Source organism: Myxococcus sp. NMCA1 (genome assembly GCF_026810205.1).
In the GTDB taxonomy this organism is placed as follows: Bacteria; Myxococcota; Myxococcia; order Myxococcales; family Myxococcaceae; genus Myxococcus; species Myxococcus xanthus_A.
Genome location: NZ_CP113950.1, coordinates 8,957,107 through 9,069,800 on the forward strand (window position 1 = coordinate 8,957,107; position 112,694 = coordinate 9,069,800).

The 112,694-nt window shown below is 69.6% G+C and carries 101 protein-coding genes and 1 pseudogene (2 of these 102 only partly in view); 48 read left to right on the top strand and 54 right to left on the bottom strand.

Annotated features, from left to right (window positions below; translation table 11 throughout):
• Together OZ403_RS37115 and OZ403_RS37120 are read right to left on the bottom strand one after the other, a co-directional pair.
• On the bottom strand, window positions 1-79 hold the 5' end (the start) of the coding sequence (locus OZ403_RS37115) for a response regulator (RefSeq protein WP_268782971.1). The gene continues 317 nt to the left of window position 1, outside the view; 79 of the gene's 396 nt are visible here — the first part of the coding sequence; the start codon lies at window positions 77-79; its stop codon lies beyond the left edge, outside the window.
• Between the two features lie 181 nt (window positions 80-260).
• The gene (locus OZ403_RS37120; RefSeq protein ID WP_442929817.1) at window positions 261-1,466 is read right to left on the bottom strand and encodes an IS701 family transposase; all 1,206 of its coding nucleotides are present in this window, start codon (window positions 1,464-1,466) and stop codon (window positions 261-263) included.
• A gap of 448 nt (window positions 1,467-1,914) precedes the next feature.
• Here OZ403_RS37120 and OZ403_RS37125 point away from each other — a divergent pair, with 448 nt between their 5' ends.
• Window positions 1,915-2,850, top strand: a complete 936-nt coding sequence (locus OZ403_RS37125; protein ID WP_268782972.1) for a hypothetical protein — start codon at window positions 1,915-1,917, stop codon at window positions 2,848-2,850.
• A gap of 64 nt (window positions 2,851-2,914) precedes the next feature.
• On the opposite strand, the gene OZ403_RS37130 is transcribed toward OZ403_RS37125, so the two are convergent.
• Window positions 2,915-3,604: a nucleotidyltransferase family protein gene (locus tag OZ403_RS37130; protein WP_174258997.1), complete on the bottom strand. Its 690-nt coding sequence runs from the start codon at window positions 3,602-3,604 to the stop codon at window positions 2,915-2,917.
• A gap of 179 nt (window positions 3,605-3,783) precedes the next feature.
• Entirely contained in the window at window positions 3,784-4,746 is a 963-nt protein-coding gene (locus OZ403_RS37135; RefSeq protein ID WP_140877839.1) for a glutathione S-transferase family protein, read from the bottom strand.
• A gap of 233 nt (window positions 4,747-4,979) precedes the next feature.
• On the opposite strand from OZ403_RS37135, the gene OZ403_RS37140 reads away from it, so the two are divergent.
• Window positions 4,980-5,867, top strand: coding sequence for an OmpA/MotB family protein (locus OZ403_RS37140; RefSeq protein WP_268782973.1), 888 nt, complete (start codon window positions 4,980-4,982; stop codon window positions 5,865-5,867).
• A 21-nt stretch (window positions 5,868-5,888) separates the two neighbouring features.
• On the opposite strand, the gene OZ403_RS37145 is transcribed toward OZ403_RS37140, so the two are convergent.
• Complete coding sequence (locus tag OZ403_RS37145; protein ID WP_268782974.1) at window positions 5,889-6,416, bottom strand: hypothetical protein; 528 nt, start codon at window positions 6,414-6,416, stop codon at window positions 5,889-5,891.
• Between the two features lie 192 nt (window positions 6,417-6,608).
• Between OZ403_RS37145 and OZ403_RS37150 the strand changes: the two genes are divergently transcribed.
• Window positions 6,609-9,590, top strand: a complete 2,982-nt coding sequence (locus tag OZ403_RS37150) for a hypothetical protein (protein ID WP_140877843.1) — start codon at window positions 6,609-6,611, stop codon at window positions 9,588-9,590.
• 27 nt (window positions 9,591-9,617) lie between these two features.
• Window positions 9,618-10,811, top strand: a complete 1,194-nt coding sequence (locus OZ403_RS37155; RefSeq protein ID WP_140795911.1) for an OmpP1/FadL family transporter — start codon at window positions 9,618-9,620, stop codon at window positions 10,809-10,811.
• A gap of 84 nt (window positions 10,812-10,895) precedes the next feature.
• Here OZ403_RS37155 and OZ403_RS37160 read toward each other — a convergent pair whose 3' ends face one another.
• The 3 genes from OZ403_RS37160 to OZ403_RS37170 form a co-directional block, all read right to left on the bottom strand.
• Window positions 10,896-12,113 (bottom strand): cyclic nucleotide-binding domain-containing protein, encoded by a 1,218-nt coding sequence (locus OZ403_RS37160; RefSeq protein ID WP_268782975.1) that lies wholly within the window; start codon window positions 12,111-12,113, stop codon window positions 10,896-10,898.
• A 14-nt stretch (window positions 12,114-12,127) separates the two neighbouring features.
• A complete protein-coding gene (locus OZ403_RS37165; protein ID WP_268782976.1) occupies window positions 12,128-13,306 on the bottom strand; it encodes a cyclic nucleotide-binding domain-containing protein in 1,179 nt (392 codons plus the stop codon).
• Window positions 13,307-13,429: 123 nt separating this feature from the next.
• Window positions 13,430-14,470 (bottom strand): aldo/keto reductase, encoded by a 1,041-nt coding sequence (locus OZ403_RS37170; protein WP_268784928.1) that lies wholly within the window; start codon window positions 14,468-14,470, stop codon window positions 13,430-13,432.
• Between the two features lie 142 nt (window positions 14,471-14,612).
• Between OZ403_RS37170 and OZ403_RS37175 the strand changes: the two genes are divergently transcribed.
• The 8 genes from OZ403_RS37175 to OZ403_RS37210 all read left to right on the top strand — a co-directional run bounded on the left by OZ403_RS37175 (window position 14,613) and on the right by OZ403_RS37210 (window position 22,470).
• Window positions 14,613-15,962: a WD40/YVTN/BNR-like repeat-containing protein gene (locus OZ403_RS37175; RefSeq protein WP_268782977.1), complete on the top strand. Its 1,350-nt coding sequence runs from the start codon at window positions 14,613-14,615 to the stop codon at window positions 15,960-15,962.
• A 7-nt stretch (window positions 15,963-15,969) separates the two neighbouring features.
• Window positions 15,970-16,605 carry a hypothetical protein gene (locus OZ403_RS37180; RefSeq protein ID WP_268782978.1) on the top strand — a complete coding sequence of 212 codons (636 nt, stop codon included), beginning with the start codon at window positions 15,970-15,972 and terminating at the stop codon, window positions 16,603-16,605.
• Entirely contained in the window at window positions 16,602-17,852 is a 1,251-nt protein-coding gene (locus OZ403_RS37185) for a YncE family protein (protein ID WP_268782979.1), read from the top strand. The genes OZ403_RS37180 and OZ403_RS37185 overlap by 4 nt, the downstream gene beginning before the upstream one ends.
• Window positions 17,849-18,568, top strand: coding sequence for a c-type cytochrome (locus tag OZ403_RS37190; protein WP_140795917.1), 720 nt, complete (start codon window positions 17,849-17,851; stop codon window positions 18,566-18,568). Before OZ403_RS37185 ends, OZ403_RS37190 begins: the two co-directional genes overlap by 4 nt.
• Before the next feature lie 157 nt (window positions 18,569-18,725).
• Window positions 18,726-19,946 (top strand): DUF1444 family protein, encoded by a 1,221-nt coding sequence (locus OZ403_RS37195; protein WP_268782980.1) that lies wholly within the window; start codon window positions 18,726-18,728, stop codon window positions 19,944-19,946.
• A 17-nt stretch (window positions 19,947-19,963) separates the two neighbouring features.
• Complete coding sequence (locus OZ403_RS37200; RefSeq protein ID WP_140800352.1) at window positions 19,964-20,458, top strand: endonuclease V; 495 nt, start codon at window positions 19,964-19,966, stop codon at window positions 20,456-20,458.
• 118 nt (window positions 20,459-20,576) lie between these two features.
• A complete protein-coding gene (locus OZ403_RS37205; RefSeq protein WP_268782981.1) occupies window positions 20,577-21,449 on the top strand; it encodes a hypothetical protein in 873 nt (290 codons plus the stop codon).
• Between the two features lie 619 nt (window positions 21,450-22,068).
• Window positions 22,069-22,470 carry a DUF2203 domain-containing protein gene (locus tag OZ403_RS37210; protein ID WP_174258999.1) on the top strand — a complete coding sequence of 134 codons (402 nt, stop codon included), beginning with the start codon at window positions 22,069-22,071 and terminating at the stop codon, window positions 22,468-22,470.
• On the opposite strand, the gene OZ403_RS37215 is transcribed toward OZ403_RS37210, so the two are convergent.
• Complete coding sequence (locus OZ403_RS37215; protein WP_237077805.1) at window positions 22,463-23,092, bottom strand: hypothetical protein; 630 nt, start codon at window positions 23,090-23,092, stop codon at window positions 22,463-22,465. The genes OZ403_RS37210 and OZ403_RS37215 overlap by 8 nt on opposite strands.
• Window positions 23,093-23,258: 166 nt before the next feature.
• Between OZ403_RS37215 and OZ403_RS37220 the strand changes: the two genes are divergently transcribed.
• Window positions 23,259-24,179: an NmrA/HSCARG family protein gene (locus tag OZ403_RS37220; RefSeq protein WP_140795922.1), complete on the top strand. Its 921-nt coding sequence runs from the start codon at window positions 23,259-23,261 to the stop codon at window positions 24,177-24,179.
• Between the two features lie 19 nt (window positions 24,180-24,198).
• Window positions 24,199-24,891: a hypothetical protein gene (locus tag OZ403_RS37225; protein WP_268782982.1), complete on the top strand. Its 693-nt coding sequence runs from the start codon at window positions 24,199-24,201 to the stop codon at window positions 24,889-24,891.
• A gap of 30 nt (window positions 24,892-24,921) precedes the next feature.
• Here the strand turns inward: OZ403_RS37225 and OZ403_RS37230 are convergent, their stop codons facing one another.
• Entirely contained in the window at window positions 24,922-25,215 is a 294-nt protein-coding gene (locus tag OZ403_RS37230) for a YgaP-like transmembrane domain (protein ID WP_237077806.1), read from the bottom strand.
• Between the two features lie 243 nt (window positions 25,216-25,458).
• Here OZ403_RS37230 and OZ403_RS37235 point away from each other — a divergent pair, with 243 nt between their 5' ends.
• On the top strand, window positions 25,459-25,701 hold the full coding sequence (locus OZ403_RS37235) for a DUF2171 domain-containing protein (RefSeq protein WP_140800357.1): 243 nt from the start codon (window positions 25,459-25,461) through the stop codon (window positions 25,699-25,701).
• A 4-nt stretch (window positions 25,702-25,705) separates the two neighbouring features.
• Here the strand turns inward: OZ403_RS37235 and OZ403_RS37240 are convergent, their stop codons facing one another.
• Entirely contained in the window at window positions 25,706-27,094 is a 1,389-nt protein-coding gene (locus OZ403_RS37240; protein WP_237077807.1) for an MFS transporter, read from the bottom strand.
• Window positions 27,091-28,053, bottom strand: a complete 963-nt coding sequence (locus OZ403_RS37245) for an ornithine cyclodeaminase family protein (RefSeq protein WP_268782983.1) — start codon at window positions 28,051-28,053, stop codon at window positions 27,091-27,093. Before OZ403_RS37245 ends, OZ403_RS37240 begins: the two co-directional genes overlap by 4 nt.
• 232 nt (window positions 28,054-28,285) lie before the next feature.
• Between OZ403_RS37245 and OZ403_RS37250 the strand changes: the two genes are divergently transcribed.
• The 4 genes from OZ403_RS37250 to OZ403_RS37265 all read left to right on the top strand — a co-directional run bounded on the left by OZ403_RS37250 (window position 28,286) and on the right by OZ403_RS37265 (window position 36,949).
• Window positions 28,286-30,331, top strand: coding sequence for an ATP-binding protein (locus tag OZ403_RS37250; RefSeq protein WP_268782984.1), 2,046 nt, complete (start codon window positions 28,286-28,288; stop codon window positions 30,329-30,331).
• A 95-nt stretch (window positions 30,332-30,426) separates the two neighbouring features.
• Window positions 30,427-31,083 (top strand): peptide-methionine (S)-S-oxide reductase MsrA, encoded by a 657-nt coding sequence (msrA, locus tag OZ403_RS37255; RefSeq protein WP_268782985.1) that lies wholly within the window; start codon window positions 30,427-30,429, stop codon window positions 31,081-31,083.
• A 387-nt stretch (window positions 31,084-31,470) separates the two neighbouring features.
• Window positions 31,471-35,850 (top strand): discoidin domain-containing protein, encoded by a 4,380-nt coding sequence (locus OZ403_RS37260; protein WP_268782986.1) that lies wholly within the window; start codon window positions 31,471-31,473, stop codon window positions 35,848-35,850.
• 295 nt (window positions 35,851-36,145) lie between these two features.
• Window positions 36,146-36,949, top strand: a complete 804-nt coding sequence (locus OZ403_RS37265; protein ID WP_140795929.1) for a lectin OAA family protein — start codon at window positions 36,146-36,148, stop codon at window positions 36,947-36,949.
• 62 nt (window positions 36,950-37,011) lie between these two features.
• Here the strand turns inward: OZ403_RS37265 and OZ403_RS37270 are convergent, their stop codons facing one another.
• The 5 genes from OZ403_RS37270 to OZ403_RS37290 all read right to left on the bottom strand — a co-directional run bounded on the left by OZ403_RS37270 (window position 37,012) and on the right by OZ403_RS37290 (window position 41,640).
• Window positions 37,012-37,734 (bottom strand): YebC/PmpR family DNA-binding transcriptional regulator, encoded by a 723-nt coding sequence (locus OZ403_RS37270; RefSeq protein ID WP_011556981.1) that lies wholly within the window; start codon window positions 37,732-37,734, stop codon window positions 37,012-37,014.
• A gap of 118 nt (window positions 37,735-37,852) precedes the next feature.
• Entirely contained in the window at window positions 37,853-38,056 is a 204-nt protein-coding gene (locus tag OZ403_RS37275; RefSeq protein ID WP_152039059.1) for a YbdD/YjiX family protein, read from the bottom strand.
• Window position 38,057: 1 nt separating this feature from the next.
• Window positions 38,058-40,121 (bottom strand): carbon starvation CstA family protein, encoded by a 2,064-nt coding sequence (locus OZ403_RS37280; protein ID WP_140857768.1) that lies wholly within the window; start codon window positions 40,119-40,121, stop codon window positions 38,058-38,060.
• A gap of 142 nt (window positions 40,122-40,263) precedes the next feature.
• Window positions 40,264-41,082: a methyltransferase domain-containing protein gene (locus OZ403_RS37285; RefSeq protein ID WP_201800544.1), complete on the bottom strand. Its 819-nt coding sequence runs from the start codon at window positions 41,080-41,082 to the stop codon at window positions 40,264-40,266.
• A 174-nt stretch (window positions 41,083-41,256) separates the two neighbouring features.
• On the bottom strand, window positions 41,257-41,640 hold the full coding sequence (locus OZ403_RS37290; RefSeq protein WP_140800363.1) for a DUF962 domain-containing protein: 384 nt from the start codon (window positions 41,638-41,640) through the stop codon (window positions 41,257-41,259).
• Window positions 41,641-41,839: 199 nt separating this feature from the next.
• Between OZ403_RS37290 and OZ403_RS37295 the strand changes: the two genes are divergently transcribed.
• A complete protein-coding gene (locus OZ403_RS37295) occupies window positions 41,840-42,979 on the top strand; it encodes a hypothetical protein (RefSeq protein ID WP_268782987.1) in 1,140 nt (379 codons plus the stop codon).
• 3 nt (window positions 42,980-42,982) lie between these two features.
• Here the strand turns inward: OZ403_RS37295 and OZ403_RS37300 are convergent, their stop codons facing one another.
• Window positions 42,983-43,336 carry a winged helix-turn-helix transcriptional regulator gene (locus OZ403_RS37300; RefSeq protein WP_140857774.1) on the bottom strand — a complete coding sequence of 118 codons (354 nt, stop codon included), beginning with the start codon at window positions 43,334-43,336 and terminating at the stop codon, window positions 42,983-42,985.
• 172 nt (window positions 43,337-43,508) lie between these two features.
• Between OZ403_RS37300 and OZ403_RS37305 the strand changes: the two genes are divergently transcribed.
• Window positions 43,509-44,111: a malonic semialdehyde reductase gene (locus OZ403_RS37305; protein WP_268782988.1), complete on the top strand. Its 603-nt coding sequence runs from the start codon at window positions 43,509-43,511 to the stop codon at window positions 44,109-44,111.
• A gap of 21 nt (window positions 44,112-44,132) precedes the next feature.
• Here OZ403_RS37305 and OZ403_RS37310 read toward each other — a convergent pair whose 3' ends face one another.
• Both OZ403_RS37310 and OZ403_RS37315 read right to left on the bottom strand, forming a co-directional pair.
• Window positions 44,133-44,903 (bottom strand): methyltransferase domain-containing protein, encoded by a 771-nt coding sequence (locus OZ403_RS37310; protein ID WP_174259001.1) that lies wholly within the window; start codon window positions 44,901-44,903, stop codon window positions 44,133-44,135.
• 32 nt (window positions 44,904-44,935) lie between these two features.
• Window positions 44,936-45,400: an acyl-CoA thioesterase gene (locus OZ403_RS37315; protein ID WP_174259088.1), complete on the bottom strand. Its 465-nt coding sequence runs from the start codon at window positions 45,398-45,400 to the stop codon at window positions 44,936-44,938.
• 185 nt (window positions 45,401-45,585) lie between these two features.
• Here OZ403_RS37315 and OZ403_RS37320 point away from each other — a divergent pair, with 185 nt between their 5' ends.
• Both OZ403_RS37320 and OZ403_RS37325 read left to right on the top strand, forming a co-directional pair.
• Entirely contained in the window at window positions 45,586-47,421 is a 1,836-nt protein-coding gene (locus OZ403_RS37320) for a metallophosphoesterase (protein WP_268782989.1), read from the top strand.
• Between the two features lie 81 nt (window positions 47,422-47,502).
• Window positions 47,503-48,219, top strand: a complete 717-nt coding sequence (locus tag OZ403_RS37325; protein ID WP_268782990.1) for a hypothetical protein — start codon at window positions 47,503-47,505, stop codon at window positions 48,217-48,219.
• An 8-nt stretch (window positions 48,220-48,227) separates the two neighbouring features.
• Here OZ403_RS37325 and OZ403_RS37330 read toward each other — a convergent pair whose 3' ends face one another.
• Window positions 48,228-49,664, bottom strand: a complete 1,437-nt coding sequence (locus OZ403_RS37330; RefSeq protein WP_268782991.1) for an aminotransferase-like domain-containing protein — start codon at window positions 49,662-49,664, stop codon at window positions 48,228-48,230.
• Between the two features lie 197 nt (window positions 49,665-49,861).
• Here OZ403_RS37330 and OZ403_RS37335 point away from each other — a divergent pair, with 197 nt between their 5' ends.
• Together OZ403_RS37335 and OZ403_RS37340 are read left to right on the top strand one after the other, a co-directional pair.
• Window positions 49,862-50,203 (top strand): DUF2917 domain-containing protein, encoded by a 342-nt coding sequence (locus OZ403_RS37335; protein ID WP_268782992.1) that lies wholly within the window; start codon window positions 49,862-49,864, stop codon window positions 50,201-50,203.
• Window positions 50,204-50,211: 8 nt separating this feature from the next.
• On the top strand, window positions 50,212-51,015 hold the full coding sequence (locus tag OZ403_RS37340) for a hypothetical protein (protein ID WP_268782993.1): 804 nt from the start codon (window positions 50,212-50,214) through the stop codon (window positions 51,013-51,015).
• 31 nt (window positions 51,016-51,046) lie between these two features.
• On the opposite strand, the gene OZ403_RS37345 is transcribed toward OZ403_RS37340, so the two are convergent.
• Window positions 51,047-52,348 carry a hypothetical protein gene (locus tag OZ403_RS37345; RefSeq protein WP_268782994.1) on the bottom strand — a complete coding sequence of 434 codons (1,302 nt, stop codon included), beginning with the start codon at window positions 52,346-52,348 and terminating at the stop codon, window positions 51,047-51,049.
• A 124-nt stretch (window positions 52,349-52,472) separates the two neighbouring features.
• Window positions 52,473-53,462 (bottom strand): TolB family protein, encoded by a 990-nt coding sequence (locus OZ403_RS37350; RefSeq protein WP_268782995.1) that lies wholly within the window; start codon window positions 53,460-53,462, stop codon window positions 52,473-52,475.
• Window positions 53,463-53,546: 84 nt separating this feature from the next.
• On the opposite strand from OZ403_RS37350, the gene OZ403_RS37355 reads away from it, so the two are divergent.
• A complete protein-coding gene (locus OZ403_RS37355; protein WP_140795943.1) occupies window positions 53,547-54,395 on the top strand; it encodes a helix-turn-helix domain-containing protein in 849 nt (282 codons plus the stop codon).
• A gap of 307 nt (window positions 54,396-54,702) precedes the next feature.
• Window positions 54,703-55,419 (top strand): class I SAM-dependent methyltransferase, encoded by a 717-nt coding sequence (locus tag OZ403_RS37360; RefSeq protein WP_140877877.1) that lies wholly within the window; start codon window positions 54,703-54,705, stop codon window positions 55,417-55,419.
• Between the two features lie 102 nt (window positions 55,420-55,521).
• Here OZ403_RS37360 and OZ403_RS37365 read toward each other — a convergent pair whose 3' ends face one another.
• The 9 genes from OZ403_RS37365 to OZ403_RS37405 form a co-directional block, all read right to left on the bottom strand.
• Window positions 55,522-56,133, bottom strand: a complete 612-nt coding sequence (locus tag OZ403_RS37365) for a hypothetical protein (protein ID WP_140795946.1) — start codon at window positions 56,131-56,133, stop codon at window positions 55,522-55,524.
• Between the two features lie 85 nt (window positions 56,134-56,218).
• A complete protein-coding gene (locus OZ403_RS37370) occupies window positions 56,219-59,284 on the bottom strand; it encodes a serine/threonine-protein kinase (RefSeq protein WP_268782996.1) in 3,066 nt (1,021 codons plus the stop codon).
• On the bottom strand, window positions 59,281-60,186 hold the full coding sequence (locus OZ403_RS37375) for a transcriptional regulator (protein WP_418766666.1): 906 nt from the start codon (window positions 60,184-60,186) through the stop codon (window positions 59,281-59,283). Before OZ403_RS37375 ends, OZ403_RS37370 begins: the two co-directional genes overlap by 4 nt.
• Before the next feature lie 199 nt (window positions 60,187-60,385).
• Window positions 60,386-61,381, bottom strand: a complete 996-nt coding sequence (map, locus tag OZ403_RS37380) for a type I methionyl aminopeptidase (protein ID WP_140795948.1) — start codon at window positions 61,379-61,381, stop codon at window positions 60,386-60,388.
• A complete protein-coding gene (locus tag OZ403_RS37385; protein WP_171410092.1) occupies window positions 61,378-61,599 on the bottom strand; it encodes a hypothetical protein in 222 nt (73 codons plus the stop codon). The genes map and OZ403_RS37385 overlap by 4 nt, the downstream gene beginning before the upstream one ends.
• 120 nt (window positions 61,600-61,719) lie before the next feature.
• Window positions 61,720-61,983, bottom strand: coding sequence for a TraR/DksA family transcriptional regulator (locus tag OZ403_RS37390; RefSeq protein ID WP_090493634.1), 264 nt, complete (start codon window positions 61,981-61,983; stop codon window positions 61,720-61,722).
• A gap of 165 nt (window positions 61,984-62,148) precedes the next feature.
• Window positions 62,149-62,796 (bottom strand): START domain-containing protein, encoded by a 648-nt coding sequence (locus OZ403_RS37395; RefSeq protein ID WP_237080054.1) that lies wholly within the window; start codon window positions 62,794-62,796, stop codon window positions 62,149-62,151.
• A gap of 157 nt (window positions 62,797-62,953) precedes the next feature.
• A complete protein-coding gene (locus tag OZ403_RS37400; protein WP_140795950.1) occupies window positions 62,954-63,193 on the bottom strand; it encodes a hypothetical protein in 240 nt (79 codons plus the stop codon).
• Entirely contained in the window at window positions 63,190-63,810 is a 621-nt protein-coding gene (locus OZ403_RS37405) for a hypothetical protein (protein ID WP_140795951.1), read from the bottom strand. Before OZ403_RS37405 ends, OZ403_RS37400 begins: the two co-directional genes overlap by 4 nt.
• A 133-nt stretch (window positions 63,811-63,943) precedes the next feature.
• Here OZ403_RS37405 and OZ403_RS37410 point away from each other — a divergent pair, with 133 nt between their 5' ends.
• The 3 genes from OZ403_RS37410 (at window position 63,944) to OZ403_RS37420 (ending at window position 66,780) form a co-directional block, all read left to right on the top strand.
• Entirely contained in the window at window positions 63,944-64,495 is a 552-nt protein-coding gene (locus OZ403_RS37410; protein WP_268782997.1) for a glutathione peroxidase, read from the top strand.
• Between the two features lie 95 nt (window positions 64,496-64,590).
• Entirely contained in the window at window positions 64,591-66,099 is a 1,509-nt protein-coding gene (locus OZ403_RS37415) for an HAD-IG family 5'-nucleotidase (RefSeq protein WP_140795953.1), read from the top strand.
• Window positions 66,100-66,246: 147 nt separating this feature from the next.
• The gene (locus OZ403_RS37420) at window positions 66,247-66,780 is read left to right on the top strand and encodes a hypothetical protein (RefSeq protein ID WP_140800378.1); all 534 of its coding nucleotides are present in this window, start codon (window positions 66,247-66,249) and stop codon (window positions 66,778-66,780) included.
• A 63-nt stretch (window positions 66,781-66,843) separates the two neighbouring features.
• Here OZ403_RS37420 and fghA read toward each other — a convergent pair whose 3' ends face one another.
• From fghA to OZ403_RS37445, 5 genes are all read right to left on the bottom strand, one after another.
• On the bottom strand, window positions 66,844-67,695 hold the full coding sequence (gene fghA / locus OZ403_RS37425; RefSeq protein WP_140800379.1) for an S-formylglutathione hydrolase: 852 nt from the start codon (window positions 67,693-67,695) through the stop codon (window positions 66,844-66,846).
• A 2-nt stretch (window positions 67,696-67,697) separates the two neighbouring features.
• Window positions 67,698-68,807 carry an S-(hydroxymethyl)glutathione dehydrogenase/class III alcohol dehydrogenase gene (locus tag OZ403_RS37430; protein ID WP_002636403.1) on the bottom strand — a complete coding sequence of 370 codons (1,110 nt, stop codon included), beginning with the start codon at window positions 68,805-68,807 and terminating at the stop codon, window positions 67,698-67,700.
• Window positions 68,808-68,850: 43 nt separating this feature from the next.
• Window positions 68,851-69,126 (bottom strand): metal/formaldehyde-sensitive transcriptional repressor, encoded by a 276-nt coding sequence (locus tag OZ403_RS37435; RefSeq protein ID WP_140795956.1) that lies wholly within the window; start codon window positions 69,124-69,126, stop codon window positions 68,851-68,853.
• A gap of 202 nt (window positions 69,127-69,328) precedes the next feature.
• On the bottom strand, window positions 69,329-71,023 hold the full coding sequence (locus tag OZ403_RS37440) for a hypothetical protein (protein WP_268782998.1): 1,695 nt from the start codon (window positions 71,021-71,023) through the stop codon (window positions 69,329-69,331).
• A gap of 74 nt (window positions 71,024-71,097) precedes the next feature.
• The gene (locus tag OZ403_RS37445) at window positions 71,098-71,607 is read right to left on the bottom strand and encodes a hypothetical protein (protein ID WP_268782999.1); all 510 of its coding nucleotides are present in this window, start codon (window positions 71,605-71,607) and stop codon (window positions 71,098-71,100) included.
• Window positions 71,608-72,269: 662 nt separating this feature from the next.
• Here OZ403_RS37445 and OZ403_RS37450 point away from each other — a divergent pair.
• On the top strand, window positions 72,270-72,470 hold the full coding sequence (locus OZ403_RS37450; RefSeq protein WP_237081626.1) for a hypothetical protein: 201 nt from the start codon (window positions 72,270-72,272) through the stop codon (window positions 72,468-72,470).
• 60 nt (window positions 72,471-72,530) lie between these two features.
• Here the strand turns inward: OZ403_RS37450 and OZ403_RS37455 are convergent, their stop codons facing one another.
• On the bottom strand, window positions 72,531-73,190 hold the full coding sequence (locus tag OZ403_RS37455; protein ID WP_228560931.1) for a hypothetical protein: 660 nt from the start codon (window positions 73,188-73,190) through the stop codon (window positions 72,531-72,533).
• Between the two features lie 163 nt (window positions 73,191-73,353).
• On the opposite strand from OZ403_RS37455, the gene OZ403_RS37460 reads away from it, so the two are divergent.
• Window positions 73,354-73,755: a hypothetical protein gene (locus OZ403_RS37460; RefSeq protein ID WP_268783000.1), complete on the top strand. Its 402-nt coding sequence runs from the start codon at window positions 73,354-73,356 to the stop codon at window positions 73,753-73,755.
• 416 nt (window positions 73,756-74,171) lie between these two features.
• On the opposite strand, the gene OZ403_RS37465 is transcribed toward OZ403_RS37460, so the two are convergent.
• From OZ403_RS37465 to OZ403_RS37480, 4 genes are all read right to left on the bottom strand, one after another.
• A complete protein-coding gene (locus OZ403_RS37465; protein WP_268783001.1) occupies window positions 74,172-74,750 on the bottom strand; it encodes a hypothetical protein in 579 nt (192 codons plus the stop codon).
• Window positions 74,751-74,773: 23 nt separating this feature from the next.
• Window positions 74,774-75,151 carry a hypothetical protein gene (locus tag OZ403_RS37470; protein WP_140800380.1) on the bottom strand — a complete coding sequence of 126 codons (378 nt, stop codon included), beginning with the start codon at window positions 75,149-75,151 and terminating at the stop codon, window positions 74,774-74,776.
• A gap of 3 nt (window positions 75,152-75,154) precedes the next feature.
• Window positions 75,155-76,051, bottom strand: coding sequence for a hypothetical protein (locus OZ403_RS37475; protein ID WP_140800381.1), 897 nt, complete (start codon window positions 76,049-76,051; stop codon window positions 75,155-75,157).
• Between the two features lie 121 nt (window positions 76,052-76,172).
• Window positions 76,173-76,994, bottom strand: coding sequence for a CheR family methyltransferase (locus OZ403_RS37480; protein ID WP_268783002.1), 822 nt, complete (start codon window positions 76,992-76,994; stop codon window positions 76,173-76,175).
• A 133-nt stretch (window positions 76,995-77,127) separates the two neighbouring features.
• On the opposite strand from OZ403_RS37480, the gene OZ403_RS37485 reads away from it, so the two are divergent.
• The 5 genes and pseudogenes from OZ403_RS37485 to OZ403_RS37505 all read left to right on the top strand — a co-directional run bounded on the left by OZ403_RS37485 (window position 77,128) and on the right by OZ403_RS37505 (window position 83,896).
• Window positions 77,128-79,185 (top strand): M3 family metallopeptidase, encoded by a 2,058-nt coding sequence (locus OZ403_RS37485; RefSeq protein WP_201799747.1) that lies wholly within the window; start codon window positions 77,128-77,130, stop codon window positions 79,183-79,185.
• Between the two features lie 405 nt (window positions 79,186-79,590).
• Window positions 79,591-81,132: a DUF1592 domain-containing protein gene (locus OZ403_RS37490; protein ID WP_237077818.1), complete on the top strand. Its 1,542-nt coding sequence runs from the start codon at window positions 79,591-79,593 to the stop codon at window positions 81,130-81,132.
• Window positions 81,129-82,469 carry a DUF1552 domain-containing protein gene (locus OZ403_RS37495; RefSeq protein ID WP_140795964.1) on the top strand — a complete coding sequence of 447 codons (1,341 nt, stop codon included), beginning with the start codon at window positions 81,129-81,131 and terminating at the stop codon, window positions 82,467-82,469. The genes OZ403_RS37490 and OZ403_RS37495 overlap by 4 nt, the downstream gene beginning before the upstream one ends.
• Window positions 82,470-82,547: 78 nt before the next feature.
• The gene (locus tag OZ403_RS37500; protein ID WP_268783003.1) at window positions 82,548-83,225 is read left to right on the top strand and encodes a CAP domain-containing protein; all 678 of its coding nucleotides are present in this window, start codon (window positions 82,548-82,550) and stop codon (window positions 83,223-83,225) included.
• A 96-nt stretch (window positions 83,226-83,321) separates the two neighbouring features.
• A pseudogene (locus OZ403_RS37505) lies at window positions 83,322-83,896 on the top strand (CAP domain-containing protein).
• On the opposite strand, the gene OZ403_RS37510 reads toward OZ403_RS37505, so the two are convergent.
• The 3 genes from OZ403_RS37510 to OZ403_RS37520 all read right to left on the bottom strand — a co-directional run bounded on the left by OZ403_RS37510 (window position 83,890) and on the right by OZ403_RS37520 (window position 86,797).
• Window positions 83,890-84,720: a dienelactone hydrolase family protein gene (locus OZ403_RS37510; protein WP_140800385.1), complete on the bottom strand. Its 831-nt coding sequence runs from the start codon at window positions 84,718-84,720 to the stop codon at window positions 83,890-83,892. The pseudogene OZ403_RS37505 and the gene OZ403_RS37510 sit on opposite strands and share 7 nt — an antisense overlap.
• Before the next feature lie 167 nt (window positions 84,721-84,887).
• The gene (locus OZ403_RS37515) at window positions 84,888-85,667 is read right to left on the bottom strand and encodes an FKBP-type peptidyl-prolyl cis-trans isomerase (RefSeq protein WP_140795968.1); all 780 of its coding nucleotides are present in this window, start codon (window positions 85,665-85,667) and stop codon (window positions 84,888-84,890) included.
• A 197-nt stretch (window positions 85,668-85,864) separates the two neighbouring features.
• On the bottom strand, window positions 85,865-86,797 hold the full coding sequence (locus OZ403_RS37520; protein ID WP_140795969.1) for a heme-dependent oxidative N-demethylase family protein: 933 nt from the start codon (window positions 86,795-86,797) through the stop codon (window positions 85,865-85,867).
• A gap of 199 nt (window positions 86,798-86,996) precedes the next feature.
• Here OZ403_RS37520 and OZ403_RS37525 point away from each other — a divergent pair, with 199 nt between their 5' ends.
• The 4 genes from OZ403_RS37525 to OZ403_RS37540 all read left to right on the top strand — a co-directional run bounded on the left by OZ403_RS37525 (window position 86,997) and on the right by OZ403_RS37540 (window position 92,665).
• Window positions 86,997-88,541 (top strand): parallel beta-helix domain-containing protein, encoded by a 1,545-nt coding sequence (locus tag OZ403_RS37525; RefSeq protein ID WP_268783004.1) that lies wholly within the window; start codon window positions 86,997-86,999, stop codon window positions 88,539-88,541.
• A gap of 21 nt (window positions 88,542-88,562) precedes the next feature.
• Window positions 88,563-89,831 carry an SO2930 family diheme c-type cytochrome gene (locus tag OZ403_RS37530; protein ID WP_237081628.1) on the top strand — a complete coding sequence of 423 codons (1,269 nt, stop codon included), beginning with the start codon at window positions 88,563-88,565 and terminating at the stop codon, window positions 89,829-89,831.
• Between the two features lie 117 nt (window positions 89,832-89,948).
• Window positions 89,949-90,995, top strand: a complete 1,047-nt coding sequence (locus OZ403_RS37535; RefSeq protein WP_140795972.1) for an ABC transporter substrate-binding protein — start codon at window positions 89,949-89,951, stop codon at window positions 90,993-90,995.
• Window positions 90,992-92,665, top strand: coding sequence for an ABC transporter permease (locus tag OZ403_RS37540; RefSeq protein ID WP_268783005.1), 1,674 nt, complete (start codon window positions 90,992-90,994; stop codon window positions 92,663-92,665). Before OZ403_RS37535 ends, OZ403_RS37540 begins: the two co-directional genes overlap by 4 nt.
• A 69-nt stretch (window positions 92,666-92,734) precedes the next feature.
• Here OZ403_RS37540 and OZ403_RS37545 read toward each other — a convergent pair whose 3' ends face one another.
• Window positions 92,735-92,938, bottom strand: a complete 204-nt coding sequence (locus tag OZ403_RS37545) for a hypothetical protein (protein ID WP_268783006.1) — start codon at window positions 92,936-92,938, stop codon at window positions 92,735-92,737.
• 210 nt (window positions 92,939-93,148) lie between these two features.
• Between OZ403_RS37545 and OZ403_RS37550 the strand changes: the two genes are divergently transcribed.
• Window positions 93,149-94,255 carry a hypothetical protein gene (locus OZ403_RS37550; protein ID WP_268783007.1) on the top strand — a complete coding sequence of 369 codons (1,107 nt, stop codon included), beginning with the start codon at window positions 93,149-93,151 and terminating at the stop codon, window positions 94,253-94,255.
• 7 nt (window positions 94,256-94,262) lie between these two features.
• Here the strand turns inward: OZ403_RS37550 and OZ403_RS37555 are convergent, their stop codons facing one another.
• The gene (locus OZ403_RS37555; protein ID WP_237081629.1) at window positions 94,263-96,113 is read right to left on the bottom strand and encodes a hypothetical protein; all 1,851 of its coding nucleotides are present in this window, start codon (window positions 96,111-96,113) and stop codon (window positions 94,263-94,265) included.
• A gap of 18 nt (window positions 96,114-96,131) precedes the next feature.
• Window positions 96,132-97,586: an MATE family efflux transporter gene (locus OZ403_RS37560; protein ID WP_140857820.1), complete on the bottom strand. Its 1,455-nt coding sequence runs from the start codon at window positions 97,584-97,586 to the stop codon at window positions 96,132-96,134.
• 221 nt (window positions 97,587-97,807) lie between these two features.
• On the opposite strand from OZ403_RS37560, the gene OZ403_RS37565 reads away from it, so the two are divergent.
• Window positions 97,808-98,869, top strand: a complete 1,062-nt coding sequence (locus OZ403_RS37565; RefSeq protein ID WP_140795977.1) for a gamma carbonic anhydrase family protein — start codon at window positions 97,808-97,810, stop codon at window positions 98,867-98,869.
• 13 nt (window positions 98,870-98,882) lie between these two features.
• On the opposite strand, the gene OZ403_RS37570 is transcribed toward OZ403_RS37565, so the two are convergent.
• Window positions 98,883-99,302, bottom strand: coding sequence for a 2TM domain-containing protein (locus OZ403_RS37570; RefSeq protein WP_140857822.1), 420 nt, complete (start codon window positions 99,300-99,302; stop codon window positions 98,883-98,885).
• A gap of 259 nt (window positions 99,303-99,561) precedes the next feature.
• Complete coding sequence (locus tag OZ403_RS37575) at window positions 99,562-99,699, bottom strand: hypothetical protein (RefSeq protein ID WP_268783008.1); 138 nt, start codon at window positions 99,697-99,699, stop codon at window positions 99,562-99,564.
• Between the two features lie 208 nt (window positions 99,700-99,907).
• Between OZ403_RS37575 and OZ403_RS37580 the strand changes: the two genes are divergently transcribed.
• On the top strand, window positions 99,908-101,329 hold the full coding sequence (locus OZ403_RS37580) for an ATP-binding protein (RefSeq protein WP_237080056.1): 1,422 nt from the start codon (window positions 99,908-99,910) through the stop codon (window positions 101,327-101,329).
• A gap of 13 nt (window positions 101,330-101,342) precedes the next feature.
• On the opposite strand, the gene OZ403_RS37585 is transcribed toward OZ403_RS37580, so the two are convergent.
• From OZ403_RS37585 to OZ403_RS37600, 4 genes are read right to left on the bottom strand one after another with little or no spacing between them, the layout of a single operon-like run.
• The gene (locus OZ403_RS37585) at window positions 101,343-102,524 is read right to left on the bottom strand and encodes an aromatic ring-hydroxylating dioxygenase subunit alpha (RefSeq protein ID WP_268783009.1); all 1,182 of its coding nucleotides are present in this window, start codon (window positions 102,522-102,524) and stop codon (window positions 101,343-101,345) included.
• Window positions 102,521-104,188 carry a GH3 auxin-responsive promoter family protein gene (locus OZ403_RS37590; RefSeq protein ID WP_268783010.1) on the bottom strand — a complete coding sequence of 556 codons (1,668 nt, stop codon included), beginning with the start codon at window positions 104,186-104,188 and terminating at the stop codon, window positions 102,521-102,523. Before OZ403_RS37590 ends, OZ403_RS37585 begins: the two co-directional genes overlap by 4 nt.
• Before the next feature lie 7 nt (window positions 104,189-104,195).
• Window positions 104,196-104,969, bottom strand: coding sequence for a hypothetical protein (locus OZ403_RS37595; protein ID WP_140857830.1), 774 nt, complete (start codon window positions 104,967-104,969; stop codon window positions 104,196-104,198).
• Window positions 104,966-107,833 carry an FG-GAP-like repeat-containing protein gene (locus tag OZ403_RS37600; RefSeq protein WP_268783011.1) on the bottom strand — a complete coding sequence of 956 codons (2,868 nt, stop codon included), beginning with the start codon at window positions 107,831-107,833 and terminating at the stop codon, window positions 104,966-104,968. Before OZ403_RS37600 ends, OZ403_RS37595 begins: the two co-directional genes overlap by 4 nt.
• Window positions 107,834-108,006: 173 nt before the next feature.
• Between OZ403_RS37600 and OZ403_RS37605 the strand changes: the two genes are divergently transcribed.
• The 4 genes from OZ403_RS37605 to OZ403_RS37620 all read left to right on the top strand — a co-directional run.
• Window positions 108,007-108,633: a hypothetical protein gene (locus tag OZ403_RS37605; RefSeq protein ID WP_140795984.1), complete on the top strand. Its 627-nt coding sequence runs from the start codon at window positions 108,007-108,009 to the stop codon at window positions 108,631-108,633.
• Between the two features lie 99 nt (window positions 108,634-108,732).
• The gene (locus tag OZ403_RS37610; RefSeq protein ID WP_268783012.1) at window positions 108,733-109,770 is read left to right on the top strand and encodes a DUF2169 family type VI secretion system accessory protein; all 1,038 of its coding nucleotides are present in this window, start codon (window positions 108,733-108,735) and stop codon (window positions 109,768-109,770) included.
• A 116-nt stretch (window positions 109,771-109,886) separates the two neighbouring features.
• Window positions 109,887-110,351 carry a DUF4150 domain-containing protein gene (locus OZ403_RS37615; protein WP_140795986.1) on the top strand — a complete coding sequence of 155 codons (465 nt, stop codon included), beginning with the start codon at window positions 109,887-109,889 and terminating at the stop codon, window positions 110,349-110,351.
• 75 nt (window positions 110,352-110,426) lie between these two features.
• A protein-coding gene (locus OZ403_RS37620; RefSeq protein WP_268783013.1) for a TIGR02270 family protein crosses the window boundary here: on the top strand, window positions 110,427-112,694 show its 5' portion. 267 nt of this gene lie beyond the right edge of the window; only the first 2,268 of its 2,535 coding nucleotides appear in the window; the start codon lies at window positions 110,427-110,429; its stop codon lies off the right edge, out of view.

Consider the following 112,694-nt stretch of genomic DNA (forward strand, 5'->3'; position numbering starts at 1 on the left):
GCGCTTCCGCCATGGCCCCCCGAACGTCCGGGTCATCCTCCACAATCAGGACCTGCGGCTGCACCACGGGATGAGTCACACCCGGCACCCTAGCACTACTGCGTCAGGGGCCCGAGGGGTGGACGGGGAGGCCGGGTAGGCGACGTGAGGTGCGGTGGTGGTGGTTGGTGCGGTGGCAGGTGGGGCAGCGCGGCAACCAGTTGGCAATCACCCGAGCCATAGCGAGCCGTGCGGTGATGAAGCTGTCGCGGAAGTGGCGCTCAGGCCGAGAGTGACTGCGTGTGGGCTTCAGCCGCCCTTCGGGCCGAGGGGGGAAAACGCCGCGTGCGTTCCGCCACGAGGAAGGCGTAGCAACACAGCGCGACGGAAACATGGTGATGCCAGCCGGGGAAACGGCGGCCTTCGTAATGGTCCAAACCCAGTTCCCCCTTGAGGTCTTCGTAGACGCGTTCGGTTCTCCATCGCTGCATCACCAGACGGATGAGCTGCTTCTTCGTCCGGCCCTCTGGCAGGGATATCAGGAAGTAATTGGCGGGCTCGGGCTCACTGTCTCGCCACTCGATGAGCAGCCCCAGGGGCTCCTGCTCTCGCTGGTGGACGCCCGCGGCGACGACGCGGCGTAGGGCAAAGCGTGCCGACAAGGCTTCTTGCGTGCCCTGGCGCCAGGTGCACCGTCGGAAGCCGCCTCGTTCATGAATGCGCCAGGCCAGGTCCGAAACACTTCGCGCGTCCTTTCGGGGACGGCCCTTCGCATCCAGGAGGCCGACGGTCGTCTGCGCAGACACCGCGACTGCGTAATGCAAGCCCAGTGCGCGAAGTCGCGCACGGAAGCCGCTGGAGTTGCCGTAGGCGCTGTCCGCCAGGAGGACGCCCGGAGCCACCCCGTCCTCCACGGCCCGCTCAATCATTCGCAGCGCCAGTTGGGGCTTCGTCCTGAAGGAAACCTCGGCGGGGATGCGGGCCTCACGGCGACGCGCCTCGTCGTTGGCCCAGCACTCGGGGAGGTACAGCTCGAAGTCGACGGGCAGGTGCTCGGTACGAGTGGTCACGCTGAGGCTGACGCCAATCTGGCAGTTGGCCACCTTCCCCGCCGAGCCGGTGTACTGCCGCTGGACGCCCACCGAGTGCTTGCCCTGCTTGAGAAAGCCCGTGTCGTCCACAATCCATGCTTCCACCGACTCCCGCCGCGTCATCGCCTCCAGCGCGTACCTCGACGCCTCGCGCCGCACGTCCCGGTCGCTCCACCTCGAGTCCACGGCGAAGTGCAACAACCGCTGGTGCATGGCATCCACCCGCTCGGGGTTCGGACACGCGCGGGCGGCGATGGGCTCCACGCTCTTGCGCTCCCCATCCCCCAGCAGGCCCATGGCGTAGAGGGCGAACGAGCCGCGCCGGCTCTCCTCGCCGAGGACCTCGCCGATTTGCTGGAAATACCTCTCAAGCCGCTGCACCGCGGCGGCGTTCATGAAGGAGTCCATACCTGCTTCATGAGTGGGGCGGATGGCGGCCGATGCAATGAGAGCCTACCCGCCCAGCCCTCCGTCGCACACTCCCCCTTCGGCCTACCCCTGACGCAGTAGTGCTAGTCCCTCCTTCGCGCCCAGGCACGAGCGACTTCGCCGCATTCCGCTCTCTGTCAAAGCATGAGCATCTGCCGGGCCCGCGCATGCAGATATTACAGCACGCGAAAGGCCGACGCGGCCCCTCCAGAACCGCGAGCCACACGGCCTCCCGGGCAGGCGCGCGGCGTGAGCTTTCACCGGGTGGCATTCGCAGCGACGGCGAACCGGCGCGGTGTCCTGCGCCGCACAGCATGCGCTGGTGGACGACACCTCGCGCCTGGAGGTCCATGGCCCCTTGGGAGGGAAGGCGATTGAATCCACCCGCCCCCGAAACCCCCACGAGGAGTGGACCTTGCCCGCATCCAAGGCCGTGCTGTGCGCCGCGCTCGCGGTCAGTGTCCTGCTGGGCACCTCTCCCGCGCAGGCGCGCTTCGGCAAGCGAGACACCTCCTCGTCTTCGTCCTCGTCACGGAGCACGTCCCGTCAGGCCTCTCCGTCCCAGGAGTCACGCGGCGCCCGAGCCCATCCCGCGTCCGCCATTGGCCAGTCCCGCGAGGGCGCGCATGGCAACCGCCGCACGCACGCGGCCTCCGCCATTGGCCACGAGCGCACGCCCCGGGGTGACGACGCGCCCCGGCGGCGCGCCGCGCGCGTGCGCCGGCTGCCACCGGGCTCCATCGTCGCGGGGGCCGTCATCGGCGCAACCCGCCCGGGCTTCGCCTCCGTGCGGCCCGCCCAGCGGGTGGTGCGCGAGCCAGAGGACACGGTGCCGCTGCAGGTGCGCATGGGTGTGCAGGGAGACTTGCTGGGCGGCGCCGGAGCCATGGGGCTCTTCATGGCCATGGATGGCCGCCACCTGGGCCTGGACGCGCGCATCACCGGCATGTCGCTGCCCGCGGTGGATGGCTCGGATGCCACCGACCGCATCACCCTGCTGAGCGCGCACGCCTCCGCGGCGCTGTGGGCGGGAGAGCGGGGCCGGCTGCGGCTGGAGGGCGGCGTCGCCAGCGCGCATGCGCCGGACATCCTCTTCGTGGGCCCCAGCTTCGCCGCGTCCGTGGAGGCCTGCATCGGCCCCTCGCCGGTGGACCTCGAGGCCCGCATCCAGGCGGTGCCCTTCCCGCACCGTCAGGTGGATGCCCAGGCCGGCCTGGCCGTGCACGTGGGTTCGCTCCACCTGCGCGGCGGCTGGCGGGCCCTGTACCTCAACGACGCCGGGCACACGACCGGGGAGAAGCAAATCGAACGGCTCACTGGCCCATACCTGGGCCTGGGCCTCACGTTCTGACGCATGGGGTGGTGCTGGCCGGAGCCCCTTCTCTCACGGGCCCCAGCCAGCCAGCTGTCGCGCGCTACTCCTCGGACGCGGCGGCCATGGGCGCCGAACCGCCGCCCAGCTCCGCCACGTTGGACGTCGCAGGCCCGGTGCCACGCTTGGCGCCGCGCCGCTTGGGCGGAGGCGCCAGCCGCGGCTGCGTGCCGAACAGGCGCTCGTACGTCTCCGGCGTGTTGATGTTCACCACCACGCCCGGGTCCTTCACCGGCACGCGGCGCACCTTCATCGTCGCCAGCGCTGGCTCCAGTTGCTGGCCCTCCGCGGCGCGCAGCCGCTCCGCCCCACTCCGTGAGAGCACCAGCGGCCAGCCAGGCGCGCTCTCGAACTCCGGGCGCAGCAGCTCATCCGCGTCTCCCGCCATCTTCAGGAGCGACTTGAGCGTGGACGCGCGCAGCGCCGGCATGTCCACCGGATGCAGCAACACCACGTCCGCGCCCGCCTCCAGCGCGGCGTCCAGCCCCGCTTTTATCGACAGGAGGGGCCCTTCCTGCCACCGCTCCGCTTCCACCAGCTCCATCCCCGGATGCTGCTCACGCACCGCCTCGGAGTCCTTCCCCACCACGCCAAGCACCATGGAACCCGCCTTGCCAAAGGTGGATGCCAGGGACTGGAGGAAGCTCTTGCCTCCCTCGTGCTCGATAAGCGCCTTGGGGTGGCCCATCCGCCGGGCCTCACCCGCAGCGAGGATGATCGCCACTGCCTTCATGCCAGCCTCCTCCGCCCCCATGAATGAACGCCGCAGGCCCGGGGGCCTCCTCTCAAAGGCTGTGGCGTCCGCGTGGGATTGCAGCCCACCCCTGGGTCCCAGCCGTCAGCCAGACGCCAGTCACTCCGGACGGGTGTTCGCTGGGTGAGCATCCGGCCAGGCGCTCCGTCCTCCATCCGTCATCCGAAACGCCGCGCCCTGTCGTGGGGCTCCCCGAGCGGAACCGTGGGCCCCAGCGGCACCACGCGCGTGGGATTCACCGTCGTCTGGCTCCAGTAGTAGTGCAGCTTGATGTGGTCCAGCTGCGTCGTCTCCGTGAAGCCGGGCGTCTGGTAGAGGTCCTTCAGGTACCCCCACAGGTTCGGGGAGTCCTGGATGCGCCGCAGGTTGCACTTGAAGTGGGCGTGGTACACGAGGTCAAAGCGCACCAGCGTCGTGTAGAGACACACGTCCGCCTCGGTGAGCGTGGCGCCGCACAGGTAGCGCCGCGTGCCCAGCACCTGCTCCCACGTGTCGAGCGCGGAGAACAGCTCGCGGCACGCGTCCTCGTAGGCCCTCTGGCTGGTGGCGAAACCCGCGCGGTACACGCCGTTGTTGATGGACGGGTAGATGGCGTCCAGCGTGGCGTCCACCTGCGCGCGCAGGTGCGGCGGCGCCAGCTGCACGGACGCGTCCCCGTACGCGTCGAACTCCGTGTCCAGCATGCGCAAGAGCTCGCGCGATTCGTTGTTGACCACCGTCTCCCGCTGCCGGTCCCAGAGCACCGGCACCGTGACGCGGCCCGTGTAGTCCGCGCGGGCCTTCATGTAGAGCTCCCGCAGGAACTCGAAGCCGTAGAAGGGCTCCGGGTCGGAGCCGGGGTAGCCCTGGAAGGTCCACCCGTCATCGCCCATGCGCGGGTCCACCACCGTCAGGCCGATGGCGCCCTCCAGCTTCTTCAGCTTGCGGATGATGGCCAGCCGGCTGGCCCACGGGCACGCATAGGAGAGGTAGAGGTGGTAGCGCCCCGGCTCGGCGGGAAGGCCACTGGAGCCATCCGCCGTCACGCGGTCGCGGAACACCGTGGGCGGGCGCTCGAAGCGCCCCTCCGCGTCGGGCGCGTACCAGCCCGTGTGCCACCTGCCCTCAATCAACTGCCCCATGGCGGATGCCTCCCCTCGCTCAACGTGGCCATCCTCGCCGCCAGGTGCACCACCTCCAGCGGGGGTTTCCGCTCCCAGGCCGTGTCCTCCGGACGCGGCGTGCGAAGCGGAGGGCGCCCTTCTGACACCGCTGCAACCTTGCACCGCCAGACACCTGCGCACACCGGGGCGCCTTGAGGCGCACCCTGGACGTCTGGCTACGGTGGCCCCCGTTCCACTCGGGAGGTCGCGACATGACGGAGTCCACGCAGCACGGCCAGGCACAGCACGGACGGCCCTGGGTGCCCTGGCTGGTGACGGCGTTGGTGGTGCTGATGTCGGGCGGCGTGATGTACCTGGCGCACCGCGGGACGAGCCAGGCCGAGGCGCTGGCGGAGCAGTCCCGCCAGTCGGCCGTGGACGCCGCCACGCGGGCGCGGGACGCGGAGGCCGCGCGGCTGCAGCTGGAGCAGAAGCTGGCGGCGCTGGAAGCCGAGCGCGCCCAGCTCGCCACGGAGAAGGAGCAGCTCAGCTCGGAGAAGGAGCAGCTCAGCCAGACGGTGCAGGAGCAGGAGGCGGAGCTGGCGAAGCTGAAGGCCACCTACGACGACCTGCAGGACAAGATGAAGGCGGAGATCGCCGAGGGCGCCATCCGCCTGTCCCACGCCGAGGGCCGCATCCAGGTGGACCTGGTGGACAAGGTGCTGTTCGACTCCGGCGACGCGAGCATCAGCGCGCGCGGCCAGGAGGTGCTGACGCGGCTGGGCAGCGTGCTGGCCAAGGTGGAGGACAAGTCCATCCAGGTGTCGGGCCACACGGATGACTCGCCCCCGTCGCAGAAGCTGCAGAGCACCTTCCCGTCCAACTGGGAGCTGTCCGTGGCGCGCGCGGTGAACGTGGTGCGCTTCCTCCAGGACGCCGGCGGCGTGCCCGCGCGCCGGCTGGTGGCGGCGGGCTACGGGCAGATGCGGCCGGTATCCACCAACGCGACCCCGCTGGGGCGCGCGCGCAACCGGCGCATCGAGGTGCTCCTCATGCCGGACCTGCCCTCCAAGCGCACGCCGGCCGCGGCCGTCCAGCGCGTCGTCGCGGGCGGCACCGCGCCCAAGGCCCAGGCGAAGCCCGCGCGCGGGACGAAGTAGCGCCGCGGGCCGCGACTGGCGCTACTGCTTCTTCACCGACTCCAGCAGCTTGCGGAAGGACTTCTCCGAAGCGGCCACCGTCTTCTCCGGGCCCGTCAGCTTGAAGAAGACGGCGCCCTGGGCGCCCTCGACGATGGCGCCCAGCAGCCGGAAGCCGGGCTTGGGCGTGGAGGGGCCCATCATCGGCCCGCCGCCCGTGTACGTGCCCTTCACGTCCACCGTCGTCAACGGCATGCCGTTGAGCTTCTCCGACTTCGTCTTCGACTTGTCCTGCGGGATGGGCTTGCCGTCCGCCGTCTGGAACTGGCCCACCCAGCGCTTCACGTTGGCGTCCACCGCGCCGCCCTGGCCCTGGCCGAAGTAGAAGACGGCCAGCTCCGCGCCCTCCGTGTCCCCCTTGGCCGCGGGAAACTTGTACGTCGCCGCGCGCATCGGCCGGGCCCCCTGCACCGCCCAGTCCGCGGGCGCCGTCCACGTCAGGCCCCCCGCGTCCTCCGCATGCGCCACCACGGCAACGGCCACCACCAGCACACCCAATAGTCGGTTCATGCGCGGCAGCGTAACCGCCTGGGGCCCACTGCGCAGCGTGTCAACGACCACCCGTCTCACCACCCCGCACGCGCCATCACAAGTGACACGACGCGTCAAGTCCCTCGTCTTCCTGCCAACCCATGGACGTGGTACGCCACAGACGTTTCCAGTCCAGTCATCCCAACCCAGGACTTGGAGGGGGTTGTACCCATGAGAAAGGTGTTGTTCCTCGGGGCCTTTGCCCTGGGCGCCTCGGCCTGTACTCCCGATATCGCCCAGGATCCGCCGCGGAGCCCCGAAGACTCCGTCGTCGCGGAGTTTGATCCAACCGGGTCTCCACCCGTCGTCCCGTCGCCCAACGACCTGGCCATCGTCAATGGTCTGGTCAATGCGCCCATCAATCCGCAGGCACCGGCGGCGGAGCAGGAGTTCACGCGCGACTACGTGAACACGCTCAACGGCTTCCCGACCACGGTCACCGCGACCACCCGCATCCGGGGCCTGGAGGCGGGAACGGTCAACACGAACACGGTGAAGATCATCGACGTGTACGCGGGTACACCGCTGGCGAAGCCGGCGACGCCCAGCTACATCGGGTACAACGAGGAGACCAACCTCGTCACCATCATCCCCCCGCTGCCCGGGGGCTGGCCCAAGGGTGGCCGCTACGCGGTGGCCATCATCGGCGGTGAGAACGGCGTGAAGACGACGGCCGGCAAGCCGGTCATCCCGTCCGCCACGTGGGCCTTCGCCAGCTCCACCGAGTCGCTGGTCACCTGCGACGACCTGCAGGCGCCCAACTGCCAGACGGCCACCGAGCTCATCCCCTCCACGGTGACGGAGCCCGCCGCCCGCCTGGCGGACCAGACGGCCAGCGCCCTGCGGCTGGAGCAGCTGCGCCGCGGCTACGCGCCCATCCTGAAACTGGTGTCCGAGCAGTTCAGCGTGAAGCACGAGGACATCGTCCTCCTGTGGACCTTCTCCATCATGGACCACCCGGAGGCCACCTTCGATCCGGGCAACGGCGTCGTCCCCTTCCCCAATGACCTGCTGCGCAACCCCGAAACCGGGCAGCTGGCCCTGCCGGTGCCCCCCGAGGCCGGCCCCGCGCAGAGCCTCATCAGGGGCCTCAATACCCTGGACGGCTGGTCCACCACCGCGCCCATCGTGTCGGAGAACGGCGCGAGACGCGGCCCCATCGACACGGGTTCCCTGCTGGACGCGAACACCGTGCGCATGAAGATCGGCTTCACGCCGGACGACGAGACGGAGCAGAAGACCACGCTGCGCTTCGTCAAGCTGACCAACCACACCTCGGGCACCAACCCCCAGGTGAAGGTGTGCTTCAACTGCGAGCCCGTCGTGGAGGGCCTGACGCCGGCGCCGAACTCGCCGCAGCAGCTCCAGATTGTCCCGGAGGTGCCGCTGGATGAGGCCACCCAGTACGGCGTGGTGATGCTGCGCGGCATGAAGGACACGCTGGGCCGCACCGTGGCGCCCACCGCCGCGCAGGCGCTGATGCGCATGGCCAACCCGCTGGTGGACGCCAACGGCAAGAGCCAGGTGGCCGCCGTTCCTGACACGCTCGCCCGGGACCTGGAGCCGGTGCGTCTGGGCATGAAGCGGCTGTTCGACGGCCTGGAGGCCGCGGGCATCCCGCGCAAGGACATCAACCTGGCGTGGGCCTTCACCACCCAGAACACCCGCTCCATCCTCGAGCGGCTGAACGCCATCCCCTCGCAGGCGAACATCCCGGCCGACCCCGTCTACCTGCTGGACCAGACGGCCACCATCAAGGGCACGATGAGCGCCCTGACGCTGGAGAACAACGCGGTGGGCCGCGTCTTCATCGGCGCGTACCACTCGCCCTTCCTCCTGGATGACGCGCAGGGCACGCTCAACCGCGCCACGCCGCGCATCGACCGCGTCCCGTTCATGCTCTTCACGCCCGCGGGCGAGGTGCCCGCGGACGGCTACCCGGTGGTCATCTACGGCCATGGGCTGACGGGCAACCGCACCAACATCATGACGGTGGCCAACAACTTCAACGCGGCGGGCTACGCCGTGGCGGCCATCGACACCGTGTTCCACGGTGAGCGCGCCAGCTGCGCTGGCATCAGCGAGGACGCCCCGGTCATCATCGACGAGAACCGCGATGGCACGCCCGAGTACGTCTTCACCACGCCGGACGAGGCCTGCGACGACGGCGACACCTGCGACGTGACGGCGGGCAGCGCCACCTTCGGCCGCTGCGTGTCGAACAACCAGCCCGCGTGCAACGTGGCGCCGGGCGCCTCGCCGCACGGTGACGTGTTCTGCTCCAGCCAGGGCCTGGGCCGCTGCGTGGCCGCGCCTGGCAGCGCCACCGGCACCTGCGAGGGCGGCGACTTCGCCCGTCCGGGTCCCAATCAGCCGCCGTACGTCTCCGGCGCGGGCTTCCTGAACCTGGTCAACCTGTTCGCCACCCGCGACAACTTCCGCCACCACGTGGTGGACTTCGCCCAGTTGGTGCGCGCGCTGGACACCGACAGCCTCAACGCCCGCCTGACGGGCGCGGGCGCCGGTACGCTGAACACCAGCCAGTTCCACTACGTGGGCCAGAGCCTGGGCGGCATCCAGGGCGTCCTGTCCGCCTCCGTGTCCCCTGTCGTGGGCCGCACGGCGCTCAACACGGTGGGCGGTGACCTGGTGGACATCCTCCTGACGGCCACGGACCCGGCGTTCGTGCGGTACCGCTCGGGCTTCTTCCAAACCCTGGAAGGCATCGGCCGCGCCCCGGGCACGCCGGAGTTCTACGAGTTCATCACCCTGGCGCGCACCATCCTGGACCCGGCCTCGCCCCGCAACTACGGCAAGTACCTGGAGAACGCGCCGTCCGCGCCCGCCAACCGCGATGCGTTCATCCAGTACATCGAGGGTGACATGGTCATCCCCAACGCGGTGACCGAGGGCCTCATCAACGCGGCCAACCACCCGCTGGTCAACGCCTCCACGCCCCGCACGGTGCAGACGTACCTGGCGAAGGACGGGATGGGCCTGCCGGCGGACGTGCGTCACGCGTTCTTCGGCATCGTGGACCCGTCACTGGACCCCAGCTCGGGGACCAGTCAGTTCCTCCGGTCCGTGCGCAACACCGCGCAGAACCAGGTCATCCAGTTCCTGAACACGGGCGTCGCGTCGCCCACCCCGTAACGACCTCCAGAGAGAGAACGAACCAACATGAAGAAGACACTCTCCCTCATCACGTTGCTCGCCGCCGGGACGACCCAGGCCGCGGGCTTCCAGGTCAACACCCAGAGCGCCCGCTCCTCGGGCATGGCCAACGCGGCGGCGGCGTGGCTGGATGACTCGTCCGCCATCTACTCCAACGCGGCCAACATCCTGGGCGTGGAGAAGCTGGACATCACCGCGGGCGTCACCGGCATCCTCCCCAGCCTGCAGTTCACCCCCACGGGTGGCTCGGTGCAGGGGCAGAAGACGACGCTGTCTCCGCCGCCGCACGTGTTCGCCGTGTACAAAATCACGGACTCGCTGGCGGCCGGCGTGGGCTTCTACACGCCGTTCGGCGCGAGCAGCCGGTGGAAAGACGACTTCGTGGGCCGCTTCCGCGCCCAGGAGTCCGGGCTGTCCATCTACAACATCAACCCCACGGTGGCGTACCAGGTGCACGACCGCTTCCGCGTGGGCGCGGGCCTGAACATCACCCGCGGCACGCTGGAGATTAAGCGCGCGCTGGGATTCGTCACCAGCGAAGGCCAGGTGCACCTGGGCGGCGCGGGCTGGGGCCTCGGCTTCAACGCCGGTGTCCAGGCCGTGGTGGTCCCCAAGCTCGTGACGTTGGGCGTGCAGTACCGCAGCCCCATCAGCATGACGTTCAAGGGCGACGCGGACTTCCGGGACGTGCCGCCGGCCTTCCAGGGCCGTCTGCCGGACACCCGCGTGGAGGGTGACGTCAAGCTGCCGCAGTCGGTGGTGGCGGGCATCGCCGTCACGCCGCTGGACCGCCTGACGATTGCGTTCGACGCCAACTGGGTGGGCTGGTCCAGCTTCCCGGAGCTCGCCATCGAGTTCCCGGACAACCCGGCCATCAACAACCCGCTGCCGAAGAACTGGCGCTCGACGTGGAACTTCCACCTGGGCGGTGAGTACGGCATCACCGACGCGCTGCAGGTGCGCGCCGGCGTGCTGCTGGACCCGGCGCCCAGCCCGGATGACACGCTGACGCCGGACCTGCCGGACGCGGACCGCTTCGGCGTGTCGGCGGGCGTGGGCTACAGCTTCGGCGCCGTGCGCGTCGACGCGGCCTACCAGTTCGTCAACCTGTCCGACAAGAACAGCACCGCGCCGGGCATGACGGGTACCTACAATGGCACGGCCCAGGTGTTCGGCCTGACGCTCGGCTACTCCATGTAGTCTTCCGGCACCGTCCGGACCTCACCGCGCCCGGGTCTCCTCACGGAGGCCCGGGCGTTGTGTTTCCAGCGCCAGCCCTTCGCTTCAGACGCGCAGGTCTCCGTCGTGCAACACCCGCCCGGAGGCCAGCGCCTGCGCCGTGCGCTGGAGCCGCTCCGTGCCCATGCGCATCAACTGGCCCTTGAGGCCCGGCTGGCTGAGCAGGTGCTTCTGGAAGGCGTCGCGCTCCAGCCGCAGCACCACGCCCGCCACGTCCGCGCGCACCGTGGCGGACACCGGCTTGTCCAGCAGCAGGGAGATTTCACCGAAGACGTCGCCCTCGCGCAGCGCGGACAGCGCCACGCGCCGTCCATGAGGCTGCTCCAACCACGGCGTGCAGCGCCCACGCAGCAGCACGTAGAAGGCGTCTCCCGGCTGGCCCTGCGTCATCAGCGCCTCGCCCGCGGCGAAGGAGCGCAGCTCGAAGTCGCGCGACACCGCGGCCTTCTGCGCGGGCGACAGCTGATTGAAGAGCGGGTTGCTGCGCAGCAGGTTCTCCACCATCCGCCGCCGGTAGAAGGCGTCCACCACCGCCGTCACGTCCGGGTGCTGCGCCGCCACCGCTTCCATGTGCTGGCGCGTGAGCTCCAACAGCACCGCGCGCTCGGTGGCCACCACGGTGGCCAGCCGGGGCCCCTCGGAGATGAGCGCCAGCTCCCCGAAGAAGTCCCCGGGCGTCACGGTGCCCACGCTCCGCCGTTGGCCGTCCTCCAGCGCGCGCACCACGTCCGCGAGGCCCTCCACCAGGGCGAACATGGAGGCGCCCGGCGTCCCCTCCTCCACCACCGTCTGTCCCGGAAAGAAGGCGCGCACATGGAGAACCTCGAGCAGCGCGACGAAGGTCTCCCGACTCACCTGCGAGAGGATGGGCAGCCCGGTGGCACTCTCCACCGCGACCTGCGCCCGGCTGGCATCCACGGGCACCGCTGTCCCCGGCGGCAGGGCGAAGCGCTCCGCCAGCACGCGCGCGGTCCGCACCAGCGCGGCGTGGGACGCGCCCAGCCGGGGCAGGGCCACGCACGCGGCCACCGCGCGCAGGGGCTGGCCCGCCTTCGTCCAGGCCAGCGCGGCCTCCTGGTACGCGGCGGCGGCGTCCGCGGGACGGCTGAGCCACTCCAGCAACTCCGCCATCTTCTGACGCACCTCCGCGTCGTCCGGCGCGTCCTTCGCCACGCCCTGGTACTCCGCCAGGGCCTCCTCCAACCTGCCCTCGCTGGCGAGCTGGACGGCCCGCTGCCTGTCCGCGCCGTGCACGTGCGCCATGGCCGTCTCCCCTGCTACGCGCTGAGCGCGCGCACGCGCTCCGCGAGCTTTTCCGTGAAGAGGCGGAGGATGCGCAGCGCGGCCGCCTCGTGCGTGTCCAGGTAGTGCTGGAAGTCCACGCGCGTCACCCGCAGCGCCCGCACGTCCGTGCGCGCGCACACCTGCGCGGACGTGTCTCCGTCCAGGATGAGGGAGACTTCGCCGATGAAGGCCCCAGGCCCCAGCGTGTTGAGCAACCGGGCGCCGGGCGCCGGACCGACGAGCACGTCCACCGTCCCCTCCAGCAGCACCAGCAGCCCCGAGCCGGGCGCGCCCTTCTCCAGCACCGTGGCCCCTTGCGCGAACTGCACCGGCCGCGCCAGCTGGTAGAGGTCCTTCATGTCCACCAGGGACAGCTCGCCGAAGAGGGGAATGGCCTTGAGGTATTCATAGCCGTCCGGCGGAGGAGGCGGCGCGCGGGCGGGCTCCACCGACGGGCCACCATTCAGGTTCAGGTGACGCAGCAGCCGCGTGTGCTCCGCCTGGAGCGCGATGTCCCCCCGAAGCTCCGGCTCCTGGAGCGCATCCGCCAGCAGCACCAGCGCCCGCCACGAATCCCCCTGCGCGTCCAGCAGCGCGCTCATCCGCAGCACCGCCTCACGCCGCGCCACGGCGATGTCCGGGGACACGGCACGCAGGGACTCCAGCTCCGCGTGCGGGTTGCCCAGCTCGCGGTACACCGCAGCGGCCTCCATGGGACGGCGCAGCCGGGTGAGACAACGGGCCATGGCCTCGCGTGCTTGCAGCGACTCGTACAGCGACAGCGCCCGCTCCAGCGCGCCGCCGCGCTCGAAGGCCGCCGCCGCCCGGGCCGGTTCACCCGCGCGCAGCCACGCCTCCGCAGCCAGGAGCAGCGCGCCCGCCTGCTCGTGGAGTTGTGCGACGTCAGCCGCGGCGCCATCCACCTCCAGCACCCGCGCGGCGCCAGCGAAGTCACGCGCCCGCCGCAGCACCGACACCAGCGTGGCGCGAGCGGACGCGGACACGCGCGAGGACTCCTCCAGCACGACGCCCCGCTGCGACGCCGCCAGGGCCTCGTAGGTACGGACAGCCACGTCCACCGTCCCCTGCGCCACCGCCTCCCAGAAGGGCCGCGTGCCCGTGCTGGCGGGCAGCTCGTCACCGTGCCCTGACTCCACCGTGGAACGCGCCATGCCGTGAACTCCCCCAGGCACCCCTGGGCCCACCCCCTGGGCTCTCCACGTGCCGGACTGGGCGCCGTGCGTAGCAGACCCCATGCAGGGAGGCGAGCGTCCTCGCGAGGCGCCAGGCCAGGCTCAGTCCACCTTCGTGGGGAACGGGTTTCGCTCGGCGAAGCCGAGCTGGTGCCAGTACGGGTAGGTGGGCGTCACCGCGCTGGCCGCGTCGAGCCGGGTCACCTGGTCAGGGGAGAGGTTCCACCCCACCGCGCCCAGGTTCTGCCGGAGCTGCTCCTCGTTGCGCGCGCCGATGACGATGGTGGACACGGAGGGGCGCTGGAGCAGCCAGTTGATGGCGACCTGAGGCACCGTCTTCCCCGTCTCCGCGGCGACGGCATCGAGCGCGTCCACCACGCGGAAGAGGTACTCTTCGGAGAGAGGCGGCGCCCCCTGGGCATTGAGCGAGGACTGCATGCGGGAGCCTTCGGGCCGGGGCTGTCCCCGGCGAATCTTCCCCGTCAGCCGCGCCCAGCCCAGCGGGCTCCACACCACGGTGCCCACCTTCTGGTCCAGGGCGAGGGGCATCAGCTCCCACTCGAACTCCCGGCTCACCAGCGAGTAGTAGGCCTGGTGCGCCACGTGCCGCGCGAGGCCGTACTTCTCCGAGGTGGCGAGCGACTTCATCAGGTGCCAGCCGGAGAAGTTCGACGCGCCGATGTAGCGAATCTTCCCGGCGCGCACGAGGTCGTCGAGCGCCCGCAGCGCCTCCTCGACGGGCGTGAGCGCGTCGAAGGCGTGCAACTGGTAGAGGTCGATGTAGTCGGTGCCCAGCCGCTTCAGGCTGGCCTCCACCGCGCGGGTGATGTGGAAGCGCGAGGAGCCCACGTCGTTCGGCCCTTCGCCCGAGCGGAAGGTGCCCTTGGTGGAGAGGATGACCTTCTCCCGGCGGCCGGCGATGGCCTTGCCGAGAATCTCCTCCGCCAGGCCGCTCGAGTAGTTGTCCGCGCTGTCGAACATGTTCAGCCCGGCCTCCAGGCTGATGTCCACCAGGCGCGTGGCCTCCCCGACCCCGCTGCTGCCCCACACCTTGAAGAAGTCCCCCTGGCCTCCAAAGGTTCCCGTCCCGAGCGTCAACACTGGAACCTTGAAGCCAGAGCCGCCGAGCTGCCGATATTCCATTCCCATAGAGGGGCCTCCAGGTAACGGGCGAGCCCCAGACGCTCAATCGGAATGCGCATCCCGGGGCGCGATTCCTCCCGGTATGTTCCAACGCGGTGAACGTTAACGTGGGGGCCGGCACGTTCTCCCGGAGTCCATTGGAATGAAGTCGCGCATCACGGTTGCCTGGAGCACCGTCGCGTCCCTCCTGGCCTTGCTGCCTGGAATGGCGGCGCATGCCCACGCTGGCCTCCCGGAGACGTCCAACGTCACTCTCCGACGAGGCCACCCTCAGGACTTCTTCTCCGGGACGACGTTCGGCGCGGTCATCTCCCGCGACAGCGGAAAGACGTGGCGCTGGGTGTGTCCGGATGCCATGGGGTATGGCGGATGGCGCCCGGAGGCCTACCTGTGGCGGGAAACCGGCGACATCCTCGCCGCCACTGGCAGCGCGCTGCTGCACTCCCCGGACGCGGGCTGCTCCTGGCGCACGCACCCCTTCTTCAAGTCGACCTGGGTGACGGGGCTGGCGGCCCACCCCACCGATGACCGCGTCTTCCATGCCGTCACCGGACGGCCCGGCATCGCCAATGGCGTGTACCGCTCAGACGACGGCGGAGAGACGTGGACCGCCACGCCGCTGCTGCGCACGGGGCTGGAGCTGAACGCGGTCCGCGTGTCCCCGGTGGACCCCCGCCGCCTCTACGTGTCGGGCGTCTCCAACAACCAGATGGTGGTGCTGCGCAGCGACGATGCGGGCGACACCTGGCAGGAGTTCCCCCATGCGCTCCCGGAGCTGCTGCGGCCCTACGCGCTGACGGTGGTGGCGGTGGACCCCGTCGCCGTGGACGTGGTGTGGGTGCGCGTGTCCGCCCAGGGCTACACGCACCTGCTGCGCAGCGAGGACGGGGGCCGCACGCTGACGCAGGTGACGGTGCTGGATGACACGTTCATCAACATGGACCTGTCCTCCGACGGCGGCACCGCCTGGGTGGGCACCCTCAACTACTTCTTCATGGGCGCCAGCACCGGCCCGCTGGAGAAGCAGCCCCTGCCCACCGGCAACGCGTGCGTGCTGCGCGACGGCGAGACGCTCTACGGCTGCGGCTCCACCTGGCTGCACGACTGGGCCCTGGCGCGCAGCACGGACCAGGGCCGCACCTGGGAGCACATCTTCGCGCTGTACGAAATCCAGGGCACGCAGCTGTGCCCGCGCGGAACCCCTGTGCGGGACCTCTGCCCTGCCCGCTGGCCGCAGCTCGCGGAGCAACTGGGCGCTCCGCTCTACCCGGATGGTGGCGTGGAGGAACCGCCGCCGCCGGATGCGGGCACGCCCGACGCGGGGACACCGGACGCGGGCACCGCCGACGCGGGGCAACAGCCGCCCGAGCAGCGCCCACCCGAGCCGAAGTCCGGTGGCTGCGCCGCCGCCGCGGGCCCCGCCCTGCCCCTGCTGTTGCTGCTGTCCTCCCTCCTCCCGAGGCGCCGTGGCCCACGGCGTCCACATCGATAGGCTTCTGATGACACTCCCGATTCGAAAGTGGCGGTGGGCCCCCTGCGCGGCCGCGCTGCTGGTGCTGGGCACCGCCTGCGACGGCGAGGACGCGCCACGGGACGAAGCGTGCGGCGAACCGCTCTACGGCGGCGATGCCACCGACGAGGCGTGGCGCACCTTCGTCGACGCGCAAGGCCGGCCCACCGACAGCTCCCAGGCGGTGACGCTGGAGTCCCCCGCCCCGGGCCAGACCTATGCGTTGGACGCGGCGCCGCCCACGTGGCGTTGGACGTCTCCGCTGGCCTCCTGGCTTCCGTCCCACGCGCCGCGCACGCCCGCCCGCCCGCGAGAGACGCCCCGCGCCATGATGGCGTGGCTGGGCAACCTGCTGCTGCCGTCCGCCCAGGCGCATCTTCCGCCCGTCACCGGCGACTTCTACTGGGTGCAGGTCACCGTGCCCGGGCGGCGGTGTCCGGTGGAGCTGCTGACGTCGAACATGGAGTGGCAGCTCGACGCGGCGACATGGGACGTGCTGCGTGCCGCCTCGGGTCAGGACCTCCGCGTCCAGGTGACCAGCGCCTACCTGGTCCAGAACCGGCTGCGTGAAGGTCCGTATCGCCTGGAGTCACCACGCACCATCCGCATGGAGGATTCGCGATGAACCACCGGGCACCGTGGTGGATGCCGGCGCTGGCGCTGCTGATGACCGGCTGTGATGAGAACTCGGCGCGGGTGGTGGGCGTGACGCCGCCGGAAGGGTTGGACTACGCGCACGAGGAGCCCTGGGCGGAAGGAACGTTCATTCCACCGCCGGGCCCCGGCGGACGCATCCTGGTCACCAACAGTCTGGACGACACGCTCAGTCTGGTGGAGCTGAACACCGTGGGCACGCCGGGCTTCCGTGAGCTGGCGCGCGTACCGGTGGGGCTCAACCCGGTGGAGCTGGAAGGACCGCACCACACCGCCGTGTCGCCCGCGGGGGACTTCTATTACGTCGGCATCTCCAACTACGTGCCAGGAGGTGGCTCGGGGCCGCACGGCGCCCATGGCACGGGCGCGGATGACGGCTACTGCTTGAAGCTGGACGCGCGCGACAACCGGCTCGTGGGCTCGGCGCGTGTGAATCCCAATCCCGGCGACGTCATCATCAGCGCGGATGGGAACACGCTGTACCAGACGCACTTCGACACGCTGAAGATTGCCGAGATGGCACGCCAGGGCCGCCCCGAGTCGGACATGAACGCGAACCTGGCCATCATTGACGCGCGGACCATGACCCGGAAGGCCATGGTGGAGGTGTGCCCCGCGCCTCACGCGGTGCGCCTGTCCGCGGACGAGCGCACGGCCTATATCGCCTGCTGGTCGGACGAGGTGGCCATCGTCGACCTCGCGGAGGCGAACACACCGGTGACGCGGGTGAAGGTGGCGGCGGGCTCGGGTGGCGCGGTGGCGCCCCGGCACCAGCCCTACGCACTGACCCAGTCCCCCACCACGGGTGAGGTCTGGGTCAGCTCCATGGCCAGCCGGCAGGTGCACGTGCTCAATCCCCAGACGCGCACCATGATGCCCGAGCGCGCCGTGCCGCTGCGCGGGCCGCCGATGTTCGGCGCCTTCACCGCGGACGGGCGCACGCTGTACATGCCCTACCAGTTGGTGGACGCGCTGGCCGTCATCGACCCGGAGACGGGCACCGTGCTGCGCGAGGTGCAGCTGGCGGACGCCGGCTGTCTCAACGTGCATCAAGTCACGCTGACACCCGACGAGCGCATTGGACTGGTCGTCTGCGAAGGCGACCACGTGGGGCCGGGCACGTTGCACGCGGTGGACCTGACGGAAGGCACGGTGATGGGCACGGTGGAGGTGGGCATCTTCCCGGACTCGGTGAGCATCCTGCGGGGGCAGCCATGAAGCGCGCGGCCTGGGGTGTGGTGGCACTGGCCCTGGTGCTGACCGGCTGCGACGACGGCGGCGATGGCCGCGTGCCGGCGGCGGAGTACGGCGAGGTGCTGTTCAACGACTCGCGGCTGTCGGAGAGCGGCTTCAACAGCTTCTCGTGCGCGACGTGCCACGCGACGACGCCCACTGCACCCACGGGGCGGATGGACTCCGGCTACACGCTGTATGACTCGGCGTTCCGGGAGAGCTGGTGGGGCGGCTTCGAGACGCGCCTGCTGGACGCGGTGAACTTCTGCTACGTGAACTTCATGCGGGGCGTGACGCCGCTGCCGAAGGACTCGCCGCAGAGCCGGGCGTTGTACGAGTACCTGGTGAGCATCAGCCCGAGCCCGTCCGCGCCGGCCCGTCCCTTCACGGTGGTGAAGGACATCGTCGAAGTCACGCGCGGTGACGTGACGCGTGGACAGCAGGTCTACATGGAGGCCTGCCAGAGCTGCCACGGCGCGCCCCACACCGGCGCGGGCCGGCTGACCGAGCTGGCGTCGATTCTACCGGAGGTGACGAACGACTACGACGAGCTGTTCCCCGGCGTGCCCAAGTCACTGGTCGTCATCGAGAAGGTGCGGCACGGCCAGTTCTTCGGTGTCGGGGGCAACATGCCGCTCTACAGCCTGGAGACCCTGTCTGACGAGGACCTGGGCGCATTGCTCGCATTCCTGGCTTTGTGACGAGGCATGCGTGTTCCGGTGGAGCCCACGGGCCACCGGACATAACCTCGCCGCGAACACACACGTGGGAGCGAGCATGGGGTTCTGGGGCAGGCTTTTCGGGAGGAAGACACCAACGGCCGCCGAGGTTCCTCCCGGCCCCTCCAAGGAATGGGCGGTGGAGCCGCGCGAGGCACTGATGCGGCAGGTGGAGACCCTGCTGCGCGCCGACCCGGCGGTGGAGAAGGTGGAGCGGCGCACGCAGGACTACGGGCTCGACATCACCCGCGCCGGAAGTGACGGCACCTTCTTCCTGGACAACCTCTACGCGGACACGCGCGAGCTGCCGCCCGACCAGCGCGTCCAGCTCATCCAGCGCTACCTGCGCGCGCTGTGGCAGGAGTCGCCGGATTCGCTCCACTGGGAGCAGGCCCGCGAGTTGCTCCTGCCCGTGCTGCGCGCGTCCACTTTCGGAATGTCGTTGCAGAAGCAGGCAGAGGCGGACCGGGAGATGGTGGGGCGGCGGACGCTGCCTTTCCTGCGCGAGCTGCTGGTGATGGACCTGCCGGAGTCCGCCATGTTCGTCCAGCGCCGGCACCTGGAGACCTGGGGCGTGACCGAGGAAGAAGCCTTCACTGCGGCCCACGCGAACCTGGCCCGGCTTCCGGACGAAGGCGTGGAGCTCTACGACGAGGAGCATGGCCCGCTGTGGACGGTGGAGACGCGCGACACCTACGAGACGTCCCGGCTGCTGCGCCCGGGGTTCCTCGCGTCCTTCGCCGGGCGCGTGGAGGGCCGGCCCATCGCCATCCTCCCGGAGCGCTCCACGCTGCTCATCGGTGGAGACGCGCGCCCGGAGCTGGTGGCGCGTCTGAGCGAGAGCGCCGAGCGGGAGTACGCGGCCGCGTCCCGGTGCCTGACGCCCGCCCTGTACACGGTGGACGACGCGGGACGCGTGGTGCCCTATGTGCACCCCGGGCAGGACGTGCTGGCGAACCGAGTGCGGCTGGCCCACGTCCGCCTGGCGCTGGCGGAGTACAGCGCACAGAAGGAGGAGCTCGACGAGCTCCATGAGGCACAGGAGGTCGACCTGTTCGTCGCCAGCTACAGCGCGACGGCGCGCAAGCGAGACGAGTTCCCCATCTCCTGGTGTGTCTGGGCGCATGACGTGGACGCCCTGCTGCCGGAGGCGGACATGGTCGCCGTGTCTCCCGCGGCGGAGGGCAAGGAGTTCTTCACCGTTCCGTGGCAGGAAGTGCAGCGCATCGCAGGCAGTTGTTTCACGCGGGTGCCGGAGCTGTGGCCGCCGCGCTACCGCACCACGGAGAAGCCGTCCCCGGAAATGGTGGAGCAACTTCGCGCCGCGCAGGTCTCCTTCGAGGACTTCCAGTCGCCCTGAGTCGGGAGGACAGCACGATGCTCGCTTGCGTGGACGTGGACTACCGCCCCGAACTCACCGTGGCCGCGTGCGTGCTGTTCCGAAACTGGGCGGATGCGAACGAGGCCTCGCACCTGGTGGAGCATGGGCCCGCCGCCGAACCCTACGAGCCCGGGCAGTTCTACCGCCGTGAGCTGCCGCACCTGCTCCGGGTGCTGGCACGGGTGGAGGTGCCACTGGAGGCCATCATCGTGGATGGCTATGTGTGGCTCGGCGAGGACCGGCCCGGGTTGGGGGCGCACCTGTACGAAGCGCTCAACCGGGAGGTACCCGTCATTGGAGTGGCGAAGACGGCCTATGTCACCACGGGGCCCTCTGTGCCCGTGCTGAGGGGGAAGAGCCTGCGGCCGCTGTTCGTCGGAGCGGCGGGCATGGACGCGGCCACAGCGGCGGAGCACATCCGGCGAATGCATGGGGCGTCTCGTACGCCCACGATGCTGAACCGGGTGGACCGGCTCTGCCGCATGTCCTGAGCGGGGCGGCGGCGAAGCTAAACCCCCGACATTTCCGAACAGCGACCTCCTCCTCTTCGCCCGGGGAGCGACCATCCTCCTGGAATCCTCGCGCTGGGAGGCTTACCTTTGACGGCGGATGGCCTCGCACCCGACCTCACAGCTGGGCTTGTTCGACACGGCGGCGCCCGAGCGCGAGGACGTGGAGACGGAGCCGCGCGCGAGCACCGGGGTGCAGAGCCAGCCTCCGGCGCGCGAGGAAGCGCTCTCGCTGGCGACGGACCGACGCGCGAGCACTGGCATGCCGAGCCGGCTCCCCGCGCGGGAGGAAGCACTCCCGCTGGCCGCGGACCTCGCGCGACGGTTGTCTTCGATTCTCGGCGTGCCGGTGCATCTGCGGCTCACGGACAACCGGGCCACGCTGGTGAGCTTCCGCCGGGGAGAAGAAGGCCTGCGACTGCGCGTGCATCACCTCTTCCTGGGAGCACCGGACGCGGTGGTGCAGGCGATGGCGGCGTATGCGGGCCGAGCGGATGCGCAGGCGGGCGAGGCGCTAGAGGCCTACGCGCACGCGCGCAACGAGCGGGTCCGCCGGGAGCGGCGGCCAGGGAAGCCGCTGCGCACTCGGGGCCGCTGCTTCGACTTGCAAGCCGTCTTCGCCCGACTCAACACGAGTTGGTTCGATAGCCGGGTGCAAGTGGACGTGGGGTGGGCGCGCAAGCCGGCCGGCACGAAGCGGCGCAGCATCCACGTGGGCGGCTACGACGCGCGGTTGAGGGAGATTCGAATCCATCCAGCGCTGGACCGGCCGCATGTGCCCGCGTTCGTGGTGGACTACCTCGTCTTCCACGCGATGTTGCACGCGGACCTCGACGACGGCACGAGCAACGAGGGGCGCTGTGCGCCGGAGCACACGCCGGCCTTCCGCGAGCGCGAAGCCTTGTTCCCGCTGCGTGACACAGCCCAGCGCTGGCTGGGTGACAACCACGCGTCCCTGCTGCGCGGCCGATAGCGAGGAGGTGGCTCGCGCGGGCCACGCGACTTCTGCACGGAGAGAATGACCCACGTGGCCGTATCCACGGCGTAGACAATGGGAACGTCCGACAGGGGCGGTCCTTCCATGTCGCGGCAGGCGCCCGGCCGGGCTGAGAAGCTGACGAAGACCACGGCCTTCGCCCCAGGAACAGCTGTCACGTCGTAAGACTGGCGCTGGGAGGCACACGCCTCCGTGGGAGTAGCGCCTCGACGCGGCTGTGCGCCCAGCGGGAGAAAGTCCTCCATGGCGAACGCGACGGCAGCGGCAATCGCTCCTGGCAAGACGTGCTGCCCATCGGTGGGAAGCACAACGGGAAATCGGTAGCGAGCCGCTTCTTCGGGCGGCACCTTCGCGGGCCGAGGCGCCCGCGACAACACACAGCCCGAAAGCAACACCAAGCAGGGCGGAACGAATAGCCAATATTCAATCTGCGACCCTATGAACCTTGACCGCATTCCCATACACATATGACGCCCATCGATAGCGCAGGTTTGTCCCCGCGTGACACAGCCCAGCGCTGAATGGGCGACAGGCTGACGCCCCCGCGCGCCGGGACAGTAGCGGCCGTGGGCCATACCGATGCATGCTCGGGGGGATGCGCTACTTCAGCGTGGAAGAAGCCAACCGGCTGGTGCCGCTGTTGACGCGCACCTTCGAACGGGTCCGCCCGTGGGTGGAGCGTGCCCAGCAGCTCGCGGATGAGCTGGGCGCCGCGCCCATCCCCAGCGACCCGAGCCTGGCCTCCCTGCGCGACGAGCGCGACACCCTCCTCGAGCGCATCCGCGGCGAGCTCCTCCAGCTCCAGGAGATGGGCCTCGAAATCAAGGGCGCGGACGGCCTCGTGGACTTCCGCGCCCATCGGGGCGGTGAGCAAGTCTATCTGTGCTGGCGCTTCGGAGACCCCGCCGTCTCCCACTGGCACGCCCTACTCGACGGCTTCTCGGGACGGCGCCCCATCGAAAGCCCGGACGACTTCGCCCCCACGTACCTCAGCTAGCCGCCCCGCCGCCGAAGCTCTTCTGCAACAGCGACATCTTGTTCCGCGCCGACAACAGCTGCTGACGCAGTGAGTCCGCCTGCCGGGCCACGTCGAGGAACGCCTGTTCCTCCGCGGCCTGCGCCAGCGAATGGGCCTCGTCCGCGACCAGGGACATCCGCTCCTGGAGCGCCTGGAAGGTCCCCGCCAGCGCGGCGTTCTCCTCCGGCGTCTTCGCCGCCTGCCGCTGCTGCGCGAACTGCTGCATCTGCACGTTCAGCTCGCCCGCGTTCTGTCCCAACGCGCCGTAACGCACGAGCAGGTCCTTGAAGACCTCGGTGCGCCGCTGGAGTTCCTGCGCACGCAGGTGGATGGCCTCGGCCTGCGCCTGCTGCCGATCTCTCACCTTCGAGATGGCCCCCACCAGCGCCGTCACCCGTCCCCGGAGCTGCTCGTCCAAATCCGCCAGCCCCTGCAGCATCGCCGACGCGCGCTCCAGGTGCTTCTCGGATTGAAGTGGCGCCTTCTCGAGCTGTTCGGCCTGGGACTCGAAGCGCGCCAACTCCACGTCGAGTGCCCGGGCGGCCGCCACCAGTTCGGAGTCCTGAAGCTTGTCACGCTTGCTCATCGTGGGCAGGACCATGACATTTCCCAAGAGAAGGCGCCGCACCCAAGCAGGCGCCCCAGGCCGCCTGCTGGCCCGGCCGCCCGGCAACCCCTGGCCGTGAGGCTCGATGCGCCCACGGTGTGCTCGCCAGCGGCGTCCGTCATCCCCAACTTCCGGACATCTGACGTCACGAGGTGCATACATGCCCATGGGTTTCTCACGCTCCGTGCTCGTTACCGGCGCCACTGGCCAACAGGGCGGTGCCGTCGCACGGAAGCTCTTGCAGCGCGGCCACCGCGTCACCGCCTTCATCCACCACCCGGACTCTCCCGCCGCCCGGGAGCTCGAGTCGCTCGGCGCCGAACTGGTCGTCGGGGACTACGACGACCTGGACTCCATTGCCCAAGCGGCCCAGGACATGGACACCATGTTCGCCACCGCCACGCCCTTTGGCCCGGGCGGCGTGCAGGCGGAGGTCCGCCACGGGAAGAACCTGGCGGACGCGGCCCGGCTCGCGCGCGTACAGCACTACGTCTACTCGTCGGTGGCCGGAGCGGACCGCCTGACGGGCATCCCCCACTTCGACAGCAAGCACCGCATCGAGATGCACGTGCGCGGCAGCGGCCTGCCCTACACCATCCTCGGCCCCACCTTCTTCATGGAGAACTTCACCAGCGGCATGTTCGAAGAGGGGCTGAAGGCGGGCGTGCTCGCCATGGGCCTGTCGCCCACGCGCGGCCTGCAGATGGTGGCCCTGGAGAACCTCGCGGCCTTCTCCGTCCGCATCATGGAGGAGCCGGAGCGCTTCGAGGAACAACGCATCGAAGTGGCCTCCGACGAGGTGACGGGCCAGCAGGCCGCCGGGCTGCTGTCCATGGTGAGCGGCCACCGCATCCACTACGAGCAGCTTCCCCTGGACTACATCCGCGAGCGCAGCGAGGACCTGGCCGCCATGTATGAGTGGCTGGACCGCAAGGGCTACCAGGCGGACGTCCTCACGCTGCGGCACCGCTTCCCGGAGGTTCGCTGGCACACCTTCGAGGACTGGGCGCGCGGACAGGACTGGAGCGCCCTGACTTCTCCTGCGTGGCCCCATGCCGCCGCGGAGCCCGTATCCCCATGAGCCCCTGAGGAGAATGCCCATGCGAGCCCTCATGCCCACCGCGGCGGCACTGTTCATCCTGACGGGTTGCGCGGCGGAGACCCAGCTGCGCCCCTCGCCGGGCGCCCAGGTCCTCCAGAGCGATGCGAACGCCGCGAAGGCGGCGACGGACGGCATCGTCCTGGTCGCGGACGGCACGGCATGGAAGGGCACACCGAAGAACCTGGAGCTCAGCCTCACGCCCGTCTTCATTCAATTGGAGAACCGCGGCCAGCGCCCCCTGCGCATCAAGTACGGCGTCTTCTCGCTCGTGGGCACGCAGTCGCGCTTCCGCTACGCGGCGCTGGCACCGCTGTCGTTGGGGGACACCGTCATCTCGGGACAGGAGGGCACGGGAGGCTCGGGGGCCGCGATGGGCTTCTCATCGGGCTGGGGCTACGGGCGCTACCGGCCGTTTGGCGGCTTCGGCGTGGGCTCGTACATGGGCCCGTACTACCCAGACCCGTACTACGCCGGCTACCAGTGCCGCGAACCCCTGCCCACGCGGGACATGCTGCAGAAGGCCTTGCCGGAGGGAACGCTCGAGCCCGGTGGCCGCATGTCGGGCTTCCTCTACTTCCAGGGCGTGGGCTCGCGAGAAGGCCAGGTGGTGCTCCAGGCCCGGCTCGTGGACGCGGAGAGCGGCGAGCCGTTGGGCACGCTCGACATCCCCTTCCAGGTCCGCAAGGGCTGAGCCCCAAGGCCCGGCGCGGCGGGCCTCTGCTCAGTGAAGCGTCGGCGAGGTGTCCCGCATGGACACGCGAGGGAAGCCTTCCAACAACGACGCCTCGTCGGACACACCCAGCTCGCGCCGCAGCGTCGGGCCGTCCATGGGCAGACCGAAGAGCGCCGCCGTGGGCACCCAGTCCAGGGCCGCGGCCACCAGGGGCCCCAGGCCCACGAGCGCCACCGCCGCGCCTCGCGACGTCCCTGTCGCCAGTCCGCCCACCACCATCCCAGCGCCCGTCACGATGCGGAGCCACCGCCCCGGCCGCGACGCCAAGAAACCAACGACCATATGCACCTCCCAGGGGCGAAGATGGCCACGTCCTGGCGGGCGGCCACCCGGGCCAGAGCCCCGCACGGGTGGAACGCCGGGCAGCCAGGCAGGCACCCACGGGCGCCCTGACCGGGCGCCTGCCCGCCGAGCGTCTCACGCGGGCTTCACCGGTGCGGCGCCCCGCCTGTCCGCTGCCAGCTTGCGGGGTGAAAGCCAGCTTTCGCGCACGGGGCTCCACGGACCGCCCTGGGGGAGGCAACCATGTTCAGTCGTTCGGAAATCCACAAGGGGATGAAGGTGCGCGGAAACGACGGGCACGTTCTCGGACGCATCATCGAGATGACAGGGGATGAACTCATCGTGGAGAAGGGCCTCATCCGCCGGCATGACTTCGCGGTGTCCCTGACGGACGTGCGTGAAGTCGTGGGTGGAGAAGTCGTGCTCAACCACGGGCGGGACAGCCTCTTCTCCGCGCCCCGGGAAGTCCCGCCCACGAAGCACTGACGGCTCAGACGCCGCGGCTCGCGTCCGGCGCGCCCTCCGGGGCCGAGGTGGCCTCCGGTGCACCGTCGCCGCGCCATCCGGCACGGGCCTCCGCCTCGCGGGCCGCGCGTCGCCCCGCGGCCACGTCCACCCGGGACAGCACCGCCGCGCCCGACACGAAGAAGAAGAGCAGGGACAGCACCGCCTGCCGGCTGGAGCCCGTCAGCTCCACCGTGGCCGCGAACACCAGCGGGCCCGCCACCGCCGTGACTTTCTCGAAGACGCTGAAGAGGCCGAAGAACTCCGCCGCCCTGTCCCGGGGCACCATCTGCGCGAAGAGCGAACGGCTCAATGCCTGACTGCCGCCCTGCACCATGCCCACCAGCAACGCGAGCGCGAAGAAGTGCACCGGCGTGCGCATGAAGTAGCCCAGGAACGTCACCCCCACGTACACCGACAGGGCGAACATCAGCGCGCGCTTCACCCCCACCCGTCCCGCGGCGCGCCCGAACAGCACCGCGCACGGCACACCCACCACCTGCGTCAGCAGCAACGCACCAATCAGCGCGCCCCGGCCAATGCCCAGCTCCGTCCCGTACAGCGTGGACAAGCGGATGATGGTGCCGATGCCGTCGCTGTAGAGCAGATAGGCCACCAGCAGCAGGAAGGCCTGACGGTGCTGGCGCAGCCCGCCCAGCGTGCCCGCCAGCTGCGTGAAGATGCCGCGCAGGGACAGCGGGGGACGTTGGACGGACACGTCCGGTTTTGGTTCGGGGATGCGCCGGAAGAGGGGCACCGAGAAGATGGCCCACCACACCGCCACGGAGGCGAAGGCCACGCGCGACGCGGCCCCCGCGTCCGCCAGTCCGAACCACTGGGGCTTCATCAACAGCACCAACTGCGCGGCCAGCAGCAGACCGCCGCCCAGATAGCCCAGCGCGTAGCCCGCGGTGGACACACGGTCCAGCTCATCATCCCGGGCGATGTGCCGCAGGAGCGCGTCCGCGAAGACGATGCTGCCCGTCACGCCCACGTTGCCCAGCCCGAAGAGCAGCAGACCCCACTCCCAGTCACCCGGTCCCACCGTGGCCAGCGCCAGCGTGGACACCATGCCCAGGCCCGCGAAGATGCCCAGCATGTGCTTGATGCGTCCGGCCCGGTCGCTCAGCGCGCCCAGCACCGGTGACAGCACCGCCACCACGCTCAGCGCCACCGCGGTGGCGGTGGCGAAGCGGCTGGTGGCCACCTCGCGCGGCAGTCCCTCCGCCGCCACGGAGGCGTAGTAGAGCGGGAACACCACCGTGACGACGGTGGTGATGAAGGCCGAGTTCGCCCAGTCGTACATCGCCCACGCGCGCAGCGCGGGCCGCGTCAGGCCGATGCGACACAGGAGCCCCAGCACCAGACGCCTCATGCGCCGAAGTCCACCCCGCCCACTGCGTCGTCGCCCTGGGCCGACTGGTAGACGTGCCAGGCCGCCGCCAGGTCCTGGAAGGGCAGTCCTACCGCCGCGAAGACGGTGACGTCCTCCGCGGACGTGCGCCCGGGCTTCAGGCCGGCCAACACCTCGCCCAGCTCCGCGTGGATGGACTCATCACCCAGCCCCACCGCGCCCGCGGCGCCGGTGGACACCGCCAGGCCCCGGTGGTCGACGATGAACCGCGACTGACGCAGCAGCTCCGCGGACAGCTCGGCCTTGCCCGGCTCGTCCGCGCCCAGCGCGATGATGTGCGTGCCCGGCCGCACCATGCCGGGGTGCAGGAAGGGGTGACGGCTCCACGTCGCCGTCACGATGATGTCCGCGTCGGAGACAGCCTCCTCCATGGACTCCGCCATCCGCACCGGCAGGTTCAACTCCTGGTACATGCGCGTGGCGAAGGCGAGCGAGCGCTCCGGCGCCGTGTCGAACACCCGCACGTGCGTCAGCGAGCGCACCAGCCGCAACGACTTGAGCTGCAGCACCGCCTGCCGGCCCGCGCCAATGAGCGCCACCCGGCTCGCGTCCGGCCGCGCCAACACGTCCGCCGACAGCGCGCCCACCACGCCCGTGCGCACCGCAGTCAGGTGGCCGGCGTCCATCACCGCCATCACCTCGCCGGTAGCGACGTCGTGCAGGTGCACCACGCCTCGAATCGCCGGCGACTGGCCGGGGAACTTCGCGTGCACCTTCACGGAGTAGGCAGGGATGGAGGGCAGGCTGCCAGGGAACAGCACCAGGGCGGTGCCCTCGGCGTGGAGGGGGGCCCGGGCGCGCTGCGGTGCCACGGTGCGTGCCAGGGCGTCGGTGCGGAAGGCCTCGCGCATGTCCTCCAGCAAGAGAGGAGCCTGCAGGTTGCGGGAGACGTCGGAGCGGGTCAGCAGGAGCGTGCGCATCTTACAGACACCCTAACCGAGCCCGTGCGGGCCCACAGCTCCACAGCGCATGGACACGGTGGCAAGCGCCCGAAGTTGGACGTCCGAGCGGACGGTGCGCCGCAGTGCCGCCCGTGGTGGCGTCCACCGGGCCCGCCTCCAGCGACGGTGGGACGAGGCACGCAGGCGCCATCGTCCCCAGAATGGAGGTGAACGGCGGGGTGGGCGGCCCCAGGGCCTCGGGAGGCCAGTGATGCTGGAGACAGAGTCACGCACAGCGGGCGACAAGGAGGCCTCCGGGGCTCGGACGCTCAAGGCGGCGGAGTTCCTGCGCGCCCACCAGGAGGAGGTGCTGGAGGACTGGCAGCGGGCCATGCGAGCGTTTCACGTGGGACACGCGGCGCAGCCTTCGTGGCTGCTGGACCACATGCCCCAGTTGCTCAACATGCTCGCGGACCTCATCGACCACGGCCCGGACGAAATCCTCACCACGGTGCCGGACGAGCACGCGATGTCCCGGCTGGACGCCGGCTTCGACCTGGGCCAGGTGGCGTCCGAGTACGCGCTCCTGCGCAAGTGCATCCTCCACAGGATGGAAGCCGAAGCGGCCTACCCCGCGCCGGGCGAGTTGGAGCGGATGGAGGACGCGCTGGACCGGATTGTCACCCGGACGGTGACGTCCTTCTCCCAGGGGCGGCAGCGCATCCTCCAGGCCCTGGACCGGATGACGCAGGCCGCGCTGGACAGCCCTTCCATGGCCAGCCTCCCCTCGCGGCTGCTCACCGTCCTGGTGGAGTCTGCGCTCTCGGTCGACTCGGCGGCGTTCGTGCTGGTGGAAGGCGACGCGCTGGTGGTGCGCGCCGCGGTGGGCCTGGGCGCGGACGAGGCGCTCGGCGTGTCGCTGGAGCGGGAGGAAGGATTCGTGGGCGAGGTGCTCCGCCAGCGTCAGCCCCTGACGCTGCGCTCAGCGTCCACGGACCCTCGCGTGACACTGCCCACGCTGAAGCAGGAAGGGCTGCGCGCCGTGTACGGCGTGCCCCTGCTGGATGGCGACCAACTCCTGGGCATGGCGTACATGTGCTCGCGCACCGCCTTCGTCTTCTCCGAACCGGACGCCCTCTTGTTCCGGACCATGGCGCAGCGAGCCACCGCGCACCTGGTGCAGGCCCGGCTCCGGGCCCGCGAGCGCCAGGCCCACGCGGACGCCCAGCGCTCGCTGGCGCAACTGGACGCGCTGCTGGCCTCCACACCTTTGGGCATTGCCCAGTTGGACCGGGAGTTGCGCTTCGTGCGCATCAACCAGGCCATGGCGGACATCGACGGCCACTCGCCGGAAGCCCACCTGGGCCGCCGCTTCCAGGAGATGGCCCCCGTGACGGCCGTGGCCACGTTCGAGCCCATGTTCCGCCGCATGATTGAGACAGGTGAACCCGTGGACGCCGTCGAGTTCACCATCCCTAGAGATGCCCGGACCTTCCAGGCCAGCGTCCACCCGGTCCGCACGCCCGACCAAGGGGTGCTGGGCTTGAGCTGCACGGTGGTGGATGTCTCCCACCACAAGCGGGCGGAGGCCGTACTCCAGCGGGCGGTGGACTTCCGGGAACAACTCATGGCGGTGTTGGGACACGACCTGCGCAACCCACTCAACGCCATCAACGCCTCGGCCTTCCAGCTCACGCGGTCCGAGGACCTGACTCCACCCGAGCGTCGCGCCGTGGACCGCATCCGCAAGGCCACCGCGCGCATGGGGCGCATGATTACGGACATCCTCGACTTCGCCCGCACCCGCCTGGGCGGGGGGCTTCCCGTGGCCCGCCAGCCCATGGACTTCGTGGAGGTATGCCAGGCGACGCTGGAGGAGCTCCGGGTCAGCGCCCCGGAGCGCTCGCTGGTGTTCGAGGCGCACGGAGACACCCGGGGGAACTGGGACCCGGACCGGGTATCGCAGGTGCTGGGCAATCTGGTGGCCAACGCCCTCCAGCATGGCCAGGAAGACAGACCGGTGTGTGTCACGGTGCGCGGAGAGGCGCGTGAGGTGGTGCTGGAGGTCCACAACACCGGCGAGCCGATTGCGTCCGAGCTGATGCCGCGCCTGTTCGACCCGTTCAAGAGCATGCCCGCAACCGCGCCACCGCAGGACGTCGCGAGGAAGAAGCGCAGCCTGGGCCTGGGCCTCTACATCGTCAGCCAGATTGTCGGCGCACACGGGGGGCACGTGGAGGTCCGCTCCAACCGAGACCAGGGCACCACCTTCACCGTCCACTGGCCCCGCACCCTCACGACGCTCGGGGGCGCATGAAGCAGCGCGGCAGGCGGGACGGCCTGCCACCCTCTGCCTGCACGCCGGCCCCTTCTGGGGGTGAATCGCGCACGCCGGGCCGCTATGCCTAGGGCATGTTCTTCAATCCGACCAAGAAGCCGAGGATTCCGACCCCGGAGGAAGCACTGCCGGGCCGCTCGGACGTGATGCCCGTCCCGGAGAAGCACGAGGTGCTGGGCACACCCATCAAGGGCCCCGTGCCGGAAGGCCTGGAGGAGGTCTACTTCGGCCTGGGATGTTTCTGGGGCGCGGAGCGGAAGTTCTACCAGACGCCTGGCGTGTACAGCACGGCGGTGGGATACGCCGGAGGCCTGACGCCCAACCCCACCTACCGCGAGGTGTGCAGCGGTCTCACCGGACACAACGAGGTCGTCCGCGTCGTCTTCGACCCGAAGAAGGTGTCCCTCGAGCAGCTCCTGCGCGTCTTCTGGGAGAGCCATGACCCGACGCAGGGCATGCGCCAGGGCAACGACGTGGGCACGCAGTACCGCTCCGGCATCTACTTCACCAGCGAAGCCCAGCAGCGCGCCGCCGTGGCGAGCCGTGACGCGTACCAGAAGGCGCTGGCGGCCCGGGGCTTCGACGCCATCACCACCGAGCTGCTCCCCGCTCCGCCCTTCTATTACGCCGAGGACTACCACCAGCAGTACCTGGAGAAGAACCCGGGTGGCTACTGCGGCCTGGGCGGCACCGGCGTGAGCTGCCCGGTGGGCGTGGGCGTCAACGCCTGAAGCCGGACGCCGACGTGCGCGGGCGCGTGTGGGGACTCCATGCGCCCGCCTTTCCGGCATGCAGTCCAATCCCAGACAAAGACATCACAAAAGACGCGTGTAACGGGAGCCGTGGGCCCCAGGTCGCACACCCGTCTTTCTTGACTTGATGCATTATCCGGCCTCTGTTTGACTTTGTTGCAATGCCGAAGGAATAGAATAGACGTCAGAAAGGAAAGGACCGCTCGGACGCCATTCATCGTCGCTGCGTGCTGGTTCACCCCCTCCCCCACTTTCTCCAACGGTCCACTTTTCCCCATGCGTGTGCCGATTTCCCGTGTGCAGGGCGCGCACGGCCCCTGGCTGTCTTTGGCCAGGGCCTGCGCCGTCGTCGCGGTCTGGCTGTTCATGGCGGTGGGAACGCGCGCGGAGGCCCAGTCGGGCACGAACCTCGCGCTCAACCGTCCGGTGGTGACGTCCTCCGCGGAGCCCGGGCTCACCGGCAACTTCGCCGTGGATGGCGACGCCGGGACGCGCTGGGGCAGCAGCTTCGCGGAGGGCCAGTGGCTCTACGTGGACCTGGGCCAGGCGACGGCCATCTCCCGCGTGGTCCTGACATGGGAGACGGCGTACGGCCGGGGCTACCGCGTCCAGGTCTCCAACGACGCGGCGGCGTGGCAGGACGTGCGCGTCGTCACGGACGGCGACGGCGGCGTGGATGACCTCGCGGTGACGGGCAACGGCCGCTACGTCCGCATCCTCGGGACGCAGCGAGGCGCCATCGACTACGGCTATTCCCTCTGGGAGTTCGCCGTGTACGGGGGCTCGCATCCATCGGGCGACCTTGCCCGCGGCCGGCCCGCGACGGCCTCCAGCGTGGAGGCCAACGCCGCGCACCTGGCACCGGCCTACGCGGTGGACGGAGACGCGTCGACGCGCTGGTCCTCCGACGACACCTCCCATGCGCAGTGGATTCGCGTGGACCTGGGCTCCTCGCAGCAACTGGGCAAGGTGGTGCTGGACTGGGAGGGCGCCTACGGGAAGCAGTACGTGATTGAGGGCTCCACCAACGACAGCACCTGGACGGCGCTGGCGCCCACCATCACCGACGGCGCGCCTGGTCGCCGCGACATCACCGTGTCGGGCAGCGCCCGCTACGTGCGCGTGCGCGGCATCGAGCGCGGCACCGGCTACGGCTACTCGCTCTGGTCCTTCGAGGTGTACGTGCCCGGAGGTGGCCCCCAGGAGCCGCCGCCGCAGACCACGCCCCAGACGGTGAAGCTGCTGTTCCCCGAGCTGGCGTACGCGAAAATCAACGTGTCGCCCGCGCCCCTCAGCGTCACGCCCACGCCCGAGGAGGGCAACACCACGCCGTCGGTGCGCAACCCGCCCGGGCCCTTCACCTACGAGCTGACCTTCCCGCCCAACACCGTGGTGACGATGTCCAAGAATCAGTTCTCACCCACCGCGCCGAACACCGACATCCGGCTGGCCGTCACCACGTCCACCGGCACGGTGCTGCGCGGACAGACGGTGTCCGCGCTGGCGGTGCAGGGCGCGGAGTGGCGGGTGGAGATATTCACCCTCACCACCGGCCCGGACGGCCGCGACCGCACCATCATCCCCGACCCCTACCCGAAGCAGCCGCCGCCCGCCGTCACGGGGGCCTTCCGCGTGGTGGCGCCCGCCAACGCGGCGGTCATCACCAACACCCGCCGGCCCACGCTCCAGTGGGCGCCCGTCACCGGCGCCACCGGCTACACGGTGTTCGTCAACCTGAGCCGCGACGACTACGACTGGATGGCGCCCGGCAGCCTGCTGGACCGCTTCACCCAGGTGGGCACCACCACCGCCACCTCCTTCACGCTGCCGCAGGACCTGCCCGACCGCTGGACGTACAAGTGGTACGTCGTGGCCAACCTGGGCGGTGGCGGCACCAGCCGCTCCGACCTGCGCACCTTCAGCGTCTACCTGCCGGTGGTGGAGACGGCGGATGACGGCGTGGCGCTCATCAACGGCCGGCGCGACCTCAACAAGAACGGCGTCATCGACCCGTACGAGGACTGGGGCAACCCCATCACCGTGCGCGTCAACGACTTGATGTCGCGCATGACGCCGCACGAGAAGGCGCTGCAGATGTTCTACGAGGCGAGGACGGTGCCGGAGGCCGGCTTCACCATGGGGCCGCTCAGCCCGGCGGACATCGTGAGCTTCCAGCGCGCCTCCGCGCGCACGCGCCTGGGCATCCCGCACATCGACGCGGGAGACACCATCCACGGCTTCAAGACGAGCTGGCCCACGCAGCCCGCGCTCGCCGCGGCGCGGGACATGGACACCGTCTACGAGCTGGGTGACATGCAGCGCCGCGAGCAGCTCGCGGTGGGCAGCCGCGGCACCCTGTCGCCGCTGGCCGAGGTGGGCACCAAGGTGCTCTACCCGCGCATCCAGGAAGGCGGCGGCGAGGACGCCGACCTGGCCGCGGGCATGACGCGCGCGCTGGTGGCGGGCCTCCAGGGTGGCCCCGAGGTGAACCCCCACTCCCTCTGGGTGACGACCAAGCACTGGCCGGGCCAGGGCGCCGGAGGCGAGGGCGGCATCACCTACGACGGCACCACCATCCACTACCACATGCGTCCGTGGCACGCGGCCATCGAGGCGGGCACCAGCGGCATCATGCCCGGCTACGCGGGCAGCTGGCTGCTCGGGCCGGAGGGCTGGGGCGCGGGCGACAACCCGGGCATCCTCAACTACCTGCGGCAGCAGCTGGGCTACACGGGCGTCATCTGCTCGGACTGGCTGCCGTCGGGGGCGTGGTCGCGCTCGGCGATGGCGGGCGCGGACGTCATGGGCGGCGCCAACCCGCAGCAGATGGGCGACTTCGAGAGCGTCGTCACGCCGGCCCGCATCGACGAGGCCGTGCGGAAGATTCTCGATTTGAAGTTCCGCCTGGGCATCTTCGAGGACCCGTACCGCAACGGCCCGGCGGGCACGTCCGAGTGGCACACGGCCGACCACAAGGCCCTGGTTCGCCGCGCGGCGCAGAACGCGATGACGCTGCTGAAGAACGACGGCGCGCTGCCGCTGCGGCTGCCCGCCGGCTCGCGCATCGTGGTGGCCGGCCCCCGCGCGGATGACCCGGCCTGCATGGTGACGTGGCGCTCCGACTTCCACGGGACGGAGTTCGGCGACCACACCATCTACCAGGCCATCAAGCAGCGCGCGGAGCAGGACGGCATCACCGTCTACAAGGACGTGGCCCCCGCGGGCGTCACCGTCAACGCGGCCATCGTCGTGGCGGGCGAGAGCTACTTCACCCACGGCACCGAGTGGGACAAGGAGAAGCCCTACCTGCCGGGCGACCCGATTGGCCCTCCGCACGAGCCCCAGTGGGGCAACCAGTACGGGCTCATCACCGGCTTCCGGGCGCAGAACATCCCGGTGACGACGGTGATGATTCTGCCGCGGCCCTACATCCTGACCAACGTGGTGCCGCAGACGAACGCGCTGCTGATGGCGTACCGGCCCGGCGACATGGGCGGCGTCGCCGTGGCGGACGTGCTCTTCGGTGACGTGCTGCCGCGAGGCCAACTGCCGTGGCAGCTGCCGCGCTCCCTGGACCAGATTGGCACCGACGTGGAGAACAACCAGTTGGAGCGGTGGGACTTGCCCTTCGACCTGGGCGCCACCGAGGCCCAGCGCGCGGAGATTCGTCAGCGGATTGCACTGGGCCTGCCCATCTCCCCGGTGTACGGCAACCCGCTGTTCCAGTACGGCGCGGGCATCCAGGGCTTCGGGTTGTCGGACGCGACGCCGCCCACGGCCTTCACGCTGCTCACGCCGGCGTCGGGCGCCACCATCACCACGCGGCCCACCTTCACGTGGACGCCCAGCAGCGACCCGCAGACGGGCATCCACCGCTACGAAGTCTACCTGGATGGCAGTCCCTTCCCGGTGGCGACGACGAAGACGCCATCCGCGGCCCTGGCCAACGTGTCCCTGGGCAACGGCGCGCACACCTGGTTCGTGCGGGCGTACAACTGGGCGGGCGGCGTGACGACGTCCGCCACGGCCACCTTCACGCTCAACGACACCGCGCCGCCCGCGGCCTTCACGGCGCTGTCACCGGCGGCCGGTACTTCCGTGCCGGGTGCGTCCACGACGTTCATCTGGGAGCAGACCACGGACGTGGGCGCGGGCGTGGCGCGGTACGTCCTGTTGGTGGACGGGGCGGACCGCACACCCACGGTGACGCCGCGGGCCTACGTGGGCACGAGCACCAACCTGGCGCTGGGCCGCAACGTGGCGGCCACCTCGTCCGAGTTCGGCAGCCCCAACGACGCGGTGGACGGAAACCTGGAGACGCGCTGGGCCAGCCGCTACGACGTGGCCAGCCCCGACACGGAATCCCTCACCGTGGACCTCGGCGGCGTGTACTCCATCAAGCGCGTGGTGCTGCGCTGGGAGGCCGCGTTCGGCCGCCGGTACGTGGTGGAGACCTCCATCGACGGCAGCACGGGCTGGCGGACGCTGTACACGGAGGCCAACGGCAACGGCGGGCTGGATGACCTCACCGGCCTGAGCGGCGTCGGGCGCTATGTGCGGATGCGCGGCGTGGAGCGCGCGACGGGCTTCGGCTACTCGCTGTGGGAGTTCGAGGTGTACGGCGTGGGCACGGAGCAGATGTCCGTGACGGACCTCGCCACGGGCAGCCACACGTGGCGGGTGCGCGCCGTGGACGGTGCGGGCAACAGCACGCTGTCCAACGGGCCCATCACCTTCACCAAATAGTCAGGACACACCCAGGGTGGCCATCGTGACTCGGGCGGTGGCCACCCAGCCCTGAGAGGCGTCGCCCCGCGGTCCTAAATACAAACACATACAATCCGCACCATTCCAGACACACCTCCACCCGCGCGGAACGATTGCATAGAAAGACACCAGACACTCCAGGCGTCACCCGACGCAGCAGGTCCTCTCGCGTCAATTGGCACGCCATCTGCTTCGAGGCCGGCCGGAGCCGGCCCTGTCCAGGCTCCAACAGGTAGTTTTTGTCAGTCCAACCTCGACTCAAAGGATGTCTGGAATGGCTGCATATCTCGTTCAGAATCAATGGGGTGGTTCGCAAGCGGCTTGGAACCCCGGCGGGCTCTGGATCATCGGTGCCCGGGACAAGCAGAACGTGGTGGCCCTCGACATCAAGTCCGACGACGGCGGCAAGACGTTGAAGGGCACCATGACGTACAACGGCGAAGGCCCCATTGGCTTCCGCGGTGTCCTGTCCGAGGCCAACAACTACAAGGTGGAGAACCAGTGGGGTGGCCCCTCCGCGCCCTGGCAATCCGGCGGCGTGTGGGTGCTCGGCGCCCGGGACAAGCAGAACATCGTGGCCATCAGCATCAAGTCCAACGATGGCGGCAAGACGCTGACGGGCACCACGACCTACAACGGCGAGGGCCCCATCGGCTTCAGGAGCGAGGCGACTGACGGCGACAGCTACTCGGTGGAGAACCAGTGGGGCGGCAGCGCCGCGCCCTGGCATCCCGGCGGCGTCTGGGTCCTGGGCACCCGGGGCAAACAGAACGTCATCAACGTCGACGCGAAGTCCAACGACGGAGGCAAGACGCTGACGGGCACCATGACCTACAACGGCGAGAACCCCATCGGCTTCCGTGGCACGCTGACCTCGCCGGACACCTACACCGTGGAGAACCAATGGGGCGGCAACTCCGCGCCCTGGAACCCGGGTGGCTTCTGGATGATTGGTGCCCGCAATGGCCAGAACGTCGTCGCCCTCAACGTCGCGTCCAACGACGGCGGCAAGACGCTGGCCGGCACCATGATCTACAACGGCGAGAACCCCATCGGGTTCCGCGCCAGGCTCGGCTGACGCCCGCCCCCATCGTCACGGCTTGACCGGCCCCGGTTCAAGGGCCGGCCCCGCCTCCAGCCTCACGCCAGGTTGTGGAACACGCGCTGGACGTCGTCGTCCTGCTCCAGCGCGTCCACGAGCTCCAGCACCTCGGTGGCCTTGTCCTCGGGCAGCTCGATGGGGTTCAGCGCCACGTATTCGGAGTCAGCCGAGACGGGCACCAGTCCCTTTGCCTCGATGGCGGCCTGGAGCTGGCCGAAGTCGGCGAAGGCGGAGCGGATGATGATCTGCTTCTCGCCCTTCTCCCCCACGCCCTCGCCCATCTCCTGGAGGCCGTGGTCGATGAGCTCCAGCTCCAGCGAGTCCAGGTCCAACCCCTCCGGGTTCAACCGGAACACGCCCATGCGCTGGAACATGAAGGCCACGCTGCCCGCGGTGCCCAGGTTCCCGCTGTGCTTGTTGAAGTGCATGCGCACGTTGGCCACGGTGCGCACGACGTTGTCCGTCGCCGTCTCCACCAGCAGCGCGATGCCGTGGGGCGCGTAGCCCTCATAGAGTACGATTTCGTAGTCGGTCGCCGACTGGCCGCTCGCGCGTTTGATGGCCGCGTCGACCTTGTCCTTCGGCATGTTCGCGGCGCGGGCGTTCTGGAGCACTCGGCGCAGCGTGGAGTTCGAATCGGGATTCGGCCCACCCGCCTTCACCGCGATGGCGATGTCCTTGCTGATCCGCGTGAACACCTTCGCCATCTTGTTCCAGCGGGCCATCATCGTGGCCTTGCGTGTCTCGAAAATGCGTCCCATGGGAGGGATGTATAGGTCGGCCACGTTCCGCGTGGCTACTCCCTGTAGCGCCCTCGGGGCCCGGATGTTGACCAGGACAGACCGCCCGGTCTCCGGCCTGTCCCACCCTGCCCCCGTTTCAGCAGCAGCGGCCTCCGCCCCCGCGGTAGCGGGCCTGGAGCCGCTCGTCGAAGAAGCGGGCGTAGCTCATCACCTCCCGGTCCGGATGGTGGCGGCGCATGTGTTCGACATAGGTGTCGTAGTCCGGAACACCAATCATCAGCCGAGCCACTCGCACCGCGCGGCGCCACGCGCGCCCCAGCCATGCCCACATGGCGGCCATGTCAGCGGACCTCCGCCGACAGCGGCACGGCGGGTGACTCCTTCGCGGTGGGCTCCGGAGACCGCCAGGCCGCCCGCGCGGCGCGCACGCCGAAGAGCACCGTGGCCACCACCAGCACCATGAACACGCCCGTGAGGGCGGCATCCAGGTAGTCGTTGCCGATGATGCGCTCCATCTCCTCCACGGACGCCGCGGGCGCCACCACCCGCCCCTCCGCCACCGCCGCGGAGAAGGCCCGCGCATGGGCCAGGAAGGAGATGCGCACGTCGTCGCCAAACACCTTCTGCCACCCCGCCGTCAGCGTGCAGAGCACCAGCCACGCCGCGGGCACCGCGGGCACCCAGGCGTAGCGCTGCCGCTTCATCTTCACCAGGATGACTGTCGCCAGCGTGAGCGCGATGGCGGCCAGCATCTGGTTGGCGATGCCGAACAGCGGCCACAACGTGTTGATGCCGCCCAGCGGGTCCACCACGCCCTGGTAGAGGAAGTACCCCCACGCCGCCACGCAGATGGCCGTGGCAACCATGTTCGCCGTCCAGGACTCGGTGCGCTTGAGCGGGGCGTACACCAGGCCGGCCAGCTCCTGAATCATGAAGCGGCCCACGCGCGTGCCCGCGTCCACCGTGGTGAGGATGAACAGCGCCTCGAAGAGGATGGCGTAGTGGTACCAGAAGGCCATCATCCCCTCGCCCGCCACCAGGCCATGGAGAATCTGCGCCATGCCCACCGCCAGCGTCGGCGCGCCGCCCGCGCGGGACAGGATGGTGGACTCACCGATGTCCTTGGCCGTCTGGCTGAGCACCTCCGGCGTGACGACGAAGCCCCACTGGCTGATGGTGCGCGCGGCCTCCTCCACGGTGGTGCCAATCACCGACGGCGGCGAGTTCATGGAGAAGTACACACCCGGGTCCAGCACCGACGCGGCGATGAGCGCCATGATGGCGACGAAGGACTCCATCAACATGGAGCCGTAGCCCACCATCCGCGCGTCCCCCTCGTTGGCCAGCATCTTCGGCGTGGTGCCGGAGGAGATGAGCGAGTGCCACCCGGACACCGCGCCGCAAGCAATCGTGATGAACAGGAAGGGGAACAGCCCGCCGGAGAACACGGGCCCCGAGCCGTCGATGAAGCGCGTCATCGCCGGCATCCGCAGCTCCGGCGCGGCCAGGATGATGCCCACCGCCAGGAGCAGCACGGTGCCAATCTTCAGGAAGGTGGACAGGTAGTCGCGGGGCGCCAGCAGCAGCCACACCGGCAGCACGGACGCGCAGAAGCCGTAGCCGATGAGCATCCACGCCAGGGCGCGCGCGTCGAACGTGAAGGCCTCGCCCCAGGTGGGGTGCTCGGCGACGTGGCCGCCCAGCCAGATGGACAGCATCAGCAGCACGAAGCCCGCGACGGAGACCTCCAGCACGCGGCCAGGGCGGAGGTAGCGCAGGTAGAGCCCCATCAGCACGGCGATGGGCATCGTCATCGCGACGGTGAAGGTGCCCCAGGGGCTGTGCGCCAGCGCCTTGACGACCACCAACGCCAGCACGGCGAGGATGATCATCATGATCATCAACACGCCAATCATCGCCGTCACACCAGCGGCGGGCCCCAGCTCCAGGCGCACCATGTCGCCCAGGGACTTGCCGTCACGGCGCACGGAGAAGACCAGGATGACGAAGTCCTGCACCGCGCCCGCCAGCACCGCGCCCACCAGAATCCACAGCGTGCCGGGCAGGTAGCCCATCTGCGCGGCCAGCACCGGCCCCACCAGCGGGCCCGCGCCGGCGATGGCGGCGAAGTGGTGGCCGAACAGCACCCACTTGTCCGTGGGTACGTAGTCCAGGCCGTCGTTGCGCAGGTGCGCCGGCGTCGCGCGCGAGGGGTCCACGCCCAACGCCTTGCGCGCCACGAAGCGGCCGTAGAAGCGATAGCCGATGAGGTAGACGGAGACGGACGCCACCACCAGCCAGATGGCGTTGATGCGCTCTCCCCGGTGCAGGGCCACCGTGCCCAGGCTCACCGCGCCCGCGGCGGCGAGGAGCACCCAGCCCAGCTTCCGCGCGATTCCACCCATGCCTGCCTCCGCGCAACTGCGCCCGCCGCACCGCGAACGGTGTGGGACGGACTGTTACGGTCGGCGATAGCCTGGGCTGTACTGCCCCGGTGTCAAATGCAGGGCGCGCGACTGTCGTCCGTCAACGCCCCCGCCCCGCGCGTCACACCTTCGCGGGCTTCTCCAGCACCAGCCCGAAGTGCGTGTAGCAGGTCGGGTGCAGGTCCATGATGTTCTCGAAGTGGAAGACGCGAGACTGAAGCCCCGCCGCGTGCGCGGGCGCCAGGACGCGCTCCTTCAGGGTGATGGCGTCGTAGAAGCGGCCGTGCCGCTCACCCCAGCGAGGGAAGAGGTGGATGATGGGCTCCGCGTCGCGGCGGATGTCGTAACCCCACGCGGGGTCACACATGGTGAAGGCGTACTCGCCCAGGTACAGCGGGACGATGCAGACCTTGCCGCCGGGCCGGAGCACGCGCCCCGCCTCCCGGATGAAGCCCGTGTCCGCGGTCCCCTCGAAGTGCTCGAAGGAGCAGTGCAGCGTCATCGCGTCCACCGAGCCGTCCTCGAGCGGAAGCTCCGCCGCGGAGCCGCCAATCTGGTGGCCGTGGATGCCCGGCGGGAAGACCAGGTCCTGCGCGTAGATGTTCCGCGTCCGCCCCAGCATCCGGACCACGTCCAGGTACAGGCTGCTCGGGGTGGAGGCGATGTCCACGTAGACGGCGTCCTCGCGCGCCACCAGCGGTTCAATCTGCTTCCAGGTGAAGTAGTACTGCGGCCGCTTCTCCCAATACGGTTGGAAGCCGCAGAAGTGCCGAATCACGGCGTTCTGCGCCTGGAGCCCGTCCCAGAAGCGCTCCAGCTCCGCCACATCGAAGCGGTAGGACTCGACGGGGATGCCGGCCTGGCGCAGCGGCTCGGGCTGCTTGAGCTGAGGACCCGGGCCATAACGGCCGAAGCCCGTCAGGCTGAGCAGCTTCGACAACGGCTCCACGCCTTGTAGGCGGCGCGGTGCCGGACACTCTTCTTCACGCGGGTCAGCAGGTTCACGGAGATCCCCCGGGCGGATGCCCGAAACGAGTGGGATTCTGGGAGAGGGCCCCGGATGCGTCAATGCACCCCGAAGCCCGCCTTCCCTCCGTGCCAGAGAGCCTGCTCGCTAGCGGGCCTGCTGCGTCGCGGGCACCGCGCGGGCCACTTCACCCGAGCCCACGCCGCCCGCCCGGGCACGCTCCAGGTGCGGGGCCAGCCGTCCAATGGCCATCAGCCCCGCCATGCGGAAGTCGGAGATGAATGACCAGAGCGGGTACTTGAACGACGCCGGCTTGTTCCGCTCGATGACGAAGTGGCTGAACCACGCGAAGCCGTAGGCGGCGACGAGCGCGGCCGGAACCAGCGCGCCGCGGCCCGTGGCGACGGCCGTCACGCCCAGCCCCAGTCCCAGGGAGGTGCCCGTGAAGTGAAGCCAGCGCGTGGACGGCAGCGCGTGCTCCCGCAGGTAGAACGGCCAGAACTCGGCATAGGTCTCGATGCGGTCGGACATGGTGGGAAGTTAGGGCCCCAGGGCGCCCTCCCGTCAACCCGGCTCGACGCAGAGCGTGTAGGCATGGACAGGCAAGGGTACTCCCCGCACGCCCACCAGCCGGGCTGGCCGTCCAGCATCCGTCATGTTTTCCAGTCCGGTGCCACCCTCCCAAGCGGGGCCTGCCGCAGCCTTCCAGGTCATGAAAGACTCTGGAGCCATGACGGAGTGGATGCCCAAGCCGAACCCCTCGGTCGACCTGCGGACGCTGGCCCTCAGCCCAGAGGAGGGCTTCGTGCTCTCCCGCCTGGACGGCGCCACCCCGGCCCGGAACCTGCCCGCGCTGACAGGCCTGCCCCTCGAGCGGCTGCGGACCATCCTCTCCCGGCTCGTCACCCAGGGCGCGCTGCTGCCCACGCCCACCGCGAGCCCGGCGGCCCCTGTCGCCGCTCCGCCAGTGGCCTTCGAGCCCCAGCGACGGACGTCTCCCGCGGCCCCCGAGCCCAAAGCAGACCTCCCCGTGCTCGACCTGACGCCGCTGGACGCCGCGCCCGAAGCAGACCTCCCCGTGCTCGACCTGACACCGCTGGAGGCCGCGCCCGCCCCCGACACCGCGCCGGACGCCGAGCCCTCCTCCGAGGACGAACCCGAAGCAGCCCTGGGCAACTACCGTCAGCTCTTCGAACTGCGGCTGCACCCGCTCCCCGAGGACCAGCGCATCGCCCACGCCCACGCGGCGGAGGACCCCATCCTCTCCGCGCTGTGCTTCGACCCGGTACCCGCCGTCATCAAGGCCGTGTTGGAGAACGCGCGCACGGGCCTGCCCCATGCGCGGCTCGTAGCGCGCTACCACCGCAACCCCGTCGGCCTGGAGGGGCTGTGCGCCCGGGCGGCCTTCGCGGCGGACACAGGGGTGCGGCGCTGGCTCGTGCGCAACCCGCAGCTCCCCGCCAGCCTCTTCCGGCGGCTGTGGAGCGCACGCCGGCTCATGGAGCTGCACAAGGTGGGCAATGACCGCGACGTGCCGGAGTCCACGCGGCGCGCGGCGCGCGAGGTGCTCCGCCAGCGCTTCTCCAGCGGCCCCGCGGAGGAGAAGGTGGAGCTCATCCTCAACACGGAAGGCCGCGCGATGGCGGCGCTCATCGGCCTGCCGGTGGATGGGAAGACGGCGTCACTGCTGTGCGGCCGCACCTACCGCTCGCCCATGCTCATCCAGAACATCGCCCGCTGGAGCGCGGCCCCGCCGGCCCTCATCGCCCACCTGCTGAAGCAAGAGGCGGTGCGGCGTCAACCCCAGCTGCGCCTGCTGCTCACCCGCCACCCCAACGCCCCAGCGGACGCGAAGCGCGGCGGCGCCTGAGCCTCACGCGGACTTGCGCTTGCGCGCGGCGGAGGGGGGCTTCACGTCCACCCAGCGCTCCGCCCACCGCGCCAGCTCATCCACGACCTTCCACAGCGCCTGTCCCTTCTCCGTGAGCTGGTACGCCACGCGGATGGGAGGCCCCGCGTCCACGTGACGCGACACCACGCCCTCCGCCTCCAGTTCCTTGAGCCGCTCTGACAGGACGCGCTCGCTGATGCTGCCAATCTCCTCACCCAGCTCGCCGAAGCGCCGGGGCCCCGCGAGCAGGATGCGCAGGATGAGGCCCGTCCAGCGCTTCCCCATCAGCTCGCTGGCCTTCTCGAACCGCGCACACCGTGTCAGCGGATGCTCCATTGGCGCCTCCTCTTCCCGAATATAGCGAGCCGCCCTGCCACCGGCACGGAAGTCCCAATTTACTTACTTTTTGGAAGTAACTTGCAGACTAAAAGCACGCCCATTACCTGAAGGAACGTGGCGGTGGCCCGGGAAGGTCACGCGCCGGACCACTCCAGGAAGGGACTCGCCCATGGCAACGCAGCAGGCCGGCCTCGACACCAACGCGCTCAACCAGCTCTTTCTCGACGCCCGCACCCACAACGCGTGGCTCGAAAATCCGGTAGCGGACGACGTCCTCCAGCAGCTCTATGCACTGGCCCGGATGGCGCCCACGGCGGCCAACTCGCAGCCAGTGCGCATCGTCTTCGTGAAGAGCCGCGAGGCGAAGGAGCGGCTCAAGCCCACCCTGTCCCCGGGCAACGTGGACAAGACGATGAACGCGCCAGTGACGGCCATCATCGCGTACGACACCGCGTTCTACGAGAAGCTTCCCCAGCTCTTCCCCGCGCGCGACATGAAGACGGGCTTCCTCGCCATGCCCGCGGAGGCCCGCGAGAAGACGGCCTACATGAACAGCTCGCTGCAGGGGGGCTACTTCATCCTCGCCGCGCGGGCGCTGGGCCTGGACTGCGGCCCCATGGCGGGCTTCGACAACGCGAAGGTGGACGCGGCGTTCTTCCCGGAGGGGAAGTGGAAGTCCAACTTCCTCATCAACCTCGGCTACGGCGACGCGGAGAAACTCTTCCCGCGCAACCCTCGCCTGGACTTCAGCGAGGCGTGCCGCATCGAGTAGCGGCCCGCCTTCGCGCGGAGCTCAGGCCCGCCGCGCCGTGAGGATGGGCTGATGGAAGCCCGTCTCCTCCGGCGTGTGCCAGCGCGTATCCATCAGCCCCGCACGCGTGAGCGCCCGCTCCAGGTCCACGCGCTGGAGCGCGCGGTACACGCCGGTGTGCTCGGTGGCCTGCCAGCCCTTGCCCTCGGGGCGGAGGATGAACTGGTGCACCGTGTACGTCCGTCCGTCCGCGGCCCAGTCCCAGATTTGAAAGAGGATGCGGCGGCCCTCGGGCGCCTCCAGCAGCCGCTCCGAGGTGAAGCGGGGCTGGCTCTGCACCAGCGCGTCGGCGTCGCGCACGCTCAGCACCACCAGCCCACCGGGAGCCAGCTTCGACGCCATGGCGCGCGCCGCAGCGTCCAGGTCCTCGTCCGTCAGCAGGTGCGTCACCGCGTTGTCCAGCGCCAGCACCACCGGGAAGGTGCCCTCCACCTGCGCGTCCAGCGCGCGCATGTCCGCCACGGCCGTGGTGAGGTGCACGTTCATCGCGCGAGCCTCGCGCTCGGCACGCGCCACGGCGGCCGGGCTCAAATCGGTGGCGTGGACGGTGTAGCCACGGCCCGCCAGTCCCAGCGCCTGGGTGCCGATGCCACACGCGCAGTCCAGCACACGCCGGGGCGGCGGCGCCTCGCAGCGGCGCAGCAGCGCGTCCAGCATGGCGCCCTGCCGCTCCACCACCTGCGGCCAGTTGGCGAAGAGCAGGTGGTACTCCTCCGCCATGCCCTCGTAGAACCCCAGCGCCAGGTCGCTCATGGACGGCGCGCCGTTCGAAAACCGCCGTTCACTCACGAGCTGAAGGAGCGCCCTTCGAGCGCTTCAATCGCCGCGCGGAGTTCCGGCGGCACGGGGACCTTCTCGTGCGTGGCGTAGCGCAGGGTGACGATGACGCAACTGCCCCGGGTGTAGAGGACGCCGTCGTCCTCTCCGGCTACCGCGTGCTCCAGGGTGATGGAGGACGTGCCGATGCGGGTGGCGCGGCAGCCGGCCACCAGGCGCGTGGGAAAGAGGACGGGACGCAGGTACTCCGCGTTGGTGGCCTTCAGGATAGGCCCCACGCCGTCGCGGTTCGTCCGCTCGTCCCCCGCTCCGGACGGCCCCGTCAGGCCGATGCGCGCGAAGTAGTGGATGCGGGCGGTCTCGAACCAGGTGAACGTGCGCGTGTTGTTGGCGTGGCCGAAGGCGTCCATCTCACCCCAGTGAAGGGGGAAGGAGACAACCACCGGGAAATCCTTGAGCGGCGAGTCCGGCATGCCCCCAGGGTGCCCCACCCGGCGGCCCCAGGGAACCGTGAACCGCGCCCGCCTGGCCTCCAGGCGAGGGCCACGGCCGTGGTAATCCAGGACAGCCATGCGTTCACGATTCCACACGTCCTCGCCCGCGGCCCCTGGGCTCGACTTCACCGTCCTTTCCGGCCCCGTCCTGGAGCAGCCCGCCCATGGCCGCTGAGCGCGAGCCGCTGGAGCCGCTGAAGCCGCCACGAGAGGACATCCCCGCCGAGGACCTGCGTCCCTACGCCTTGTCCCCGCGCGAGGGCCTGCCGGTGTCGGACGAGAGCATCGCGGCACATCCCCGGCAGCGGGCGGACATGGTGCGCTGGCTTCATCCCGCGCAGCTGCTGCGCACGGGCCTGGACGCGGTGGTGGCGGCCGTCTTCGGCGCGCGCGCGGACCAACGGCTCATCGAAGCGGTGGTGCGGCCGCAGGTGCCCTACTTCGACTACTCGCAGGAGCCGATGCCGGAGGGCGGATTCTGGCTGGACTACGTGTCGGACACCGGCGACGGCTGGAACTCCACCTACGCGGTGGCGCGGCTGCTGGCGCTGCCGGAGTTGACGCTGCCCGTGCAGGGCCCGTCCCACGCGGAGTCCCACGCCACCCAGCGAGGACGGCTGCTCGTCTTTGGCGGTGACGGCGTGTACCCCGGCGCCAGCCGCGAGGTGTACGACGAGCGGCTCGTCCAGCCCTATGAGGCGGCCATGCGGCGCTCGCATGCGCCCAGCCCGGACCTGTTCGTGATTCCGGGCAACCATGACTGGTACGACGGGCTCGGCGCCTTCCTGCGGCTGTTCTGCGCGAACCGGTGGATTGCCGGCCGGCGCACGCGGCAGAGCCGCAGCTACTTCGCGCTGAAGCTGCCCCAGCGCTGGTGGCTCATCGGCACGGACGTGCAGCTCAACAGCGACATCGACGTGCCGCAGGTGGAGTACTTCCGCGAAGTGGCCAGCCACATGGGCCCCGACGACCGCATCATCCTCTGCAACGCGGAGCCCGCGTGGATTCTGGCCGCCACCGAGCGGCGCAAGGGCAGCTACCTGGAGAACAACCTGGAGTACCTCCAGGAGAAGGTGTTCGGCCGGCGCATCAACGTCTTCCTCGCCGGGGACCTGCACCACTACCGGCGGCACGAGGACGCCGGCGGGCGGCAGAAAATCACCGCGGGCGGTGGCGGCGCGTTCCTCCACCCCACGCACGCGCCCTCCGCCCACGTCCTGCGGGACGGCTACACCTTGCAGAAGAGCTTCCCGGACGAACGGACGTCCCGGAAGCTGGCCCGGCAGAACCTGCTCCTCATCCGCCACAGTCCGCTGTTCGGGTTGATAACCGGCATGCTGTACCTGCTGCTGGCGCTGGCGGCCTACGCGGAGGTGGGCTCGTTCGGGATGTCGCAGCTTTCAGAGGTCATCCTGGCGGTGGCCAACAGCATGGTGGCCCGGCCATGGACGCTGGTGCTGGGAATGGCCACCATCGGCGGGCTCATCGGACTGGCGGACCCGGCCTTCGGCAAGTGGCGCACGCTGGCGGGCACGCTCCACGGGCTTGGACACATCGCCGCGGCCTTCTTCGTGGCCTGGGGCGCCACCTACTTCACGGTGAGCGGCCTGGGCGTGTGCCCCGAGCTCGCCGCGGACGGCATCCACTGCGAGGCGGGCTGGTGGCACCTCGCGGGCAAGTTCCTGCTGTCCTCGGGCTTCACCTTCCTGGGCGGCTTCCTGGTGGGGCCCTTCGTCATGGGCCTGTACCTGTGGCTGAGCGTGAATCGCTTCGGCGCGCACTCCAACGAGGCCTTCATCTCGCTGGCGCTTCCGGACTGGAAGAACTTCCTCCGCATGCGCATCGGTGAAGACGGACGGCTCACCGTCTTCCCGGTGGGCATCGAACGCGTGCCCCGCAAGTGGAAGGAGACCCACGCCGGTCCCTACGCGCCCGCGTTCGACCCGGATGACCCGAAGGCCACCGAGCCCGTGCTCATCGAGCCTCCCATCCGCGTGTGAGACGTGCCACCACCGGGCACCCACCGTCCCGGAAGCACCACAGCCATCCCCAGGCGTCCAAGTCCAGAGTAGACAGGGCTCATGAGCGCCCCTGTCTTCATCTACCTGACCCCGCCCGACGGACTCGTCCCCCTGCTGACGCCGGCGCGGCTCGCGGCCTTCCGCGACTGGCTCTGGCGGGAGAACACGGAGCACCTGAACGCAGAGGAACTGGCCGACATTGAGTCGGACGAGGAGCTGAAGGCCCTCCTCGGCCTCGTGGACCACCTGCTCCAGCAGGGCGCCGAGTCCCTGAGCAAGCCCCCCACCCGCCACGCGGACGCGATGCTGGACCTGCTCGATGAGCTGTCCGACTACTTCACCCGCGAGGAACTGGGCATTCCCGGGGGCATGGAGCTGGCGACGGACCTCAAGCCCACCGACAAGCAAGTCCGCGCCTCGGACGTCGTCATCGGAGAGAACTGTCCCAAGCGGACGTTCGAGCTGTGGCGCCACCTCGTCTGGGGCCGGGCGCCGAACCGGACAGTCGCGGAGGGCATTGGCCTGCGACGCAACTTCCCCTCCATGGGCTACTGGACGGCCGCGGAGGTACGGCAAGTGCGCGACGACCTGCGCCAGCACCTGAGCGGGGCCCCTGACTACATGCCCATGAGCGACTGGGCCCGCTTCATGACGTCCCTCCGCCTGAAGCTGACACGGTCCGGCCGGGCAGCAGCCCCCGCCCCGGCGATTGAGGCCATCTCCCGCGCCGTGGACCGGGCGACCCGAGAAGGCGCGGGGCTGCTGTTCGCGCGCTGAGCCCGACGTCAGGTCAGGCTGCGCGCCAGCGCCCCCAGCGTGGACATGGCCGCCTCGATGCGCGGCGTCCACGGGTGGCCACAGTTCAGCCGGAAGCAGTGGCGATATGAATCCATCCGCGCGGAGAAGATGGGCCCCGGGGCGATGCTGATGCCCGCCTCCAGGGCCTTCGCGCTCAACACCAGCGAGTCCACCTGCCGCGGCAGCTCCACCCAAAGCAGCGCGCCGCCCGAGGGCCTCGTCACGCGCGTGCCTTCGGGGAAGGACTCCGCCACGGCCTCGGCCATGCGCTCCACCTGCGCGGCGAGCCGGCGGCGCAAGGAGCGCAGGTGCCTGTCATAGCCTCCATTCTGAAGGAAGCGCGCAATCGCATACTGGGGCACCGTGGCGGTCGTCACGGAGGTGGAGAACTTGAGCAGCTCCACCCGCTCCCGGAAGCGGCCCGGCGCTACGTAGCCCACGCGGAAGCCCGGCGCGAGCGTCTTCGAGAACGAGCTGCACAGCAGCACGTTGCCGCGCGTGTCGAATGCCTTGCATGAACGCGGACGCTCGGCGCCGAAGTGCAGGTCGCCGTAGATGTCGTCCTCGATGAGCGGCACGTCGTGAGCATCCAGCAGGTTCACCAGCCGCTGGCGCCGCACGTCGGGCATGCAGCTGCCCACCGGGTTGCTGAAGCTGGGCACCGCCAGCACCGCGGCGATGCGCCGCCGCGTCAGCGCCGCCTCCAGCGCCTCCATCTGCATGCCGTTGCGTGGGCAGCAGGGAATCTCCAGCGCGCGCAGACCCAGCGCTTCGATGGACTGCAGCGTTCCGTAGTACGCGGGGGACTCGATGGCGATGGTGTCTCCCGGGCGGGCCACCGCGAGCAGGCACAGGTGGATGGCCTCGGACGTGCCGAAGGTGGTGATGAAGTCGTCCGCGGACAGCGAGCAGCCCCAGTCCATGGAGCGGCGCGCGAGCTGCTGGCGCAGCTCCGGACACCCGGGCAGCGCGTCGTAGAGGATGCTCCGGTCGCGCGATTCGCGGCTGAGCGCGTTCAGCTCGCGGTACAGCCTGCGGACGGGCAGCAGCTCCGGCGCAGGCGAGGCGGCGCCCAGCTTGACCATGCGCGCATCCCCCATGGACCGGTAGACGCTCGCGACGAGCCCGCTGACGGTGACAGCGGTGGCGCTAGACGCGGGCCGGGACACCAGGGGCTCCGCCAGCCGGGGCCGCTCACGGCGGCGCACGTAGTGGCCGGACTGGGGGCGCGTCTCGATGAGGCCCAGGGACTCCAGGTGCAGGTAGGCCTGGAGGACCGTGGAGATGCTCACCCGCTCGCGCAGGCTGAGCTGCCGCACGGACGGCAGCCTGTCTCCAGGCTGCAAGGTGCCCGCGGAGATGGCATCCGCGAGCCGCTCGGCCACCTGCTCGTAGAGCTTTGCTTTGTGTGCCACCGCGCCCATGGCTCCTCCCAAAGTGAGCCGCATCCACCACGGCCGGTATCGGAGACGAGAACGGGCCCGCTGCCCAGATACAGCTCCCGCCGACGGCGACCGGCACAGTTCGTTGGAGCAGAACTGTACCGGTCACAATCTCTCCTGACTGAATCTGTTCCGCAACCGCCCGGGGGGCGCATGTTGGTGCCCTGGAGGACGCGGTGATGTGGGACTGGATGAGGACGGTGGTGAGCGGGCTGCGGCTCGAAGCAGCGCCAGCGCGGAACGTGGGCCCGGTTCACCTGGCCCAGGGCGCCTTGTGGAGCGAGCGCACCCGGAGCGGACATCCCCTGACGCTGACGTGTCGCGAAGGCATGCTGTGGCTCACGTGTGAGGGCGATGCGAAAGACTACGTGCTGCACCCCGGCGACACGCTGCGCATGGAGCGCTCCGGGCACGTGGTGGTGCAGGCACTGAAGCCCTCGCGCCTCTGCATGATGCAGCGCGCTCCGGTCCATACGCCGTGCACGCCTCCCGTGAGGAAGCATGAGGCGCCTGTCCGATAGCCGGTGCCATGCCCGGCCTTGCTATCGTCCGCGCCATGCCCAGCCTCCCTGACTGTCGCCGCCTCGCCTCGGTCCTCACGCTCGTGTCTTCGCTCCTCACCGCCCAGGCTGCGGAGGTCTCCCCGGCGGAACGGGTGGAGACCTCGCCGGGCCTGTCACCTGATGCCGTGCGACGCGCCTTCGACAGCCAACGCCAGACGCTCGCGTCCTGCATGCGTCTGGTCTCCATCCAGCGCGGGAAGGACAAGGCCCCTCATTCGTTTGAGTTCGTTCCCTGGAAGGCCGGACCCGACACGGATGATCGCATCCGGGTGCGCTTCACCTTGGCGCCAGACGGCAAGGTGCAGAACGAAGAAAGGCAGACGGAGGCATGGGGCGTGCGGTCGATGTTCCTCGACACAGGCTGCGTGGAAGAAAAGGTGAAGACCTGGTCCTTCCCGACCTTTCCAGGGAACCATGACGAGCGGGTGCAGGTGGAACTGTGGGCGCGGTTCCGGACCACGGAGGCGGAACGGACGGCGGCAGCCACCCGGTTGCGTGAATTCTACGGCGACTTCTGCAAGGCCCTTTCCGCATTGAAAGTCACCCAGCAGCCTCAGGCAGGCGTGGAGTGGCGCGCCACCATCAAACGCTTCCTCGCCGAGCACGGCGCGCGCGTCGACCCACGCATCGGCACGGCCATGCAGGCGGTCGGAGACATCGCGGGCCACGACGTGCCAGGCGCCATCTCGATTTATGAGCTCAGCATGGAAGAGTCGCTCGCCACGACCATTGCGTGCCCGAAGCTCCGCGCCTGGGTGAAGGAGGGGTGAGCCCCAGGCCGGCCCCTCCTCGCCAGCGCACTCAGAGCACTTCGCGCAGGTTGCCCTCCACGATGCGCGTCAACTGCGTCACGCGCTTGTGGAGCCAGAACCCGAAGGGCTGGATGCGCTCGGGCTTCGTCATCCTGGGGAGCGTCTGGATGCGTTCATCGAAGCCGACCACGGCGTGTTCGCCCGTCGGGGACTTCGTGCGCAGGTCAAAGGCAAAGGACCTGCCGGTGTGCCAGCCGCCGTGGAACACGGTGAGGCGCTCCAGCTCCGCGTTTCCAGTCGCCTCGACGAGCCCGTCGAGGTCATAGACGTCGTCGGCGATCTCCAGGCAGCTCCAGCCCCCGCCCGAGACGTTTCCGCACGGGAACGTGGGCAGGCCATTGTCGACCGCGTTGTCCACAATCCAGGTGATGGAGCCGTACACGCGCAGGAAGTAATCCCAGCTCGACTCTGTCTTCCTGGGCTTGAGCGCCTTTACGCCCTTCCACCGCCCGATGCGGTGCTTGTAGACGCGCTTGAAGAGGGACAGCTGTTGGTCGAGCGAGTCCATGCGCTTGGGCTCCTTCTTCACGTCGAGGTGCTCCGCGACGAAGTGCGCCGTGGGATAGCGCTCGTGGAGGTCCTTGAGCATGACGATGGCGGTGTCGACCGCCGCGAATGCATCCTGCGGCTTCGCGAAGGAGGGAGCCTTGGGAGCTGCGGGCTTCTTCGGTGCGCCCTTCGGAGCCACGGGCTCGGGGTTGGGGTGGTCAGCGTCTCGGAGCTCCACGTTGCGCAGGACGAAGCCAGCCTTCTCCTGAGCGCGGATACGCTTCTCCGCCCGCTGGATGGCGGCCTCGCGGCTGTCGGCGACCGTCTCTTTGCGGTAGTTCTCGACGGTCCGATTCCCATCGACCCAGATGACCCATTGGGTCGAGGCACCCTTGCGATACTCGCGCACCGTGATGCGCTTCCGGTTCGCGTTCCAGGGCGTGCCATCGCGGAAGCCCAGCTTCCGGTAGCGCGCCACCAGGGCCTCGACGTCTGACGCGTCGATGAGGGAGACGAGGTGGGCGCCGTTCAAGGTGCCACGGCGAACCACGGCTTTCGCTCCACGCACCTCCACGTCGACGAAGAGCAAGGACAGCAGCTTGAACAGGGTGAAGCGCTCCGACACAGGCGCGGTGACCTTCAGTGCCTTGGGCTCCGGCCTGTAGAGAGTCCCCGCGCTCCAGACTCGCAGCTCGCCTCCCGCCGAGTAGAGCCAGACCTCGTCCTTCACATCGAGCTGAGGCTCCGAGTACCAGATGGCGTCGCCGCCGTTGAGTTCCTGTAGGCGCTTCCAGTTGGACATACGCCAGCCTCTCGCATGGGACTGACGGGGGTCAACGGAAGCACTGCCTCAACAGCCCGAGCCGCGCGCGCAACCGGCCAGGACGTGCTCCGTCTCGCGACGGAGACCTCCTCCGCTGCCGGGTTCACAGCCCCAGCGCACTCATGGGGATGCGGTACATGTCCCCCGTGCCGCGGCCAATGCCCTGGACGGCGCTGTCGTCTCGTGGCGCATCGAAGCGCGCCCCCACGTCGCCCGTGAAGGGGCGCGTACTGCTGAAGTAGAGCCATTTTCCGTCGGGGGAGACGCTGTGGTTGTAGTCGCTCGCGGCCGTGTTGATGCCCTCGCAGAGCCGGCGTGCAGGCGTCCATGCGCCATCCACCTTGCGGCTGAGGAACAAGTCGTATCCGCCCAGGCCGTCTTCCCGCCGCAGTGCACTGAAGATGAGGTAGCTCTCATCAGGCGCAATCCACGGCTCGAGTTCATGGACCGACGAGTTGATGGCGGGACCCAGATTTTCTGGCGGCTGGTAGGCGCCGTCGACCCAGCGGGAGACCCAGAGGTCGCTGCCACCCAGTGTGCCGTCTCGCTCACCCCCGAAGTAGAGATTGCCATTGGCGGCCACGGCCGGTGACCACTCGTCGCGGTGCTTGTCGTTGACGGGGGCCGGAAGGCGTCGCGCGTCCTCCCATGCTCCGTCGGCGTCCAGCGACGCGGCCCAGATGTCATACGAGCTTCGGGGGCCTTGCTCCCCAGGCTCGGGACGGTTCGAGATGAAGTACACCGTGCGCCCGTCGGGCGAGAGGTGTGGGTCCGCGTTGCTCCACTCGGTGGCGAAGCGCGGGAGCACCGGACGGGACCAGTGCCCTTCTTCGGTCAACTGCGTTTCGTAGAGCGTATATTGTTGGAAACGGTCATCTGCCCTTCCAAAGAGCACACGGCGCTGGTCTGGAGAGAAGGCCATGAAGAAGTCCCAGGCCCCGGTGGTGAAGAGCCCCGCGCCGTAGAGTTCGGGCGCGCAGGTGCCCCCGTGATGCTCCAGCGCCTCCGCGGGCCGTCCACCGTGTGCGCCACAACCCAGCTCCCAGAACGTCATCATCAAGAGCACGCCTCGCATCGACGACATCCCCGCCATGTACGGCTCCTCCTGGACATTGCTTCAGCACCACGGCGGTCGGGATAGCATCGGCCCATGAGGCGAAACTTTGGGAATGTTGCGGTGCTTCCCGAGCGGGCTCCCGGCTATCACGCGCTCAGCGCGGGCGATGCCTTCGACATCAGTGACTGTGTCTGTCGAGCAGGCACCCGCAGCCCCATCTTCGGCGGCGAGCACGCTCGGGTCTGCATCAGTGTCGTGCTGTCCGGCGTGTTCCATGTCCGAAGCCCCGAGGGGGCCGCGGTGGTGGGGCCGGGCGCGCTGCTGCTCGGGAACCGGTCGGCGCCCTATGAGTTCCGGCACGTCGATGATGGAGGAGACCGGTCGCTCGTCATCGAGTGCTCCGACGCGCTGCTGGACGATGCCCTCCGCTCGCTGGGACGCTCCTCGCGAGGAACGCGCCCCTTCGCGCGCGTCTGCGCTCCGGCGTCGCTCACGTCGGTGAACGCCGTCCTCCTGGCGCGACAAGCGCTCGAGAGTGGCCAGGTGGAGGACCTGCAAGAGGCGGCCCTGGCGGTGGTGGACGCGGGGGTGACGCTGGGAAGCAACCCGATGGAGACACGGGTGGAGGTCTCCGACCTTCAGGCGCGCAGAGTGGCCCGGGTCCTGCGGTATCTCGAATCAAAGTTCATGGAGGACTGCTCGCTGGACACGCTCGCGAACGTCGCGGGGCTCACGAGCTTTCACTTCCTGCGCATGTTCCGAGCAGTGACAGGGCAGACGCCCCGCCAGCTCGTCATCGCCACGCGGCTTGGCGTGGCGGCCTCGGTGCTGCGCGGCAGCCGTGCGCGAATCACCGACGTCGCCCTGGAAGCTGGCTTCGGGGACCTGTCCCACTTCACGACGAGCTTCACGCGAGCGTTCGGTCTCTCGCCTCGTGCCTACCGCGCTCGCGCGCTCAAGCACGCCTGACCGCCGCGGTCCGCGGTGCTCGCGTTTCCGCCATCGAACACCTGAGTCACTGCCTCAGGGCATCGCCAAGGCGGGATACCGCACGGTGCGGGAACTCGAAGCGCCATAGGGTGGCGCCGTTCGCCGCGAACTCCCCTTCGAGCCGACGGAGCGCGCGCCAGAATAACGCGCCGCCGCCCTCACTCGCCTGGATAGCAGCCGTGGGACGGACCTGCGCTTCCGCCGATCCCACCTGAATCCCCGCCCTCCCATTCACCCGAGCCGGAACGCATTCTCGTAGCCCACTACGACTTTCCGAGGACCTCTCATGGCTCACGACCACCACCATCCGGCCCACCACATCGTTCCAGGATTTGGCGCGGACCGCGCCGCTCACTACGACGCCCAGGCATCCGTCGCGCTCGCCGGCACCCAGGCCCTGTATGAACTCGGCGTCAGCACGCTGACGGCCCAGCTCGACGGCCAGGACGCGGCCTCGCTGCTCTTCGTGGGAGTGGGCACGGGTGCGGAGTTGATGCCCTACACCCGCTTCGACGTCCCCGGCTGGCGGTTCACGGGCGTGGACCCCTCCGACGCCATGCTCGGCGTCGCGCAAAAGCGCCTGGAGGCGGAGGGCCTCCTCTCGCGCACGCACCTGCACCACGGCGAGCTCCACACGCTCCCGTCCGGCCCCCCCTTTGATGGCGCGCAGATGATGGGCGTCCTCCACCACGTGGAGGGTGAAGCAGCCCGCCTCGATTTGCTCCGGGAAGTCGCCCGTCGGCTCAAGCCCGGAGCCCCTCTCGTCGTGGGCTGCCGCATCGGCATGGACCCCGAGCTGTTGAACGTGGAGCTCCGGCGATGGCGGGCCTATGGCACCCCACGGGAGGAACTGGAGCGCCGGCGCGAGCGCTTCATGACGCTGCGGCCCATCGAATCCGATGCCGCCCTGTTCGCGATGCTCGCCAATGCAGGACTGGTCGCGCCGAAGCCGATCTTCGTATCGCTTCAGTTCAAGGTGTTCCTGGCGCGATACGCGCCCTGAGAGCGACCGCCGAGCCCGGAGCGCGCAGCCGGAGGAGTCCGGCCGCGCGCGTCCACGGACTCACGCCACGGAGGAGGAGCTCATGAGATTGAGCCCCGGCGCTCACCCGGCGCAGCTCTGCTGCCCCGTCATGGGCTTGTTCGTCGTCGTGGCACAGGAGCAGACGCTCCCCCGACACTTGAACGAGGCGCTCTCCTCACACAGGTCATTCACCCGCTTCCAACGGAGGATGGTCCCCCGCGAGTCGTCCTGGTCCTGGGTGAAGAGCTCGTCGCCCCGAACCGCGAAGGCATGGACCTCGGTGACGAGGTTGTCCAACGGCCCCTCGCTGTAGTCGTCGCATGAGGAGGCCCGGGTCAGCTCCAGCTTCCCGTTGCTCACCTTCCAGGTGCCCAGGTAGTTGTTCCAGCTCCCCCCCAGCAGGATGACGGAGTTGCCACGGAGGACCATCGCCGCGTCGTAGCCGATGCCCTGCTCGACCCGGTAGGTACCCTCCCGGAGGTTGCCCCCCGTCAGAGGCGGTGCGTTCGTCACCTCGTTGGTGTCCGCGCTCCACGTCGTGCACCACCCCACCGCGGAGCACTGGAGTGCGTTGCCGCCGCCTCCTCCGCCGCCTCCTCCTCCCTCACCGTCCTTGTCGTCTTCCTTGGAGTCACCACACGCCACAGCGAGGAGTGAGAGCGACAGCACCAACGCACGCGTCAGGTTCTTCATCGGAACTTCCCGGAAAAAGGTTCATGGGGATTTGCCCCCCACAAAGAGACATCCCGGGAGCCATCGTTGCGTCGAAATCGGACGGCTAGCGCGGACAGCGGTCCTTTTCGGCGCGAGCCTCGGCGACTTCACCGGGGTAGGCCTTGCGCCAGGGCTCCCACTCCAGCCACGCCCTGCGCGCCTCCTGACACGCCTCGTCAGACGCCCCGGACAAACGCAAAGCCTGGGCGAGCCGCCGCCGCGCCAGGGGAACCCGCGCGGACGCCACCTGTTCGCTCGCGAGCGCCGCCAGCGCCGTCCTCAAGGGCGCCGCCGCCTCCGCTGGCGCGCGCCTCGCCAGATGGACGTCGCCCAGCAGCACCAACGCCTTGATGCGCTCCGGCGCCACCGGCCCCCAGTCCCGCTCCAGCCTCGCGAGCGCCCGCTCCGCGTGGCCCCGAGCCTCCTCGACGCGCCCCAGGAACAGCAGAGCATCCGCGAGCCAGCGCAACCCCTCCCCCTCCAGCTCACCTCGCGCCAGCAACGATTCCTGGAGCGCGACGCCGCGCGCATGGAAGCCCCGAGCCTCCTTCGCGCGCCCCAGCAATCGCAACAGCCGCCCCACCTCGTGCAGGTCCAGCGCGACCTCCGGATGCGTGGCGCCGTACACGCGCTCACGGTGGGCCAGGCTGCGCCGGGCCTGCTCCAGCTCAGCCTCGCGCGCGCCCAGCTCACCCAGCACCCCCGTCCGGTTCGACGTCATGCCCATGAGCACCGCGTCCGCGCCTTCCGGCGGCACGCTCTTGCGAGCGACCGCGAGGCTCTGCTCCGCCGCGCGCAGCGCCTCCGGCCCCCGCCCCCACTCGAAATAGATGACGGCCAGGTTGGACAACGTGCGCGCCACCACGAGGTGTTCCTCGCCCAGGCTGCGGCGGAGGCTGGCCAGCGCCCGCTGCACGACGGCCTCCGCGCGGGCCAGCTCCCCCGCGTGGGCCAGCGTGCCACCCAGGTTCACCAGGGCCCGGGCTGTGTCGCGGTGGTCGGGGCCATGCAAGGCCTCCTGAAGCCGCAGCGCCTCTTCCTGCCAGCGCTTCGCTTCCAGGAGCCGGCCCTGATGACGGGCCAGCAGGCCCAGACGTCCATTGAGCTCCGCGCGGGCAGCGGCATGGGAGACGCCCTTCGCCGTGACACGGTCCAGCGCCTCGCGCAGCAGTGGCTCCGCCTCGGAGAAACGTCCCTCCTGCTCGAACAACTCGGCGCGGACATAGTTCAGCAGCGCGTCGAACTCGGAGTCGCGCAGCGGCTCAGCCACCGCCTGAGCGCGGTTCAGATAGGCCCAGGCCTCCTGTGTCCGTCCCAGGTCATGGCCACTCAACCACGCCTGGGCATAGAGCACCCGGGCCAGCACGGCATGATGGCGCCCCGCCTCCGCGGCGAGGCCGGCCTGGACCAGCGAGGCTCGCGCATCCTCGAACGCACTGGCGTCTTCCTGGAGCGTGGCGCACAGCAGGTGGGCCTCCGCCTCCAGCGGGCGGTAGCGCGTGCGTACGGCCCGCTCCCGTGCCGCCAGCGCCACCTTCAACGCCTCCGGCGTATGACCCGCGAACAGCCCCGCGTTCGCCCGGGCCAGCTCCGCCCGGACCGCCGTTACCTCCAACAGCACGGCCGGGTCCTCCGGAGGCGCCACGGCCTCCATCAACGTCCTCACGTCCGAGCAGCGCCGCAGGCTCGCCAGCGAGCCCCCCAGGCCGAAGCCGCGCGCCACGGTGCGGGCATCCGCCTTCTGGAGCGCCGCCACCACGCGGGTCACCTCCTCCAGCCGCTCGTCGAGGCAGGCCATGCGCAGGCCCAGGACCTGGTCTGGCTGCTCGCCCCAGACCCGCGTGGCCTCGCAGGCCTCCTGGTGCTCGCGCGTCCAGTCCAGCTTCCAGCGGTCCAGCGCCGCCGCCACCGCGGAGAAGGACGCTTCCGCGTCCGGGGCGCTCGTGGCCAGGAAGGCCCGCCGGGTGGACTCCCGCATCTGCGCATCCCAGACGCCCGCGAAGTGCCGCTCACTGCCCTGACACAGCGCTTGAGGCGGCTGCCTGGACAGCAACCCGAAAACAGTCAGCCACGTCAGGACTGCGCCCAGCATCACCAGGGCGACCGTGCGCCTGCGCGCCACGGGGTCCCGGGACAACTGCGCACGCAGCGCCTCCATGGAGGAGAACCGCTCCGCGGGGTCGGCGGAGAGCCCGCGCCGGACGACGGCCCGCAGCCACGCGGGGACACCGGCGCGTTCCGGCCGCACGGCATTCCGCGCCACCTGCTCCAGCAAGGCCTCACGCGTATTTCCCTCGAAGGGACGCTGGCCGTTGAGCGCTTCGTATAGCGCGACACAGAAGGAGAACTGGTCCGAACGGGCGTCACCGTGCTCGCCGCGGAGTTGTTCGGGCGCGCCGTAGGCCAGCGTGCCCAGCAAGGTCCCCGTGACGGTGAGGGACGCCGAAGTCACCGCGCCGGGAGCCGCCGCTCCGGGCACCAGGGTCGCATTGGCCAGGCCGAAGTCAGTGATGCGGACGAGGCCCCCCTTCGTCAGCAAGACATTGTCCGGCTTGAAGTCCCGGTGGACGATGCCCAGCGCATGCGACGCGGCGAGTCCATCCGCCGCCTGCCGGAAGCGCTCGAGCACCTCCCGGAGCGGGCGCGGTTGCTCCGCCAGCCAGCGCCGCAGCGTGCCGCCCTCCAGGAACTCCATCACCAGGAAGAGCTGCCCCTGGTACTCGCCCACGTCATGAAGGCTGGCGATGTGCGGGTGGGACAGCTTCGCCATGGTGCGGGCCTCGCGCTCCAGACGTTGCCGCGCCAGGGCCAGTGAGTCCTCATGGAAACGCTCCGGCTTGAGCAGCTTCAGCGCCACCTTGCGGTCCAGCTCGGGGTCATACGCGACATGAACCCGGCCCATGCCGCCCTCGCCTAGCAGCCCCAGCACCACGTAGCGCCCCACCCGCGTGCCCGTGGCGAGCGGCCCCACGCCCGCGAAGGAGGTCCGCGCCTCATTCGGGCTCAACGCGGCGAGCACGCTCCGGCACTCGGCACAGCCGGCGACGTGGGCACGCACCTGTTGCTCACGCTCGGAGGAGAGCTGGCCTTCCAGGTGACGCGCGAGGTCGTTCTCGTCCGGGCAGCTCATTCCTTCGCCGCCAGGAGTCCGGACAGGCTCACGTCGAGGCGGCCATGAACGGCCCGCATCATGCTGTCCAGTTCCTCCTGGGAGAGCGACAGCCGCTCCGTCAGCCCCTGGTGCGTGCGCGTCTCCAGCAGCGCCTTCACCCCGGACAGCCGCCGGGACAGGGTGGACTTGTGCACGCCGTAGAGTTCCCCCATGCGAGCCAGCGACAGATGCTCGACGAAGTGGAGACGAAGCAACTCCCGGTCCTCGTCATCCAGGGAGGCCACCGCCTGGACGAAGGCGGCGCGCACGTGCGAGCGGGCCTCCTCGCGAACCAGCCCCAGCTCCAGCCCGCCTTGCGCGGGGTCCGCGGCCAGCATCTCCGCGTCCACCCGTGCCTCCTGCCCCTGGGCCTTTCGCATCCGGAGCGCGAGGCGCACCGCGGAGATGTTGACCCAGTGCAACAACGACCCCACGCCCGCATAGCCAAGGAGCCGGGGCGGCGAGTCGGGCCGAGGCATCAGCAGATTTCCCCGGAGCGCCTGAAGCACTTCATCCACGAACGTGGGCGAGGAATGAAGCCGTGCGAGCGAGCCATGCAGCTTGCGCAGGACCTGCGCTTCGAAGAGGTCCGCCGCCCCCGGCGTCCCTTGAGCGCAGGCGAGCGCAAGGGCAAGGTCCCTTGCGTGCAAACGTTCCAGCGCGACGACGGGGTCCTCCGCCTCGGAGAGCCGTGCCCCCAGGTGCCGCGCGAACACCAGGGGCTCGGGCGCCGCGCACTGAAGGGAGGCCGCCTCACGCAGGGCCAGGGCGAGCGCCCGCGGCACCTCCGGCGCGGAGCGCAAGCGGCCCGCGGCGGCGGTGTCCATCGAACGAAGAACCGTCTCGAGAATCTCCTCGGGAAGAGCGCTGTCCGTACGCATGAGATGGTGATTTCCGTGGCGATGAGGCCACATCCCCCTCCCCGGAATCTCTAGCACGAATGCCTGAGCGGGCTCCCGGTCCTCGAGCGGCGCGCGCCTGCGCGGGGCCGCTCTCACCCGACGGGCTACGCCCCTGACAGCGACCGCCGGGGAGCCGGAGCGCACGGCCGGAGGAGTCCGGCCGGGCGCGTCCACGGACTCACGCCACGGTGAGGATTTCGGCGCCCTGCTCGGTGACGAGCAGGGTGTGCTCGAACTGGGCGCTGCGGGTGCCGTCGGCGGTGACGGCGGTCCACTCGTCATCCCAGGTGCGGTGCCCCCAGCCCCCCAGGTTGATCATCGGCTCGACGGTGAAAATCATGCCGGGCTGCATGACGGTGTCGGATTCGGGCTCGTAGTAGTGCGGAATCTGGAGCGCGGTGTGGAACGTCTCGCCGATGCCGTGGCCACAGTACGCGCGCACCACGCTCATGCCGTGCTGCGTGGCATGCGTTTCAATGGCCCGGCCGATATCGCTGATGGGCCGGCCCGGCTTCACCGCGGCGATGCCCAGGTCCAGACACTCGCGCGTCACCCGCACCAACCGCTGGCTCTCCTCGTCCACGTTGCCCACGAAGACCGTCGCCGAGCAGTCACCGTGCACGCCATCCAGGAAGATGGTGACGTCCAGGTTGACGATGTCGCCATCCTCCAGCGGCCGGCTGTCCGGGATGCCGTGGCAGATGACCTCGTTGACGGACGTGCAGAGCGACTTCGGATAGCGGTGGTAGTTCAGCGTGCTCGGGTAGCCGCCCCGCTTGATGTAGGCCTCGTGGGTAATCGCATCCAGTTCGTCCGTGGTGATGCCCGGACGCACGTGCGAGGACACCTCCTGGAGCACCTCGGCGGCGGCCTTGCACGCCTTGCGCATGCGGGCGATGACGTCCGGCGTCTTGATGTCGGAGCCCGCGTCCTTGCGCGACGGACGGCCCGTCAGCGCGTAGTCCGGACGGGGGATGTGGAGCGGCACCTCGCGGCGCGGGCTGATGACGCCCGGGCGGATACCCTTGCGAAGCACGTCCGGGCCCCTCTTGCGCGCCTCGGCGGCATCCGCGCCGCGGTGGCACTTCTTGTACTTGGTGCCACTGCCACACCAGCAGGTGTCGTTGGGGCCCGGAAGCACGGCGGGCGGGGTACGGGGAACAGCGGTAGTCATGACTCACCTCCAGCGCGGAGCTGCTCGGGCTTACGGGCGCGCATCCAGCGCACCACCTGGGGACGAAGCCAAAGCCGGGGCCGCCCCGTGCCCAGGTCCAGGACGGGCCGGGGCATGTCGGGATAGCGGCGCAGGTAGGTGCTGACGCTGTTGGCGTGGCGCAGGCGCAGCAACCCAGCCACCGCCTGAGCGTCAATCAGGTCTTCGGTCTTCACCATGGGACACATTTCGGGCGTGTCTATACCCCTAGACATGCACCCATGCACGGCTTCTTTCCCAGACGGGACGGCGGCACTGCTCGCCAGGCGACGCCGCCCGCCCGGGCAGGGAGCGGGCCTTCAGCGCGCCAGGGCGGCACACGTCAGGCAGTGCCGGGCCTCTGGAACAGCGCGCAGCCGGTGCCGGCCAATGGCCCCGCCGCAGCGCGCGCACCGGCCGAACTCACCATGAGCGATGCGCGTCAGCGCCTCTTCGATGTCCCGCAGCTCCTGCTCCTCCGCCTGGGTGAAGGACAAGCCCCCCACCCCCAACGAGGCCCGAGCGCGCAGCCGGTGGCTGCGTTGCCGCAATGCTTCCTGGGCCTCCCGAGCCAGCAGCTCCATGTTCGTCTCCCACTGCGGCCACCCCGGCCACTCCGGACCCGCGGCCCAGCAGGAGATAATGCTTTCAGGAAGCGTGCCTTGCGGTGCGCGGCGCTACAGCCCTGAAAACGCGCAAGGCTTGCGCACCCCGGCCCAGGGCCCTGCATCGGTTGCGGCGCACCGGCGTCACTCCGCGCGTGCCCGGGATGCGGCGTGTTCCCGGGCGCGCTTCTCCACCGCGCGGAACGTGTCCTCCACGGCGTCCTTCTGCCCCATGCGCGCCAGGAAGCCAGGAATGGAGCCAGCCGGGTCCACGGTGAAGCGGTACACGGCATGGGACTTCCCTTCGCCGCGAGGCTCCACGCGCCAGCTTCCCTCGTTGAGCCGGATGCGCACCGTGCCGCGCCGCTGGGGAATGGCATCCGGCGTCGCCTGCCAGCGCTGCGCGAACACACCCGAGCCGTCCTCCGCCAGCCTGGACTCCAGCACCACGTTGCAGATGTAGTCGCGCGAGGACACCACCGGCAGGTCCAGCTTCGTGTACGTGAGCTGCCCCTCGTCCGGCAGGTCCTTCAGGATGCGGGACTCCTTCACATACGGCATCCAGCGCCGGTAGGCGTCCACGTCCCGCAGCACCGCCTGGACATCCGCGGCGCTCGCGGCCAGCTCGCCCTCCGCCCACACGTCCTTGGCCTCGGAGCCCGGACGCGCGCGGACCTTCACCACGTAGGGCTTCTCCGCCACCGTCTTCCACGCCTCTTCCGCGTGGGCTTGTCCGGCGGCGAAACCCAGCGCGCAAGCAGCCACGGCCGCCCCACTCCACAACATCTTCATGCAAGCATCCTTCGCGGCTCGGGCCGGATGTGACGTCACGTCAGCATCCGACACCCAGGCGCGGCGGCGCATTCACGAATGCGCAACGGGCCCACGCAAGCACCGCCCCCGAGCCACCTTCCGAAGGTGGCCCGGGGCGGCAATCCCACGCCGCGCCCTACGGCACGCGGACGGCCCGCCCACCGAACGCCGGGCTGGCCATGACATCCATTGCCAGGCGGTCCGCGTAGGGGCGGCCCAGCCGGCCGTAGGCCTCGGCTTCCTGCGCGGTGAGGACCACCCGCACCGTGAACTGGGCGATGCCCCCCACCACCACGTCGAGAAAGAGCGCCCCCTCGGCCGAGCGCACCAGCCGGTACATCAGCGGGCTCTGGATGAGGACCTGCTCCTCGCTCACGGAATCTCCGTCACCGCCGCCTGGGAGACGGGCGCGTCGATGACCATCAGCTCCGGCACGCCGCCAGAGGTGTAGCCACCGAACTTGAAGCAGTCCGTGTCCTCCTCGCTGGTGCACTTCCAGACGCCCGGGTCGCTGTCCACGGGCAGGCGCACGCACACGCCGGTGGCCGCCAGGTCCAGCGTCATCATCCGCAGCGGGCCTTCGAAGTTCTTCGCCGGCAGGCCCAGCGCCTGGCCAATCACCGCCGGGTCATGCGCGCCGTCCACCATCGACTTCTCGACGGCGGCCTGGATGGTCTCCGACGGCGCGGCGAACAGGTAACAACCATTGTCATTGCAGCGGCCGAAGTTCTGCGCGTTCGGCTTCACCACGAAGTTCTGGTACGCGGCGTCCGTCATCAGCCACGACACCTTCTTGCCAGGGAAGTTCTTCGCCAGGTGCTGCTCCACGCTCCACGGGCTGGCGCGCTCATCGGCCTCGCGGGAGATTTGCGCCTGCTGCGCATCACAGGCCTGCGGCTGCGTCGGGGTGGGGGTGACGCTGCCGCCCCCCGTGTGCTTGCAGCCGGACAGCAGGAAGACACCAAGGAGCAGGCTCCGAATCGTCCACGTCATGGGCAGACCTCCAGATAAGGAAGGAGTGAAAGAGGTGGCGGAACCTACCTCCTGTCGGCCCATGGATAGTCGTCATTTCTTGATTTTGTAATCTCCCCGGCCTGCCCCCCACCGAGCGGTTATAGGGTGCGGCATGAGCCAGAACCTCTACGACATTCCCCTCAAGTCCATCGACGGTGCCCCGCAGTCGCTCGGCCAGTTCAAGGGCAAGGTGCTGCTGGTGGTCAACGTGGCCTCCAAGTGCGGCCTGACGCCGCAGTACGAAGGCCTGGAGAAGCTCTACGAGCGCAAGCGCGCCGAGGGCTTCGAGGTGCTGGGCTTCCCGGCCAACAACTTCCTGGGCCAGGAGCCGGGCAGCGAGTCAGAAATCAAGGAGTTCTGCACGCTGACCTACGACGTGAAGTTCCCGCTGTTCTCCAAGATTTCGGTGGTGGGCGCGGACAAGCACCCGCTCTATCACGTGCTGACGGGCGCCATCCCGGACGCCGTGGGCGAAGGCCCCATGCGCAGCCGGCTCCAGGGCTACGGCATCACCGCCAACCCCGTGCCGGAAGTGCAGTGGAACTTCGAGAAGTTCCTCGTCGGGCGTGACGGCCGTGTCGCCGCGCGTTTCGCGCCGGACGTCGCCGCGGACGATGCGCGCCTGCTGTCCGCCATCGACGCGGAGCTCGCGAAGCAGGCCTGACCCGGCCGGGGTGCCGCTGGACTTCTGCCGTCCAGCGGACGGGCCCTGACGAAAGCAGTGACTTTTCGCGCGCTCCGGGGCAAGCCAGGGGTGCCATGAGCACGTTCATTCCTGGTCCCCCGCCCGAGCGCGGACTGTTCTGCAACCGCACCCTCAACCTGCGCGCCATCAAGGCGGTGGGTTACGACATGGATTACACGCTCATCCACTACCATGTGGAGGCGTGGGAGCGCCGCGCCTACGAGCACATCCGCGACCGGCTCGTGGAGCAGGGCTGGCCGGTGGCGGACTTGTCGTTCGACCCCGAGCTGTCGATGCGCGGCCTCATCATCGACACGGAGAAGGGCAACCTCCTCAAGGCCAACCGCTTCGGCTTCGTGAAGAAGGCGCTGCACGGCACGCAGGCCATGAGCTTCGAGGCCCAGCGCGACGAATACGCGCGCACCATCATCGACCTGCATGAGCGGCGCTGGGTGTTCCTCAACACGCTCTTCTCGCTGTCGGAGGCGTGCATCTACGCGCAGCTCGTGGACCGGCTGGACGCCGGCCAGCTCCCGGGCCCCATGGGCTATTCGGACCTCTACGAGCACGTGCGGAAGAACCTGGACGCCACGCACATGCAGGGGCGGCTGAAGGCGGAAATCATCGCCGACCCGGAGCGCTACGTCATCGACGACCCGGAGACGCCGCTGGCGCTGCTGGACCAGCGCAACGCCGGCAAGAAGCTGCTGCTCATCACCAACAGCGAGTGGGCCTACACCGAGCCCATGATGCACTTCGCCTTCGACCGGCACCTGCCGGAAGGCATGACGTGGCGGCAGCTCTTCGACGTGGTGATTGTCTCCGCGCGCAAGCCGGAGTTCTTCACCACGCGCTCGTCGCTCTTCGAGGTGGTGGAGTCCAGCGGCGAGGCGCTGCTGCGTCCGCACTCGGGCCCCTTCAAGCCCGGCACGCCGTACTTCGGCGGCAGCGCGGTGGAGCTGGAGCGCCACCTGGGCATGAGCGGGGACCAGATTCTCTACGTGGGCGACCACATGTTCGGCGACGTGCACGTGACGAAGAATGTGCTGCGCTGGCGCACGGCGCTCATCCTGCGCGAGCTGGAGGACGAGGTGCGCTCCATCGCCTCGTTCCGCGCCACGGAGTCCCGGCTGGCCGAGCGCATGCTGGTGAAGGAACGGCTGGAGGCGGAGAGCTGCCAGATTCGCCTGGAGGTCCAGCGGCGGCGCTTCCAGTACGGCCCGCGCACGGACACGCCGACGGAGGCGGAGCTGGTGGCGCGGCAGGCCACGCTGCGCACGGAGCTGGAGGCGCTGGACGCGGAGCTGGGGCCCCTGGCACGCGCGGCCACCGAGCTGTCCAACCCCATCTGGGGCCTGCTGACGCGCGCGGGCAATGACAAGAGCCACCTGGCCCGGCAGGTGGAGCGGTACGCGGACATCTACACGTCGCGCGTGTCCAACTTCCTGTTCGCCACGCCCTTCGTCTACCTGCGCAGCCCGCGCGGCAGCCTCCCGCATGATCCCAGCCTGCCCGGCGGCACGCCCGTCTTCGGCGCCAGCGAGGCCGGCGGCGGCGTGTCCGGCACGGACGGCGGGGAGTAGCCGGCGCGGGGGACGCGGCGGCATGGGGCCTACCTGTGCCGCCGGCGTCCTACCAATAGGGGAGGATGTGTAGATCCTCGGATTCATTGAACTTTCGTTCAGTATCCCTCCGAGGAGAGGGTAGGCAGGCATCCCCCTCCACAGGGCATGTCAGACCGCCCCGGTATGAGTGCTCTTGTGAGCCACTCGACCTCGAACAGCTCTTCGACGCGCGTACTCGAGCAGCGCAACCTGCTTGGGGGCATGGACCTGCTACCGGTGCTGGGCGGCAAGGGCCGCAAGCGCGCCCGGCGCTTCCACGTCGCCTCGGAGCGACGGGTGGGGTTCGCCGCGGCGCTGGCGCTGGTGGTGGAGCACGGCAAGCAGAAGGCGAAGGAGACGGGCGTCACGTACCTGAGCACCTGCCCTCGCTGCGGCCACAGGGGCCCCACGGCGCAGGACTTCGGCTACCGCATCATGCGTGGGGAGCGCCGGCCCCAGTCCTGGTGCCGCGGCTGCCGTGGCCTGCACCTGGAGCCCACGGAGACGGCGCGGACCAGCAACAGCGCTCCGCGCGGCACGGACGGCTGGCTGTTCCCGCCTGAGAGCACCACCAGCACCCGCCCGCCCCGGCGTGGCAACGGCTCGTCGACGCAGCACCGGGCCACGGGCAGCTCCGCCGACTCGCCTCCGTCCCGCTGAGACACGGCCAGCCCCGACATGTCACGTCGGGGCTGACCGGAACCAGGAGAATGAACGTCGCGACTACGAACGCGCGTTCTCGGAACCGACGAGGGCCTTCGCGTGGTGCGCGAAGTGGTCCGCGAGGAAGGTGGCGATGAAGTAGTAGCTGTGGTCGTACCCCGCGTGCCGCCGCAGCGTGAGCGGGTGGCCCGTGGCCTCGCAGGCGGCGGCCAGCAGCTCCGGGCGCAGCTGGGTGGCGAGGAACTCGTCGGCCTCGCCCTGGTCCACCAGGAGGGCCAGGCGCTCCTTGGCCGTCTTCACCAACTCGACGGCGTCCCAGGCCGCCCACGCGTCACGGTTGTCGCCCAGGTAGGCGGTGAAGGCCTTCTGGCCCCACGGCACCTGTGAGGGTGCGACGATGGGGGAGAAGGCGGACACGCTGCGGTAGCGGCCCGGGTGGCGCAGGGCGGTGACGAGCGCGCCATGACCGCCCATCGAATGGCCGAAGATGCCTCGCGCATCCGTGGCCGGGAAGTGCTGCTCCACCAGCGCGGGGAGCTCCCGGGCCACGTAGTCCTGCATGCGGAAGTGCGGCGCCCAGGGGGCCTGCGTGGCGTCGAGGTAGAAGCCCGCCCCCTGCCCCAAATCGTAGGCAGCGTCATTGGCCACCGCGTCGCCGCGAGGACTGGTGTCAGGCGCGACGACGATGAAACCGTGGCGCGCCGCGTGCTCCTGCGCGCCCGCCTTGGTGATGAAGTTCTGCTCGGTGCAGGTCAGGCCGGAGAGCCAGTACAGCACCGGGCAGCGCTCGCCGCGCAGCGCGGCCTCCGGCAGGTAGATGCCGAACCGCGTCTCGCCGCCCAGCGCGGAGGAGGTGTGCTTCCACACCTCCTGCCGGCCGCCAAAACTCGCGTGGTGTTCGATGCGTTCCATGGTCAGTAGCGGACGACGGTGCGGATGGACTTGCCCTCGTGCATCAGGTCGAAGGCCTCGTTGATGTCGGTCAGCGGGCGCGTGTGGGTCACGAACGGCGCGAGCTGAATCTTCCCGGACATCGCGTCCTCCACCATGCCGGGGAGCTCCGAGCGGCCCTTCACGCCACCAAAGGCGGTCCCCTTCCAGGTCCGGCCCGTGACGAGTTGGAACGGACGGGTGGAGATCTCCTGTCCCGCGCCGGCCACGCCGATGATGATGGACTGGCCCCAGCCGCGGTGCGCGCACTCGAGCGCGGCGCGCATCACCCCCACGTTGCCGATGCACTCGAAGGAGTGGTCCACGCCCCAGCCCGTCATCTCCACGATGACCTGCTGGATGGGGCGGTCGTGGTCCTTGGGGTTGACGAAGTCGGTGGCGCCGAAAGTCTTCGCCAGCTCGAACTTGGCGGGGTTCGTGTCGATGGCGATGATGCGACCGGCCTTCGCCATCTGGGCGCCCTGGATGACCGCCAGGCCGATGCCGCCCAGGCCGAACACCGCCACCGAATCCCCTTCCTGCACGCGGGCCGTGTTCTTCACCGCGCCCAGGCCCGTCGTCACGCCGCAGCCCAGCAGGCAGACCTGCTCGGGGTTGGCGTTCGGGTTGATGCGGGCCAGCGACACCTCCGCCACCACGGTGTACTCGCTGAAGGTGGAGCACCCCATGTAGTGATAGACGGGCTTGCCGTTGTACGAGAAGCGCGTGGTGCCGTCTGGCATCACACCCTTGCCCTGGGTGGCACGCACCGCCACGCACAGGTTCGTCTTTCCAGACTTACAGAACAGACACTGGCCGCACTCCGCGGTGTAGAGCGGGATGACGTGGTCGCCGGGCTTGACGGACGTCACGCCCTCGCCCACCGCCTCCACCACGCCGGCTCCCTCGTGGCCGAGCACCACGGGGAAGAGACCTTCCGGATCATCCCCGGAGAGGGTGAACGCGTCGGTGTGACAGACGCCCGTGTGGGTGATGCGGACCAGGACCTCGCCCTTCTGCGGAGGCGCGACGTCGAGCTCGACGATGCTCAAGGGCTTTCCGGCTTCGAAGGCAACAGCGGCACGGGACTTCATGAGGATGCTCCTGGGGCTAGGGGATGAAGGCAGGGACTCCCGCTCACTTGAGATAGGTGCGGACCAGCGCCGTCATGTCTCGCACCCGCTGGGCGTGGCGCGGGTCCTCGTCGGACGCCGGGCCGAACTCCTCCCGGATGTGTGACTCCAGCACCTCGGACATCAGTCCGTTGATGGCGCCCCGGATGGCGGCGAGTTGCTGGAGGACCGTGCCGCATTCGGCTCCGGACTCCAGCGCACGCTCCAGGGCTTCGGTCTGACCGTGGATGCGGCGGACGCGGAGCAGCGCCTTCTTCTTCTCTTCCGGCGAGTGGGGCATGGCGGCGACGGCATACTGGGTGGGGGTATCCTGCCGCGGGCGGATATATACCCCCGGGGGGTATTCGACAAGGAAGGAATGAAGGCGTCCTCGGTGAACGGCGCGGAGACTGCGTCGGCCTTCTTGAAGGTTGCCCGCGGAGCCCCACTGACCATCCCCTGGGGAGAGGCCACTCGTGTCGAATGGCCTCTCCGGGGTCCAGTTACTGAATCTGCTTGATGAGCAGCGAAGCGGAGACGGCGCGCGTTCCGCCAGCGAGGGGCGTAATCGTCAGTGCCGGTGAGTTCCCCGCGGGATTGCGGACGGTGAGAATCGAGTTCGCCGAGGTCGTCGTGATCAAGACGTGGTTCATGATTTGAGACGTTCCGGTAGCGCGTCCAGCCACGGTGCTGATCTGCTCCACGACCCCCGAACCGCTGTCGAGCCCGAGGATGAGTTGTCCGGCCTCGCTGACGCTCACCTGCCAGGAGATTTCGTAGACACCAATCGCGGGCAGGATGAACTCGCTGGCGCTGGCCCGACTGATTCCGTTCGTGGCGCCATTGCGAGGGAAGTCCACCGCAGACGCGGCCGCAACGGTCGCAGCGTTGTCGGGCGGCATCAGGGCATAGAAGTACCCGAAGGCCAGGGCGTCACCGGCAGGTCCCGGAGCCCCATTGCAGACATAATTGACGCCCGACGCGGAGGTGTACTGGATGCCCCCATATGCGCAGTTCGCCCCGGGGGGCTCGGACGCACCGACCACGGACTGCCCTGCAGGCCCCGCAGGGCCGGTGGCGCCCGGAGGCCCCGTCGGGCCGGTGGCGCCCGTCTCACCAGCGGGCCCAGCAGGCCCCGCAGGCCCCGCCGGGCCGGTGGCGCCCGGAGGCCCCGTCGGGCCGGTGGCGCCCGTCTCACCAGCGGGCCCAGCAGGCCCCGCAGGCCCCGCCGGTCCGGTGGCGCCCGGAGGCCCCACTGGGCCGGTGGCGCCCGTCTCTCCGGGAGGCCCCGCCGGCCCCGCCGGCCCCACCGGGCCCTGGGGTCCAACGGCGCCAGCGGGTCCCGTTTCACCGTCACAGACGTAATTGATTCCAGACGCGGACGTGTACTGGATGCCACCATTGGGGCAATTCGCCCCGGGCGGCTCGGGCACCCCCACCACGGACTGCCCCGCCGGACCTGCTGGGCCCGTGGCGCCCGTCTCTCCGGGAGGACCCGCCGGACCTGCTGGGCCGGTGGCACCCGTCGCTCCGGGAGGACCCGCTGGACCCGCCGGACCTACTGGGCCGGTGGCACCCGTCGCTCCGGGAGGACCCGCCGGACCTGCTGGACCCACCGGACCGGCGACGCCGGGCACCCCCTGCGGACCAGCGACGCCTGGCACACCTTGAGGCCCCACGGGCCCTAGCGGCCCTTCCTCGCCCTCCGGCCCCTGGGGCCCCTGGGGCCCCGGGGGGCCCTGCTCGCCGATACAGGTCTGGGGCGGACAGAGCGGCAGGCAGACGACGCGAGCCCGGCATTGCGTCTCACCATCGTCCCAGGACGCGGAGAACACGTTGTCGATGAGTTCATCGTTCGAGCCGTCAGCCAGCGCGAGCTGCTGGCACTCCTCGAACGAGTTCACCGTGACCGTGTAGCGCTCTGTATAGGATTCTCCGACGGCCAGCGTGTACGGCGGCGTCCGCGTGGGTACCCAACCGAATGCATCGGTGAGCAGTCGATCCTCCACCGCATCGACCTTCGACGCACCCGTTTGGTGCACATTGCGCACCTTCATCGTCCATTCGAGTGTCGCCGGGTACGACTGAATCTCGTAGATGAGCTCACCATTCACTCGCTTGTCGCATGCCAGTTCGTGCGCAAGCGCGACATTGCCCGTGAGCAGGCCCGCTGTTGCCAACAACCATCCCAAACGCATACTTCCCCCCATCTGCATTCCTTTGCTGCTTCAATTCGAATTCACAGCACGTGGTCGTGATGCTTGAGGTCTTGTCAGTAGCGAACAATGAACTCCGGAAGCATGAAGACCTGTTCGCCGCGGTCGACCAACGAGCGCGCGATGTCGATCTCGAGCACGACCTTGCCGCGCTTCCGGATCTGCGCGGCGTCCGCGATCAATGAGACCGGTGGCCCACTCAGGTCGAGCAATTGCGACTTCCCGTTGCGCTCCACAATGCCTTCCGATTGAAACTTCAACCTGAGCCCGACCTTGCGCGCGTCGACAGGGAGGTCAAACGTTGTCACGGCCCACGCATTCTGATCGTTGCCGAGATCAATCTCACTGCCACCGATCCGAGACGGGAGCGCGTTGCCATCGACCGTCAACTCGAGCGCGGCGACCTGCACGCGCACCGGCCCCGAGGCACGGACGCCAAGCACCCGCACCGCGACGGTCTGCGCCGTATTCTCCTCCACGGGGTCGAGCGGCGGCGTTTCATCATCCGGGGCCTTGCCGCAGGCAATGATTGTCAAAGCGAGCGCAAGGCCGATGCTCTTCTTCATTGGGTCCCTCTCCTGTCGACCGAACAAGCGGTCGTGCGAGTGGCGAGAGCACCCCTTGTGCCAGTGGATTTCATGGTCCGGCTGAATGGCGAGTATCGGGGCGAGGACGGTTGCCGACTCCCGCCGGACAGGTGACGCCGGTCGTGAAGGGAAACCGCGTGCTACTCAGGGGGCCAAAGCTTCACATTCCTGGTAATGATTTCCACAGGCCACGAAGTGGCACGTCCCTTGCGGTGGACTTGAGTACAGCGCTGGGCTGCGAAACAGGTTGTCTCAGGCGAACGTTCAAGTCCGACCCGGGGTGACGGACGGAGGGCGCGGGGCCCTCATGAAGCATAGCAGAGGCGGTACGGCTCGCGCGCTGACGTGAGCCTCCCCGGGGGTGGCCATCAACCCGTCGGCTCACACACCCCTCACGAGAGTGCGCGGCAACACGCGTCCGGAAGACGGAGGGGTCCAGTGCACCTCCGCCTCCCGACAGGGGAGGCAATGACCTCCGCCGTCCCACGGAGGGGGATGGAAAAGCCGTGGCGCCGTCCTTACCTCACCCGCAGGGAGGCAACATGGCCGTTCGGACGATAGTGGCAGGCATCAAGAACAGGCGGCGGGTCGGCGCGCACGGAGCCCAACCGAGTGTACAGGCCAGCAATGGGCGCAAGACGATGCCCCACGATGACGCGGCCGCGCTGCGGCGGCAGAAGACGCTGGAGCGCGTGACGCTGGGCCCCGCCGCCGAGGCACATGAGCCCAAGAGTCATCGGCGACGCGCAACCACCCTCAAGGGCCGCAAGAAGGCACCCAGCGAAATGAACGTGAAGCACCTCGGCGGGCCGAAGAAGCGCCTGCCCCTTCACGGCGGCTAGCAGGTACACGTCGTGACGCGGCCCGCGCCCCGCGACCTCCGGGCAGGGGCCGTGCCCGTTTCAAGGGCCCGGTGGCCACAGCGCGCTGGCGCCAGGGTCCTCCGCCACATAGACGGCCCACACGCGCTCTCCTGGGCGCCGCAGCAGGTCCAACGCGTGCGGTGAAGGCAGGCCCCCTTCGACGCGCTGGCCATGCACCGTGAAGACGTAATCGAGCTGCACCAGGCGGCCGGCATGCAGCGTGGGCGCCACCTGACGCTCCACCCGCGTGATTTCAGCCGCCGCCGGCAGTCCCCAGACCAACGCCTTCAACTGGCGCTGCTGCTCGCGCCGCAGCGCCACCGGCCAACTTGTGCGCCGGAACAGCAGCCCCATGCCGATGAAGATGACGGACTGAAGGAGCAGGGGTCGCAGGAAGAACAGCCCCACCGGGAGCAGCATCACCCCCGCCCACAGGGCCAACGTCCCCAGCATGTAATGCTTGTGCAGCTTGGGCCGCGAGACGGCCGCGCGCTGGGCCCGGGTCAACCGACGCGGTGGCAACGGAGGCGGCGGACCTCGCGCGGCGCTCAAGGCCGCCTCCAGGCTCGCGCCACACCTCATACAGCGTGCCTCGGCGCCCACCGTGACGGCGTGCCCGCATCCAGGACAGACGATGCGGAACTCGCTCGACTCAGGCGAGAGGTACGGCACGTCCAGGACGATTCCACCGCGGCGCATGGCGCCACCATCGGAGCACCTCGCCCCGCGCCGCCGCAACCCGTCCCGGGATGCCATGACGGACGTTCCACGACATCACCAGACTTGGGCACCGGGGCCCGGCTGCTCCACTGCTCCCTGGCATCCCTCACCCGGCATTCCTACCTGTGTCGCTGGAGGTCGCATGCCAGAGAAGAGTCAGACGGAGCGCGTGAAGCGCGCGAAGCGGCAGGGAACGACGTTGGAGCTCAAGCCCTCCGACATGCATCTCGCCAGCGCGGACAGCACGCACAAGGCGAAGAAGAGCGGCCGACAGGCCCTGGGGAAAAGGACCTTCACGGACCGCAGCGTCAGTCCTCGCCACGCGCCGGGAACGGGCCTCACGGCGAAAAGCCGCAAGCTGCCCGAGCCGGAGCCGGGCCAGAGCAGTACCTCGCGGCGCAAGACGCTGCCGTCGGCGGCCGCCGTGGCCTACCGCAAGGAGGGCCGGCCCAAGAAGACGACGGGGAGAGGCGACACCCCTCCGCTGAAGGCGGGCAAGGTCTACAAACGCGCGGGTGCGCGGAAGACGAGCATCCGAGCCTGAGGCCCTTCCAGCCTGGAGCCATGCGCGATGAGCCATGACTCCAGGCCGTGGAAGGCGCCGCCAGTGCCAATGCGGCGTCCAGTCCTACGGGCGGCGCGGCGGCCCTCCGTGGCTTCGACATGCCCGTTGCCACGCGCACAGTGACGGCGTGAGGCACGGCACGTTGGCCTGGAACCAGTTTCGCCAACCCGCGACCAGCGAGGGCCGCCCCTTCTCCCTGCATCAGGGCCGTCGCCGACCGGCCCGACTCTCTCACCAACGCGGTGTTCATCGACGAGCTCCGCGCCCTGTTGATGGGCTACCTCCAGCCCCTGACTCAAGACCTTGGGCGAGGAAAACCCGCCCGTTCACGAGCCCGTGGCCGGACCTCCGCGCGAGCGGTGTAGCCCACCCGCGGCGTCCGTTCTCCCTGCCGCTCATTCCGTGGGGGCGACGCCGTTCACCACCGTGGCCAGCCTGCGAACCTCGTCGTGCAGCTCGCGCAACTGCTCCAGGTTGCGCTGAAGGAGCACGTCGAGCTGCTCGCCCCGCCGCACGTCGCCTTCTGCCGCGGCGGCCTCGCGCTCGCGCGCCAACCGCACCACGTCTCGCTCCACCAGCGCCGCCAGCCGCGCCGTCTTCTCCAGTTCCCACTGGGCGGTCTGTGGCAGCTCAGGCTCGATGTCGTCGTTGTCCTCAGGCGGAGGAAAGGACACCTCTGGCTCGGGCACCTCTGGCTCGGGCACCTCTGGCTCGGAAACCACGGGCTCGGGCGCCATCCGGGCCACCGAGACCTGGGGCGCCTCTTGCCGAGGCGCGGGAGCGGGAGGCGCCACCGAGTGGGCCTTCGCCGGCACAATACGAGGGGGCTGCGCGGGAGGAGGAGGAGGCACGGCCATGGCGAGCAGCGCGGCGGGCAGCGGCTCCGGCTCGGGCTGGGGCCAGAACTCCACGGCGCCCAGTGCCACCGCGAGCACACCCGCACCGGTCAGAATCAAACGGTAACGAATCCGCATGGCCCCCCTCCCCGCCTCGGCGCTCAGAAACGCACCCGCCAGTCGCCGTCCTGGCGCTCCACCCGTAGCAACCACGGTGCCGGACGCTCGCGTCCACCATGGGCCACCCGGGCCCGCACGAGGACGGCCTCGGCGTCGCGCCCGTCCACCGTCGATTCGACAATCCCCACCAGCGTGAGGCCATGCCCCCGCAGCTCATGCACCGTCTCCACACAGGGTCGCGCGCTTCCCCCCGTGGCCAGCAGCGGTGCCAGGACCTCGCAGTCGCCCGCGGGCAGCGCCGAGAAGAAGTGGCGCACCACTGTCTCCGCGGCCCGCGTCTTCGACGCGTCGGAGGAACACCCGAGCGCGGCCAGCATCAGCCACCCCATCCACCTCGCTGGCGCGGACCGTCGTGACATGGCTCAGTAGCAGTTGGGGGCGAACAGCTCGTCATCCACAGCGGCGACGAACTGGTCATTGCACCAGCCGCTCACCAGGATGTGGCCGTTGCGCACACAGCTGTCGTGGTTGGTGGCGTCCACCGTGTATTGGGTATCCCCGCCGCACGTGCTGCCGCAGCGCCCAAAGCAGTTGCCCACCACCTTCGGCCGGTGCCAGTGGTTGGGCGAACCGCAATGCCAGGTGTCGCCGGCCAGAAAGAACTCGTCTCCGTCGCAGGAATAGTGGTCACCAAGCTGGGCCAGTTGCTGATTGCCGGGCCAGTCGAAGCCGCCCCGGTCGCAGTCGTGCGTCGCGTGGGCGTACCAGTTGTAACGGCCCTCGCAGCTCCCCGAGTTACGCCCGTTGCACTGCGCATAGCTGCACAACATCGTGTAGCCACGCCCCTTCTCGCCCATCACCGTGCGCCGCAGTCCCACGGTGTCCGGGTACTGGGACCACACGCTCACCGCGCGGCGCAGGTACATGGCCGCGGGGGCCGCCGCGTCTCCGGCGGGGAGCGCCGCATCCAGTTCGCGATAGAGGGCGGTGAGCAGCGCGCGGTCCGCGACGCCCATCTGCGCGTCCGCGGCGTTCGCCTCCGCGAAGCCATCCAGCGTGGAGACGCCGCTGGCCGGCTCCATCAACCCGGTGAGCGTCAGTCCGCGCAGCCGGACCTCCAGGCGGTACACCCCTGGCTCCACCTCGCGGGAGGAGAACGTCACCGCCTCGTCTTCATGGACGAAGGTGCCCCGGGCGCCTCCTGGCGCGGCGGAGAGCGACAGGCCCGCCTGCCGCGAGTAGAGCTCATCGCCCGTCTTCGCGGCGCCGCCACACGCACACGCCGCCAGTACCACGCTCCACCACAGGTTCGTGCGCATCCTCGGATTCCCCCCGGCCAGGAGCGGGCCCGAGTCCTCCTTCCCGCTCACGTCAGGGGAGCACGGCCCAGCGACGCAGAATGCTCGCACCGGACGAATTCGTGGATAGAGCCCGGCGGTCTCAGACGTCTGTCCGCGCGAAGACAGGCAGCGGGCCCGCGGCGCGCGTCAGGCCCAGCGCACCTTCAGGAAGGGACTCGTGGCCGCCAATCACCAGCAGCCCGCCAGGGACCAGCCGCGCCACCAACCGAGACAGGACCTCGCGCTGAAGCGGCGGCGCGAAGTAGGTGAAGGCGACGTTGCGGCATAGCACCAGGTGGAAGGGCCCGTCGGGCATCTGGGAGCGCAAGTCCTGCTGGCGGAAGTCCACCGCCCGCCGGTACTCCGGTGCCAGGCACGGTTCGTCGCCGGGCCCCGGAAAGGCGCGCTCCGCCCACGCACGCGGCAGCTCGCGCAACGCCCCACGTGGATAGCAACCCCGCGCCGCCCGCGCGAGCAGGCCCGCGTCCGCGTCGGTGGCCACCAACGACAGCCGTGCTCCCGGAAAGCGCGGCTCGAGTCCCAGGTAGAAGAGCACTGACAGCGTGTAGGGCTCCTCACCGGAGGCACAGCCCGCGCTCCACGCCCGCAGCGTGGCCTCGCCCCGCGCGCGCAGCGACGCCAGCCGGGCGGGCAGCAAGTCCTGGCACAGGACATCGAAGACGCGTGCGTCCCGGTAGAAGCGGGAGATGGTGACGCGGCACAGCGCGTCGAGCACGTCCCACTCCGAGGGCTCGGCCTCCAGCCGGGCGCGGTAGGCCCCGGGGTCCGACAGGCCCAGCGCCTTCAGCCTACGGCCGATGCGCTTGCACACCTGCCCCCGAACGCGCCGGAAGCCCTCCCAGCGAAGGCGCAGGCGGGGCGCGGCCCACTGCAACAACTCCACGCATTCACGGTCCGTCATCGGGTCGGCCTCCTCCTGGATGTCGGCACGGACGCCGCGCCCGGGCAAGGGAAGGCCGCTTGCACCGAGCGGAGGCGGACGGGATGTGGCATGACGCTCCGGCGTTGTCATTGGACCCCAGAGGAACCCACCCTTGAAGAGACTGAGCGCCCTCACCCTCTCCGCGGCACTGGCGTCTGCCGGCTGCACGCACACCCCCGCCGCGGCCCCCGAGCCCACCGCACAGCAGGCCCCGGCCGCCGCCGCGCCCAAGCCCGTGCCGCCTCCCGAAGGCGCCAGCGTCCTCTCCGGCACCCTGGCCGACTTCACCGCCGCGTGTGACGCGGACCTGGAGCGCACCCGCACGCAGGTGGCGGCCATCAAGGCGCTGGACGCGCGCGCGGCCGGCCAGGCCGTGCTCGCCGCCTATGACGAGGCCCAGGGCTCGCTGTTCGCCGCGGCCAACCGCTCCAGCCTCGCGCGCGAGGTGCATCCGGACGCGGCCTTCCGCGACGCCGCGCGCGAGTGCGAGCAGCGCGTGGACTCCGCCAACGTGGCGCTGTCCCAGGACCGCGGCGTCTATGACGTGCTGGCCTCGGTGGACCTGTCCAGCGCGGACGCGGCGACCCGGTACTGGATGGACCGCGCGCTGCTCGACTTCCGCCGCGCCGGCGTGGACCGCGACGACGCCACCCGCGCCAAGGTGAAGTCGCTCAACGAGGAGCTGCTCAAGCTGGGGCAGCAGTTCAGCAAGAACATCGCCGAGGACGTCCGCAAGGCGACCTTCAAGCCCTCCGAGCTGGACGGCCTGCCGGAGGACTACCGCAAGGCGCACCCGCCGGGCGCGGACGGGCTGGTGGTCATCACCACCAACTACCCGGACTACTTCCCCTTCATGACGTACGCGAAGAACGCGAAGGCGCGCGAGAAGCTGTGGCGCACCTACCGTCAGCGCGCGTACCCGGCCAACCAGGACGTGCTGGCGCAGCTCATCACCAAGCGCCACGAACTGGCCACGCTGCTGGGCTACGCGAGCTGGGCCGCGTACACCACCGAGACGAAGATGACGCGCACGCAGCAGGCGGCCGCGGACTTCATCGACCGGCTGGGCGTGGCCACCGAGGCCCGCGCGAAGCAGGAGTACGCGCAGCTCCTGGCGCGCAAGCAGCAGGACGTGCGGGGCGCCAAGGTGCTGGAGCCCTGGGACCAGGACTTCTACGAGGACCGGCTGCGCGCGGAGCGCTACAGCTTCGACTCGCAGGCGGTGCGGCCCTACTTCGAGTACGGCCGGGTGAAGGCGGGGGTGATGGACATTACCTCGCGCATCTGGGGCATCACCTACAAGCCGGTGAAGGACGCCCGGGTGTGGCAGCAGGAGGTGGAGACCTACGACGTGTTCGACGGCGACACGCTGCTGGGCCGCATCTACCTGGACATGCATCCGCGTGACGACAAGTACAAGCACGCGGCGCAGTTCGACCTCGTCGCGGGTCAGGCCGGCAAGCGCTATCCGGAGGCGTCGCTGGTGTGCAACTTCGCACGCCCCGGCGAGCTGATGACGCACGACGAGGTGGAGACCTTCTTCCACGAGTTTGGGCACCTGCTGCACGCCATCTTCGGCGGGCACCTGAAGTGGGCGGGCATCGCGGGCACCCGCGTGGAGTGGGACTTCGTGGAGACGCCGTCCATGCTGCTCCAGCAGTGGGCAGGCAACCCGGAGGTGCTGAAGGAGTTCGCGAAGCACCACGAGACGAACCAGCCCATCCCCGCGGAGATGGTGGAGAAGCTCCGCGCGTCGAAGGAGTTCGGCCAGGGGCTGTGGGCGCGGCGGCAGCTGTTCCTGTCCGCTGTAAGCCTGGACTACTACTCGCGCGAGCCGGGCTTCGACACGACCGAGGCCCTGGTTGCCCTGCAGACCCAGCTCAGCCCCTTCAAGCACGAGCACCGTGACGGCACGCACTTCGAGGTGGCCTTCGGGCACCTGGATGGCTACTCGGCGGCCTACTACACGTACCTCTGGTCCTCCGTCATCGCGAAGGACCTGGAGACCGAGTTCCAGAAGAAGGGCTTCCTCGACCAGGAGACGGCGATGAAGTACCGCCGCACCGTGCTGGAGCCCGGCGGCTCCAAGCCCGCCGCCGGGCTGGTGAAGGACTTCCTCGGGCGCGAGTACGGCTTCGACGCGTACCGCGCGTACCTCGACGCGAAGTAAACAGCCCGCGGAACCCACGCGAACGCAGCTTGCACGCCGTAGGCTGCGTTCGCCCGCGGTTCCCTCGCCGGGAACTTCGCTACCTACTCGCGCCAATCTCTTCCCAGCGCGCTTCCGGGTAGCCAACGCCGTCCTGCCCCCTGAAACGACGAAGAGGTCCACCAGGCTACGTTCCTGGGTGGAGAGCACATTGCTACGGCTTCGGCTGTCCCGGCTTCGGATGGGGCAGTGTGGAGGGGGGTAGCCGACGTGACACCCATGCATCGACGAAGAGGGGGCTGGCTCTTCCTTGCGGGCGCAAGTCTCGCCCTGCTGGTGACCAGCTGCACCGATGACGGCCCAATAGCCCGGGTCAAACCCGACGAGGAGGTGCCAGGAGAACCGGGTCCACCGGGGCAGCCCCCGGTGGCAGGCGAGTGCGAGAACGCGCCCCAGACTCCGGGACGCGTCACGCTCCACCGTCTCAACCGCGCGGAATACAACGCCACCGTGCGGGACCTGCTGGGAGATACCACCCAGCCGGCCAAGGACTTCCCTATCGACGACCACGGCTACGGCTTCGACAACATCGCCGACGTGCTCTCGCTGTCGCCGCTGTTGATGGAGAAGTACTCCACCGCGGCGGAGCGGCTGGTGAATGACGCCTGGACGCGCGGCGCCTTCAACTCCTGCGCGCTGGACCCGCTCAACCCTGCGCCGTGCGCGCACGAAATCCTCTCCAACTTCGCCCGCCGCGCCTGGCGCCGGCCGGTGCAGCAGGAAGAGGTCGACAAGCTGATGACCTTCGTCAACCTGGCGAGCCAGCACGCGGACCCGCCCGAGGTGGGCGTGAGGCTGGCCCTGCGCTCGGTGCTCGTCTCACCGCACTTCCTCTTCCGGGTGGAGAAGAACGCGCCGCCAGGAAGCACCGAACCGTACACGCTCGACAACTTCGAGCTGGCCAGCAGGCTCTCCTACTTCCTGTGGAGCAGCATGCCGGACGACGCGCTGTTCGCCGCCGCCGAAGCGGGGAAGCTGAGCGACCCCGCGGAGGTGGAGGCCCAGGTGCGGCGCATGCTCGCGGACCCGAAGGCACGCGCGCTGGTGGAGAACTTCGCCGGCCAGTGGCTCTTCACCCGCGCGCTGGGTACCGCCGTGCCGGACGGCACGCTCTATGGCGCGTTCAACGAGGAGCTGCGCGCCGCCATGCGCACGGAGACGGAGCTCTTCTTCGCGGAGTTCATCTCCGGCGACCACAAGCTGAAGGACCTCATCGACGCGCCGTTCACCTACGTGAACGACCAACTGGCCGCCTACTACGGCCTGCCATTGCCCGGCAGCCCCACGCACAAACGCGTGGAGCTCACGGGCCACCCGGAGCGCAGCGGCATCTTCGGCAAGGGCTCGCTGCTCATCGTCACGTCCAACCCGGACCGCACCTCACCGGTGCAGCGCGGCGTCTGGGTGTTGGAGCAGCTGCTGTGCTCCGCGCCGCCGCCACCGCCGCCGGACGTGGAGAACCTGCCGCCGCCCATCACGCCGGACATGACGATGAAGGAGCGCATGGCGCTCCACCGCAGCGCGCCGGCGTGCCAGGGCTGCCACCGGCTGATGGACCCGCTGGGGCTGGCGATGGAGAACTTCGACCCCATTGGCCGCTGGCGCCTCCAGGAGGTGAGCGGCGCGCCCGTGGACGCCACGGGGGACCTGCCCGACGGCGCCATCCTCGCCGGTGTGCGCGACATGCAGAGCTACCTGAAGAAGGACCCGAAGCTGACCAACTGCATCACCGAGCACATGCTCACCTATGCCACGGGCCGTGGCCTGAGTGAGGCCGACCACTGCGCGGTGAAGGATGTCGCCGACAAGGCCGAGGCCCGCGGTGGGCGACTCGTCGACTACATCCTCAGCATCGTCTCGAGCAGCCACTTCACACAGCGTGGCGCCGAGGAGGAGCAGACGCCATGAGCAAGAAATTCAGACTCTCGCGACGGACCGTCTTGCGGGGGACGGGAGCGCTGATGGCGCTGCCCCTGTTGGAGCAGATGCTTCCCCGCAACGCGCATGGCGCGCCGGGCACCGTGCCCCGCAGACTGGCCGTCTTCTACACGCCCAACGGCATCCACATGCAGAAGTGGACGCCCACGATAGAGGGCCCCGCGTGGGAGCTGACGCCCACGCTGGAACCCCTGGCGGCGGTGAAGAACGACCTGCTGGTCGTCACCGGCCTGGCGAACCAGCCCGCCTTCCCGGATGGTGACGGACACCATGCCGCCGCCACCGGCGCGTTCCTGTCCTGCGCCAAGGTGTACAAGACGGAGGGCAACAACCTCCGCGTGGGCATCTCCATGGACCAGGTCATCGCCAACCACATGACGGCGACGCGAGCCACCCGCTATGGGTCCATGGAGCTGGGCATCGACGCGGGCCGCGGCATCGGCAACTGCGACTCCGGCTACGCGTGCCCGTATGCCAACAATATCGCGTGGTCGGGGCCTCGAACACCGGTGGCCAAGGAGACCAACGCGCAGGCCGCGTTCAACCGGCTCTTCGCGGGCGGCATCCCCGGAGAGACGCAGGCACAAATCGAGAAGCGGCGCGCGTACGGCAAGAGCATCATCGACGTCGTGCGCGATGACGCCACCGCGCTGAAGGGCCAGCTGGGCACCTCGGACCTGCAGAAGCTGGATGAGTACTTCACCAGCGTGCGGGAGCTGGAGAAGCAGGTGGAGGACGTGTCCGTCCCATCCATGACCTGCGCTTCGGGAGCCGCGCCCATCGTGTCCGAGGACCCGACGGCGAAGACCAAGGCGATGATGGACCTCATCATCCTCGCCTTCCAGTGTGACCTCACCCGGGTGGCCACCTTCATGCTGGCCAATGCGCGTGCCAACAAGGTCTACCCCTTCCTGGGGCTCAGCGGCGCACACCACACGTACTCACACCACCAGAAGTCGCAGTCCAACTACAAGGCGCTCGCCACCATCGACAAGTGGGAGGTGACGCTCCTCCAGTACCTGCTGGAGCGCATGAAGTCGGTCATCGAGGTCAACGGCCTGTCGCTGCTCGACAACTCGATGGTCTACTTCTCCAGCGAAATCGGCGACGGGGACTCTCACAACCACGTCAACCTGCCCATCATCCTGGCGGGCAGGGGCGGCGGCGCGCTCACGCCGGGCCGGCACATCGTCTACCAGCAGGACCCGCTGGCCAACCTGTACATCTACCTGATGCAGGCCATGGGCGTGCCCAACGTCACCACCTTCGGTGACGACGGGACGGGCCCGCTGCCGGGCCTTGTGTAGCCCCGGCAGTCCCGTGCGCGGCGGAGCATGCGAGGCGGGCGGCCCACCGCACGCAATGCCCCGCCGCGCACGCTTCACATGCATGAGCGGGCGTCCTGGCGCATCATCCCCCTCATGCCTTCCTTCTCCCGCGCCTCCCGCTGGTCCGCCTTGCTCCTGCTGCCGCCGCTGCTCGGCTGCGGGAGCGGTGGCACCCAACAGGGGCGGCGACAGAACGCCACCTCCCGGCAGGCCGTGGCCTCCAGGCAGCCCGCCGCGTCCGCGAAGCCGAAGGAGCCACGCGCGGCCCCTCCTGATGCGCAGGACTTCTCCCGGGACATGGTGACCGCGCACAACCTGGCGCGCTCCCGGGCCCAGCCCGCACCCAAGCCCGCGCTGCCGCCGCTGGCCTGGTCCACCCAGGCCGAGCGCAAGGCCTCGTCCTGGGCGAAGGCCTGCAAGTTCGAGCACAACCCGAACCGGGGCGACTTCGGAGAGAACCTCGCCGCCGCCACGCCCGGCGCGTGGACCACGTCCCAGGTAGTGAAGAGCTGGGCGGACGAATCCGCGGACTACGACTACCGGCGCAACACCTGCCAGAAGGGCAAGGTGTGCGGGCACTACACGCAGGTGGTGTGGCGCAAGACGGCGGCCGTGGGGTGCGCCACGGTGATGTGCAACAAGAACTCACCGTTCGGCGCGAAGTTCCCTACCTGGCAGCTCTGGGTGTGCAACTACGCGCCGCCGGGCAACTGGGTGGGTCAGCGGCCCTACTGACCGTGCCGCGCCCCGCGGGGCCGGTGCGTCCCGGGTGCCGGACACTCACGCTGCGGGGGGTGACGGCCCTCCGCCTGGCGGCGGATAATCCACCCCATGCCCCGCCCCACGCCCCGCCACCTTCGACCGCTTGGCCTGCTCATCCCCCTGCTCCTCACCGGCTGTGGCTCCGACACACCCGGAGAGGAAGACGGCGACACCGAGCCGCTGGTCATGACGCAGTTCGACCGCGACATGCTGGCCGCGCACAACGCCGCGCGGAGGAGCGTGTCGCCCGCGGCCTCCCCCGCGCTGGAGGACCTGACGTGGGACGAGCAGGCGACGCGCACGGCGAAGTCCTACGCCGCGCGGTGCCAGTTCTCGCACAACCCGAATCGCGGCAACCTGGGGAGAACCTCACCGCGGCATCGTCCAGCGCCATGGGCGCCCAGGGCGTGGTGCAGGGCTGGGTGGACGAGGCCGCCCACTACGACCACGCCGCCAACACCTGCGCGAGCGGCAAGGTCTGCGGCCACTACACCCAGGTGGTGTGGCGCAACACGCGGGCCCTGGGCTGCGCCGTCCAGGAGTGCACGACGAACTCGCCCTTCGGTTCCCAGTTCCCCAAGTGGACGCTCTGGGTGTGCAACTACGCACCGCCGGGCAACTACGTGGGCCAGCGCCCCTACTGACGCAGGTGCTGGTCCAGGAAGGCCGCCACCTGCTGCCAGGCCCCCGCGGCGGCCTGCGCGTCGTAGCGCTCACTCGACGGGTTGGCGAAGGCGTGCTCCGCTTCGAACTCCAGGATGTAGTGCCGCACGCCCGCCTCATCCAAGGCCTGCCGGAAGGCCTGCACCGTCTCCAGGGGGATGGACGGGTCCTTCGTACCGAAGATGCCCAGCACCGGCGCGCGGATCGCGGCGAGCTCCCGCGCCTCCGTCACCGGGTTGCCGTAGTAGAGGACCGCCGCGTCCAGCTCCGGCATGGCCATGGCCGCATGCAGTGACCAGCTCCCCCCGAAGCACCAGCCGATGGTGCCCGTGCGCGGCGCCTGCACCCGCGCGTCCTGCCGCAGGAAGGTGTGCGCGGCCGTCAGCGTCTCCTGTGCGCGCGCCGGGTCCACGGCCTTCAGCAGCGCCAGCGCCTCATCCCGCGTGGTGGCCACCTTGCCCCCATACAGGTCCACCGCCAGCGCGGCGTAGCCCTCCGCGGCCAGCCGGTCCGTCCAGTGGCGGATGTGGTCATTGAGCCCCCACCACTCATGGATGACGATGACGGCGGGCAGCGGCCCCTGGGCGCCCTGGGGCAGGCTCAGGTAGGCCTTCGTGCCGGCCACCTCCACCTCCTGGCCCTTGAGCGCTGGCGGCGCGTCCTCGCGCAGCGTGTGCAGCGCCTTGAACTCCGACTCGGAGACAGCGCCCGTGGCGGACGGCTCGCGGAGCACCTCCCGGGCACGGCCCTGGACGCAGGCGCTCAGCAGCAGCGCTCCCATCATCAACAGCAGGCCCTGGCGCATGATGTGTCGACCTCCGTGGTTGGCCCGTCCCCGAGGCGGAGACGCTGGCGACGGGTGGACTACCCCGAGGCAGCGCCCTCCGCCACCCCGGTGCCCGCGAACGCGAAGAGGGCTGGGAGGGAAGAATCCCCCACCAGCCCCCTGGGCGTCCTGCGTGAAGATGGTGACTACTTCTTCTCGACCGCGGAGGGCTTGCCCGCCGGCGGCGTGCCGCCCATGGCCGGCATCTCCGGCGGCTTGACGATCTCCAGCAGCTCCACCTCGAACACCAGGGCGGCGCCGCCCGGGATGTTCGGCGGCGCGCCGCGGTCACCGTAGGCGATGTCGGACGGGCACACGAGCTTGGCCTTGCCGCCCACTTTCATCTTCTGCACGCCCTCGGTCCAGCACTTGATGACGCCCTGGAGCGGGAACTGCGTGGGCTCGCCACGCTTGTGCGAGCTGTCGAACTCGGTGCCGTCCGGCAGCGTGCCGCGGTAGTGCACCTTCACGATGTCCGACGCCTGGGGCGACGCGCCCGTACCGGCGGTCAGCTCCTTGTAGATGAGGCCGGACTCCGTCTTCTGGGCGCCCTCTTCCTTCGAGGCCGTCTCCAGGAACGCCTTCGCCTTCTCCTTCTCAGCCTCCGCCTTGCGGGTGCTGCGAGCGCGCGCCAGCTCCTGAAGCTTCGGGCCGTACGTCTCCAGCTCCACCGCGGGCTTCTCGCCCTTCACCTGCGCGGTGATGCCCGACTTGACGTACTCCAGCTCCTCGGGAGTCATGTCGAACACGCTCACGCTGCGGCCAATGGACAGGCCGAGCGCGTACAGCGTCTTCTGGTCTTCCGTCTGCGGATTCGCGCTCGCGCCAGGCGCCGTCGCCGTCGCCGCCGTCGTCGAATCCGTCTTGCCCTGCTGCTGGCAGCCCGCCAGCACCAGCATTCCCGCGACCAGCCACGTCTTCTGCATGTCGTTGCCCTTCCTTGCTTTTTGGAGCGGCAGTGAGACATCGCCGCAGTCAGTTCTGAGGGGCGACTTACTACAGAAATGGCCTGACTTCCGGTTCGACGGCACCCCGGAAGCATCCCTGTTCCTGAACGACACCCCGCCCGCCCCCAGGGCGACCTCGTGTCTCCCCCTGGAGGTGGGGCTTTTCATTACCCGCTTTACCCGGCGTCAGCCTCGCCCGCCTCCAGGTAGCCCAGCAGCGGCGCCAGCACGGGCGTGACGCGCTTGTAGGTCGCGGTGTCGGCGGGCACGGTGCGCAGCACGCGGGCCAGCCGCTGCCGCCGGCCGGGCGCTTCCACTTCCGAGGCCACTGGGGCCACGTAGGTGTGGATGGTGAAGAGGATGGCGCGCGTGCGGGGCAGCCGGGTGAGCGTCTGACGCTCCAGGCGGAGGAAGCAGCGCTCGCCCGCATTGTCCGGGGTGATGCCGTCGAACAAGTGCCGCCACTCCGGCAGCGTGCGCGGCTCCAGGTCCAGCCGCTCCGTGACGCTGATGGCCCAGTTGCAGCGCGTGACGGGACGCCCGGGCTTCAGGCCCTCCATCAACTTCAGCGTGGAGGGCCCCAGCTTCGCGTTGAACTGGGGTACCGGCTCGTGGACGGCCAACAGCGGCCGGCCCAGTTTGTCCCCCAGGCACCACCCGGAGGGGAAACACAACTGGCCCGCCACCAGCGGGAAACCCTCGCGCGTGCCGTCCAGCAGCAGCAGGTCCTCCTGAACCTGCCGGCCAAACCAGTCCAGCGGCGCCAGCGGCAGGCTCGCCGCGTCCCCCGGCGTGAAGTGCGTCCGAGTGCCCAGCAGGTGGTTGTGCCAGCACCAGCGCGTGCCCTCCACCTCCAGCGAGAAGTGCTCCGGCGATTGACGCGCCATGGCAGGCAGCAGCACCGTCAACGTCTCCCATTGGAGTTCCTCTGTTCCGGGCCCTCCCTGGAAGCGCTCGGCGTGCCCCGCCGCCAGCAGCGCCGCCTTCAATGCCACTTCGTCCGCATAGCGCGGCGCGTCTACTTCAATGAGTGTCTCTTCGGGCCTCAGTGCACGCACGCCCAGCGACATTGAAAAGACATCCTGCTCGAAGGGGAAGTAAGGCAGCACCGCGTCGACCTCTCATGAAGGATTGGAGCAATTTATCAATCGTGTCGCAGAACGCATCGCGTCACGAAAGCGTGGCTGTTTTTTGATGTCTCACCCTTGAGGTTGTCCATCTTCACGGGGAGGATTCGCACTCTGGGCCGCGCCCTGGAGCCTCGTGCTCAGAAGCCAGAAGGCGCAGCACTTCCATAGGAGATACCTGATGCATCCTCTGCCGCTGTCGCGCGCGCCCCGTGCCGTGCTTCTTGCCCTCGTGGGCCTGATTGTCCTTCCCGCCTGTTCGGATGACGGCGATGACCGTCCGGACGCGGGCCAGCCGGACTCTGGCATGCCCGCGGACGCAGGCAGTGACGCCGGCAGTGACGCCGGCAGTGACGCGGGCACCCCGGACGCAGGCGGCTCCATGGCCTGGCCGCAGGACTTCTCCTGCGAAGACACGAAGCGGACCGAGCTGACGTTCAACCCGGGCCAGGAGCAGGAGCTCCAGGACGCGGTGAACGCGCTGGGCGATTGCACCACCATCAAGCTGGGCGCGGGCACCTTCCAGTTCGACAACGCCATCACCATCCGCGCCAACGGCATCACCGTGAAGGGCGCGGGCAAGGGCACCCAGGGCGAGGGCACCGGCGGCGAATCCAGCACCGTGCTGGACTTCACCCACGCGGCGGCGAACACCAACGGCTTCGACGTGGTGGGCAAGCTCTTCACGGTGAGCGACCTGGCCGTCTGGAACGCGAAGAAGGATGGCCTGCGCATCGAGTCCTCCATCAACGTGAACATCCAGCGCATCCGCACCGAGTGGGCCCAGGAGAGCCAGGAGAGCAACGGCAAGTACGGCATCTACCCCGTGAAGTCGACGTACGTCCTCGTCGAGGACTGTGAGGCGTACAACGCCGCCGACGCGGGTATCTACGTCGGCCAGACGCTGCACACCATCGTCCGGCGGAACGTGGCGAAGAAGAACGTGGCAGGCATCGAAATCGAGAACACGAAGTACGCCCACGTCGCGAACAACATCGCCCAGGACAACACCACGGGCCTGGTCGTGTTCGACCTGCCGGGCAACCCCATCCGGGGCACGGACATCTACATCGTCGACAACACCATCACCGGGAACAACCGCCCCAACTTCGCCTCCGTGGAGGCCAGCAGCAGCACCGTGTCCCAGGTCCCCGCCGGCACCGGCACCTTCATCCTGGCGTCGCGCCGGGTGGAGATGGAGCGCAACACGTGGGGCAACAACAACACGGTGGACATCGCCATCCTCAGCGGCCTGGCCATCGAGTCCGACCCCGTCCAGTGGGCGGCCGGCTTCTTCAACTACGCCAGCCAGGACATCTCCATCCACGACAACACCTTCACCGGTGGCAGCGGCCGAATGGTGGACAACGGCACGCCGGACCCGGAGCGCCGTAAGCTGGGCGCGCTGGTGGGCGCCGTCTACCAGTACGGCGCCGCGGCCCACGGCGTGACGGGCGTGGAGCACGTGCTGTGGGATGGCGTCGACCCGGCGCCTCGCAATGAGAGCCTGGCCAACCCCATCAACATCTGCTTCACCCGCAACACGCTGCCAGAGGGCACGCAGGCTTCGGTGGTGGACTTCGACCTGCAGGCCGTCGGTGGCCACCTCGCGGCGGGCCCCTCCCCCGAAAACGTGGCCGCCGCCTGGGGGGAGACGCGCCGCTATGCCCAGGACGCCGAGCCCTACAACTGTTCGGGCTTCACCCCGGCCCTGACCATCCGCTGAGACATCGTGAAGAACGGACGCATGTACAGGCCGTTCATCCCAGGACTGGGCCTCGCCGCGGTGCTGATGACCGCGGCGTTGGCCTCGTGCTCGGGTGACGAGGACGGCGTGACGCCGACTCCGGACGGCGGAGGCGACCCCAGGGTCGACTCCGGGCTTCCGCCCGAGGACAGCGGCACCCCGGACGCGGGTGACGACGCGGGCACGGGTGACGCGGGCGCGGACGCCGGCACCTCAGAGGACGCGGGGACGAACGAGGACGCGGGGACGCCAGACGCGGGAGCTGCGTTTCCGCCCAATACCCTGTCGGGCTTCGGCCTCTTCACGGGGACGCCCGCGTCGGGCGGGCTGCGGCCGGTGGCGGGGAACATCCCCTACGAGCTGACCACGCCGCTCTTCTCCGACTACTCGGTGAAGTCGCGCACGCTGTACATCCCGCCGGACGCGCCGGCCGGGTACACGGCCAACGACGTGCTGAACCTGCCGGTGGGCACCATCATCACCAAGACGTTCGCCTTCCCCGCGGACCTCCGCGTCCCGGAAGAGAACGTGCGCGCCATCGAGACGCGCGTGCTGGTGCACAGGCCCGGGGGCTGGGAGGCCTTTCCCTACTTCTGGAACGAGGCCCAGACGGAGGCCACGCTGGCCAATGGCGGCCGCGTCGTCCGCGGCGTGCGCTTCATTGGCGAGGACGGCGTGGAGCGGACGCTGGACTACCTGGTGCCCAGCAAGAACCAGTGCCTGAAGTGCCACCATCTCCAGGACGCACAGGAGAACCAGGTGCTGCTGCCCATTGGCGTGAAGGCCCGCTACCTCAACCAGGACCATGACTATGGCGACGGGCCCATCAACCAGCTTCAGCACCTGGCCAACCTGGGCCGGCTGACGGGGCTGCCTCCGGTCGACCAGATTCCCCGCGCGCCGAACGCGTTCAACGCGGAGGATGGCACGCTGGAGCGGCGCGCACGCGCCTACCTGGACATCAACTGCGCGCATTGCCACAACCCGAAGGGGACGGCGGGCACCACCAGCCGGCTGTTCCTCAACGTGGACAACACGGAGGAGTTCACGATGGGCGTGTGCAAGCGGCCGGGCTCCGCGGGCGGTGGCGTGGGCGGTGAGTTCGACATCGTCCCCGGCAGCCATTCGGTGTCCATCCTCTGGTACCGCATGCACACCGAGGAGTCGGGGAAGATGATGCCGGAGCTGGGCCGCGTGCTTCGCCACGACCAGGGCTCACAGCTCATCGCCGACTGGATTGACGCCATGCCGGCGCGCGCCTGCAAGTAGGTCCGTGGTCAGACGAGCGGCCCCTCCGTGCCTGGTGCGCGGAGGGGCTTCTCGTTTCCGCAGCGTGACGGCCGCGCCGCGTGACAGGGCGCGCGCGTGCCGCATAATCGCGGGCACATGTCCCTGCCCATGCTGCTCCGGGCCGCGGGGGTCGCCGCCGCGCTCGTCCTGCTCGCCGCCTGCCGCATCGAGTCCGCCGCGCCCGCGGCCGGGCCCACGCTGGCGCGCGAGGGCACGCCGTCCGGAGACGTCTGGGTCTACACGTCCATGTACCGGCACGTGTTGGACGCGCTGGACCCGCTGCTGAAGGCGCGGCTGCCCGACGTCCAGGTGCACTGGTACCAGGCGGGCAGTGAGAAGGTGGCCAGCCGGCTGGAGGCGGAGCGCGCCGCCGGGGCCATCCGCGCGGACCTGCTGGCCACGTCGGACCCGTTCCTCTACGAGCGGCTGGCCCGTGAAGGCGCGCTGCTCCGCTACGCCTCGCCCAACGTGCTTCGGGTGCCCCGCGCCCTGGTGGACCTGGACGCGCGCTACGCGGCCCTGCGCCTGTCCACCATGGTCCTGGTGCACCGGCAGGACGGGCCACCGCCGCCCACCTCCTTCGCGGCGCTCGCGGAAGGTCCGTGGACGGGACGCGTGGCGATTGGTGATCCGCTGACGTCGGGCACCGCCTTCACCTGGGCCGTGTTCTGCGACGCGAAGTACGGCGAGTCCTTCTTCCCCGGGCTGCGCCAGCGAGGCGCCATCGTCGCGGGAGGCAACGCGGCGGTGCTCCAGAAGGTGGAGAGCGGCGAGGCGGATACGGGCGTGCTGCTCCTGGAGAACGCGCTCGCGGCCCAGGCCCGCGGCAGTCCCATCCAGGTGGTGTGGCCCACCGATGGCGCCGTCGTCATCCCCGGCCCCGCGGCCCTCTTCGCGACGACGCCCAACCCCGTCGCCGCGAAGGCGGTGGTGGACGTGCTGCTGTCGCCCGAAGGCCAGCGCATCATCGTGGAGAAGGGAGACATGCACGCGGTGGACCCCAGGCTCGCGGGCCCTCGGGGAGAGGCCGGTGTCTCGGAGTTGCTGGAGCGCGCGCGCCCATGGACGCCCGAGTTGCTCGAACGCGGGCTCACACAGGGCGGCGCCGTGAAGGAGCGCTTCCGCCAGGCATTCTCACAATGAGCGCGGCGGCGCCCAAATCCCAGTGGCTGGGGCTCGGCCTGTGGTTGGTGCCGGTGCTCTGCTTCTCCGTGCTTCCGGTGGCCGCGCTGCTCTGGCGAGGCCTGGGTCCCGCCGGGACGGGCGGCTTGGACTGGTTGCTCGCCGAAGGTGGAGCGCTGGGGAACACGCTGCTCATCGCCACGGGCGCGGCGGTGCTGGCCTTCGTCCTGGGAGCGCCGCTGGCGCTGGTGCTGCAACGCACCGACCTGCCCCTGCGCGGGACCTTCACGGTGCTGTTCACCCTGCCCTCCGCCGTACCCGCGTTCATCTGGGGCATGGGCTGGCTGTCGCTCGCGAGCCCTCGCGCGGGGTACCTCAACCGGCTGCTCGGCGATGACACCTTCGACATCTACGGCCCCGCCGGCATCGCCTTCGTGGAGGGCGTTTCCGGCCTCCCCCTGGTGCTGCTGGCGGGCGCGGCGGCCCTGCGGCGCGTGGACCCGGCGATGGAGGAAGCCGCGCGCGTCTGCGGAGCTTCGACGCCCCGGGCGCTGCTGACCACGACGCTGCCCCTGGCGCTGCCCTCCCTGCTTTCTGGCGCGGTGATGGTGTTCCTCATGGCGGCATCGTCCTTCGGCGTGCCGTACCTGCTGGGCGTGTCGGCCTCACCGCCCACGCGGGTGCTCACCACGCGCATCTATGAACTGGTGCTGATGGGCGGTGACGAGGGCCTGGCGCGCGCCGCGCAACTGGCGACGTCGCTGCTGCTGCTCGCCCCCATGGCGATGCTGGTGACCTGGGCGCTGGGCCGGGCCGGCCGCGTCCGCCTCAGCGCGGGCAAGGGCCTGTCGTCCCGTCCCTTCCCGTTGGGGCGCGCACGCGGGCTCGTCCTGGGCGCGGTGAGCCTGACGGCCGCGGTGCTGGTGCTGCTCCCGCTGGGGGCCATCCTCCTCACGTCGCTCCAGCGCAGCTTCGGCGCGGCGCTGACCTGGGAGACGTTGACGCTGACGCACTGGGCGGGGGTGCTGCTGGAGCCGCGCACGCTGCACGCCACGGGGCGCAGCGTCCTGCTGGCGGCGGGCGCGGGTATCCTGGTGTGTGGGCTGGGGCTCGCGGCGGCGGTGCTGCGACGCGGGCTGCGCCGCCTGGGCACGGGCGTGGAGGCGCTGGCGGTATGGCCCTACGCGGTGCCGGGGACGGTGCTGGCCCTGGCGCTGCTGCTCGCGTTCTCCCGGGACTTGCGCTTCATCCTGCTGGACCGCGTCGCCTTCGTGCTCGCGCTGGCACACACGCCGTGGCTGCTGCTCATCGCCTACGTGGCGAAGTACCTCGCGCTGGGCGCGCGCAACAGCGAGGAGGCGCTCGCGCAACTGGACGCCTCGCTCACCGAGGCCGCGCGGGTCGGTGGTGCGGGCCCCTGGCGCGCGTTCGTGGATGCGCCCCTGCCCTTGCTGCGGCCGGCGCTCACCGCGGCCTTCGTCCTGGCGTTCCTCGCGTGCGCGACGGAAATCACGATGTCCGTCCTGCTCGTGCCCGCGGGAACCGAGGTGCTCGGGACGCTGCTGTTCGAACTCCAGAGCTACGCGGACCCCGCCGCCGCCGCGGTGCTGGCATGCGCCTTCATCGCGCTGGTGGTGGTGGGACAGGCCCTGCTCGCGCTGCTGACCCGGCGGACCTTGGACACGCGGTGATGGCGGAGGTGTCCGACATCGCCAGGGAGCCGGCGGCTTCCTGGCGATGTCTTCAGGACCTGCTCGCCATTACATGCACGCGCAGTACATGCCCCGGATGCAGTGCCCGAATCCCTCACCACAGAAGTGGTCACAGTCCGAGTTGCGCTCACAGATGGCCTGCGTGAACTCAGGAGCATTGGCCTCCGCCGTGGACGGCATGAACGCCATTCCGAAACCCGCCGCCAGTCCCACACCCAGCGCCATCAGCATCGCAATTCCATTCTTCTTCATCGCGTGACTCCTTTCGGGGAGCCTCCAGCCTAACTCCAGGCTCAGACACGAGGCAGCCAATCCGCACGCCGCGTGCTTCCGCGACGCAACAACAGACGTCGTGACACACAGCGACATGGTGTTCCGGACACGACCTCGAAGCGTCGTCGCGCCAAAGCCGAGGGACTCACGGCAAACGGCGGCGGCCAGGGTAGGCTCCGCCACCGCCGCATGAGCGACTTCCGACGCGCCACCCGTGACGACAACACCGCGCTGCTCGACCTGTTCGGCGCGGTGCCCATGCAGGGCGACCTGGTCCTCTCCTCGCAGCGAGCGCCCGACTACTTCGGCCTCTATGCCATGCAGCGAGGAGAGACGGAGGTCTGGGTTCACGGCGAGCACGGCCGGCTGGACGGAATGGGCGCCGTGCACGTGCGCGACGGATGGTTGGAGGGCCGTCCGTGCCGGGTCGGCTACCTGGGTGACCTGCGCACCCGCTTCTCCGCGCGCCGGAGCCGCGGCCTCGCGCGCTTCTACGGGCCCATGCTCGAGGAGAGCGCCCAGCGCCTGGGCGTGGACACCTTCCTCACCGCCGTCATGGCCTCCAATGCCACCGCGCTCCAGGCGCTCGTGCGGAGGAGGCCCGGACGCGTGAGCCAGCCGCACTACGCCCTGCTCCGCCGCTTCTCCGCCGTGTCCATCCAGTTCCTGCATCGCCGCCGTCCCCGGCGAAGCGCCTTCGCCGTGCGGCGCGCCACGCCCGAGGACGTCCCCGCCGTCTCGGCGTTGCTGGCTGCCGACCACCGCGCCCGTCCCTTCGGCTACCGCTTCGACACGGGCGAGTTGGAGCACCGCCTCGCCCACTGGCCTGGGCTGCGAATCGAAGACACCTACCTGGCCTTTGACACGACAGGCGCGCTGGTGGGGTGCACCACCGCCTGGAACCCCGAGGCCGTGAAGCGCTACCGGGTGCACGCCTACCGCGGAAGCATGCGCTGGATGCGGTGGGGCTGGAACACGCTGGCCACCGCGGTCCGCGCGCCGCGCCTGCCCGCGCCGGGCAGCGACTTCCGCTACTTCTACCTCTGCAACACCAGCGTGCGTGGAGAAGACCCGGCCGTCCTCCGCGCGCTCGTGGAGCGGGTGTACGCGGACTTCCACGGCCAGGGCTTCCACTTCTTCACGCTGTACCAGGACGAACTGGACCCGCTGGCGCCCGCGCTGAAGGGCTTCCTCCAGCGACGGCTCGACTTCCACCTCTACGCCGTGACGCCCGCCTCACGTCCTCGGGACACCTTCCCCGCCGGACGGACCGGCTTCGAAATCTGCCTGCCCTGACGCACGCTCACTCCGCTTGGAGCGTGAAGCGCCAGGGGACCTGATTCAGGCCGGAAGCACCGGCGAAGGTCAGCACATGAGGGCCGGAGCGGTCCGCGACGAACCGTCCGGCCCGCGGGTTCGACAGCAGGCCACCGGGAGCCATGAGCGACACCTGAAGCGCTCCCGCATCCAGGTCCAACCGGTAGGCACGGCCCGCCTCCAACCCGACGGAGAACACATCCGCGTCGATAGCCGTCTGAACCACGCCCGACACCGAGGCCGGCAGCGTCAGGGCATGGGCCGTCCCGCTGTGGTCGCCGTAGTCATCGACGGCCACGTGCTCCAGCAGCAAGGAGAACGACTCCGCGTCATTCAGGGGTTGGAACATCATCGTGACAGGCGCCGCGTTCCAGGCACTGAAGAGGTGGCGGCCGTCGCCCAGGTCCAGGATGCCCACCGCGCCTCGCGGGTTGAAGGACAGGTTCGGAGAGGGCGCGTAGGACGCGAGGTAGATGCCACGGTCCTCGGCCTGGAAGACGACAGCGTCCGTGTCTTGCGGTGTCTCGAAGAGGCCCGAGACCGGGGTTCCTGGCGTGATGAGCGTCGCCGTCTGCGGCGAGTCCCCGTGGTCATCCACCCCAGCGTCCACCAACGTCAGCAAGAAGGAGTGAGCCCAGAGGTCACCGCCATCGACGAGGAGGTAGTACGTCCCGGCGAGCTCCACCCGAGCCCGCAGCCGGTCCGTGTCCGACAGGGCCACATTCACCCCGTTCGCATCCACCACCTGGGCCGACCACCGCCCGGCCCCTTCCGTCCGCACGGTGTAGACATGCCCGGGCACCCCGGTGAAGGAGAAGACATCCACGTCCTCACGCGACTGGAGGGTGACTGGCACCGGGATGCCCGCCGTCACGGCCGTGGCGGTGGCCAGCGTGTCGCCATGCTCATCGGGGCCCAGGTCCTCGAAGCGGCAGGTGGCATCCACCGGGGTGACGCCCTCCGGCCTCATCACCACGAACCAGTCACGCTCGGACGTCGAATGCAGGCTCACCGCGAGCTGCGCTCCTGACGAGCCCTGCGCAACATCGGTGACCGCGCCGACAGAGGACAGCAGCATCATCTGAAGAAGAAGCCCGGGAGCCTGCGCGCAGATGAAGCGGTAGCCATGCCCCACCCGCGAATGAAAGGTGAACACATCCACGTCAGCGGACGAGGAGAGCCGCACCGGGAACGGCGTGCCAGAGCCCTCCAGAAGGAGGGTGGCTTCTTCCAACGTATTCCCGTGGTCGTCCGCGCCCAACGACATCAGGTGATACGTGTAGCGGCCGTGTGAGCTCGCGCCGGAGACCTCGAAGTACCAGGTGCCCGCGGCGAGCGTGGGCAACCACATGGTCGTGCCACCCTCGACATCGACGGGCATGTCCTGCGGGTTCCCAGCCGCATCCAGCAACCGCACCCGGCACTCCGCCAGGGTCAGCCGCGTGCAAGCGAAGCGGTACATGCCTCGCTCCTCCACGGTGATGGCGAACACGTCCCGGTCCCGCATGTCCACGCGCAGGCCCTCCTCGATGCGGCCCTCGCGGGGCGACATGGGGAGCGTCAGCACCGTCGCGCTGTCAGGCGCCCCCCCATGGTCATCCGGCTGCTTGAAGGCGGCGACCGAGCACGTCACCCCCGCGGCCTGCTCCCACGGTCCGCAGCGGCACATGGGCTGCCCCGCGTTGGAGAAGCAGGTGCCCGCGGTGCACTGCAGTCCCGCGCAGGCCACGTCATCCCCGGGCACCTCCACGGTGTTGCACGAAGCCAGCCCCAGGACGAGGAGCAGGACCACCGGAAGCAGCCCCGGGGTCCGGGCGGAACGCCGTGCATGGGCCATGACGCTCCGCCCTCCCATTCAGACCACCCGGTGCTTCCAAGTCCCACGTCGGAACAGGACGACAGCCACCAGCGCCATCACCGAGAAGGCCACCGAGATGGACAGGAATGCCCCCGGTGGCCCCAAGCCCATGGGGCCAGAGAGCACCCACGCCAGGGGCAGCTCCAACAGCCAGAAGCAACAGATGTTGAGCACGGTGGGCGTGGTGGTGTCCCCTGCTCCGTTGAAGGCCTGCGTCAACACCATGCCGAAAGCATAGAACAGGAAGCTGGCGCTCAGGATGCGCAGGGCGAGCACCGCATCCTTCATCACCGCGGCGTCGCTCGTGAAGATGCCCACTACTGGATTGGCCGCGAGGACGAACAGCAGCCCCAGCGAGCCCAGGAAGACGGCGTTGATGCGCCCCGCCGTCCACACCGCGTGCTCGCCCCGCTCCGGCTTTCCCGCGCCCAGGCTCTGCCCCACCATGGTGGCCGCCGCGTTGCTCAGCCCCCACGAGGGCAGCAGCGCGAACAGCACGATTCGCAACGCGATGGTGTAGCCCGCCACCGCCGCGCTGCCGAACGTGGCCACGATGCGCGCCAGCACCACCCAGCTCGTCGTGGCCACCAACGCCTGGGCCGTGCCCGCGCCCGACATCCGCAGCATGGCCAGCATCGTCCCCGGTTCCAAGCGCAGGTGCTCGCGCCGCAGCCGCAGCCGGCCGGAGCCCCGCGCCAATCGGTAGAGCTGGTACACCACGCCACAGGAGCGCCCGAAGGTGGTGGCCACCGCGGCGCCCATGACGCCCAGCTCCGGGAAGGGCCCCACGCCAAAGATGAGGAGCGGCGCCAGCACGATGTTGATGGCGTTGGCCAGCCACAGCACGCGCATGGCGATGGCCGCGTCCCCCGCGCCGCGGAAGATGGCGTTGATGAGGAACAGCAGCAGGACACTGCCCATGCCGCCCAGCATCACCTGCGTGTAGCGGATGCCGTGCTCCAGCACCCACGGCGAGCCGCCCATCAGCGCCATCAACGGCCGCGCGAAGTAGACGCCCGCCACCGACAACGGAATGGACAACACGACGCCCAGCCCCAGCGCCTGCACCGCCGTGCGCGCGGCGCGCTCCGGGTCCCCTTCACCGATGCGCCGGGACACCAGCGCCGTGGCGCCGATGCTCAGCCCCGCGGACGCCGCGTAGATGATGGTGAGCAGCGACTCCGTCAGGCCCACCGCCGCCACCGCGTCCGCCCCCAACCGGCCGACGAAGAAGACGTCGACGACGGCGAAGACGGACTCCATCATCATCTCCAGCACCATCGGCACGGCGAGCAGGAAGATGGCGCTGCGAACCGGAAGCCGGGTGAGGTCCCTCTCGGTTCCGTGAATGGCTTCCTTCACCGAAGCCCAGAACCCCTGAGGCCCCTCTTCGGGCGGGCCTCCCACTTCCGCCGGCACGGGTTCGAACCCGACCGGGGATGACTCAGACATGCCTGCCTCCGTTGGCGCCCTTCTGTCAGGAAGGCGGAAAGAGGTCCAGGGACGCCGCGCCCCATGACACCTGACGCCTCTCCCCTCCCGGTCCCCTGCGCGGCGAGCGGGCAACCGCGTCCAGGGCAAGGCCCGGCCCTGAGAGCGTCGGACGCTGGACAACCTACCTGCGCCGTCGGGCCGTCGGGCCGCCGAGCGCGTGGGTGTAGGGTGCCGCGTCAATGGTCATCAGCTTGCCGCACGGAAGTGCGCCCGCGGTGCCTGCCGGGGGGGACGCGCACTTCAGCCTCTCCAGCAGCGCGCGGGTGCTGGGAACTCTCCACCTGGGTCCTGGAGCCAACATCGCGCAAGGCGCGGTGGTGCGCTCGCATGACGGCGCCGTGCGGTTGGGCGCGGGCTCGGCCGTGTTGGAGAATGGTGTCATCATCGGACTGCCGCAGCAGCCCGTCACGGTGGGAGAGCGCACCTTCCTCGACCACCGCAGCCTCGTGCTGGGCGCGGAGGTCGGCGCGCTCTGCGATGTGGGAGGCGGCTCCATCCTCATGCCCGGCGCGCGCATCGGCACGCGCTGCCTGCTGGCGGAAGGAACGCTCATTCCAGCGGGCACCGTGGTGCCGGACGACTCCGTCGTCGTGGGCCGCCCCGGCCGCATTCTCCGTCGAACCACCGCGGATGACCTGGAACGGCTCCGGAAGCGCCGCGGCGGAAGCCTCGACCTGCCAGGCCAGCCACTCACCGCTTTCTCCGCGAGAGATCGCGCAGAGGACGCTCCCATGGGACAGCTCTATACGTTTCGCGACAAGCACCCACTGGTGCACCCCACCGCCACCCTCTTCTCCTCGGCCGAGGTGACAGGGGACGTCATCATCGGCCCGGGCTGCATCATTGGCCCCGGGGTCAAAATCCTCGGGGATGGCAATGGTCCAGTCCGCATCGGCGCGGGCGTGCAGGTGCTGGCCAACACCGTGCTGCACCGGCTGTCGGACCACACGCTGACGCTGGAGGACGGCGTCATCATCGGTCCGGGCTGCACGGTGCATGGCAGCTTCGTGGGCGCGAACACCGTGGTGGAGCCGGGCGCCATCCTCTGTGACGGGACGCGGCTGGGACGCGGCAGCTTCGTGGGCGCGGGCAGCCTGGTGAAGCAGGGCAGCGCCTTCGCGGATGGTGCGCACATCGAGGGCTTCCCGGCGACGCAGACGGGTACGTTGGCGTCGCTGCCGCCAGTGCCCCGCTGGGCGCTGCGGCCGGAAGACCTGCCGGGGCTGCGGCGCATCGGCTAGCGCGCCCGCCCACTCACCGCTGCTTGTCCGCGTGATTGAAGGCCGCGAGCAGCGTGCCCATGGCATGGAACGCCAGTCCCATGCCCCAGCCGATGGCGGGGTACTGCACCCACCAGCCCGGCCCCGAAAACAGGTTGATGAGGGTGAGCCCTCCCATGACGATGGTGTAGCTCGTCGCGTGTGACGCAAGGCCCATGTAGGCCTTGCGCATGCGGCGCTGCGCCTTGTCGCGTCCCGCGCGCGCGGAGATGGCGCTCTCCACGGCGGCTTCGCTCACGCCCATCTCCCGGGCCATGGCGAGCAGGTCCTCCCGGGTGAGCGAGCGATCCACGTCCTTGCCCGCCAACGCGTGAGCCGTGGCCTCGCGGATGATGTCCGCGGCCTCGTTCTGGGAAAAACTCGGAGGTGCGCTGCGCTGCCGTGTGTCCGCCATGGGACTGGGACGCTAGCGCGGCGCATCCGCCACGAAAAGAGAAGGAATCCCCCCACGCCCGTTCTCGCTGGCGGCCCACCTGCTTTCACAAATTGCGAAGGGGGAACTCATGCTTCATGGCATTCGCAGGTCCATGAAGCCTCGGCACGCCAGCCCGAGGGAAGCACGCGCGCCGCGGCGGAGGCACCGGCCCGGACGCGGACGGCTGGCACCAGGAAATCGGCTGCGACGGCAGCCCGGGCCAGAGCGGCTCGCCCATCTACTCGTATGACGCGCCCGTCTCGGGGCCGGTCGTGGTGGGCCAGTACAACCAGTACTCCTGCGACGCCACGGGCTGCGCGGGCAACGCCTTCCCGAACAGGATGGGGCACCTGACGCCCTCGTGGAACAGTTCCATCAGCTACTTCAAGTCGCTCTATCCGTAAGTGACGCTCCGGGACGCGCGTCCGTGGCAGGGGCGCGCGTCCCGCGGCCGTGCGGTGAACCCGAGTCAAGCGCGCCAGCCCACCAGTGACGGCTTCCGTGCGCTCCGCTGCCCCCGGGGGTCGTTCCGCGTCGAAAGGCCCCGACAGAATAATGAGGCGCCCACGCACATGGTGAGGACGATGCCTCCATCCGACGCCGCGACTCTCGGGAGCAGCCACCGGCAGCCTGCCAGCGAAACACCCGTCGGGTATCCCCTGGAGCATGACCACACGGTCCAGTTCTATGAGGACGAGGCATTCGTCATCGACATCGTCGAGGCCTACATCACGGGCGGGCTCGAACGAGGAGACCCGCTCATCATCATCGCCCAGGCGAGCCACCGTCAGCAGCTCATCGCGCGGCTGGTGGCCGCGGGCGTGGACACCGCGGCGGCCATCGCGAGCGGGCAGCTCACCCTGCTCGATGCCCGTGAGACACTGGCGCGCTTCATGGTGGGGGGACGCCCGGACTGGGAGCGCTTCCGCCAAGTCATCGGCACCGTGATTGAGCACAGCCTCGCGGCCACGCGCCCCGGCGCCAAGGTACGCGCCTACGGCGAGATGGTGGATGTCCTCTGCCTGGATGGGAAGCCGGACGTGGCGGTGGAGCTGGAGGCACTGTGGAATGACCTCAGCGTGCTCTACCCCCTGTCCCTCCTGTGCACCTACGCCATCGGCCACTTCGGCCAGGCGGCGCACGCGCGGCCCTTCCTCGATGTCTGCAAGGCGCACGCACACGTCATTCCCACCGAGCGCTACACACGGCTCGCGGATACGGAAGGACGGCTGCGAGAGGTCAGCCTCCTCCAGCAGCGCGCCCAGGCACTGGAGGCGGAAGTCCAGCAGCGGCAGCAGGCGGAGCAGGCCCTGCGCGAGGCACTCCATCGCCGGGATGAATTCCTGGCCCTGGCCGGTCACGAGCTGAAGACGCCCCTGACCGCGCTCCAACTCCAACTCCAATCACTCCCCTCCGCGGCGGCGCGGAAGGATGGTAGCGGACGCCTGCTGGAGCGGCTGGACAAGGCCATCCGCCATACCGAGCGGCTCGCCACGCACATCGACGGGTTGCTCGACGTCTCCCGCATCGGAGAGGGCCAGGTGCCCTTGATGATGGAGCCGCTCGACCTGTCGCGGCTCGTTCGGGAAACGGTTGCCCGCGCCATGACTCCGGCGGCCGAGGCGGACTGTCCCATCCAGTTGATGGCGGATGTCCCTATCGAAGGCGTGTGGGACCCGCTGCGGATTCAGCAGGTGGTGGGCAACCTCCTGGTCAATGCCTTCAAGTACGGCAAGGGCCGTCCCATCGAGGTGCGGGTGGAAGGCGCACCGGACCACGCGCGCATCACCGTAAGAGACCACGGCATCGGCATCGCCCCTGAGCACCAGGAGCGCATCTTCCACCGCTTCGAACGCGCCGTTCCATCGAGCGCCTTTGGAGGGCTGGGCCTGGGGCTCTACGCGGCCCGCCAGGTCGTGGTGGCGCACGGCGGCACCCTCCGCGTGGAGAGCGAGTTGGGCCAGGGCGCCACCTTCATCGTGGAGCTGCCCTACCGTCCGCAGTAGCGCGGCGGCGGCCTCAAATCCAGAAGGCCATGTCGCGCTCGGCGTCCTCGGGCCCCGAGCCCTGGCCGCCCTCCCGCAGCCAGCGGCGATACGCCTCGATGTCGGCGTGGTGCAGGTCCGCCTCCGTGCCGGAGTAGACGCCTCCGCCCGGGCCGTCCAGCAGGGCCTCGCGCTGGATGTCCATGATGACCACGTCCTGCTGGATGACCTGCCGCGTGTACCACCGCACCAGCGGCATCATGGCGCGTCCCACCAGCGCACCGGGGACATCCACCGGCAACCGATAGCTGATGGCCGTGTAGACGAGGCTGTCCGTGGGCCCGACGGGCGTGCACTGCGAGTTGATGACGAAGCCGTGCTCGCCCCACAGGTAGTCCACGCGCGTGACATTGGGGACGTAGAACTTGTCCGTGTGGAGCAGCGGCAGTCCGCGCGGATTGAAGAGCCGGCCCAGGCCCGTGACGGTGTCCTGTGCCTGCTTGTACGTCACCAACACGCTGCCCGCCGTGCGCCGCACCGTGGCCGGCACTCGCTTGCTGGCGGGCCTGCGGAACCAGCCCGGATGCACGAAGAGCGTGTGCGGGACGTCCATGAAGTTCTCGACGAGGTTCGTCACCCCGTTCGGGAAGCGCGTCACCATGAAGTAGACGGTCCACCCCTCCTGGTCCCAGTAGGGCACGCGGAATGGCGCGGACCGCGCGGGCTCGGCGCCGCCCATGTAGACGAACACGAGGCCGTCCTGCTCCAGGGTGGGAAAGCGCGTCAGGCGTCCCAGCGCGCAGGGCGCGGTCGCCAGTCCTTCCCGTGCGCAGGCGTCGGCGTCGAGCAACTCGCTTCGCTGCGAGGGCCCCAACGAGGGCACCTCCACCACGGCGCCCGACGCGTCGTAGACCCAGCCGTGATACGGGCAGCCGATGCGGCCATCGAAGACCGCGCCCCGGGACAGCCGCGCGTTGCGGTGCAGACACCGGTCCCGGAGAGCGGTGGGCTGCCCATGTACGTCACGGAAGAGGACCACCCCCGTGCCGAAGAGGGTCCGCGCCAGGGGCTCGCCAGGCTTCAGCTCGGTGGAGAGACACGCGACGTACCAGAAGTCCTTCAGCGCGCCACAGCGCGTGAGGTCGGCTTCGGCCTCCAGGTCCACGTTGGGAGCGGGCGAGGTGTCGCGCGAATGCAGGCGCAGTGGCGGTCTCATGTGGCGGCTCCGGAGAAATGGTCCGACCAGCCCGTCAGGCGGTGCAGGTCCACGGGCTTGATGTCGCCCGCGCGCTGGCCCAGCGCGACGCAGCGAGCCTCGTAGCGGCGAGCCCCCTCCTCCACGCGCGTGGCACGCACCGGACCGAGCTGTCCCAGGGCTCGCGCATAGCGGTAGTGGTGTCCCTCGCAGAGGGCGTGCTCCACGGCCTCCGCGGCGGCGGCGAGCCGTGAGGCGGGGGCGTCCGTCTCCAGGAACAAGACGTAGGACGGCGCGGGACTCCACTCGGGCGCCAGCATGGAGAAGCCGGGGCGCGCGCCGCCAAAGAAGTCCGGAAGCACGGCATCCAGCACGTCTCCCACGCGCGTGCCGGCGAGCTTCTCGCCCACCAGGTCACAAACGGCGTCCGCTCGGCCGACGAAGCGAAGGCAGGGCGTCGCGTGTTGGAAGCCCTCCACGCGGACCAGGTCGCCCAGGCGGTAGCGCAGCAGGCCGCCCGAGGTGGACAACAGCACCGTGTACGTGCGGCCCTGCTCCAGCTCGTGTGCGAGGCGAGGTCGCGAGATGGGGTGCTCGCTGTCGATGAACTCGAAGAAGTGGCTGCGCACCGCGAGCACGGGGGCGGGCGCATCGAAGAAGGGCACGGTGACGACGCCCTCCGTGGCCAGCAGCCCCTTGCCCTGCACCTCCACGCCCGGAAAGCGGCGGCATGCGGCGGGAAGCGCGTGGGCTGCCTGTGCGTCCGTCCACATGCTGAGAAGCGACAGTCGAGGCCACAACGCGCGGGCGCTCCAGCCACCTCGCAGCACCTCACGCAGCAGCGAAGCCCGCTCCGGGCGCGGAGAGAAGCGCATCCGGGCCAGCACCGCTTGCACCGCGGCTTCATCGTGCGCGGCGCCGGACGCAGGCGGCCGGCAGCGCCCTCGCGTCAGGTCATCAGCCAGTCGCTCCCCGTGCCGCTCCAGCGCGTCCATGAGGAGCGTGAGGAAGCTGGGGTTCCACACGCTGATGAGAGCCAGATCCTCGCGGGCGACGAGATGCCAGAGCGTCACGTAACGGCAGGACTCCACGTCCGGCAGGGCCCCTACTTCACCGGGCACCGCGAAGATGCGGGACAGCAAGGGGCGCAGCACGCGCGAGAAGTAGGCGCTGTCCTCCGCGCTGCCCACGGGAATGCCGCCCGCCGTGCGGGCCTGCTTTCGCGCCAGTGGGGAGATGGACCAGTAGCTGGCGCCCTCGCGCAACGCGAGCCGGCGGTGGAGCAACTCGAAGAGCATGGGGGCCAGGGCGCGCTGGAACTCGGCCAGGAGGCCGCGCGTCATGGGCACCCGCTTGCTGGCGCCCGAAGAGCCGCCTGAGAGTTCGAAGCGCAGCACCGGCTCACGCGTGAGCACCCGGGCCTCGCCCGCGGCGATGCGCTCCACGTCCGGAGCCAGCGCGTCCGGTGTCACCCACGGCACGGCATTTTGGAAGTCACGGGCGTCGCGGATGCGGCGGAAGTCAGGGATGCGCTCCGCCTGCACGCTGCCCACGGCCGAACGGAGCACCCGCTGAAGACACACCGCCTGCGCGGCCTCGGGGTCGCGCAAGGCCCGGTGGAAGCGCAGCGCGGAGGGAGCGAGCACCGCCCGCAGTCCCTCCAGCGGCAAGGAGGAAGCACTCACGTCAGCCTCACGTCCGCACGCGGACGCCCGCGTGTCTCAACCCGCGCCGGGCCCAGCCGCGAAGCTGTCCGGACACGCTCCGCCCCAGCGCCAGGAAGAGGTCCCACCAGCGAATCTCCACCAGGCACACCAACTCCTCGCCCTCGCCATGGCGTGGATTGCGCTCGGCGAAGAAGGCGATGTCGGGGTGCAGTGCCGCCGCGCGGTCGATAGGCGCGACGCCATCCCGCACGCGATAGTGCACGCCCTGGAAACGGAGCGTGCCCCGCGACGCGTCGTACTGCGCGCCGAACCAACGGGCGGCCAGCGCGTGCAGGAAGTCGGCGCGTCCGGGGGGCGGCGTCCAGTCCCGCCGAGGCATCGTCCTGGGGAAGTAGTTCACCGCAAGCAGGTACGTCTTGAAGCCGGCGCTCAACAGCAGCCAGTGCACCGGCCGCAGGGGATGACGGAGCTTGCGTGACAACACGAAGCGCCCGAAGCACACCTGCAACACCTTGTGGCCCCACCAGTCGGGGTGGATGACCGTGTCGCCCGAATACACCACCTCCACCCGCTGCCCGCCCGCGAGCTCCTCGGCGACGCGCAGCGTGCTGAAGCCCACCAACTCCCCGCCTCGGCGCGTGTGGAGGAGAATGACGTACTGCTTGGCCTCCAGGTCCTCGGCGAAGCGCTCCGGCGACACGCCCGTGTAGCAGAGCTGCATCAGCGCCAGCATCTGCCCACGCTGCGCGTCCGTGAGCGCATCACGCCGCACCGTCGAGCCCTTGAGCGGCGACATCATGGCCGGGCACGCCCTTGCAACACCTCCGCGTCGGGAGGCTGCCGAAGCTCGTGCGTGCGGTCCGGCGTCAGCGACACCTCCTGCACGTCGCCCCCGTACCAGTGCACCCGCGCCGTCACGGGCCCCGAGTACCGGCCCAGCCCGAAGTGCAGCCGTGCGTCCGCCGCCGCGGAGAAACCGCCCATCAACCCCACCTCCTGCACCTGCTCCACGCGCGTCCCCGCCTCCTCGTAGGAGACGACCACCCGGGTGCCCACGGCGCTCCGGTGCGTGCGTCCACCGTGGCCCACCAACGTTAGTCCCACGAAGTGCGCATCCTGGCGCGCCTCCGAGCGCAGCGTGTTGCGATACAGCGACACCGGTCCGTGCTGATTGGTGATGAGCGCGTCCACATCCCCGTCCCCATCCAGGTCCGAGAGCAGCACGCCTCGCGAGTTGTCCGGGTCGTCCAACCCAAGCTCTCGCGCCAGGTCCACGAAGTGTCCGGGCTTCGCGTCCCCCAGGTTGAGATACGCGCGGCGCGCTTCATTCGGATAGATGGTGCGGCCCCGGATGTCGCCCCACTTGTCCGCGTACGTGTGGATCTCCGGGCCGGACTGCATCAGCTTGTGGTTGACGTACCAGTAATCCTTGCGCTGGCCATCGGGGATGCGCCACCGCGCCGCATCCAGGCGTTCATCCACCATGCCATTGGCCTGCACCAGGTCCGGCCAGCCGTCGTTGTCCAGGTCTCCCGCCGCCGCGCCCCAGCCGAAGCGCCGCTCGTTGAGCGCGCCACGGAAGGTGGCCTCGTCCCGGAACTCCGGCGTGAAGGCGTCCTTCCCGGGGCCCACCATCCACAGCAGGCTGCCCTCCGCCTGGAGCGAGTGGTGGACGTTGGAGACGTACAGGTCCAACCAGCCGTTGCGGTCGAAGTCCGCCACGGAGGCATTCATCCCCTTGTATGTGTCCTTTCCAATCTCACCGAAGAGCCGGCCCGCCACGCGGCGGAAGTGCTTGCCGCCCTCGTTGAGGTAGACGTCGTCCGGCCCGAAGTCGTTGGCCACGTACAGGTCCGTCCACCCGTCGCGGTTGAAGTCCACCGTGCTCACCGCCAGCGACCAGTGCGTCTCCGGCATGCCCATGGCGGCGATGTCCACCTTCTCGAAGGTGCCGTCTCCCCGTCCCCGGTAGAGCGCGTTGAGCCCGCCGTTGGCCGCGTTGTGCCAGCCGTCATGCATGAAGCGGAACATGCGGCGGTCCTCTGCGTGCTCGGGCTCCGGCAGACGGAAGAGGTTGAGCGGCACCGGCGGCTCATAGCCCGGCAGGTGCGTGGTCATCACATTGAGGACGAAGAGGTCCAGGTGCCCGTCCCGGTCGTAGTCCAGGAAGGTGAGGCCCAGGCTCACCGCGTGGTCCGTCACGCCCGCGGCCTCCGTCACATCCTCGAAGCCCGCGGTGCCCGTCTCGCGCAGCGTGTTGCGCAGCAGCCGGACGGGCCCGAAGGCCACCGCCACCGCGAGGTCCAGGTCACCGTCACCATCCCAATCCACGAAGGTGCCGCCGCCCGGCAGCCCCTCTTCCTTGTAGCGCGTGGCGAAGCGCTCCAGCGCGGGCACGGGCACCCGTTCGAAGCGGAGGTCGCCCAGGTTGCGATAGAGGACCGCGTGGTCCTCGGGCCGAGCCAGCGGGTGCGTGAGGAACAGGTCCGGCCGGCCATCCCCGTCGTAGTCCCCCACGGCGACCGCGTCCCCCACCGCCACCAGCCACTTCGCGACGTGCCCCAGCCGAGGGTCCAGCTCCTCGAGCGTGTGGCCCATGGTGGAGTCGAGCCCCGCGTCCCGCGCCTCCACGCGCTCCATGCGGAAGTCCAGCGGCGTGGTCCGGACTCCGGGCGTGGCGGCCAGGGTGTAGCCACCCACCATGAGACCTCCCAGCCCACCCACCACCGCCGCGCGCTTCAGCCAGCCCGACGACACCAGCGTGTTCAAGGACTCGCGCCACCCGCGCTGCCAGGCGGCTCGCGCGTGGATGAACAGGAAGCGGACCGTGGCGCACGTGAGGGCCGCATAGAAGAACGTGTAGACGCTCTCCTTGAAGTGCAGCACCAGGTCCACCAGCGTCACCGCCAGCGCCAGCAGTATCTGCCCACGCCGCGTGCCCGGAGACGTGGCCGGGTCGGTGAGCATGTAGAAGACGAAGATGAAGAACGACGGCGCGCCCAGCGTACCGAGGAAGAGGACCTCCGGCGGCAGGTGGTGCCGGAGCACATAGGCGCGCAGCGCCGTCTGGAGCGCGTAGAAGAAGAGGAAGCTGACCACCAGCCACCCGCGCCCCACCCGGAAGAAGAACAGCACCAGCGCCGCCATGAGGATGAAGGCGGAGAGGGCCACCTCGCCGTTGGCCCACTGATAGGCGGGCGCGGCGGTGATGAGCTCCCGGGTGAAGAGCAGCGACATGGCCACGCCGAACATGGACGGATTGAAGACGTGGCGGCCCTGGAAGGTGAGCACGTACTTCGAGCCGATGGCGATCCACACCGGAAGAAGGAGCAGCCAGCTCGAATGCGAGTAGTTGAGCAGCAGCGCCAGCGAGCAGCAGGAGATGTACGCGCTCAGGGGCACGACCTTCTGCCGCTTCAGCCCCCAGCCCAGCGCGACGTCCAACACGCTGCCCGTCACCACGATGGCGGCCATCTGCCACGGGCTGCGGTTGAAGCCGAAGAAGGTGAAGCCGAGCACGCCGTAGAGCGTCAGCAGGAAGGCGAAGGGCAGGCGCGGGTCGTTCCAGCGAGGCCAGACCCAGCCCCAGCGCTCGACACGTGGCGCCGTGTGCAGCGGGACATACACCTGTGCAGCCGGGCTCACCCCGGGACCAACGCTCATGGAAGCCCGCCTCCCGCCAAAGCACGTCGCCGCGCGCGTGCGGAGCGTGCCCCGTGGAGCGCGCCCTGTCCAATCACGTCAGGGGCTTGCAAGAGCCCCTCCTGTCCATGCATCCATGCCATGTCCAGGACGCTGCAAACTCCGGGCGCAGGTCCTTCAGCGCGCGCTTTCCGATGCCCTCTCCGCACACCCGAGCCCTTCTCGCCATCCTCGCCGCTGTCTGCATCGTGGCGGCGGGCTGGTTCCGCCACGCCCAGAACGTGAAGGGCTCGCGAGGCGGACGCATCTCCGGCCCCAAGCTGGCGTGGCTCTTCTACGCGGTGTTCCTGTGGTTCCTCGCGTGCCCGCTGGTGGCGCTGGACGTGGCGGTGCCGGAGGAGGCGCGAGGCGTGCTGGGCGCGTTCGCCGCCTTCATGTGGCTGCGAGGCGTGGCGGAGCTGTACCTGCTCTACGGCGTGAAGCGCTGGCGGCCCCCGTATGGCGTGGCCCATGACGTGGCGTGCATCGCGCTGGTGCTGGGGGGACTGTTCTGGGGCCGGACGCGGTGGCTGGGCGTGCTCGGTCCTGAAGACTTGTGGGCCCTGGCCTTCCTGGGCCTGGTGCTCGTGAGCCTGTTCGTCGAGGTCGCCTACGCGGCCCTGTTCTTCCACGCGGTGGAGGGCCGCACCACGGGCGAGGACGGCATCTGGTTCGCGGACGAGGAGCAGGCCCGCTTCCGCCGCATCAACCGGCTGACGCTGGCGCTCAACGTGCCCCTGTACGCGGGACTGGCGGGCCTGCTCGCGGTGGGAGCGTGGTAGGCGCGGTGTCGACACGCACGAAACAGCCAGGGGCATGGCTGCTACACTGCGCGCATCCGCTGGCGCAGCCCGGACCTCATGCCGCCGGGTCGAAAAGACATGGGACATCCCACCCTCGAGAATGAAACGCCCTTTGCCTTCGACATGATGGGCCTCGCCGACGAGGACGGCAGGCCCCTGCTGTTGCTCGTCGTGAAGGCCACCTATGCCTTTGGCCCCTCTGGATTGAAGCTCGCCGACACGCAGGTGCCGGTGACGTGGAGCGGTGAGTCCTGGGGCAAGCCCGGCGAGTCCAGCGACAAGTTCGAACCCGAGAGCGCCTTCATCAAGCTGGCCACGGACGTGGCGCTGATTGGCCATGCCTACCCGCCCCAGAAGGGCGCCACCGAGGCGCTGGTGGCGCTTCAGGTCGGGCCGCTGAAGAAGGCCGTGCGCGTCGTGGGCGAGCGGACCTGGTTCAAGAGCATGGGGCGTATCGCGGCAACCAGGCCGCTCCCCTTCGACAAAATCCCGCTCACGTGGGAGCGCGCCTTCGGCGGCTGGGACAAGACAGACACCGCGAAGCCGGCCTTCGAGCCGCGCAACCCCGCGGGCGTGGGCTTCCGCGCCAGTCCTCGCCACTTCGAGGAGGGGCTGAAGCTGCCCAACCTGGAGGACCCCGCCACCGAGCCCCTGCGCGACTTCGGCCAGAAGGTGGTGCCCGCGGGCTTCGGCTTCACGTCTCCCCATTGGCAGCCTCGCGCCCGATACGGCGGGACCTACGACGAGGCCTGGAACAAGACGCGCAAGCCCTTGCTGCCCAAGGACTTCGACCGGCGGTTCTTCAACGCCGCCGCGCCGGGCCTCATCGCTCCTGGCTACCTGAAGGGGGACGAGCCGGTCATCATCGCTGGCGCTTCCCCCAAGGGCCGGCTGTCCTTCGCGCTCCCCGGGCAGTCCGCGCCGGTCGTCACCGTGGCGCTCGCGGGGGGCGAGGACGCGACACCCGCCATGCACCTGGACACCGTGACCCTGGACACCGACGAGGAGCAGGTGACGCTCCTCTGGCGTGGACACGTCACCCTGGCCGAGGGCCTCCACGACGTGCGGGGCCTGAAGGTCACCGCCCAGGGCGTGAGCGCGCCCAAGGCGGCCTGAACGAAACCGGCGTAGGGGCATGTATCCAGCGGCGGCGCCGCGCTCCAGCTTCGCGGTTGCCTGGCTCGCACCGCGTGGCCCCGCCGGGGTATTCTGTTCCCCTGGAGGTGGCTGGCATGGCGGTCAATACCGGTGTGAACAAGATGTCCGTGGTGACGAAGGACAGCGGCGGCGTCACCGTTGCCTTCCCGGACGTATGCAAGACACCCAGCCCGGCCGGGCCCGTGCCCATTCCCTACCCCAACGTGGCCCAGTCCTCGGACACCGACAAGGGCACGAAGAAGGTCTCCGTGGCTGGCAACCCGGTGTGCGTGAAGGACTCCAACTTCAAGATGAGCACCGGCGACGAAGCCGGCACCGCGGGCGGCGGCGTGGTCTCAGGCAAGACGAAGGGCAAGGCGGAGTTCGTCAACTTCTCCTTCGACGTGAAGTTCGAAGGGAAGAACGTGGCGCGCGCCTTCGACCTGATGCTCCACAACGACAAGAACACGCCGCCGTTCCCCGTCATGCAGGGGCCCGTCATCGCCATGGGTGGCAATGAAGGCACGCCCCAGTGCCTCGTCTGCGAAGAAGACATCTAACAACACGCCACGATGTCACCTCCTCCCGGTAGCCCCCTTCCCTCCGAGCGACACGACGCATCCATTCGGATGGACATGGCCAGAGACTTCCTCGCGGACGCGTCCTTCTTCTGGACGCTGCGTGAGCAAGGGCTCCTCGCCCCCGACTACTCTCTTCAAGAGTTCCAAACGGGGCCCGAGCAACGATTGCTCGCGTGCCTGGACGCGTTGCAGCTCGGAGGTCCCCGGGTCACCCGGGAGTTGCTGCTGCCGGCGCTGTCCTCGGACGAGCCGGAGCAGGTGGCCTGTGCAGCCAGCGTCCTCTTGTCGCAGCCCGGGCAGGAGCACCTCGACGCCGTGCTCTCCACGTTGGCGGACGAAGGCGGAGCCAATCCTTCGAGCCAGGGGGCCGCATGGGCACTGGAGCTCCACCCCAGCCCTCGCGCTGTTCCCCAGCTCCTCGCCTTGTTCGACGAAGGCGCCCCCGTCGTGCAGGCACGGGTGATGGACATCCTGACGGCGTGGGGGACGGCTCCTTCCCGGAACCTGGATGAGGCCGTTACGTCGAAGGACAGCGCCCTGGCCCAGGCGGGACTGCGCGCCGCCCGTCGCTTCCCTTCCCGACTGGAACGCGCCGCGCTTCAACGTGCCCTGGAGTCCAACGACGCGGAGGTCCGCAACACGGCGCTGGAGACAGCCTTGCGTCTGGGCCACGGCTCCGCATGGACCGGCTGTGTCGACGCCGTCCGTCGCAAGGATGCAGGCTGGGGGCCCTCCGCGGCGCTCCTCGCGATGGGGGGCGACCCCCAGGATTTGGACCTGCTCCTGAAGGCACTCCAGGAGCCAGCGCTGCGAAAAGAGGCGCTCTGGGCGCTGGGGCTCAGCGGGCGCGTCGCCGCCGTAGGTCCCCTCCTGGAGGCCATGAAGGACGAGTCGGTCGCGCAGGTGGCGGCGGAGGCCTTTTGTGCCATCACCGGCCTCGTCCTCACCGGACCGTTCGTGTCGGAGGCGGAGCCCTGGACTCCCGATACACCCGAAGATGAAGAAGCGCCGCCCCTGGGCCCGGAGCACGCCCTTCCCGTGCCCGCGCCGGAAGCCGTGGCGAACTGGTGGCAGCAGGTCCAGAAGGACTTCTCGCCCCAGGTCCGATACCTCGGCGGGAAGCCCTTCAGCACCGAGACACTCCTCGATGCTCTGATGACAGGCCCCATGCGCAGACGCTCAGCGCTGGCGCTCGAGCTGGCCATCCGGAGCCAGGGCGCATTCCAGCTTCGCGTCCGGGATTGGGCCCCGAGGCAATGGAAGACACTCCAGGCAGCGAAAGCGGGCTTGCAGGGGCGATTGCCGCTGGCGCCATTCCGCGCCTTCTCGCCCTCGACCGTCCTGGCCGACGAGTCCCCCGTCCAAGCGGACGCGCTCTTTCCGCGCGTGGTCTGGCAGCGCCCGCCCCCTCCAGGTGCGCTCGCCATCACGGGCCTGGGGATGGTGTCGTCGCTGGGCGATGGCGTGGTGGGGAGCTGCGCGGCGGCGCGCGTGGGCGTGGCCCGGCCAGGCGCGCTCGAGGACCTCACCTTCGTGGACGAGGACTCGGGTGAGTCGCTCCCCGTGACGGGGCATGCCATCCCGCATCTCACGCAAGGGTACGCGGGCGCGGGGCGCCTGGTGCGGCTGGGAGCGGTTGCCCTGGCGGACCTCCAACACCACTCCGGCATGCAGGCGGGGCCGCGCACGGGCATCTTCCTCAACCTTCCCAGCGGCTTCCTCCTGGAGGCCGCGGAGCGACAGGAGCGAAAGGCCGCCAGCGAAGAGGCGGAGCCCGACGGCGAGGCTGAGGACGCTGATGCATCCTCTGATTTCGACGAAACGCCGCTGCTCGCTGCGACGCTTCGCGAACGCTACGCAGAGACACTCCTGCCCCGGCTGCTCGCGCAGGCCGCCGTACCAGGGGGCGTCACCCAGCAGGCCGTCTTCTTCGGAGACTCCCCCGGCTTCGTCACGGCCCTGCGTGCCGCGGAACGCGCGCTGAGGTCCGGCGCGCTGGACCGATGCATCGTGGGAGGCATCGACAGCATCGTTGAGCTCGAGTGGCTGGACGCGCTGGACGCGCTCCGAATGCTGAAGACGCGCGAGCGGCCCACCGGGCTGATGCCTGGCGAGGGCGCGGCCTTCGTGCTCCTGGAACTCGCGGACGAGGCCTCTCGCCGGGGCACACCGGCCGTCGCCTACGTCGACGCCATGGCTGCGTCCTCCGAACCCGAACACCTGTTCGCAGGCAAGCCGCACGTCGGCGTGGCCCTGTCCTCCGTCATCGCGGAGGTGCTCGGGAGCCTCGAGGACCGTGGCCAGACGACGGGGCTCGTCATC

Bases quoted from the DNA above. Each gene is read 5' to 3' on its own strand.
- map (WP_140795948.1), bottom strand. From the start codon at position 61,381: ATGACTACCGCTGTTCCCCGTACCCCGCCCGCCGTGCTTCCGGGCCCC.
- OZ403_RS37235 (WP_140800357.1), top strand. From the start codon at position 25,459: ATGTTCAGTCGTTCGGAAATCCACAAGGGGATGAAGGTGCGCGGAAAC.
- OZ403_RS37480 (WP_268783002.1), bottom strand. From the start codon at position 76,994: ATGACGGACCGTGAATGCGTGGAGTTGTTGCAGTGGGCCGCGCCCCGC.
- OZ403_RS37295 (WP_268782987.1), top strand. From the start codon at position 41,840: ATGACGGAGTGGATGCCCAAGCCGAACCCCTCGGTCGACCTGCGGACG.
- OZ403_RS37605 (WP_140795984.1), top strand. From the start codon at position 108,007: ATGCCCTCTCCGCACACCCGAGCCCTTCTCGCCATCCTCGCCGCTGTC.
- OZ403_RS37415 (WP_140795953.1), top strand. From the start codon at position 64,591: ATGAGCACGTTCATTCCTGGTCCCCCGCCCGAGCGCGGACTGTTCTGC.
- OZ403_RS37120 (WP_442929817.1), bottom strand. From the start codon at position 1,466: ATGAACGCCGCCGCGGTGCAGCGGCTTGAGAGGTATTTCCAGCAAATC.
- OZ403_RS37550 (WP_268783007.1), top strand. From the start codon at position 93,149: ATGAGCGACTTCCGACGCGCCACCCGTGACGACAACACCGCGCTGCTC.
- OZ403_RS37325 (WP_268782990.1), top strand. From the start codon at position 47,503: ATGAGCGCCCCTGTCTTCATCTACCTGACCCCGCCCGACGGACTCGTC.
- OZ403_RS37310 (WP_174259001.1), bottom strand. From the start codon at position 44,903: ATGAGCGACCTGGCGCTGGGGTTCTACGAGGGCATGGCGGAGGAGTAC.
- OZ403_RS37385 (WP_171410092.1), bottom strand. From the start codon at position 61,599: ATGGTGAAGACCGAAGACCTGATTGACGCTCAGGCGGTGGCTGGGTTG.
- OZ403_RS37615 (WP_140795986.1), top strand. From the start codon at position 109,887: ATGGCGGTCAATACCGGTGTGAACAAGATGTCCGTGGTGACGAAGGAC.
- OZ403_RS37370 (WP_268782996.1), bottom strand. From the start codon at position 59,284: ATGAGCTGCCCGGACGAGAACGACCTCGCGCGTCACCTGGAAGGCCAG.
- OZ403_RS37210 (WP_174258999.1), top strand. From the start codon at position 22,069: ATGCGCTACTTCAGCGTGGAAGAAGCCAACCGGCTGGTGCCGCTGTTG.
- OZ403_RS37375 (WP_418766666.1), bottom strand. From the start codon at position 60,186: ATGCGTACGGACAGCGCTCTTCCCGAGGAGATTCTCGAGACGGTTCTT.
- OZ403_RS37610 (WP_268783012.1), top strand. From the start codon at position 108,733: ATGGGACATCCCACCCTCGAGAATGAAACGCCCTTTGCCTTCGACATG.
- OZ403_RS37515 (WP_140795968.1), bottom strand. From the start codon at position 85,667: ATGCAGAAGACGTGGCTGGTCGCGGGAATGCTGGTGCTGGCGGGCTGC.
- OZ403_RS37280 (WP_140857768.1), bottom strand. From the start codon at position 40,121: ATGGGTGGAATCGCGCGGAAGCTGGGCTGGGTGCTCCTCGCCGCCGCG.
- OZ403_RS37185 (WP_268782979.1), top strand. From the start codon at position 16,602: ATGAACCACCGGGCACCGTGGTGGATGCCGGCGCTGGCGCTGCTGATG.
- OZ403_RS37570 (WP_140857822.1), bottom strand. From the start codon at position 99,302: ATGGCGGACACACGGCAGCGCAGCGCACCTCCGAGTTTTTCCCAGAAC.
- OZ403_RS37600 (WP_268783011.1), bottom strand. From the start codon at position 107,833: ATGAGCGTTGGTCCCGGGGTGAGCCCGGCTGCACAGGTGTATGTCCCG.
- OZ403_RS37555 (WP_237081629.1), bottom strand. From the start codon at position 96,113: ATGGCCCATGCACGGCGTTCCGCCCGGACCCCGGGGCTGCTTCCGGTG.
- OZ403_RS37240 (WP_237077807.1), bottom strand. From the start codon at position 27,094: ATGAGGCGTCTGGTGCTGGGGCTCCTGTGTCGCATCGGCCTGACGCGG.
- OZ403_RS37155 (WP_140795911.1), top strand. From the start codon at position 9,618: ATGAAGAAGACACTCTCCCTCATCACGTTGCTCGCCGCCGGGACGACC.
- OZ403_RS37275 (WP_152039059.1), bottom strand. From the start codon at position 38,056: ATGGCCGCCATGTGGGCATGGCTGGGGCGCGCGTGGCGCCGCGCGGTG.
- OZ403_RS37535 (WP_140795972.1), top strand. From the start codon at position 89,949: ATGTCCCTGCCCATGCTGCTCCGGGCCGCGGGGGTCGCCGCCGCGCTC.
- OZ403_RS37465 (WP_268783001.1), bottom strand. From the start codon at position 74,750: ATGCGGATTCGTTACCGTTTGATTCTGACCGGTGCGGGTGTGCTCGCG.
- OZ403_RS37270 (WP_011556981.1), bottom strand. From the start codon at position 37,734: ATGGGACGCATTTTCGAGACACGCAAGGCCACGATGATGGCCCGCTGG.
- OZ403_RS37250 (WP_268782984.1), top strand. From the start codon at position 28,286: ATGCTGGAGACAGAGTCACGCACAGCGGGCGACAAGGAGGCCTCCGGG.
- OZ403_RS37350 (WP_268782995.1), bottom strand. From the start codon at position 53,462: ATGGCGGGGATGTCGTCGATGCGAGGCGTGCTCTTGATGATGACGTTC.
- OZ403_RS37585 (WP_268783009.1), bottom strand. From the start codon at position 102,524: ATGAGACCGCCACTGCGCCTGCATTCGCGCGACACCTCGCCCGCTCCC.
- OZ403_RS37220 (WP_140795922.1), top strand. From the start codon at position 23,259: ATGCCCATGGGTTTCTCACGCTCCGTGCTCGTTACCGGCGCCACTGGC.
- OZ403_RS37315 (WP_174259088.1), bottom strand. From the start codon at position 45,400: ATGCCGGACTCGCCGCTCAAGGATTTCCCGGTGGTTGTCTCCTTCCCC.
- OZ403_RS37260 (WP_268782986.1), top strand. From the start codon at position 31,471: ATGGCGGTGGGAACGCGCGCGGAGGCCCAGTCGGGCACGAACCTCGCG.
- msrA (WP_268782985.1), top strand. From the start codon at position 30,427: ATGTTCTTCAATCCGACCAAGAAGCCGAGGATTCCGACCCCGGAGGAA.
- OZ403_RS37305 (WP_268782988.1), top strand. From the start codon at position 43,509: ATGGCAACGCAGCAGGCCGGCCTCGACACCAACGCGCTCAACCAGCTC.
- OZ403_RS37395 (WP_237080054.1), bottom strand. From the start codon at position 62,796: ATGAAGATGTTGTGGAGTGGGGCGGCCGTGGCTGCTTGCGCGCTGGGT.
- OZ403_RS37225 (WP_268782982.1), top strand. From the start codon at position 24,199: ATGCGAGCCCTCATGCCCACCGCGGCGGCACTGTTCATCCTGACGGGT.
- OZ403_RS37200 (WP_140800352.1), top strand. From the start codon at position 19,964: ATGCTCGCTTGCGTGGACGTGGACTACCGCCCCGAACTCACCGTGGCC.
- OZ403_RS37445 (WP_268782999.1), bottom strand. From the start codon at position 71,607: ATGAAGAAGAGCATCGGCCTTGCGCTCGCTTTGACAATCATTGCCTGC.
- OZ403_RS37205 (WP_268782981.1), top strand. From the start codon at position 20,577: ATGGCCTCGCACCCGACCTCACAGCTGGGCTTGTTCGACACGGCGGCG.
- OZ403_RS37165 (WP_268782976.1), bottom strand. From the start codon at position 13,306: ATGGCGCGTTCCACGGTGGAGTCAGGGCACGGTGACGAGCTGCCCGCC.
- OZ403_RS37460 (WP_268783000.1), top strand. From the start codon at position 73,354: ATGCCAGAGAAGAGTCAGACGGAGCGCGTGAAGCGCGCGAAGCGGCAG.
- OZ403_RS37405 (WP_140795951.1), bottom strand. From the start codon at position 63,810: ATGACGTGGACGATTCGGAGCCTGCTCCTTGGTGTCTTCCTGCTGTCC.
- OZ403_RS37410 (WP_268782997.1), top strand. From the start codon at position 63,944: ATGAGCCAGAACCTCTACGACATTCCCCTCAAGTCCATCGACGGTGCC.
- OZ403_RS37420 (WP_140800378.1), top strand. From the start codon at position 66,247: ATGTCAGACCGCCCCGGTATGAGTGCTCTTGTGAGCCACTCGACCTCG.
- fghA (WP_140800379.1), bottom strand. From the start codon at position 67,695: ATGGAACGCATCGAACACCACGCGAGTTTTGGCGGCCGGCAGGAGGTG.
- OZ403_RS37150 (WP_140877843.1), top strand. From the start codon at position 6,609: ATGAGAAAGGTGTTGTTCCTCGGGGCCTTTGCCCTGGGCGCCTCGGCC.
- OZ403_RS37365 (WP_140795946.1), bottom strand. From the start codon at position 56,133: ATGAAGAACCTGACGCGTGCGTTGGTGCTGTCGCTCTCACTCCTCGCT.
- OZ403_RS37230 (WP_237077806.1), bottom strand. From the start codon at position 25,215: ATGGTCGTTGGTTTCTTGGCGTCGCGGCCGGGGCGGTGGCTCCGCATC.
- OZ403_RS37475 (WP_140800381.1), bottom strand. From the start codon at position 76,051: ATGCGCACGAACCTGTGGTGGAGCGTGGTACTGGCGGCGTGTGCGTGT.
- OZ403_RS37430 (WP_002636403.1), bottom strand. From the start codon at position 68,807: ATGAAGTCCCGTGCCGCTGTTGCCTTCGAAGCCGGAAAGCCCTTGAGC.
- OZ403_RS37530 (WP_237081628.1), top strand. From the start codon at position 88,563: ATGTACAGGCCGTTCATCCCAGGACTGGGCCTCGCCGCGGTGCTGATG.
- OZ403_RS37360 (WP_140877877.1), top strand. From the start codon at position 54,703: ATGGCTCACGACCACCACCATCCGGCCCACCACATCGTTCCAGGATTT.
- OZ403_RS37510 (WP_140800385.1), bottom strand. From the start codon at position 84,720: ATGCGCCAGGGCCTGCTGTTGATGATGGGAGCGCTGCTGCTGAGCGCC.
- OZ403_RS37560 (WP_140857820.1), bottom strand. From the start codon at position 97,586: ATGTCTGAGTCATCCCCGGTCGGGTTCGAACCCGTGCCGGCGGAAGTG.
- OZ403_RS37335 (WP_268782992.1), top strand. From the start codon at position 49,862: ATGTGGGACTGGATGAGGACGGTGGTGAGCGGGCTGCGGCTCGAAGCA.
- OZ403_RS37130 (WP_174258997.1), bottom strand. From the start codon at position 3,604: ATGAAGGCAGTGGCGATCATCCTCGCTGCGGGTGAGGCCCGGCGGATG.
- OZ403_RS37135 (WP_140877839.1), bottom strand. From the start codon at position 4,746: ATGGGGCAGTTGATTGAGGGCAGGTGGCACACGGGCTGGTACGCGCCC.
- OZ403_RS37345 (WP_268782994.1), bottom strand. From the start codon at position 52,348: ATGTCCAACTGGAAGCGCCTACAGGAACTCAACGGCGGCGACGCCATC.
- OZ403_RS37330 (WP_268782991.1), bottom strand. From the start codon at position 49,664: ATGGGCGCGGTGGCACACAAAGCAAAGCTCTACGAGCAGGTGGCCGAG.
- OZ403_RS37175 (WP_268782977.1), top strand. From the start codon at position 14,613: ATGAAGTCGCGCATCACGGTTGCCTGGAGCACCGTCGCGTCCCTCCTG.
- OZ403_RS37190 (WP_140795917.1), top strand. From the start codon at position 17,849: ATGAAGCGCGCGGCCTGGGGTGTGGTGGCACTGGCCCTGGTGCTGACC.
- OZ403_RS37170 (WP_268784928.1), bottom strand. From the start codon at position 14,470: ATGGAATATCGGCAGCTCGGCGGCTCTGGCTTCAAGGTTCCAGTGTTG.
- OZ403_RS37435 (WP_140795956.1), bottom strand. From the start codon at position 69,126: ATGCCCCACTCGCCGGAAGAGAAGAAGAAGGCGCTGCTCCGCGTCCGC.
- OZ403_RS37215 (WP_237077805.1), bottom strand. From the start codon at position 23,092: ATGGTCCTGCCCACGATGAGCAAGCGTGACAAGCTTCAGGACTCCGAA.
- OZ403_RS37495 (WP_140795964.1), top strand. From the start codon at position 81,129: ATGAGCAAGAAATTCAGACTCTCGCGACGGACCGTCTTGCGGGGGACG.
- OZ403_RS37245 (WP_268782983.1), bottom strand. From the start codon at position 28,053: ATGCGCACGCTCCTGCTGACCCGCTCCGACGTCTCCCGCAACCTGCAG.
- OZ403_RS37440 (WP_268782998.1), bottom strand. From the start codon at position 71,023: ATGCGTTTGGGATGGTTGTTGGCAACAGCGGGCCTGCTCACGGGCAAT.
- OZ403_RS37180 (WP_268782978.1), top strand. From the start codon at position 15,970: ATGACACTCCCGATTCGAAAGTGGCGGTGGGCCCCCTGCGCGGCCGCG.
- OZ403_RS37320 (WP_268782989.1), top strand. From the start codon at position 45,586: ATGGCCGCTGAGCGCGAGCCGCTGGAGCCGCTGAAGCCGCCACGAGAG.
- OZ403_RS37540 (WP_268783005.1), top strand. From the start codon at position 90,992: ATGAGCGCGGCGGCGCCCAAATCCCAGTGGCTGGGGCTCGGCCTGTGG.
- OZ403_RS37140 (WP_268782973.1), top strand. From the start codon at position 4,980: ATGACGGAGTCCACGCAGCACGGCCAGGCACAGCACGGACGGCCCTGG.
- OZ403_RS37265 (WP_140795929.1), top strand. From the start codon at position 36,146: ATGGCTGCATATCTCGTTCAGAATCAATGGGGTGGTTCGCAAGCGGCT.
- OZ403_RS37525 (WP_268783004.1), top strand. From the start codon at position 86,997: ATGCATCCTCTGCCGCTGTCGCGCGCGCCCCGTGCCGTGCTTCTTGCC.
- OZ403_RS37595 (WP_140857830.1), bottom strand. From the start codon at position 104,969: ATGATGTCGCCGCTCAAGGGCTCGACGGTGCGGCGTGATGCGCTCACG.
- OZ403_RS37455 (WP_228560931.1), bottom strand. From the start codon at position 73,190: ATGCGCCGCGGTGGAATCGTCCTGGACGTGCCGTACCTCTCGCCTGAG.
- OZ403_RS37470 (WP_140800380.1), bottom strand. From the start codon at position 75,151: ATGTCACGACGGTCCGCGCCAGCGAGGTGGATGGGGTGGCTGATGCTG.
- OZ403_RS37575 (WP_268783008.1), bottom strand. From the start codon at position 99,699: ATGGAACTGTTCCACGAGGGCGTCAGGTGCCCCATCCTGTTCGGGAAG.
- OZ403_RS37160 (WP_268782975.1), bottom strand. From the start codon at position 12,113: ATGGCGCACGTGCACGGCGCGGACAGGCAGCGGGCCGTCCAGCTCGCC.
- OZ403_RS37450 (WP_237081626.1), top strand. From the start codon at position 72,270: ATGCCCCACGATGACGCGGCCGCGCTGCGGCGGCAGAAGACGCTGGAG.
- OZ403_RS37580 (WP_237080056.1), top strand. From the start codon at position 99,908: ATGCCTCCATCCGACGCCGCGACTCTCGGGAGCAGCCACCGGCAGCCT.
- OZ403_RS37545 (WP_268783006.1), bottom strand. From the start codon at position 92,938: ATGAAGAAGAATGGAATTGCGATGCTGATGGCGCTGGGTGTGGGACTG.
- OZ403_RS37565 (WP_140795977.1), top strand. From the start codon at position 97,808: ATGGTCATCAGCTTGCCGCACGGAAGTGCGCCCGCGGTGCCTGCCGGG.
- OZ403_RS37145 (WP_268782974.1), bottom strand. From the start codon at position 6,416: ATGAACCGACTATTGGGTGTGCTGGTGGTGGCCGTTGCCGTGGTGGCG.
- OZ403_RS37500 (WP_268783003.1), top strand. From the start codon at position 82,548: ATGCATGAGCGGGCGTCCTGGCGCATCATCCCCCTCATGCCTTCCTTC.
- OZ403_RS37290 (WP_140800363.1), bottom strand. From the start codon at position 41,640: ATGTCCGACCGCATCGAGACCTATGCCGAGTTCTGGCCGTTCTACCTG.
- OZ403_RS37340 (WP_268782993.1), top strand. From the start codon at position 50,212: ATGCCCGGCCTTGCTATCGTCCGCGCCATGCCCAGCCTCCCTGACTGT.
- OZ403_RS37300 (WP_140857774.1), bottom strand. From the start codon at position 43,336: ATGGAGCATCCGCTGACACGGTGTGCGCGGTTCGAGAAGGCCAGCGAG.
- OZ403_RS37390 (WP_090493634.1), bottom strand. From the start codon at position 61,983: ATGGAGCTGCTGGCTCGGGAGGCCCAGGAAGCATTGCGGCAACGCAGC.